This window comes from Actinokineospora fastidiosa, from assembly GCF_014648415.1.
Lineage (GTDB): Bacteria > Actinomycetota > Actinomycetes > Mycobacteriales > Pseudonocardiaceae > Actinokineospora > Actinokineospora fastidiosa.
The window spans coordinates 113,113-228,041 of record NZ_BMRB01000001.1; the positions used below are offsets into that span (position 1 = coordinate 113,113).

97 protein-coding genes and 1 pseudogene (1 of these 98 running past the window's edge) are annotated in these 114,929 nt (G+C 73.1%); 33 read left to right on the forward strand and 65 right to left on the reverse strand.

What is annotated here, in order from left to right; translation table 11 throughout:
- Positions 1-234: 234 nt before the first annotated feature.
- Both IEY98_RS00505 and IEY98_RS00510 read right to left on the reverse strand, forming a co-directional pair.
- Positions 235-612, reverse strand: a complete 378-nt coding sequence (locus IEY98_RS00505) for a hypothetical protein (RefSeq protein WP_189208295.1) — start codon at positions 610-612, stop codon at positions 235-237.
- A gap of 1,554 nt (positions 613-2,166) precedes the next feature.
- The gene (locus tag IEY98_RS00510; protein ID WP_189208296.1) at positions 2,167-3,252 is read right to left on the reverse strand and encodes a PPE domain-containing protein; all 1,086 of its coding nucleotides are present in this window, start codon (positions 3,250-3,252) and stop codon (positions 2,167-2,169) included.
- 149 nt (positions 3,253-3,401) lie between these two features.
- Between IEY98_RS00510 and IEY98_RS00515 the strand changes: the two genes are divergently transcribed.
- Positions 3,402-4,073, forward strand: a complete 672-nt coding sequence (locus tag IEY98_RS00515; RefSeq protein ID WP_189208297.1) for a metallophosphoesterase family protein — start codon at positions 3,402-3,404, stop codon at positions 4,071-4,073.
- A gap of 48 nt (positions 4,074-4,121) precedes the next feature.
- Positions 4,122-4,985, forward strand: a complete 864-nt coding sequence (locus IEY98_RS00520; RefSeq protein WP_189209949.1) for a ParB N-terminal domain-containing protein — start codon at positions 4,122-4,124, stop codon at positions 4,983-4,985.
- On the opposite strand, the gene IEY98_RS00525 is transcribed toward IEY98_RS00520, so the two are convergent.
- On the reverse strand, positions 4,982-5,380 hold the full coding sequence (locus tag IEY98_RS00525) for a MarR family winged helix-turn-helix transcriptional regulator (protein ID WP_189208298.1): 399 nt from the start codon (positions 5,378-5,380) through the stop codon (positions 4,982-4,984). The two genes, IEY98_RS00520 and IEY98_RS00525, sit on opposite strands and share 4 nt — an antisense overlap.
- Positions 5,381-5,429: 49 nt before the next feature.
- Here IEY98_RS00525 and IEY98_RS00530 point away from each other — a divergent pair, with 49 nt between their 5' ends.
- On the forward strand, positions 5,430-5,882 hold the full coding sequence (locus tag IEY98_RS00530; protein WP_189208299.1) for a MarR family winged helix-turn-helix transcriptional regulator: 453 nt from the start codon (positions 5,430-5,432) through the stop codon (positions 5,880-5,882).
- Positions 5,883-6,714: 832 nt separating this feature from the next.
- On the opposite strand, the gene IEY98_RS00535 is transcribed toward IEY98_RS00530, so the two are convergent.
- The 9 genes from IEY98_RS00535 to IEY98_RS00575 form a co-directional block, all read right to left on the reverse strand.
- Entirely contained in the window at positions 6,715-7,059 is a 345-nt protein-coding gene (locus tag IEY98_RS00535) for a peptidase inhibitor family I36 protein (RefSeq protein ID WP_189208300.1), read from the reverse strand.
- Between the two features lie 417 nt (positions 7,060-7,476).
- Positions 7,477-8,658: an ABC transporter ATP-binding protein gene (locus tag IEY98_RS00540; protein ID WP_189208301.1), complete on the reverse strand. Its 1,182-nt coding sequence runs from the start codon at positions 8,656-8,658 to the stop codon at positions 7,477-7,479.
- 4 nt (positions 8,659-8,662) lie between these two features.
- A complete protein-coding gene (locus IEY98_RS00545) occupies positions 8,663-9,496 on the reverse strand; it encodes a carbohydrate ABC transporter permease (RefSeq protein WP_189208302.1) in 834 nt (277 codons plus the stop codon).
- The gene (locus tag IEY98_RS00550; RefSeq protein WP_229786722.1) at positions 9,496-10,380 is read right to left on the reverse strand and encodes a carbohydrate ABC transporter permease; all 885 of its coding nucleotides are present in this window, start codon (positions 10,378-10,380) and stop codon (positions 9,496-9,498) included. Before IEY98_RS00550 ends, IEY98_RS00545 begins: the two co-directional genes overlap by 1 nt.
- Before the next feature lie 62 nt (positions 10,381-10,442).
- Positions 10,443-11,699: an ABC transporter substrate-binding protein gene (locus tag IEY98_RS00555; protein WP_189208303.1), complete on the reverse strand. Its 1,257-nt coding sequence runs from the start codon at positions 11,697-11,699 to the stop codon at positions 10,443-10,445.
- A 148-nt stretch (positions 11,700-11,847) separates the two neighbouring features.
- On the reverse strand, positions 11,848-12,354 hold the full coding sequence (locus tag IEY98_RS00560; protein WP_189208304.1) for a YflT domain-containing protein: 507 nt from the start codon (positions 12,352-12,354) through the stop codon (positions 11,848-11,850).
- Between the two features lie 47 nt (positions 12,355-12,401).
- Positions 12,402-13,190 (reverse strand): hypothetical protein, encoded by a 789-nt coding sequence (locus tag IEY98_RS00565; protein ID WP_189208305.1) that lies wholly within the window; start codon positions 13,188-13,190, stop codon positions 12,402-12,404.
- Positions 13,187-13,756, reverse strand: coding sequence for an RNA polymerase sigma factor (locus tag IEY98_RS00570; protein ID WP_189208306.1), 570 nt, complete (start codon positions 13,754-13,756; stop codon positions 13,187-13,189). The genes IEY98_RS00565 and IEY98_RS00570 overlap by 4 nt, the downstream gene beginning before the upstream one ends.
- A gap of 34 nt (positions 13,757-13,790) precedes the next feature.
- The gene (locus IEY98_RS00575; RefSeq protein WP_189208307.1) at positions 13,791-14,987 is read right to left on the reverse strand and encodes an acyl-CoA dehydrogenase family protein; all 1,197 of its coding nucleotides are present in this window, start codon (positions 14,985-14,987) and stop codon (positions 13,791-13,793) included.
- A 180-nt stretch (positions 14,988-15,167) separates the two neighbouring features.
- On the opposite strand from IEY98_RS00575, the gene IEY98_RS00580 reads away from it, so the two are divergent.
- Positions 15,168-16,229 carry a carboxypeptidase-like regulatory domain-containing protein gene (locus IEY98_RS00580; protein ID WP_189208308.1) on the forward strand — a complete coding sequence of 354 codons (1,062 nt, stop codon included), beginning with the start codon at positions 15,168-15,170 and terminating at the stop codon, positions 16,227-16,229.
- A gap of 8 nt (positions 16,230-16,237) precedes the next feature.
- Here the strand turns inward: IEY98_RS00580 and IEY98_RS00585 are convergent, their stop codons facing one another.
- The 12 genes from IEY98_RS00585 to IEY98_RS00640 all read right to left on the reverse strand — a co-directional run bounded on the left by IEY98_RS00585 (position 16,238) and on the right by IEY98_RS00640 (position 45,960).
- The gene (locus IEY98_RS00585; protein ID WP_189208309.1) at positions 16,238-21,685 is read right to left on the reverse strand and encodes a non-ribosomal peptide synthetase/MFS transporter; all 5,448 of its coding nucleotides are present in this window, start codon (positions 21,683-21,685) and stop codon (positions 16,238-16,240) included.
- Positions 21,682-22,317 carry a TrbL/VirB6 family protein gene (locus IEY98_RS00590; protein ID WP_189208310.1) on the reverse strand — a complete coding sequence of 212 codons (636 nt, stop codon included), beginning with the start codon at positions 22,315-22,317 and terminating at the stop codon, positions 21,682-21,684. The genes IEY98_RS00585 and IEY98_RS00590 overlap by 4 nt, the downstream gene beginning before the upstream one ends.
- On the reverse strand, positions 22,314-25,400 hold the full coding sequence (locus tag IEY98_RS00595) for a non-ribosomal peptide synthetase (RefSeq protein ID WP_189208311.1): 3,087 nt from the start codon (positions 25,398-25,400) through the stop codon (positions 22,314-22,316). The genes IEY98_RS00590 and IEY98_RS00595 overlap by 4 nt, the downstream gene beginning before the upstream one ends.
- A complete protein-coding gene (locus IEY98_RS00600) occupies positions 25,397-25,585 on the reverse strand; it encodes an MbtH family protein (protein ID WP_189208312.1) in 189 nt (62 codons plus the stop codon). The genes IEY98_RS00595 and IEY98_RS00600 overlap by 4 nt, the downstream gene beginning before the upstream one ends.
- Positions 25,585-26,544, reverse strand: coding sequence for a TauD/TfdA family dioxygenase (locus tag IEY98_RS00605; protein WP_189208313.1), 960 nt, complete (start codon positions 26,542-26,544; stop codon positions 25,585-25,587). The genes IEY98_RS00600 and IEY98_RS00605 overlap by 1 nt, the downstream gene beginning before the upstream one ends.
- 13 nt (positions 26,545-26,557) lie before the next feature.
- Entirely contained in the window at positions 26,558-31,849 is a 5,292-nt protein-coding gene (locus IEY98_RS00610) for a type I polyketide synthase (protein ID WP_189208314.1), read from the reverse strand.
- Position 31,850: 1 nt separating this feature from the next.
- The gene (locus tag IEY98_RS00615) at positions 31,851-35,141 is read right to left on the reverse strand and encodes a non-ribosomal peptide synthetase (protein WP_189208315.1); all 3,291 of its coding nucleotides are present in this window, start codon (positions 35,139-35,141) and stop codon (positions 31,851-31,853) included.
- A complete protein-coding gene (locus tag IEY98_RS00620; protein WP_189208316.1) occupies positions 35,138-37,429 on the reverse strand; it encodes a lantibiotic dehydratase in 2,292 nt (763 codons plus the stop codon). The genes IEY98_RS00615 and IEY98_RS00620 overlap by 4 nt, the downstream gene beginning before the upstream one ends.
- Positions 37,426-40,392: a thioesterase domain-containing protein gene (locus IEY98_RS00625; protein WP_189208317.1), complete on the reverse strand. Its 2,967-nt coding sequence runs from the start codon at positions 40,390-40,392 to the stop codon at positions 37,426-37,428. Before IEY98_RS00625 ends, IEY98_RS00620 begins: the two co-directional genes overlap by 4 nt.
- Positions 40,392-43,709: a beta-ketoacyl synthase N-terminal-like domain-containing protein gene (locus tag IEY98_RS00630; RefSeq protein ID WP_189208318.1), complete on the reverse strand. Its 3,318-nt coding sequence runs from the start codon at positions 43,707-43,709 to the stop codon at positions 40,392-40,394. The genes IEY98_RS00625 and IEY98_RS00630 overlap by 1 nt, the downstream gene beginning before the upstream one ends.
- Positions 43,710-44,002: 293 nt before the next feature.
- Positions 44,003-44,878 (reverse strand): HpcH/HpaI aldolase/citrate lyase family protein, encoded by an 876-nt coding sequence (locus tag IEY98_RS00635; protein ID WP_189208319.1) that lies wholly within the window; start codon positions 44,876-44,878, stop codon positions 44,003-44,005.
- Positions 44,875-45,960: an HpcH/HpaI aldolase/citrate lyase family protein gene (locus IEY98_RS00640; protein ID WP_189208320.1), complete on the reverse strand. Its 1,086-nt coding sequence runs from the start codon at positions 45,958-45,960 to the stop codon at positions 44,875-44,877. The genes IEY98_RS00635 and IEY98_RS00640 overlap by 4 nt, the downstream gene beginning before the upstream one ends.
- Before the next feature lie 101 nt (positions 45,961-46,061).
- Here IEY98_RS00640 and IEY98_RS00645 point away from each other — a divergent pair, with 101 nt between their 5' ends.
- The 4 genes from IEY98_RS00645 (at position 46,062) to IEY98_RS00660 (ending at position 49,829) form a co-directional block, all read left to right on the forward strand.
- Entirely contained in the window at positions 46,062-46,931 is an 870-nt protein-coding gene (locus tag IEY98_RS00645) for an aminoglycoside phosphotransferase family protein (RefSeq protein ID WP_229786394.1), read from the forward strand.
- A 171-nt stretch (positions 46,932-47,102) separates the two neighbouring features.
- Complete coding sequence (locus IEY98_RS00650; protein WP_229786723.1) at positions 47,103-48,071, forward strand: helix-turn-helix domain-containing protein; 969 nt, start codon at positions 47,103-47,105, stop codon at positions 48,069-48,071.
- Positions 48,068-49,333, forward strand: coding sequence for a magnesium transporter MgtE N-terminal domain-containing protein (locus IEY98_RS00655; protein ID WP_189209952.1), 1,266 nt, complete (start codon positions 48,068-48,070; stop codon positions 49,331-49,333). The genes IEY98_RS00650 and IEY98_RS00655 overlap by 4 nt, the downstream gene beginning before the upstream one ends.
- Positions 49,326-49,829, forward strand: coding sequence for a DUF1003 domain-containing protein (locus tag IEY98_RS00660; protein WP_189208322.1), 504 nt, complete (start codon positions 49,326-49,328; stop codon positions 49,827-49,829). Before IEY98_RS00655 ends, IEY98_RS00660 begins: the two co-directional genes overlap by 8 nt.
- A gap of 3 nt (positions 49,830-49,832) precedes the next feature.
- Here the strand turns inward: IEY98_RS00660 and IEY98_RS00665 are convergent, their stop codons facing one another.
- Positions 49,833-50,294, reverse strand: coding sequence for a MarR family winged helix-turn-helix transcriptional regulator (locus IEY98_RS00665; RefSeq protein ID WP_189208323.1), 462 nt, complete (start codon positions 50,292-50,294; stop codon positions 49,833-49,835).
- A gap of 120 nt (positions 50,295-50,414) precedes the next feature.
- Here IEY98_RS00665 and IEY98_RS00670 point away from each other — a divergent pair, with 120 nt between their 5' ends.
- Positions 50,415-51,560 (forward strand): Mrp/NBP35 family ATP-binding protein, encoded by a 1,146-nt coding sequence (locus IEY98_RS00670; RefSeq protein WP_189208324.1) that lies wholly within the window; start codon positions 50,415-50,417, stop codon positions 51,558-51,560.
- 161 nt (positions 51,561-51,721) lie between these two features.
- Here IEY98_RS00670 and tatB read toward each other — a convergent pair whose 3' ends face one another.
- From tatB to sigE, 4 genes are all read right to left on the reverse strand, one after another.
- Positions 51,722-52,102, reverse strand: coding sequence for a Sec-independent protein translocase protein TatB (gene tatB / locus IEY98_RS00675; protein WP_189208325.1), 381 nt, complete (start codon positions 52,100-52,102; stop codon positions 51,722-51,724).
- A gap of 41 nt (positions 52,103-52,143) precedes the next feature.
- Entirely contained in the window at positions 52,144-53,646 is a 1,503-nt protein-coding gene (locus IEY98_RS00680) for a S1C family serine protease (protein WP_189208326.1), read from the reverse strand.
- A 640-nt stretch (positions 53,647-54,286) separates the two neighbouring features.
- Positions 54,287-54,838: a zf-HC2 domain-containing protein gene (locus IEY98_RS00685; protein ID WP_189208327.1), complete on the reverse strand. Its 552-nt coding sequence runs from the start codon at positions 54,836-54,838 to the stop codon at positions 54,287-54,289.
- Entirely contained in the window at positions 54,835-55,467 is a 633-nt protein-coding gene (gene sigE, locus IEY98_RS00690; protein WP_189208328.1) for an RNA polymerase sigma factor SigE, read from the reverse strand. Before sigE ends, IEY98_RS00685 begins: the two co-directional genes overlap by 4 nt.
- Positions 55,468-55,636: 169 nt before the next feature.
- Between sigE and IEY98_RS00695 the strand changes: the two genes are divergently transcribed.
- The gene (locus IEY98_RS00695; RefSeq protein WP_229786399.1) at positions 55,637-56,206 is read left to right on the forward strand and encodes an O-methyltransferase; all 570 of its coding nucleotides are present in this window, start codon (positions 55,637-55,639) and stop codon (positions 56,204-56,206) included.
- On the opposite strand, the gene glgC is transcribed toward IEY98_RS00695, so the two are convergent.
- Positions 56,193-57,410 carry a glucose-1-phosphate adenylyltransferase gene (gene glgC / locus IEY98_RS00700; RefSeq protein ID WP_189208329.1) on the reverse strand — a complete coding sequence of 406 codons (1,218 nt, stop codon included), beginning with the start codon at positions 57,408-57,410 and terminating at the stop codon, positions 56,193-56,195. The two genes, IEY98_RS00695 and glgC, sit on opposite strands and share 14 nt — an antisense overlap.
- Before the next feature lie 129 nt (positions 57,411-57,539).
- Here glgC and glgA point away from each other — a divergent pair, with 129 nt between their 5' ends.
- Together glgA and IEY98_RS00710 are read left to right on the forward strand one after the other, a co-directional pair.
- Positions 57,540-58,700 (forward strand): glycogen synthase, encoded by a 1,161-nt coding sequence (glgA, locus tag IEY98_RS00705; RefSeq protein WP_189208330.1) that lies wholly within the window; start codon positions 57,540-57,542, stop codon positions 58,698-58,700.
- 17 nt (positions 58,701-58,717) lie between these two features.
- Entirely contained in the window at positions 58,718-59,194 is a 477-nt protein-coding gene (locus IEY98_RS00710) for a GtrA family protein (protein WP_189208331.1), read from the forward strand.
- Here the strand turns inward: IEY98_RS00710 and IEY98_RS00715 are convergent.
- Together IEY98_RS00715 and IEY98_RS00720 are read right to left on the reverse strand one after the other, a co-directional pair.
- Positions 59,116-60,597, reverse strand: a complete 1,482-nt coding sequence (locus tag IEY98_RS00715; protein ID WP_373292296.1) for a leucyl aminopeptidase family protein — start codon at positions 60,595-60,597, stop codon at positions 59,116-59,118. The genes IEY98_RS00710 and IEY98_RS00715 overlap by 79 nt on opposite strands.
- Positions 60,598-60,650: 53 nt before the next feature.
- A complete protein-coding gene (locus IEY98_RS00720) occupies positions 60,651-60,818 on the reverse strand; it encodes a DUF3117 domain-containing protein (RefSeq protein WP_189208333.1) in 168 nt (55 codons plus the stop codon).
- A gap of 169 nt (positions 60,819-60,987) precedes the next feature.
- On the opposite strand from IEY98_RS00720, the gene IEY98_RS00725 reads away from it, so the two are divergent.
- Complete coding sequence (locus IEY98_RS00725) at positions 60,988-61,779, forward strand: PaaX family transcriptional regulator (RefSeq protein ID WP_189208334.1); 792 nt, start codon at positions 60,988-60,990, stop codon at positions 61,777-61,779.
- Between the two features lie 14 nt (positions 61,780-61,793).
- Positions 61,794-62,579 carry an enoyl-CoA hydratase-related protein gene (locus IEY98_RS00730; RefSeq protein WP_189208335.1) on the forward strand — a complete coding sequence of 262 codons (786 nt, stop codon included), beginning with the start codon at positions 61,794-61,796 and terminating at the stop codon, positions 62,577-62,579.
- Here the strand turns inward: IEY98_RS00730 and IEY98_RS00735 are convergent.
- From IEY98_RS00735 to IEY98_RS00755, 5 genes are read right to left on the reverse strand one after another with little or no spacing between them, the layout of a single operon-like run.
- Positions 62,566-63,105: a DNA-3-methyladenine glycosylase I gene (locus IEY98_RS00735; protein ID WP_189208336.1), complete on the reverse strand. Its 540-nt coding sequence runs from the start codon at positions 63,103-63,105 to the stop codon at positions 62,566-62,568. The two genes, IEY98_RS00730 and IEY98_RS00735, sit on opposite strands and share 14 nt — an antisense overlap.
- A complete protein-coding gene (locus IEY98_RS00740; RefSeq protein WP_189208337.1) occupies positions 63,102-63,542 on the reverse strand; it encodes an SRPBCC family protein in 441 nt (146 codons plus the stop codon). Before IEY98_RS00740 ends, IEY98_RS00735 begins: the two co-directional genes overlap by 4 nt.
- Complete coding sequence (locus IEY98_RS00745; RefSeq protein ID WP_189208338.1) at positions 63,539-63,850, reverse strand: DivIVA domain-containing protein; 312 nt, start codon at positions 63,848-63,850, stop codon at positions 63,539-63,541. Before IEY98_RS00745 ends, IEY98_RS00740 begins: the two co-directional genes overlap by 4 nt.
- 39 nt (positions 63,851-63,889) lie before the next feature.
- Complete coding sequence (locus IEY98_RS00750; protein WP_189208339.1) at positions 63,890-64,555, reverse strand: hypothetical protein; 666 nt, start codon at positions 64,553-64,555, stop codon at positions 63,890-63,892.
- Positions 64,552-64,890 (reverse strand): PadR family transcriptional regulator, encoded by a 339-nt coding sequence (locus IEY98_RS00755; protein WP_189208340.1) that lies wholly within the window; start codon positions 64,888-64,890, stop codon positions 64,552-64,554. The genes IEY98_RS00750 and IEY98_RS00755 overlap by 4 nt, the downstream gene beginning before the upstream one ends.
- 106 nt (positions 64,891-64,996) lie before the next feature.
- On the opposite strand from IEY98_RS00755, the gene IEY98_RS00760 reads away from it, so the two are divergent.
- From IEY98_RS00760 to IEY98_RS33005, 4 genes are read left to right on the forward strand one after another with little or no spacing between them, the layout of a single operon-like run.
- A complete protein-coding gene (locus IEY98_RS00760) occupies positions 64,997-66,148 on the forward strand; it encodes a cytochrome ubiquinol oxidase subunit I (RefSeq protein ID WP_189208341.1) in 1,152 nt (383 codons plus the stop codon).
- Entirely contained in the window at positions 66,142-67,092 is a 951-nt protein-coding gene (locus IEY98_RS00765; protein WP_189208342.1) for a cytochrome d ubiquinol oxidase subunit II, read from the forward strand. The genes IEY98_RS00760 and IEY98_RS00765 overlap by 7 nt, the downstream gene beginning before the upstream one ends.
- The gene (cydD, locus tag IEY98_RS00770) at positions 67,089-68,588 is read left to right on the forward strand and encodes a thiol reductant ABC exporter subunit CydD (RefSeq protein WP_189208343.1); all 1,500 of its coding nucleotides are present in this window, start codon (positions 67,089-67,091) and stop codon (positions 68,586-68,588) included. Before IEY98_RS00765 ends, cydD begins: the two co-directional genes overlap by 4 nt.
- On the forward strand, positions 68,585-70,147 hold the full coding sequence (locus IEY98_RS33005; protein ID WP_189208344.1) for an amino acid ABC transporter ATP-binding/permease protein: 1,563 nt from the start codon (positions 68,585-68,587) through the stop codon (positions 70,145-70,147). The genes cydD and IEY98_RS33005 overlap by 4 nt, the downstream gene beginning before the upstream one ends.
- Here IEY98_RS33005 and IEY98_RS00780 read toward each other — a convergent pair.
- A complete protein-coding gene (locus tag IEY98_RS00780; protein WP_229786404.1) occupies positions 70,080-71,009 on the reverse strand; it encodes a glucosyl-3-phosphoglycerate synthase in 930 nt (309 codons plus the stop codon). The genes IEY98_RS33005 and IEY98_RS00780 overlap by 68 nt on opposite strands.
- Positions 71,006-71,821, reverse strand: coding sequence for a dihydropteroate synthase (gene folP, locus IEY98_RS00785; protein WP_189209955.1), 816 nt, complete (start codon positions 71,819-71,821; stop codon positions 71,006-71,008). Before folP ends, IEY98_RS00780 begins: the two co-directional genes overlap by 4 nt.
- A gap of 194 nt (positions 71,822-72,015) precedes the next feature.
- On the opposite strand from folP, the gene IEY98_RS00790 reads away from it, so the two are divergent.
- Positions 72,016-72,645 (forward strand): lysophospholipid acyltransferase family protein, encoded by a 630-nt coding sequence (locus tag IEY98_RS00790; RefSeq protein WP_229786408.1) that lies wholly within the window; start codon positions 72,016-72,018, stop codon positions 72,643-72,645.
- Positions 72,646-73,065: 420 nt separating this feature from the next.
- Here the strand turns inward: IEY98_RS00790 and IEY98_RS00795 are convergent, their stop codons facing one another.
- Genes IEY98_RS00795 through IEY98_RS00805 form a run of 3 tightly spaced genes read right to left on the reverse strand, consistent with a single transcriptional unit; the run spans position 73,066 to position 74,743 of the window.
- Positions 73,066-73,455: a DUF6896 domain-containing protein gene (locus IEY98_RS00795; protein ID WP_189208346.1), complete on the reverse strand. Its 390-nt coding sequence runs from the start codon at positions 73,453-73,455 to the stop codon at positions 73,066-73,068.
- The gene (locus tag IEY98_RS00800) at positions 73,452-74,000 is read right to left on the reverse strand and encodes an LOG family protein (protein WP_189208347.1); all 549 of its coding nucleotides are present in this window, start codon (positions 73,998-74,000) and stop codon (positions 73,452-73,454) included. The genes IEY98_RS00795 and IEY98_RS00800 overlap by 4 nt, the downstream gene beginning before the upstream one ends.
- On the reverse strand, positions 73,982-74,743 hold the full coding sequence (locus IEY98_RS00805) for an LOG family protein (protein ID WP_189208348.1): 762 nt from the start codon (positions 74,741-74,743) through the stop codon (positions 73,982-73,984). The genes IEY98_RS00800 and IEY98_RS00805 overlap by 19 nt, the downstream gene beginning before the upstream one ends.
- A gap of 50 nt (positions 74,744-74,793) precedes the next feature.
- Between IEY98_RS00805 and IEY98_RS00810 the strand changes: the two genes are divergently transcribed.
- The gene (locus IEY98_RS00810; protein WP_189208349.1) at positions 74,794-75,234 is read left to right on the forward strand and encodes a hypothetical protein; all 441 of its coding nucleotides are present in this window, start codon (positions 74,794-74,796) and stop codon (positions 75,232-75,234) included.
- Here the strand turns inward: IEY98_RS00810 and dapE are convergent.
- The gene (gene dapE / locus IEY98_RS00815) at positions 75,224-76,285 is read right to left on the reverse strand and encodes a succinyl-diaminopimelate desuccinylase (protein WP_189208350.1); all 1,062 of its coding nucleotides are present in this window, start codon (positions 76,283-76,285) and stop codon (positions 75,224-75,226) included. The two genes, IEY98_RS00810 and dapE, sit on opposite strands and share 11 nt — an antisense overlap.
- A gap of 27 nt (positions 76,286-76,312) precedes the next feature.
- On the opposite strand from dapE, the gene dapD reads away from it, so the two are divergent.
- From dapD to IEY98_RS00840, 5 genes are all read left to right on the forward strand, one after another.
- Positions 76,313-77,254, forward strand: a complete 942-nt coding sequence (dapD, locus tag IEY98_RS00820; protein WP_189208351.1) for a 2,3,4,5-tetrahydropyridine-2,6-dicarboxylate N-succinyltransferase — start codon at positions 76,313-76,315, stop codon at positions 77,252-77,254.
- A gap of 14 nt (positions 77,255-77,268) precedes the next feature.
- A complete protein-coding gene (locus tag IEY98_RS00825) occupies positions 77,269-78,072 on the forward strand; it encodes a CHAD domain-containing protein (protein ID WP_189208352.1) in 804 nt (267 codons plus the stop codon).
- Positions 78,073-78,162: 90 nt separating this feature from the next.
- Positions 78,163-78,993: a HalD/BesD family halogenase gene (locus tag IEY98_RS00830; RefSeq protein WP_189208353.1), complete on the forward strand. Its 831-nt coding sequence runs from the start codon at positions 78,163-78,165 to the stop codon at positions 78,991-78,993.
- A 4-nt stretch (positions 78,994-78,997) separates the two neighbouring features.
- Positions 78,998-79,777: a class I SAM-dependent methyltransferase gene (locus IEY98_RS00835; protein WP_189208354.1), complete on the forward strand. Its 780-nt coding sequence runs from the start codon at positions 78,998-79,000 to the stop codon at positions 79,775-79,777.
- Positions 79,778-79,803: 26 nt separating this feature from the next.
- Positions 79,804-81,561 (forward strand): choline/carnitine O-acyltransferase, encoded by a 1,758-nt coding sequence (locus IEY98_RS00840; RefSeq protein ID WP_189208355.1) that lies wholly within the window; start codon positions 79,804-79,806, stop codon positions 81,559-81,561.
- Between the two features lie 125 nt (positions 81,562-81,686).
- Here IEY98_RS00840 and dapC read toward each other — a convergent pair whose 3' ends face one another.
- Both dapC and fdxA read right to left on the reverse strand, forming a co-directional pair.
- Complete coding sequence (dapC, locus tag IEY98_RS00845) at positions 81,687-82,766, reverse strand: succinyldiaminopimelate transaminase (RefSeq protein ID WP_189208356.1); 1,080 nt, start codon at positions 82,764-82,766, stop codon at positions 81,687-81,689.
- Positions 82,763-83,089: a ferredoxin gene (gene fdxA / locus IEY98_RS00850; protein ID WP_189208357.1), complete on the reverse strand. Its 327-nt coding sequence runs from the start codon at positions 83,087-83,089 to the stop codon at positions 82,763-82,765. The genes dapC and fdxA overlap by 4 nt, the downstream gene beginning before the upstream one ends.
- Before the next feature lie 161 nt (positions 83,090-83,250).
- Between fdxA and IEY98_RS00855 the strand changes: the two genes are divergently transcribed.
- Positions 83,251-83,946 carry a GNAT family N-acetyltransferase gene (locus tag IEY98_RS00855; RefSeq protein ID WP_229786409.1) on the forward strand — a complete coding sequence of 232 codons (696 nt, stop codon included), beginning with the start codon at positions 83,251-83,253 and terminating at the stop codon, positions 83,944-83,946.
- Here IEY98_RS00855 and IEY98_RS00860 read toward each other — a convergent pair.
- From IEY98_RS00860 to typA, 10 genes are all read right to left on the reverse strand, one after another.
- Positions 83,906-84,742: a hypothetical protein gene (locus IEY98_RS00860; protein ID WP_189208358.1), complete on the reverse strand. Its 837-nt coding sequence runs from the start codon at positions 84,740-84,742 to the stop codon at positions 83,906-83,908. The genes IEY98_RS00855 and IEY98_RS00860 overlap by 41 nt on opposite strands.
- Before the next feature lie 36 nt (positions 84,743-84,778).
- Positions 84,779-85,192, reverse strand: coding sequence for a hypothetical protein (locus tag IEY98_RS00865; RefSeq protein ID WP_189208359.1), 414 nt, complete (start codon positions 85,190-85,192; stop codon positions 84,779-84,781).
- Positions 85,193-85,199: 7 nt separating this feature from the next.
- On the reverse strand, positions 85,200-86,075 hold the full coding sequence (mshB, locus tag IEY98_RS00870; RefSeq protein ID WP_189208360.1) for an N-acetyl-1-D-myo-inositol-2-amino-2-deoxy-alpha-D-glucopyranoside deacetylase: 876 nt from the start codon (positions 86,073-86,075) through the stop codon (positions 85,200-85,202).
- 110 nt (positions 86,076-86,185) lie between these two features.
- Positions 86,186-87,226 (reverse strand): ABC transporter ATP-binding protein, encoded by a 1,041-nt coding sequence (locus IEY98_RS00875; RefSeq protein WP_189208361.1) that lies wholly within the window; start codon positions 87,224-87,226, stop codon positions 86,186-86,188.
- Positions 87,223-88,365 carry an ABC transporter ATP-binding protein gene (locus tag IEY98_RS00880; protein ID WP_189208362.1) on the reverse strand — a complete coding sequence of 381 codons (1,143 nt, stop codon included), beginning with the start codon at positions 88,363-88,365 and terminating at the stop codon, positions 87,223-87,225. Before IEY98_RS00880 ends, IEY98_RS00875 begins: the two co-directional genes overlap by 4 nt.
- Positions 88,365-89,279, reverse strand: a complete 915-nt coding sequence (locus IEY98_RS00885; RefSeq protein ID WP_189209957.1) for an ABC transporter permease — start codon at positions 89,277-89,279, stop codon at positions 88,365-88,367. Before IEY98_RS00885 ends, IEY98_RS00880 begins: the two co-directional genes overlap by 1 nt.
- A gap of 7 nt (positions 89,280-89,286) precedes the next feature.
- Entirely contained in the window at positions 89,287-90,285 is a 999-nt protein-coding gene (locus tag IEY98_RS00890) for an ABC transporter permease (RefSeq protein WP_229786417.1), read from the reverse strand.
- 163 nt (positions 90,286-90,448) lie between these two features.
- Entirely contained in the window at positions 90,449-92,242 is a 1,794-nt protein-coding gene (locus IEY98_RS00895; protein ID WP_229786419.1) for an ABC transporter family substrate-binding protein, read from the reverse strand.
- Positions 92,243-92,871: 629 nt separating this feature from the next.
- The gene (locus IEY98_RS00900) at positions 92,872-94,542 is read right to left on the reverse strand and encodes an ABC transporter family substrate-binding protein (RefSeq protein ID WP_229786420.1); all 1,671 of its coding nucleotides are present in this window, start codon (positions 94,540-94,542) and stop codon (positions 92,872-92,874) included.
- Between the two features lie 84 nt (positions 94,543-94,626).
- Positions 94,627-96,534, reverse strand: coding sequence for a translational GTPase TypA (gene typA / locus IEY98_RS00905; protein WP_189208364.1), 1,908 nt, complete (start codon positions 96,532-96,534; stop codon positions 94,627-94,629).
- A gap of 175 nt (positions 96,535-96,709) precedes the next feature.
- Between typA and IEY98_RS00910 the strand changes: the two genes are divergently transcribed.
- Together IEY98_RS00910 and trpS are read left to right on the forward strand one after the other, a co-directional pair.
- Positions 96,710-96,865, forward strand: coding sequence for a hypothetical protein (locus IEY98_RS00910; protein WP_189208365.1), 156 nt, complete (start codon positions 96,710-96,712; stop codon positions 96,863-96,865).
- Positions 96,866-97,012: 147 nt separating this feature from the next.
- On the forward strand, positions 97,013-97,969 hold the full coding sequence (gene trpS / locus IEY98_RS00915; protein WP_189208366.1) for a tryptophan--tRNA ligase: 957 nt from the start codon (positions 97,013-97,015) through the stop codon (positions 97,967-97,969).
- Positions 97,970-98,262: 293 nt separating this feature from the next.
- On the opposite strand, the gene IEY98_RS33230 is transcribed toward trpS, so the two are convergent.
- The 3 genes from IEY98_RS33230 to IEY98_RS00930 form a co-directional block, all read right to left on the reverse strand.
- Positions 98,263-98,964, reverse strand: coding sequence for a (deoxy)nucleoside triphosphate pyrophosphohydrolase (locus IEY98_RS33230; protein WP_308425809.1), 702 nt, complete (start codon positions 98,962-98,964; stop codon positions 98,263-98,265).
- 147 nt (positions 98,965-99,111) lie between these two features.
- Positions 99,112-100,446, reverse strand: a complete 1,335-nt coding sequence (locus IEY98_RS00925; RefSeq protein ID WP_189208367.1) for a sensor histidine kinase — start codon at positions 100,444-100,446, stop codon at positions 99,112-99,114.
- Positions 100,443-101,171 carry a response regulator transcription factor gene (locus tag IEY98_RS00930; protein ID WP_189208368.1) on the reverse strand — a complete coding sequence of 243 codons (729 nt, stop codon included), beginning with the start codon at positions 101,169-101,171 and terminating at the stop codon, positions 100,443-100,445. The genes IEY98_RS00925 and IEY98_RS00930 overlap by 4 nt, the downstream gene beginning before the upstream one ends.
- 136 nt (positions 101,172-101,307) lie before the next feature.
- Here IEY98_RS00930 and IEY98_RS00935 point away from each other — a divergent pair, with 136 nt between their 5' ends.
- The 3 genes from IEY98_RS00935 (at position 101,308) to IEY98_RS00945 (ending at position 104,815) form a co-directional block, all read left to right on the forward strand.
- Positions 101,308-102,366: a LolA family protein gene (locus tag IEY98_RS00935; RefSeq protein ID WP_189208369.1), complete on the forward strand. Its 1,059-nt coding sequence runs from the start codon at positions 101,308-101,310 to the stop codon at positions 102,364-102,366.
- A 14-nt stretch (positions 102,367-102,380) separates the two neighbouring features.
- Positions 102,381-103,340 (forward strand): ABC transporter ATP-binding protein, encoded by a 960-nt coding sequence (locus IEY98_RS00940; protein ID WP_189208370.1) that lies wholly within the window; start codon positions 102,381-102,383, stop codon positions 103,338-103,340.
- Between the two features lie 629 nt (positions 103,341-103,969).
- The gene (locus IEY98_RS00945) at positions 103,970-104,815 is read left to right on the forward strand and encodes an ABC transporter permease (RefSeq protein WP_189208371.1); all 846 of its coding nucleotides are present in this window, start codon (positions 103,970-103,972) and stop codon (positions 104,813-104,815) included.
- Positions 104,816-104,952: 137 nt separating this feature from the next.
- Here IEY98_RS00945 and IEY98_RS00950 read toward each other — a convergent pair whose 3' ends face one another.
- The 3 genes from IEY98_RS00950 to IEY98_RS00960 are packed head-to-tail and all read right to left on the reverse strand — an operon-like array spanning position 104,953 to position 108,514.
- Positions 104,953-105,942, reverse strand: a complete 990-nt coding sequence (locus IEY98_RS00950) for an ABC transporter ATP-binding protein (protein WP_189208372.1) — start codon at positions 105,940-105,942, stop codon at positions 104,953-104,955.
- On the reverse strand, positions 105,942-107,525 hold the full coding sequence (locus IEY98_RS00955; protein ID WP_229786423.1) for an ABC transporter permease: 1,584 nt from the start codon (positions 107,523-107,525) through the stop codon (positions 105,942-105,944). Before IEY98_RS00955 ends, IEY98_RS00950 begins: the two co-directional genes overlap by 1 nt.
- On the reverse strand, positions 107,489-108,514 hold the full coding sequence (locus IEY98_RS00960; protein ID WP_189208373.1) for a thiamine ABC transporter substrate-binding protein: 1,026 nt from the start codon (positions 108,512-108,514) through the stop codon (positions 107,489-107,491). The genes IEY98_RS00955 and IEY98_RS00960 overlap by 37 nt, the downstream gene beginning before the upstream one ends.
- A 166-nt stretch (positions 108,515-108,680) precedes the next feature.
- Between IEY98_RS00960 and IEY98_RS00965 the strand changes: the two genes are divergently transcribed.
- Positions 108,681-108,983 (forward strand): 4a-hydroxytetrahydrobiopterin dehydratase, encoded by a 303-nt coding sequence (locus IEY98_RS00965; RefSeq protein ID WP_189208374.1) that lies wholly within the window; start codon positions 108,681-108,683, stop codon positions 108,981-108,983.
- Positions 108,984-109,001: 18 nt separating this feature from the next.
- Here the strand turns inward: IEY98_RS00965 and IEY98_RS00970 are convergent, their stop codons facing one another.
- From IEY98_RS00970 to ychF, 4 genes and pseudogenes are all read right to left on the reverse strand, one after another.
- Positions 109,002-110,156 (reverse strand): alkaline phosphatase PhoX, encoded by a 1,155-nt coding sequence (locus tag IEY98_RS00970; protein WP_189208375.1) that lies wholly within the window; start codon positions 110,154-110,156, stop codon positions 109,002-109,004.
- A gap of 97 nt (positions 110,157-110,253) precedes the next feature.
- The gene (locus tag IEY98_RS00975; protein WP_189208376.1) at positions 110,254-110,835 is read right to left on the reverse strand and encodes a Clp protease N-terminal domain-containing protein; all 582 of its coding nucleotides are present in this window, start codon (positions 110,833-110,835) and stop codon (positions 110,254-110,256) included.
- A gap of 39 nt (positions 110,836-110,874) precedes the next feature.
- A pseudogene (locus tag IEY98_RS00980) lies at positions 110,875-111,099 on the reverse strand (type II toxin-antitoxin system death-on-curing family toxin); the annotation flags it as partial.
- 114 nt (positions 111,100-111,213) lie between these two features.
- Positions 111,214-112,293 carry a redox-regulated ATPase YchF gene (ychF, locus tag IEY98_RS00985; RefSeq protein ID WP_189208378.1) on the reverse strand — a complete coding sequence of 360 codons (1,080 nt, stop codon included), beginning with the start codon at positions 112,291-112,293 and terminating at the stop codon, positions 111,214-111,216.
- Between the two features lie 433 nt (positions 112,294-112,726).
- On the opposite strand from ychF, the gene IEY98_RS00990 reads away from it, so the two are divergent.
- Positions 112,727-114,929: the 5' portion of a S8 family serine peptidase gene (locus tag IEY98_RS00990; RefSeq protein ID WP_229786424.1), read on the forward strand. The gene runs 929 nt beyond the window's last position; 2,203 of the gene's 3,132 nt are visible here — the first part of the coding sequence; it begins with the start codon at positions 112,727-112,729; its stop codon lies beyond the right edge, outside the window.

Sequence of the window (114,929 nt, forward strand, 5' to 3'; positions counted from 1 at the left end):
CGTTCCCTTGCCCGCCGCCACTCTGCCCGCCCTCGTTCTGTCCGGGCTTGTTCTGACCGGGCTCAGGCTTGTTCTGGCCGGGCTCGGCCGTGCCTTGGCCCGGCTCCGGCTTCTCTTGCCCAGGCTCGGTCTTGCCGTGCCCAGGCTCAGGCTTGCCCTGACCCGCGTCGGCACCGGTTCCCGGGTACGCCCCCTGCCCACCACCCGGCTGCCCCGGCGGCACAACGGGCTGGGTTATGTCATCCCCAGGCCCAGCCGCCCCACCAGGCCCCGCCGACCCTGGCGGCTTGGGCCCACCCGCCACCGGTTCACCGGAGCCACCGTGCCCGGGCGCGCCGGACCCGGGAACACCCGGCGCACCGGCCCCCGGACCGCCGGGACCAGACCCACCGACACCCGGACCACCGGCACCCGGACCACCCGGGCCGGGCTCACCAGCACCCGGACCACCAGCACTGGGGCCACCGGGACCAGCCCCGCCTGCATCGGGACCACCACCGCCCGGCGCACCAGCACCAGGCCCACCGGAACCAGGCTCGCCCGCACTGGGCCCGCCCGGCCCTGGATCACCGCCGCCAGGCTGGCCCACACCCGGACTACCGACGCCGCCACCCGGTCCACCCACCCCGGGCGCAGGAGCACTCGAGTCGCCCCCCGGATTCAACGTCTCCCCAATACCCGACGACGGCGGGGTCGCATCCCCGGGAGAGGTCCCAGAACTCCCGCCCGACGATGGCAGCTCACCGGGCTCCCCAGCAGAACCCCCACCCTCCGACGGCGGAGTACCACCCGACTGCTCTCCGCCCACCGAACCACCAGGCTGCCCCGAACCGCCGGACTGGTCGCCACCGCCGGACCCAGCCGAACCACCAGACTGCCCCGGAACGCCCGGCTGCTCACCACCGCCAGTCCCAGCCGAACCACCAGACTGCCCCGGAACGCCGGACTGGTCGCCGACGCCGGATCCAGCCGAACCGCCAGCCCCCGAGCCACCGGGCGACGGCTGTCCACCAGGCTGGCCAACCCCTGCCGGAACGTGCCCGGGCAGCTGTCCACCTGCCCCGTCCGTCGGCCCGCCAGGCTGCGCGGACACACCCGGTTGCTGCCCACCGCCAACACCCGGCTCCCCCGCCGAGTGCTGCCCGCCGCTGGCATGGGGCGCGCCCGATTCGCGTGTCGTCGGTTGGGGGCCACCGAAGCCAGTAGGAGCCGCCGGAGCGCCGGTCGGCTGGCCTGTGCCGAGGGGCCCACCCGGACCCGGCATGGGCGTGAAGGGGTCGACTGTCGGCTGAATGGGCGTCCCACCCATCGGGCCAGGAGCGCTCGGGGTCATCGCGGAGGACGCGTGCGTCCCCATCGGCGCGCCGCCGAACGGGCCAGGAGCGCCCGGGGTGTGGTGGACACCCGGCTGACCGTGGCCCGCCTGCCACGGCGGCACCGGGCCCCCGACCCCAGCGGGCCCGACCGGAGGCGACCCGATCACCCCCGGCTGGCCCGCGTTCGCCATCCACGGCGCAGCAGGCGTCCCACTCCCCGATCCGCTCGGCGCGCCCTCGGTTTCCGACCTGTCCGCGTTGGTCGACCACGGGGCGCCAGGAACGCCACCGGCCGCTGCGTCCGTCTCCGCCGCCCACGGGGGAAGCGGTGCGCCGCCGCCCAACGTCGCTGGCTGAACGTCTGCCGCCCAAGGTGGAACCGTGGCCCCGCCATCCGCTCGGACGCCTGCGTCCATCCCCCATGGAGGGGCCGGGGGCCCGCTATCCGCAGGCCCTGAGGTAGCTGGCCGGAAGCCTGCGTCCGCCGCCCACGAGGCATCGCTGCCTATCGCTCCCGGAGCCACTGGTTGGCCGCCTGTGTTCGGCATCCACGGGGCTCCGGCGTCCATCGCGCCCGGCACGGGCTGGCTGGTGGGAGTCGGTGCCCACGGGGGAACCGGAGAGCCATCCCCTAGCGAGCCGGGTGTCGCCTGCCAGGTGGGGGCGGTGCCGGATGCGGTCGCGGCCGCAGCGGCTCCTGGTTCCGTTGTGGAGGTCCACGGCGGGTTGGTCGTGTTGGGGAGGGGAAAGGCGTGGGTGCTGAACGGCGCGGCCTGTTCGGGGGTGGGCCAGGCCGGGTCGTCTTCCCAGGGGTGGTCGGTGCTGGAGTGCTCTCGCATCGGTGTTCCCCCTAGAGCCCGATCACGGGCGGTGACGCCTTCTGGTCGTTCGCGAATGGGTTCTCCGCGTCGTACGGGTACCGCCTGCGGTGTTCGTTGGCGTCGCCGCCTGCGCCCGCGCCCATGCCCGCACCCATGGGCATGCCGCCCATGCCTGCCCCCGCACCGCCCGCGCTCGCGGCGATGGCGCCGCCTGTGGGGGCGGCGGCGGGGCGGTTGCCGGGGTTAAACGTCTCGGTGAGGCCCACGGTGGGGCCCGCGCCCACCGGCTGGCGGGCCGGGCCGCCGTGCGGGCTCTCGTTGAGGCCGGTCGTGCCGCCGCCGAAGGGGGTCGGGGCGCCGCCGCCGGGGGTCGAGCGGACGGGCGGGTCGTCGACGGTGCCCGACGCGGTGGTGCCGCCGCCGGTCAGGTCGTTCCAGCGCTCCTCGTCCGTCGGGCGAGGGGTGTGCGGCGCGGGCTGGGGTGCGGGCACGTGCGGCTCGCGCGGCATCGGCGGGCTGGTGTCCGTGGGCTCGGTGAAGGCCGGGGTGGCCTCGTCGATGCCGATGGCCGCGCCCTCGAAGCGGCGCATGGCCTCGACCGCGACCTCCTTGAGCCGGGCCTGCTCGGCCTCGGCGTTGAACGCGCTCTCCGCGCCCGTCGCCGTGCCGGAGATCGCCGCGCCCAGCGCGCCGCCGTTGTTCAGGCCCGCGTCGGCGCCGTCCGCCGCGCGCGCGGGTGGGACCAGGGCCTCGGGCGGGAGGTCGGGCATGGCGTCCTGGACGGCCTTGAGCGCGCCAGCGGCCTCCTGGATCGGGTCGCCGATCTGGTGGGCGGTCTCGCCGAGGTCGCCGAGCCAGCGCGCGTTGGCGGCGACGTCGGCGCGGGCCTGTTCGGCCGCGTAGCCGGACCAGAAGGTCATCAGCTGCGCCAGCGCGGTCTCCAGCACCGTGGCGGCGTCGCTGACCTCGTTGCCCGCCTGGCGCCAGTCGTCGGCCAGCTGTTCCAGCTGGACCGGGCTGGCGTTGTCGGAGACCATCGCGATCAGCGCCTCCAACGTGTACGACTCCCAGTTCACCCCGCCGACGACATACCTGTCGCCGTTTCCCGCGCCCATCGCCCGATCTCCCCTCGATGGCGGCAGACGATCGCTTTCGACGATCACGCTAGCCGGTCCGACGCGCGGACGGCATCAACCGTTCCCCGCCGAACTACTCCTCGCTTCACAGTTCCGCATCGATACACGACCCGACGTACGCTCGGCTGGTGCCGAAGGTGCTCGCCGTCTCCGACGAGGTGGTGGACCAGCTCTGGACGGACCAGGTGCGCCGCCACCGGGTCGACGTCGTGCTGGCCGCGGGCGACCTGCCGTTCGACTACCTCGAGTTCCTCATCGACGCCCTCGACCGCCCGTGCGTGTTCGTGCCCGGCAACCACGACGCCGACCTCTCCGGCTACGACCGCTCCGGCAGCGGCCTCTGGACCCGCGACGGCCTGCCCGCGGAGTGGCCGGGTCCGGCGGGCGCGGTGAACGCCGACGTCCGCGTGGCCGACGTCGCGGGCCTGCGGATAGCCGGGCTCGGCGGGTCCATCCGCTACAACCGGGGCCCGAACCAGTGGACCGAACGGCAGATGGCCCGTCGCACCCGCGTCCTGCGCCGCCGGGCCGCCCTGCGCCGCCTGCGGGACGGGCGGGGCGTGGACGTGCTGCTCACCCACTCGCCACCGCGCGGCGTCGGCGACCGGGAGGACCCGGCGCACCGGGGCTTCGCCAGCCTGCACACGGCCGTCCGCAAGCTGCGGCCCCGCTTCCTGCTGCACGGCCACATCCACCCGCACGGCGAGCCCGTCCCGGACCGCGTCCTCGACGGCACCCGGGTGATCAACACCGTCGGCTACCGCATCCTGGACATCCCGGAGGCGCGCGATGTCGCGTGAGACGGGACCTCGCGGGCGGACACGTGTCGGACAGGACGGAGGGTGACCATGCCGCGCGACACCGGGTTTCCCCTGGCGGACGCGGAGAACGACTTCCTGCGCATGCGTCGGCGTCAGGTGTTGTCGCGGCTCGGGGCGTGGCTGCGCCGCGAGCCGGACGACGTCAACATCATGCTGCCGTTCGACGAGGTCGTGGCCGCCCTGGGCCGGGTCGGCGAGCGCAGGCTGGGGCTGCGGACGATCGACCTGGACTCGATCGTGGGCAGCGTCGACCGCACGCGGGACTTCGACCGGCGGTTCCGGCCCACGTCCGGACGCGCGCGCACCCGGTGGGAGCGGTTGGCTTTGGCGCAGCGCCGGGGGGAGTCGATCCCGCCGATCGAGGTGTTCCGCGTGGGCGACCTGCACTTCGTCATCGATGGGCACCACCGGGTGTCGGTGGCGCACGCGATGAACCTGCGCACGATCGACGCCTATGTCACCGAGATCATCACCCGCCTTTCCGCGGAGGGGATTCGCCGCAGGGGCGATCTCATCGTCAAGGACTACCGCCGGATCTTCCTGGAGCGGGTCCCGCTGCCCGAGGACGCGCGCGACGCCATCCGGCTGGGCGACGCGTGGGAGTACTCGGAGCTGAGCGAGGCCGTCGAGGCGTGGGGGTTCCGGCTCATGCAGGACGAGCAGACCTTCCTCGACCGCGCCACCGTCGCGCGCCGGTGGTACGAGGAGGAGTTCGTCCCGGTGGTCACCATGGTCCGGCAGGCCGGGCTGATCGACACCCAGACCGAGGCCGAGGCCTACCTCTGGGTCATCGCCGAGCGGTACCGCCTCATCCGCTCCCACCGCTGGGACGACGACGTGATCAGCGCGATCCGGCAGGGCCCTCGGCTGCCCCGCCGCATCGGCCTCTAGGGGTCGATGCGGGCCGCGACCCGCTGGAGTAAGCGGAGCAGCAGGGCGTGCTCCTCGGGCGCCAGGCAGTCGACTACCCGGGAGCGGATGGCCTCCACGTGCTCGGCCAGCCGTTGGTGCGCCTGATGGCCTTCCGGGGTGAGGGTGGCGGTGTCGAGGGTGATCCGCGCCCAGCCGCGGGCGGCCAGGTGGTCGACGTGGGGACGGGTGGTGGGGTCGTCGGCGGTCAGGAACGGGGCCAGCACCCGATCCAGGTCGGCGATGGGGGCCGGGGCGCGGGAGAGGGTGTTGAGCACCTGCCACGCCCGGCGGTCCAGGCCGGCGTCGGTGAAGGCGGAGTCGAGCGCACGGTCGACGCGCTTGATCCAGTAGCCGAGGGGTTGTGCAGTGGTCATCGAGCACTCCAGGTATATGTCTTTTTACAAAGATTGTAATATAACATCTATGTCTGACGAAGCGGTCGCGGCCGTTGAGCGCGCGATGGTCGCGATCCGCCGAAGCCAGAGCCGTCGCGTGCTCAGCCGCATGACCCCGGCCGACGGCATCGACCCCACGCTGTTCGGCGTGCTCGACGTGGTCGAGGAGCGCGCCGAGACGTGCGGCGTCGGGGAGGTGGCGGCGGCGCTCGGGGTGGATCAGCCGCGCGCCAGCAGGCTGGTGGCCCGGGCAGTCGACCAGGGCCTCCTGACCCGCACCACCGACCCCACCGACGCCCGCCGCACCCTCCTCACCCTGACCGACGACGGCCACAACGCCCTAGCCCACGCCCACGAAGCCCGCCGCGCCGTCTTCGATCAGGTCATGGCCGACTGGTCGGCGACGGACCGCCACGACTTCGCCCGCCTCATCACCCGGTTCGTCGCCTCCCTGGGCAGGGTCGTGCCCGGCGGGGACTAGCCCGGGGCGGGGTGATGCGGCTGCAAGGCGACGACGCTGTCGCCAGCGGCCCGCCCGAGGACGAGGAATCGGTGCTAGCAACGGGAAGCCACGCCGGACGCCACCACGACAACCCCGCACGCCATCGGCGACCGCGACAGCCACAGGATGACAGCGGCCGTCGCGGCCCCGACATCCCGCCGAGCGATCGGCAGGCCCAATCGGCGAGGGCGCGGCGATGCAACCGCTCGACCGCGACGGCGCGACCGGGAGCGGCGACGCGGCCCCGGCACCGCCACGACCGCCCGACGACGCGACCGGCCGACGGCGCACCAATGCAACCGGGACGACGGCTCAACCCGGGCAACCCAGGCAGGGCCTAGCCCGACACCCATGCGAGGCGAAACCCGGGCAACCCAGGCGATGGTGCGGCCCGGGCGACGGTGCGACCGGGACGACCGGCCGGACCGGGGCCACGATGTGACCGGCCGATGACGCGCCGACGCAACCAGGGCGACGGCGCAACCGGGGGATGATCGGCGCGACTGACCAACCGGGGTGACCGACGGGACCGAGGTGACCGACGGAACCGACGCGACCGACGGGACCAGGACGCCCGACGGAACCGGGGCCACCGACGGAACCGGGGCCACCGACGGAACCGGAACGACCGGGGCGACGGTGGAGCGGCGGGGACCGGGCGAGGGCGCGGCGGCCGACGGCGCGGCGGGGCCGGTGGCGGGCGGTGCGGGCACCGGTGGCGGGCGGTGCGGGCACCGGTGGCGGGCGGACTTTCCCCGCGACGGCGCGGTGGTACGTCGGGCCTACGGCGGGGCGGTGGCCGGGTGTGTGGCTAGTACGTCCAGATTTGTACTCCTCGGATGATGAAGGGGGCTGAGGGGACGTAGGTGCCGTTGCCGGGGTAGGTGTCGAACTCGCCCTCGGTTGAGCGCTCCGGGCTTTGGTAGACGGTTACCGGCCTGGTGAGGCGGTTGACGAAGGAGCGGGCTTCGAGTCCGATGGGGACGCACTCGTCGGGGTTGGTGTTGGACAGGGTTAGGCGTGCCGGGGTTCCGCGGAAGGCGGAGTCGGGCCATAGGCAGAGTTCGCCGGGTTCGCAGAGGGTGGCTGCGGATGCGGGGGTGGACAAGGTTGCCAGTGCTACCACGGACAGCACGGCGATCATGAATGCACGCATGGGTACCTCCTGGGTCCGGGACGCCCCGGGGGTCGGGGTGTCTCCGGAGTCCAGGTTGCCTGGTTCGCGCCGAGGGGCGCGGAAGTTATCCACAGGCTGACATCGAGGTCGGGTCGGAGAGGCAGTCGGCTAGGTGGTGAGCGCGATTCATGGGTCGGTGGCGTCGCTCAGGTCCCTCCACAGGAGCAGGTGGTGCAGGCAGGCCTAGGGCCCCGGCCAGCGGGAAGCCAGGCCGGGGCCTCGGATCGGCGAGTCCGGGTTGTCAGGGCTCGGGATCAGCGAGTCCAGGCCGCTGGGGTCGCGGGGTCGGCGAGTCCGGGCTGTCAGGGCTCGGGATTGGCGAGGCCGGGTAGGGGGCGGTCGGTTCTTGGCAGTCGGGTCACGGGGCGGGTGGCGTCTCGGGGAATAGGGGCTGGGTCAGTCGGCGTAGGTGAAGTTGCGGCCGTTGTGGGGGTCGAAGAGGTGGATCTTGTCTGTGTCGAACCAGATGCGGGCGGGGTGGCCCTCCTTGGCCTGCGACGACGCTGACAACCGGGTGATGATCTGGGTTCCGTCGGCGCTCAGGTCGGAGGCGCCTGCGTCGGCGGCGAGTTCTTCCAGTTCGGCTGATGTCGCCATCTCGCCCTCCAGGGTGAAGTAGGCGAACTTGTCCGAGCCCATCGACTCCAGCACATCCACGGTGGACTCGAAGGTGGCTCCGCCGGACATCGCCGTGTCGTCCAGGAGGGTGGCGTCCTCGAAGTGTTCTGGGCGCAGTCCCATGATCACCTCGCGGGGGGCGTCGGCGTCTTCCAGCAGGGTTCGGATTCGGTCGGTCAGGGGGAAGTTCCCCAGGGGGCTGGAGACGCTGCTGTTCTCCAGGCGGGCGGGGACGAAGTTCATCGACGGTGAGCCGATGAACCCGGCCACGAACAGGTTCACCGGCTGCTCGTAGAGGAACTGGGGCGAGCCGATCTGCTGGACCAAGCCGCCGCGCATCACCACCACGCGGTCGCCCAGGGTCATGGCCTCGGTCTGGTCGTGGGTGACGTACACCGTGGTGGTGCCCAGTTTCTTCTGGATCTTCGCCACCGACGTGCGCATCTGCACCCGCAGCTTGGCGTCCAGATTGGACAGGGGCTCGTCCATCAGGAACGCCTTCGGGTCGCGCACGATGGCGCGGCCCATCGCCACGCGTTGGCGTTGGCCGCCGGAGAGGTTGGACGGGCGGCGGTCGAGGTGTTGGGTCAGGTCGAGGATGCGCGCGGCCTCGTCGACCTTCGCCCGGACGGTCTTGTCGTCGACCTTGGCCAGACGCAGCGGGAAGGCCATGTTCTCCCGCACCGTCATGTGCGGGTACAGGGCGTAGGACTGGAACACCATCGCGATGTCGCGGTCCTTCGGCGCGCGCTCGTTGACCCGCTCGCCATCGATGCGCAGCTCGCCGGAGGTGATGTCCTCCAGGCCCGCGATCATGTTCAACGTCGTCGACTTCCCGCACCCCGACGGGCCGACGAGGATGATGAACTCCCCGTCGGCGATCGTCAGGTCCACGTCGGACACCGCGAGCGCGCCGTCCGGGTACTGCTTGCTCACCTTGTCCAGAACGATCTCAGCCATGGCTTCAGCCCTTCACGGCGCCGGACGTCAGCCCCGCGACGATGCGGCGCTGGAAGAACAACACGAACACGATGATCGGGATGGTGATCACCACAGCTGCGGCGGAGATCGTCCCGGTCGGGTCCTCGAACTGCGACGACCCGGTGAAGAACGACAGCGCGGCGGGCACGGTCCGCGACGCCTCGGTCGAGGTGAGCGAGATCGCGAACAGGAAGTCGTTCCAGCAGAAGATGAACACCAGGATCGCCGTGGTGAACACCCCGGGCGCGGCCAGCGGCGCGATGACCCGGCGGAACGCCTGCGCGGGCGTCGCGCCGTCCATCTTCGCCGCCTTCTCCAGCTCCCACGGGATCTCCCGGAAGAACGCCGAGAGGGTGTAGATCGCCAGCGGCAGCGCGAAGGTGATGTAGGGCAGGATCAGGCCGGGCCAGGTGTCGAACAGCCCGAGCGAGCGCTCCATCTCGAACAGCGGCGACACCAGCGACACCTGCGGGAACATCGCGATCAGCAGCGACACCCCGACCAGCGCCCGCTTGCCGGGGAACTCCAGCCGGGCGATGGCGTACGCGGCCATCGTGCCCAGCACCACCGCGATCAGCGTGGAGATGAGCGCGATGCCGATCGAGTTGCCCAGCGCGCGCAGGAACGTCGTCGTGCTGAAGATGTCGGCGTAGTTCTGCAGCGTCCACTCGCGCGGGATGAAGTTGCCGTCGGTGAGCGTGGCGGGTGTCTTGAACGACAGCGACACGATCCACAGCACCGGGACCAGCGCGTAGATGACGACGATGATGTCGAGCAGTGTCCACCGGGCCTTGGCCCCGGTCGTCATGGCGGCCATCAGCGTCGCCCCCGATCGTCGCTGCCCGGCGCCGCGGTGCCGAACACCTTGACGAAGATGAACGCGATCAGCGCCACCGCGACGAAGATGAGCACCGACATCGTCGAGCCGATGCCCAGGTTCAGGCCTCTGATCAGGTTGCTGTAGGTGATCATCGAGACCGATGAGGTCTCCTGCGCGCCCGCTGTCAGCACGAAGATGTTGTCGAAGATGCGGAACGCGTCCAGCGTGCGGAACAGCAGCGCGACCAGGATCGCGGGCTTCATCACCGGCAGCATCACCTTGGTGAAGCGCTGCCAGGCCGACGCGCCGTCCATCGACGCCGCCTTGAGCAGGTCCTCCGGCACCAGCGCCAGGCCCGCCATGAGCAGCAGCGCCATGAACGGCACCGTCTTCCACACCTCGGCGAGGATGATGATGGCCAGCGCGGGCGCCCGCTCGGTCAGCAGCGCCGACTCGGGCGCGACGAGTTCGGCGAGGTAGCCGGTGTCCTGGGTCCAGGCGTAGCGCCAGGAGAACGCGGCCACCACCGTCACGATGCCGTACGGGATCAGCGCGACGGTGCGCACCAGCCCGCGGGCCACCAGCGTCCGGTGCATGATCAGCGCGAGCGCCATGCCGAGCACCAGCTCGATGACCACGGAGATGACGGTGATCAGGCTGGTCACCCAGAACGCGTTCCACCAGTACCCGTTGGACAGAACGGTGATGTAGTTGTCGAACCCGATGAACTCGCGCTGGTCCGGGAACCGCAGGTCGTAGCGCTGCAGCGACAGCCAGATCGAGTACGCGATCGGATAGCCGGTGACGGCCACCATCACCAGGGCTGCGGGCGCGCAGAGCAGCCAGGCGAGCTTGCGCTCGGCCCGCTTGCCCTCGCTCACCTTCTGCCTGCGCGGCGGATCGGCCGGTTGGGTCGAACCAGGAGGCGGGACGACCGTCTGGCTCACGGCAGGACCCCCTTCGAGTCGAGGGCGTTCTGCACCTCGCGGCGCAGTCGGTCGGCCGTCTCCGGCGGGTTGATGTCCCTCGGCGGCGACAGGATCGTGGAGATCAGCGTCGAGACGTTCTGGTAGGCCGGGGTGAGCGGCCGGATCGCCGCCTTCTTCAACTCCGCCAGGATGGTCTCGCGCATCGGGTACGCCTCCTCCATCTCCGGCTCGGCGTACACCGACTCGATGGTGGGCGGCACGCCGGAGTTGATCGCGGAGAACTTCTGGCTCTCGGCGCTGCGCAGGCACTTGGCCGCCTCGAACGCCTCCGCCTTGTGCTCGGAGTAGGCGCTGACGGCGAGGTTGAACCCGCCGAGCGTGGCCGTGCCGGTGTTGGCCGGGTCGAGCGCGGGATAGGGCGCCCAGCGCAGGGTCTCGATCAGCTCGGGGTTGGCCTCGGTCATCGCGGCGTACACGTAGGGCCAGTTGATCTGGAAGGCCGCGCCGCCGTCCTGGAACGCCAGGCGGATGTCGTCCTCCTGCGCGTTGGACAGCGACGGGCTCGACACCGGGGACACCGCCAGGTTCCGCAGCGCCTCCAGCGCCTCGACCGCGCCCTCGTCGAACACGGCGCGCGTGCTGTCCTCGGAGAGGATCCGCCCGCCCGCGCCCTCGACGAGGGTGTTGAACTGCACGACCAGGCCCTCGTACTGGGCGCCGGTCATGAGGACGGTGTGCGGCTTGCCCTGGTCGCGCAGCCGCTCGGCCATCTGGAGCATCTCGGACCAGGAGCGGGGCGGCTCGGGGGTCAGGTCGGAGCGGTACCAGAGCAGCTGGACGTTGGTGTTCTTCGGCGCGGAGTAGAGCTTGCCCTCCCACATGGCCGTCTGGAGTGGACCTTCGAGGGTGCCCGCCTCGACGTCGGCGCGGTCCGCGCCCGTCCACTCCTGGATCCACCCGGCCTCGGCGAACTCGGCCACCCAGGTCACGTCCAGGCCGAGGACGTCCATGTCGGTGTCGCCCGCGGCGAGCCTGCGCACCATCTGCTCGCGCTGGGCGTCCGCGGTGCGCGGGAGGGTGTTGAGCGCGATGACGTAGCGGCCGTCCGCCTCGTCGGTGCACCTGGCGACGACCTGGTCGAAGTTCTGCTCGGTGGAGTAGTACACGTTGATCGTCAGCGGGCCGCCGTCCGACCCGCAGGCGGCCGAGGTCGCCAGCACCGCGGCGCACAGCACCGCGGGGAGGCGACGGCGGCCGGGGGGATGCTTCATCGCCCTGCCTCCTTCCGACGGACACGTCGTGGAGGCGTGCACCGCGACGTGCCGCCGGTGCACCCGGGGAGCCGCGCGCACCGGTCACCCGAACCTAGATCCGGTGATCACCAGCCGCAATTCGACCGGTCGCGCTGCCCCGTTCGGCCTAGCTGGGGCGCATGGCGAGCTTGGCCAGCAGGTCCCGGCCGCGCTCGGCGTTGCGCGGCTGCGCGAGCACGTCGTAGCGGCCCGCGACGAGCTGGGTTGCGGAGGCGAAGTCGCGGGTGCGGGTGCTGGCGTAGCCGACGGCGGCGAACACCAGCCCGAACACGACCCCGGCGGCGAGGCCGACCAGGATCGGCGCGAACGAGGCCTGCTGGGTGCTGAACAGGCCGAGCAGCAGGCCCACGAACAGGCCGAACCACGCTCCCGACAGCGCGCCGGTGCCCAGGACCTTCGGCCAGCTCAGGCGCCCGATCACCCGCTCGACCAGCATCACGTCGACACCGACGATGGTGACCTCCTCGACCGGGAACTCGTTGCCCGCCAGGTGCTCCACCGCCCGGTGTGCCTCTTGGTAGGTGGCATAGGACCCGATCGGCCACCCGGTGGGCGGCGTCGGGACCTTGGGCAGGCCCTGGTTGCGGCCAGAGCCGGAGAACGCACCGGTCATACCCCCATAGTGCCAAGTGGCCACGACCGGTGCGAACCCGATACCGACTACGTGATGACGCTGGCCACCACGGCGCCGTCGGCGTCGTAGGCGGTCACCCGGACGTCGGCCAAGCCGGTGGGCGCCCAGTCCACGGGGTAGACGAATCGGACCAGGTAGGTGCCGTTGGCGACGACGGCGTCGGCGCTGCGCCCGTCGGAGGCGACCGTGACGCGCGCGATCCGGTCGTCGAGGACGCGGCCCGCCACGACGCGGGCGCCCCGCCTGCCCAGCGCCCGCTCCCCGGCGCTGGAGGTGGCCAGGTCCAGGGTCACCGCGCCGGGCTCGTCGTCGCGCCCGGACCCGAAGCTGGCGAACCCGCCGTTGTAGTGGCCCCCCGCGTCGACGTCGCAGTGGACCATCAGGCCGTTCCCGACGATCAGGGCCAGGCGGCCCGCGTCGTCGTCGAGCAGGTTGCGCAGCCGGACGGTCTCGGGGGTGTCGCTGATGCCGGGGGTGGACGGGGTGGCGTCCGAGCCGAGCGCGGACAGGGCGCAGCCCCGCTCCATCGCGCGGACCTGCTCGGAGGAGAGCCCGGGGAACCCCGACGACGGCGCGTTCGTGAGCGGGGTCGAGGTCGTGGTGATCCCGGGCTGGGTGGCGGTGCCCACCGGCGCGGCGCGCTCGGTCGGCACGATCCACACCGCCACCGCGACGGCCGCGGTCAGGCCGGTGGCGGTGGCCAGCGGCGCGACCCAGCGCCGTCGCGGCGGCTCGTCGACGGCGGTGACGATCGCCGCGCGCATGCGGCTGTGCCGGTGCGGGGGCAGGTCGCGGGGTGGGGGCAGGTCGATCATGCGGTCTCCTCGGTGGCGAGTACGGAGACGGCCGGCGCCGCGAGCAGGCGCCCCAGGCGGGCGCGGGCCTTGCTCACCCTGGCCCGGACGCTGCCCTCGGCGATGCCCAGCACCGCGGCGGCGTCCGCGTAGGACACCCCCGACCACAGGCACAGCGCCACGGCCTCGCGCTGGGCGCGGGGCAGTTTCGCGACGGCTGTGGCGACCTCGGCCATGCGGCGTTGGTCATCGATGCGCCCCGCGACGTCGTCGGCGTGGTCGGGGACGGGGTCGTCGGCGGGGACGCGGGCGGCCAGGCGCAGCCTGCGGGCGAGCGAGCGGCGGTCGGCGCGGACCACGTTGGTGGCCACGGCCAGCAGCCACGGGAGCACGGAGTCGCGCTGGAGCACCACCTGGTCGCGCTTGCGCCAGGCCAGCAGGAACGTGCTCTGGGTGTGGTCCTCCGCTGCCGCCCACGACGCGGTCAGCCGGAAGCAGTGGTTGTAGACCGCCTTCGCGTGCCGGTCGAACAGCACGGCGAAGGCGGCGCCGCTCCCGGCCGCCCACAGCTCGCTATCGGTCGTCATACCCGGATGTGCCCGCCGGGCGGCCGGGTGTTGCCTACCCGCGCGACTTGTACTCGCGGAGCAGGCCGCGGGAGATGATGGTCTTCTGGATCTCGCTGGTGCCCTCGCCGATGAGCAGGAACGGCGCCTCGCGCATCAGGCGCTCGATCTCGTACTCCTTGGAGTAGCCGTAGCCGCCGTGGATGCGGAAGGACTCCTGGGTGACCTCGGCGCAGTACTCCGACGCGATCAGCTTGGCCATGCCCGCCTCGACGTCGTTGCGCTGGCCGGAGTCCTTCAGCCGGGCGGCGTTGACCATCATCAGGTGCGCGGCCTCGACCTTGGTGGCCATCTCGGCGAGCTTGAACGCCACGGCCTGGTGCTCGGCGATCGGCTTGCCGAAGGTGCGCCGCTGCTGGGCGTACTCGACGGCCAGCTCGAAGGCGCGGATGGCGATGCCGCAGGCGCGGGCGGCGACGTTGACCCGGCCGACCTCGACGCCGTCCATCATGTACGAGAAGCCCTTCCCGGGGGCATCGCCGAGGATCTTGTCCGCGCCGATCCGGAAGCCGTCGAAGACCGCCTCGGTGGTGTCGACGCCCTTGTAGCCCATCTTGTCGATCTTGCCGGGGATGGTCAGGCCGGGCGCGACCTCGCCGAAGCCCTCGGGCTTGTCGACCAGGAAGGTCGTCAGGTTCTGGTGCGCCTTCTCCGCGCCCTCGTCGGTCTTGACCAGCAGGGCGATGAGGTTGGACGAGCCGCCGTTGGTCAGCCACATCTTGGCGCCGTCGATGACGTAGTCGTCGCCGTCGCGGCGGGCCCTGGTCTTGATCGCGGCGACGTCGGAGCCCAGGTCGGGCTCGGACATGGAGAACGAGCCGCGGATCTCGCCGGTGGCCATCTTCGGCAGGTAGTGCGCCTTCTGCGCCTCCGTGCCGTGCTGCTTGAGCATGTGCGCGACGATGAAGTGGGTGTTGATGACCCCGGACACGCTCATCCACCCGCGCGCGATCTGCTCGACGACCAGCGCGTAGGTGAGCAGCGACTCGCCCAGGCCGCCGTACTCCTCCGGGATGGTCAGGCCGAACAGGCCCATCTCCTTCATGCCCGCGACGATGTCGGCCGGGTACTCGTCGGCGTGCTCCAGCGCCTGCGCGTGCGGGATGATCTCCTTGTCCACGAAGTCCTTGACGGTGGACAGGATCTCCTGCTGGACGTCGGTGAGACCGGCGGTCTGGGCGAGGCGGGCCATGCGGGCTCCCTATGAGACGGGCCAGGGTTACCGAGGAGTATCGCGCGGTTAACGCTCGTTCGCGCCCCCGAAGTGGGCGGGGACACTCGTTCTGGATCGGTTCGCCGCTGTGCCAGTATCCGTGGACTTCACCCTGGGGAGACACGGATGCGTATTTCGGCAACAGTCCTGGCTGCCGTTTTGTTAGGTCTTGTCAGCGCGGTCCCGGCCGCGGCGCAGGGCGAGAAGGTCACCATCGCGGTGACGCCGCTCGAACCGGTCGAGGTGACCACCCCGGGACCGGTGGAGTTCACGGTGCACCTGCACCGCCACACGTTCCACCCCGTCGACGTCGCGCTCGTCATCAACAAGGGCGACCTGGACGTCACCGCCGAAGGCTGCGCGGAGGACGAGACCGGACATCTGACCTGCGCGCGCACGCTCGACGGCTCCGACTCGATCACGCTCACCGTCTACCCGCCCGACGAGGAGCCCGAGTACGACACGTACTACTCCCTGTACGCGTGGGCGTTCACGCTGGAGGACGGGTCGCCGGAGGCCACCGGGACCATCGTCGCCGCGACCATCGTGCTGCCCGGCTACAACCCGTTCCCCCGCGAGGTCGAGCCGTCGAGCCGGGAGGGGGCCGTGCCCGTGATCGAGGGCCGGGTCGTCGACTCGGTGACCGGGACGCCGGTGGGCAACGCCACCATCCGGATCAGGAACGACTGGATGGACGCCACCGCCCACAGCGACGGCGAGGGCCGGTACCGGTTCACCCAGACCTCCGACGGGCCGCTGCCCAGCGGCACCTACGCGATGACTGTGGACGCCGTCGGCTATCGGGACTACCGGGCGGAGGTCGAGACGGGGGCTGACCAAGCGGCCGTGCACCGGGTGGTGCTGGTGGCGGACGTCCCGCCACCAGCGCCCGAGAGGCCCGGGACGCCGGTGGCGGTGTGGATCGCTGTCGCCGCGGGGGCGGTCGGGGTCCTGCTGGTGCTCGCGGCGCCCATCGTGGCGCGGCGGTCAGCTCGCGCGCAGTTCCAGGGGCTCGCCGCAGTCCCGGCAGTCCTCGGCCAGGACGTACACGTCGGCGCCGCAGGCGGCGCAGTCGCGGAAGCTGCGGGACATCAGGTCGTCACGACGACGGCGGCCGGAGAACAGGGACCGGAGACTTCGGCCCTCCACGTCGGCGAGGCGGTGTCTACCCATGCGGACATTCACGCCGATGCGGAGGACCAGAGCAAGCCACTGCCGTGATCTGTGCGTTATCTCACGGCAACCTCTGACTCTTCGTCACGTCCCTGACCTGCTGTGTCATCTTCTGGTGACAAATCGGTCATAGTCACGGACCGGTGACGGGCGAGCCGATTGGCCCGTTCCTGCGCGCCGACCAGGTCGTCCGGGAGCGAGTCGGGGACCTCGGTGTCGAAGCGGCGCAGCGTCCGGAGGGCCCAGCCGCCCGCGGTCACCAGGACCAGCAGCACGCCGAAGACGACGTACGCGAAGCCGATGCCCCGGCCCTCCCCGGTGCCGATGACGGCCCCCACGGTGCCCGCCAGCGCGCCGTCGGGGGCCATCAGGGGCTCGAACGCGGCGGTCGCCAGCGGGGCCAGCAGCGCGAACCCGATCGGCAGCGTCGACCAGGACAGCGTCTGGTTGATCGCGAACACCCGCCCGTGGAACCGCTGCGGCACCTTGACCTGCACGATCGTCGCGTAGACGCCCTGGGCGAGCGCCATCGACATCGCCATGAAGAACACCCCGGCCCCGACCGCGACCACGGACGGGTGCACGCCGATGGCCAGGCAGCCCACGGCCGTGCCGAGGTTGAAGCACAGGACCCCGATCATGCGCCGGGCCCTCGGTCCGCCCCACACCGCCATCGCCAGGCCGCCGACCAGCGCGCCCACGGCCTCGGCGAGGGCGATCGCGGCCACGTCGGTGATGTCGCCGAAGGAGAGCACCAGCGGGGTGGTCAGCACGAGCGCGGGGGCGAGGAAGACGTTGCCCAGGGCGAAGTAGCCCAGCATGAGCCGGAAGCCGCGGTGGCGCCACGAGTAGCGCAGCCCGTTGAGGATCGCGGTGGCCAGCGGCTCGCGGGGCCGCCAGCCCAGCAGGTCGGGGAACCGGACGAACAGCACGGTGGTGATCGCCAGGACGTAGCCGCAGACGTCGATGAGCACGATGCCGCGCAGCCCGATCTCGGCCAGCAGGCCTGCCGCCAGGATGGGCATGAGCAGCAGCGCGAACCCGCTGGAGAGCTGGGCGATGCCCATCGCGTGGCCGAGGTAGCGCTTGGGCACCAGCTGCGGCACCGACGACTGGAACGCCAAGCGCTGGAACGATGCCGCGACCTGGCTCAGCGACACGAGCACATAGATGTGCCACAGCTCGATCCGCTCGGACCACAGCAGTCCGGCCAGCACCAACTGGATGGCCCCGGAGGCGCAGCTGGCCACCAGCATCACCCGCCGCCGGTCCACGCGGTCGATGACGCCGCCCGCGATGGGCAGCATGACCACCCCGCACAGCAGCGCCAGCGCCCACAGCAGGCCGAGGTCGGTGACCGAGCCGGTGCGCGTGTAGAGCCAGATCGGGAGGGCGAACGCGGTCAGCGCGGCGCCGGTCGTGGCGACGAGCTGGCCGAGCGCGACGGCGAGGAAGCGCGGCATGCTCGGGGTGATCGACGACGGCGCGCGCGTGCCCACCTTCTGCCAGTCGCGCAGGTCCCACGGCGCGTCGTCACCGCGCTCGGACAGCTCGGCGGTGTCCTCGGCGGCGAGCGCCCGGTGCGTGCGCGAGACGATCTCGGCCAGCTCGTCGGCGCGGTACTTCAGGAAGAAGTGCCCGGCCTCGTCCAGCACGACCAGCGCGAGGGTGTCGCTGAGGAACTGCCACTCGGCGTACCGCTCGGCGTAGTAGTCGGTCACCGGGTCCTGCGACCCGACCACGGAGATGACGGGCGCGCGCAGCTTGTCCGCGCCGCGGTCGAGCAGGTCGGTGAAGTAGTCCTCCGCCGCGCGCGAGTCGGCGCGCATATTGCTGATGATCCGGTCGGCCTGCTCGGGGTCGATCTCGTCGGTGTCCACGCCCATGGACTTCAGCCAGCTCGCGTAGTGCCGGTTGGACCGCAGCTTCTCGATCCGCGTCTTGGCGGCGGCGAACGGGCCCTTGGGGCGGGCGAACGGGAACATCGCGCCGATGTAGACGGCCTCGATGTCGCGGCCGCCGGTCTCCAGCTTGCGGGCGACCTCGGCGGTGATCGCGCTGCCGACGCCGCAGTGCCCGTAGAGCGCGAGCGGGCCGGTGACGCGGTCGCGGATCTCGTCGGCGATGCGGGTGGTCAGCTCGTCGAAGGGCAGCGCGGACTCGTCGAGGCCGACGTCGTGGCCGGGGATGGCCACGCTGTAGAGGGCGTGGTCGTCCGGGAGGGCGTCGGCGAGGGGCTGGTAGACGATCGCGCTGCCGCCGCCGTAGGGGACGCAGACGTAGGTCAGCGCGGGGGCCTTGGTCTTGGTCAGCTCGTAGAGGAGCTTGCGGGGGCCGCTGTCGGTCCCGCCCATGAACTCGGCGAGGTCACGGATGGTGCGGTGGGTGAACAGGTCCATCACACCGACCGGGCGCGCGTCGGGGAGCTTCCTGATCCGCGCCACGACCTGGGTGGCCAGCAGCGAGTGCCCGCCGAGGTCGAAGAAGTCGTCATCGATGCCGACCGCGGGGATGGCGAGCACGTCGGTCCAGATGGCCGCCAGCGCGCGCTCGGTGTCGGTGCGCGGCTCGACCAGCTCGCCGCTGCGGGTGACCTGCGGGGCGGGCAACGCCTTGCGGTCGAGCTTGCCGTTGGGCGTCAGCGGCAGCGCGTCCATGTCCACGATCGCGGTCGGCACCATGTACTCGGGCAGGCGCTTCTTCAGCGCAACCTTGACCTCCGCGTGGTCGGCCCCGCCGACCAGGTACGCGGTGAGGCGCTGGTCGCCGGGCGTGTCCTGGCGGACGATGACCGCGGCGTCGGCGACGCCGGGCAGGTCGCGCAGCGCGGACTCGATCTCGCCCAGCTCGATCCGCAGGCCGCGCAGCTTGACCTGGTGGTCGAGGCGGCCGAGGAACTCCACGGTGCCGTCGCGGCGCCAGCGGGCAAGGTCGCCGGTGGCGTAGCGGCGGGCGCCGGGCTCGTGCGGGTCGGGCACGAACTTCTCGGCGGTCAGCGCGGGCCTGCGGTGGTACCCGCGGGCGACGCCGACGCCGCCGATGTGCAGCTCGCCCGCGACGCCGATCGGGGTCTCCACGCCGTGCCGGTCGAGGATGTGCACCCGCAGGTTGGCGATCGGCGCGCCGATCGGGACGCTGGTGCGGCCGTCGAGGTCGGCGCAGTGCCACGCGGTGACGTCGATCGCGGCCTCGGTGGGGCCGTACAGGTTGTGCAGCTCCGTGCCGGGGAAGCGGGCGGTGAACTCGCGGGCGGTCGCCAGCGGCAGTTCCTCGCCGCTGCAGATGACGCGGCGCAGGCTCGGGCACGCGCTCTGCTCGCCGAGGAAGACGCCGAGCATGGAGGGGACGAAGTGCGCGGTGGTGACCGTCTCGGCGTTGATGAGGTCGCGCAGGTAGCCCGCGTCCTTGTGGCCGCCGGGCTTGGCGATGACGAGCCGGGCGCCGGTCTGCAGCGGCCAGAAGAACTCCCAGACGGAGACGTCGAAGCCGAACGGGGTCTTCTGCAGGACGCTGTCGGTGTCGTCGAGCCGGTAGGCGTTCTGCATCCAATCCAGGCGGTTGACGATGCCGCGGTGGGTGTTGGGCACGCCCTTGGGCCTGCCGGTGGAGCCTGAGGTGTAGATGACGTAGGCGACGTTGTCCGGGGTGGCCCTGGGCGCGGGGTTCTCGGTGGGGCCGTCGGTGAAGTCGTCCTCGATGACGAGGTGGTCCTCGGCGATGTCGGTGAACTCGCGGCTGACCAGCACGGCCTGGGCCTGCGCGTCCTCGATCATGAAGGTGCGGCGCTCGGCGGGGTATTCCGGGTCGATCGGCACGTATGCCGCGCCTGCCTTGAGGACGCCGAGGAGGGCTACCGGCAGGTCCAGGGACCGGTTGGCGCACACGGCGACCAGGGATTCCGGTCCTACGCCTTGCTGGGCGAGCCTGTGCGCGACGCGGTTGGCCTTGGCGTTGAGTTCGGCGTAGGTGAGGGTGCTGCCCTCGAACGCCACTGCGGGGGCGTTCGGGGTGCGTTCTGCCTGGGCCTCGATGAGCGCGTGCAGCGTGGTGTCGGGGAAGGGGGTGGTGGTGGCGTTGGCGGCTGCCGGGAGCGCTTTGTCAGCGTCGGCGCGGATGTCCACCCGGGACACCGGGATGTCGGGGTTCTCGGTGAGCGCGGCGACCAGCGTCCGCCAGCGCTCGGCGATCAGCTCGACGGTGGCGCGGTCGAACAGGTCGGTGTTGTAGACCAGCTTGCCCCAGAGGCCGTCGACGACCTCGACGACGTGCAGCTCGAAGTCGAACCGGGTGGCGCGCAGCTCCATCGGCGTCCACTCGAAGGTGACCTCGCCCGTGGCGGCGTCGTCGGTGAAGCGGCCCATCTCGTAGTTCTGGAGCACGAACATGCTCTGGAACAACGGGGACCGGCTGACGTCGCGGGGGACGCCGAGTTCCTGCACCACGCGGGCGAAGGGGACCTCGGCGTGCTCGAAGGCGTCGAGGACGCTGCGCTTGGTGCGGTCGACGAGCTCGGCGAAAGTGGGGTCGTCGGCGAGGTCGGCGCGCATGGGAAGCATGTTGATGAACATGCCGACGACGTTCTCCAGCTCGGGCGCGGAGCGGCCTGCCGAGGAGACGCCTACCGCGAAGTCGTCCTGTCCACTGTGGCGGGACAGCAGGACTTGGTACGCGGCAAGGAGAATCATGAACAGTGTGCTGTCATGATGGGCTGCTAGCGCGCGTAGGCGGTCGGTGGTGTGTTCGCTGATCGTGAATTCGACGAAATCGCCTTGATAGGTCTGCGTCGCGGGTCGAGCATGGTCGGTGGGGAGGTCGAGCGGCTCGACCCCGGCGAGGCGATCGCGCCAGTAGTCGAGATGCGCCTCTGCGGGCCGGTTCGCCTCCCAGTGCGCGAAGTCCCCGTACTGCACGGGGAGTTCGGGCAGTACGCGGCCGTGGTAGGTGGCGATCAGGTCGCGGAGCAGGACGTCGACGGACCAGCCGTCGCCGACGATGTGGTGTTGGGTGAGCAGGAGGATGTGGTCTTCTTCGGACAGTTGAATGAGCAGCGCGCGCAGCAGCGGTCCCTCGGCGAGGTCGAAGGGCTCCAGCACGGCGCGGTCGACGATCGCCTGGGCGGCGGTCTCGTCGGCGGCCTGCACGTGGCGCAGCGGCACGGCGACATGCTCGGCGACGACGGCGGTAGGCCTGCCGTCGGCGTCGGCGGGGAACCGGGTCCGCAACGCCTCATGCCGCTCGGTGAGCACGGCGAGCGCGGCACGCAGGGCGCCTTCGTCCAGCGGCCCACGCACCCGCAACGGCACGGCGATGTGGTACGCCGCCTCACCGGGAGCGATCTGGTCCATGAACCAGACCCGCTCCTGGGCGAACGACAACGGCGGCGCCACCCCCTCGGGCCGCCGCGCGATCACCGCCCGAGGCGCGACAGACCGCTTACGCAGCCGCTTGGCCAACAGAGCAGCAGCCGCCGCCGAACGGTCGGCAGCCTCCGGGGCTGCGGTCATGGGGCTGACTCCTCGTGGTGGTGCCGGGTACCGGAGACACCGACAGTGGAACGGACGAAGCCGAGGGCACTGTCGGCGACGGCGCTGACGGAACGGGCCGCGCCGGGAACACCGTCGGCGGCGGTGCCGCGGGCGACGGCACCGTAGGCGGGGCCTGCCGTGCCGGGGACACCATCGGCGGCGCTGGCGGGACCGGCCGTACTGGCGGTGCCGCGGGCGACGGTGGTGGCAGTGGAACGGGCGATGCTGGCAGCACCGTTGGCGGCGGTGCCGTGGGCAGGGCGGGCCGCGTCGGGGATACCGGCGGAGGGGGTGCCGTAGCCGGCGCAGGCCGCGCCAGCGACACCGTGGGCGACGGTGCCGTGGGCGACGGTGCCGTGGGCAGCGGTGCCGTGGGCGGGATGGGCCGCGCCGTGGGCGCCGTGGGTGGGGGCGCCCTGGGAGGGACGGGTCCTACCCAGGACACCGCTGGCGGGGGTGCCGCCCGTGCGGCGGGTCATGGTGGAGACGCCCTTGGGTGGGGCTGGTGCCGGGCAGACTCGGGTGAGGGCGCGCTTGGCTCGTCGGCCCTCGGCCGGGTGGGCCGTGCGGGGCATGACCTTGGGGAGTGCGCTGGGGGCCGGCTGGGTCATGGTTGGCCCTCCTGGTCGGCTAGGAGGGCGGCTACCTCGGTGTCGGTGAGGTCGGCTACCTCGGCGGCGATGGCCTTGTCGATCTCGGCGGCGAGGTCGGCGACTACCGGGTGGGCGAAGAGGGCGCGCATGGGGACGTCTACCTCTATCTCCGCGCGGATGCGGGCCATGGCTCGCATGCCGCGGAGGGAGTTGCCGCCCAGGTCGAGGAAGTGGTCGAAGGCGCCTACCTTCGGCACGCCCAGGATGTCGGCGAAGACCTCGGCCACCAGCTCCTCGGCGGGGGTGCGGGGCGCCACATAACCGCGCTCGCGGCGGGTGGGGGTGGGGAGGGCTGCGCGGTCGAGTTTGCCGTTGGGGGTCAGGGGGATGGCGTCGACCGTGATCACGTCGGACGGGACCAGGTGGGTGGGGAGGACCGCGGGCAGGGTGTCCACCGCCCTCCCGGGGTCGCCGACGACGTAGGCGATCAGGCGGGTGTCGTCGGGGGTCTCGTCCTGGTGGGCGATCACCACGGCGGCGCGCACGCCGGGGAGGGCCAGCAGGGCGGCCTCGATCTCGGCTGGCTCGATGCGGATGCCGCGCAGCTTGAGCTGCTGGTCGGCGCGGCCCAGGTACTCCAGGGCGCCGTCGCGGCGGCGGCGGACCAGGTCGCCGGTGCGGTACATGCGGGCGCCGGGCTCGCCGAACGGGCACGGGACGAAGCGGTCCGCGGTCAGGGCGGGGCGGTTGAGGTAGCCGCGGGCCAGTTGCGCGCCCGCCAGGTACAGCTCGCCGACGACGCCGTCCGGCACCGGGGACAGCCCGGCGTCGAGCACGTACGCGTCGGTGTTCCACGTCGGCGTGCCGATCGCGACCGGGCCGGGCGGAAGCTCCTCCCCGGGGACGATCACCGCGGCGACGCTGCCGACGGTCACCTCGGTCGGCCCGTACTCGTTCACCACGGTCGCGTGCGGGTTCGCCGCCCGCCACGGGGCGAGCTGCTCCGCCGTCAGGGCCTCGCCGCCGAGGACGAGGTCGGCGTGCGGGGAGCGGGCGGCGTCCAGCAGCGGGAGCTGGCCGGGCGTGGCCTTGACGAACGCGGGCGCCGCGCCGTCGGCGGGCTCGTCGAGCCCGGCCAGCCGGATGGTGCCGCCCGCCGCCAGCGTGCCCAGCAGACCGGTGACGGTGAAGTCGAACGTCACCGGCGAGTGCAGGAGCACGGTGCCGCTGAGCCCCGGGTAGGTCGCGCGCGCCCACGCCAGGTACGCCGCCAGCGCCCGGTGCTCCACGACGACGCCCTTGGGCTGCCCGGTGGAGCCCGAGGTGTAGAGGACGTACGCGGGATCCGCGGGCAACGCGGCCACCCCCGCCGCGTCCGCCGCGACGGGGACGGCCGCGAGCGAGACCACGTGCGTCGCGGTGCCCTCCGGCAGGAGGGCGGCCGCGTCGGCGGTGGTCAGGGTGAGCCGCGGCCGGGCGTCGGCCAGCAGGGCGGCCAGCCGGGCGGGCGGGTGCTCCACGTCCAGCGGCAGGTACGCCGCCCCCGACTTGAGGACCGCGAGGATGGCGACCACCAGCTCCGGGGAGCGCGGCAGCGCCAGGGCGACGATGTCACCGCGCCCGACCGGCAGGCGCGCCGCCAGCGCGTCGGCGTGGGCGTGCAGCCCGGCGTAGTCGAACGTCCGTCCCTTGGAGACCAGTGCTGGCGCGGACGGGGTGCGGGCCGCCTGCGCGGCGAGCTGGGCGGGGACCAGGTCGGCTGGCGGCTCCCTGCGCTCGCCCCGGCTGGCGGCCAGTACGGCGGCGCGCTCGTCGTCGCCCATCAGCGGCAGGGACGACACCGGGGCGTCCGGGTCGGACACCGCCGCGGCCAGCAGCAGGAGGTAGCGCTCGACGATGGCCTCGGCGGTGCTCCGGTCGAACAGCGCGGTGCGGTAGAGCAGGCGGCTGGTGCCGGTGGTGATGTCGAAGGCCAGGTCGTCCTTGGTCGTGCCCAGCTTCACCTGGTCGAAGCCGGAGTCCGGGACGAAGTTGAACGCCACCTGGAACAGCGGCTGCACCGCGGGGTCGTGCCGGGACACCAGGTCGGCGACGACGGCCTGGAACGGGGTGTCGCCGTGGTCCATGGCGTCGGCCAGCGCCGCGCGGACCCGGGAGACGAGGTCGCCGAAGGCCGGGTCGCCGGAGACGTCGGCGCGCAGGACGACCGGGTTGACGAACATCCCGATCAGGTCCATCAGCTCCGGCCGGTCGCGGCCCGCCGTGGAGACGCCGACGACGATGTCGTCCGCGGCCGACAACCGGGACAGCAGGGCGGCGTACGCGGCCAGCAGCACCATGTACGGGGTCGCCGAGCGCGCCTGGGCCAGTGCGCCGACCCGGTCGAGCAGGCCGGGGGGCAGGTCGAACCAGACCTCGTCGCCGTCGAAGGCCAACCGGTCGGGACGGGGGCGATCGGTGGGCAGGGCGATGACCGGCGGCGCGCCCGCGAGGGTCTTCCGCCAGTGCGCCACGCGGCGCTCCAGTTCGGCGCCCGCGATGTGCTCGCGCTGCCAGACGGCGAAGTCGGCGTACTGGATCTCCGGCTCGGGCAGGTCCACGGTCTCCCCGCGCAGCGCGGCGTCGGCGCGGGTGTGCAGCTCGGTGTCGTAGACGACCTGCGAGCGGCTGTCGAACACCGCGTGGTGCACGACCAGCAGCAGGGTCCACTGGCGCTCGCCCCTGCGCACCAGCTCCGCGCGCCACAGCGGGGGCTGGTCCATGGGGATCGCCGTACGCGCCAGCCGCGAGGCCAGCCCGTCGATGTGCGGCGACTGCTCGTCGTACGGGATGTGCCGCAGGTCGGTGACCGGCGGGTCGACCGGGACGCTCTCGTGCACGACCTGGCGCAGCTCGTCCCCGTCGAGGCGGAAGTGCGTGCGCAGCGACTCGTGCCGGGCCACGACCGCGGCCAGGACCCCGACGACCTGCTCGTGGGTCAGCCCGTCCGGCAGTTCGGTCGGCGCGGAGACGTTGTAGACCGGCGAGGCCGGGTCGAGCTGGTTGGCGAACCAGACCCGCTCCTGGGCGTAGGACGCCGGGAACGCCCACTGCCTGCTCACGACGCCTCCCGCACGGACAGCGGCCGCATGTCCACCCACACCTCATCGATGTGGGCAAGGCACGCGGCGCGGTCGCCGGTGAAGCCCGTGGCGCGCCAGCCCGAGGGCAGCGGCCGGTCGGCGGGCCAGACCGAGTACTGCTCCTCGCCGTTCACGACGACGGACAGGGTCTCCTGCTGGGTCATCACTTGCTCCCGTGCGGCTCGGCCATGGCGACGGCGATCTTGCGGGGGCCGGTGAAGGGCTCCCTGCCGTGCGCGGCGGTCATGTTGTCGACCACGAGGACGTCGTCGCGGTGGTAGTCGAATCGGGTGGTCGCGGCCCGGTAGGCGCCGCGGACGTGGTCGAGGACGTCGGCGGGGATCTCCGCGCCGTCGCCGTAGAAGGTGTTGGTGGGCAGGTCGTCCGGGGCGAACATCGACCGCAGGCCCTCGCTGAGGTCCGCGGGCAGCGTGGTCACGTGGAAGAACGCCATGTGGTTGAACCAGCGCGGCACGTCGGACCCCGGCCGGTAGTGCACAGCCTGCCGGACGGCGCGGGTGCGCAGGCCGTCCTTGCCCTGCCACTGGCACGTGATCCCGCTGCGGGCGCAGTACGCCTCGACCTCGTCGCGCGAGGTCGTGTTGAACGTGTCCTGCCAGGCCGCGCCGAAGTCGGCGTGGAAGTTGCGCACCAGCATCCAGCCGCGCGCCTCGAACTCGGCCCGCACCTGCGGATCGATGAACCGGTACACCTCGCGGACGTCGGCCAGCGGCGTCGCGCCCAGGCTGGTGGGCGGCTCGACGCAGTAGAAGAACAGCGTCAGCGGCCAGGCGGCCTGGTAGGAGTTCTCGTTGTGCAGGAAGATCTCCTCGTCCGGCGGGTAGTCGGTCGAGGTGTAGACGCGGCCCTTGATGGTGCTGCGCGGCGACGAGCGCTCGGTGTAGAGCAGCGGCTCGCCGGACAGCGCGCGCACGACGGCGTCGAAGCCGTCCACGCCGCCGACGTCGAAGCCGCGGAACAGCAGCGCCCCGCGCTCGGCGAGGGACGCGCGCAGCTCCGCGCGCCGGTCGGTGATCAGGTCGGTGATGGCGCGCCCGTCGGGCTCGACGAGCAGCGGCAGCGCCGCGGTGTCCAGGTCGGTCGCGGCGTTCGAGTCAGGCATCGTCGGCGTCCTCTCAGGCGCGGGGGAGACGGCGGATGGTCTGGGTGGGTTCGGGCTCGGGTTCGGCCTCGGCGCGCAGTTCCTCGATCCGCTCGGCCAGCCCGGCGACCGTGGGGACCTCGAACAGGCTGCGCATCGGCAGCCGCACGCCGGTCGCGGAGCGCAGGGCGGCGATGAGCTGCACGGCGACGAGCGAGTTGCCGCCCAGGGCGAAGAAGTCGTCGTGCACGCCGATGGCGCCGACGCCGAGGCTGTCCTGCCAGGCGCGGACGATGACCGCCTCCAGTTCGGTGCGCGGCCCGGCCGACGCGTCGCCCTCGACGACCACGGTCGTCTCGGCGGCGGTGTCGGCCGGGGTGTGCGCGCGGGCGGCGATCTCGGCCACGGACACCGGGGTGATGACGACCTGCGCGCCCAGCCCGGCGGCCAGGCTGCGGCGGAACGCGGCCACGCCGTCGGCGGGCGCGATGTCGCCCGAGGCCGGGTCGCGCCGCCGGGCGGGCGCGGGCGCGGAGCCCAGCCCGCCGGTCACCGCGTCCTGGTCGACGCGGCGCAGCAGGAACTCCGACACCGCGACCAGCTCGCGGCCGTCGTCGTCCACGAGGGACAGGTCGGCGACCACGAGCTCGTCGCCGTCGGAGGGCCGGTAGCGCAGGTGGCTGTGGAAGCGCTCGGGCAGCCGGTCGCGCACGACGACCCGGCCGTAGGACATCGGCAGGTAGGTGCCCGAGCCCCGGCCAGCGCCGAACGCGGTGGCCACGTCGAGCAGCGCCGGGTGCAGCACCCAGTCGTCGCCCTCGGCGGCAGGTGGCGCGACGATCGTCGCCAGTTCCTCGTCGGCGGCGGCGCGGTGCTCGCGCAGCGACGCCCACCGCGGCCCGAAGCTCAGCATGCTCGTGCGGCCGGTGCCGAACCCGGTGGTGGCGTCCAGCGGCTCGGTGCGGGCGGCCACGGCGGAGACGTCCAGCTTCTCCCCCGCCGACTCGCCCCACTCCGCGGCGCCCTGGACGTGCCGGGTGACGACGCCGCCGCGCCTGCCCTGCACGACGAACTCCGCCGTCGTCCCGGACACGGTCAGCACGACCTCGTAGCGCGCCGCGTCGCCGTCCGGCACCGCGAACGGCTCCAGGAAGACGACGTCGCGCAGCTCCACGCTCCCCGCGCCGGGCACGGCCGCGGCGAACGCGGCCCGCGCGCACTCCAGGTGCGCGGTGCCGGGCACGACCGCGGTCCCGCCGATGCGGTGCTCGTCGAGCAGCCAGTGCGTCGCCGGGGTGACGATCCCGTGCGCGACGGCCTGGTCGCCGGTCACCGACAGCGTGGTCAGCACCGGGTGGTCGATGGCGGAGTCGACGGTGACCTGGCCGGACTGGGCGAGCGCCGCGGTCTCCACCGCCATGCCCAGCTCCGCCCAGCCGCCCCAGTTCTGCGACAGCAGCGGGGCGCGCCATCCTCGGCCCGCGCGGGCGTGCGCGTCGAGGAAGGCGTTGGCCGCGCAGTAGTCGACCTGGCCGAACCCGCCGAGGACCGAGGTCACTGACGAGCACAGGACCACGAAGTCCAGCTCGTCGCCGCCGAACACCGAGGCCAGCGCCAGCGTGCCGGTGAGCTTGGGGGCCAGCACCCGCTCGGCCGCCGCCCGCTCCTTGACCTCGGCGACACCGCCGCCCGCGACACCCGCGGCGTGCACGACGCCGTCGAGGCCGCCGAACGCCTCGACCGCGGCCGCGCGCACCCGGCGCAGGCTGTCCACATCGGTCACGTCGGCGGCGAGCACCAGCACCTCGGCGCCCGCGGCCTCCATCCGCCGGATCGCGGCGATGGCCCGCCCGATCCGCGAGGTCGGGCCGTCGCCGTGCACGGCGAGGTGGGTGTCCCACTCCGCGCGCGGCGGCAGACCGGCCCGCGCGGTCAGCACCAGCTTGGCCTTCGCGCGCACGGCGAGGTCCTCGGCCAGGGTGATGCCGATGCCGCCGAGCCCGCCGGTGATCAGGTAGCGGCCGCCGTCGCGGATGCCGTCCTCGGCCTCGGTGAGGCGCACGTCGTCGAACCCGAGCACCCAGCGCCGGTTGCCGCGCAGGGTGACCTCGCGGTCGGTGGCCGGCCTGCGCAGCTCGTCGAGCAGGGCGGCGTCGCCGTCGGCGTCGATGAGCCGCAGCTCCAGGTCGGGCAGCTCGGCGGGCAGCACCCGGGCGATGCCCAGCAGCGTCGCGTGCTCGGGCCGGGTGAGGTCGTCGCCGCGGACGTCGCCGATGCCCGAGCACACGATGTCCAGGCGCGCCGATCGACCGGCGAGCGCCTGCGCCAGGCCCAGCGCGCTGTGGAAGCCGCGCTCCTGCGCCGCCCACACCGCCGCCGGGTCCTCCCCCGCCGGGTCCCCGTCGAGGGCGAAGGCGTGGACGATGTGCTCCGGCAGGTCCGCGCCCAGCGCGGCCACCATGGCCTCGTAGTCGGCGCGCTCGCCGGGCCGCACGGTGAACCCGTCGTCGGTGCGGGCGAAGGCGTCCCCGGCCCGGACCCGCAGGGCGGCCATGCCCTCGGCCAGCGCGTCGGCGCGCGGGCCGTCGCCCAGCAGCAGGACCCGGCCGAGCTGCCCGCGCGGGGCGGTGGCGACGGCCTGGCGCCAGACCGGCACGGCGAACCAGTCGTCGAGCGGGCGGGGGCCGCGCGGCTTGGCGACCGTCTCCTCCGGGTCGGGGTCCACCCAGTAGCGCTTGCGCTCGAACGGGTACACCGGCAGCGGCACCCGGCCAGCGTCGGGCGCCGAGGGCAGCCGCACCGGCAGGCCCAGGGTCCACAGCGTGGCCGCGGCGGTGGCGAAGACCTCCGGCTCGCCCTGGCCCGGCAGGCTGGTCAGCGGGGCGAGGCCGCGCTGGGCCTCGTCGGCCCTGGCCACCTGCATGCGGGCCAGCCCGGCCAGCTGCCTGCCCGGACCGACCTCCAGCAGCTGCCACGGCCCGTCCGCGGCGAGCAGGGTGGCCACGGCCGCGCCGAAGCGCACGGGCTGCCGCAGGTGCGCGGCCCAGTAGGCGGGGTCGGTCGCCTGCTCGTCGGTCAGCCAGTCACCGGTCACATTGGACAGAACCGGGATGGCGGGCGCGGCCAGCGGCACCGACCGCATGAACTCGGTGAACGCGGGCAGGATCGGGTCCATCATCGCCGAGTGGAACGCGTGCGAGGTGCGCAGCGCCTTCGCCTTGACGCCCCGGTCGGCCAGGTCGGCCGCGTACGCCTCGACCGCGGCGGTCTCGCCCGCCACCACGCAGGTGCCCGGGCCGTTCACCGTGGCGACCGAGAGGCCCTCCGGCAGCTCGACGTCGGCCTCGTCCAGCTGGACCGCGAGCATCGCGCCCGGGGGCAGCGACTGCATGAGCCTGCCGCGCTCCGCGACCACGCGCAGCGCGTCCGGCAGGGTGAACACGCCCGCGACGGTGGCCGCGGCGTACTCGCCGATGGAGTGGCCCAGCATCGCCGCGGGCCGCACGCCGACCGACTCCCACAGCCGCGCCAGGGCGTACTCGACGGTGAACAGCGCGGGCTGGGTGTGGCGGGTCTGCCCGATCAGCTCGCCTGTGCCCGGGTCCAGCAGCAGGGCGCGCAGGTCCTCGCCCAGCACGGAAACGCACTCGTCCACGGCGGCGGCGAACACGGGCTCGCGCTCGTACAGCGCCGCGGCCATCCCGGCGTACTGGGAGCCCTGGCCGGAGAACAGGAACGCCACCCTGGGCTCCCCCGCCACCCCGGTGATGCGGCGGCGCTTGGCCTTCAGCGCGGCGACGGCGTCGGCGGTGTCCTCGGCGACCACGGCGGCGCGGTGCGCGTGCGCGGCGCGGCCCTCGCGCAGGGTCATGGCCACGTCCGGCAGCGCGACGTCGGTGTTCGCCAGGTGGTCGGCGAGGTCGGCGACGGCCTTGTCCAGCGCCGCCGCGCTGCGTGCGGACACCTGGATCACCTGCGGGCCCGCCGCGCGCGGCGCGGGCCGGGGCGCGGGCGCCTGCTCCAGCAGCACGTGCGCGTTGGTGCCGCCGATGCCGAAGGAGCTGACCCCCGCGCGGCGCGGCACGCCGTCGGGCTCCCAGCGGGTCAGCGAGTCGGCCACCCAGAACGGGGTCGCGGCGAAGTCGATGGCCGGGTTGGGGCGCTCGTAGTTGATCGTCGGCGGGATCAGCCCGTGCTCCATGGCCAGCACGACCTTGATCAGGCTGATGATGCCCGCCGCCTGCGACAGGTGCCCGATGTTGGACTTCACCGACCCGATGCCGCACCAGCCCCGGTCGGCGGTGTCCTGCCCGTACACCGAGGACAGCGCGGCCACCTCGATCGGGTCGCCGACTGCCGTCCCGGTGCCGTGCGCCTCGATGTAGGTCACGGTGCGCGGGTCGACCCCGGCCATGGCGACGGCCTGGGCGATCGCCTCGGCCTGCCCGTCCTGGCTGGGCGCGGTGAAGCCGACCTTGCCGGCGCCGTCGTTGTTGATCGCGTTGCCGAGCACGACCGCGCGGATGGTGTCGCCGTCGGCGACGGCGTCGGAGAGCCGCTTGATGAGCGCGACGCCGACGCCACTGCCCCACACCGTGCCGTTGGCGCCCGCGTCGAACGGGCGGCAGTGCGCGTCGGGCGAGGTGAAGCCGTCCATGCCGAGGTAGCCGACGCCCTGCGGGAACTCGATGTTGACCCCGCCCGCGAGCGCCATGTCGCACTCGTGGTTGCGCAGCGCCTCGCAGGCCAGGTGGAACGCGACGAGCGATGTGGAGCACGCCGTGTGCACGGTCAGGCTGGGGCCGCGCAGGTCGAGCTTGTACGCCGGGAGGGTCGCCACGTAGTTGGGCGAGTTGCCGGTGGCCAGCGACACCAGGTTGTACGGCGACGCGCCCACCGCGGCGTTGCGCAGCACGTTCTCCCACAGGTAGTCGTTGCCGCCCGTGCCCGCGTAGACGCCGATCGGGCCGTCGTAGCGGGCCGGGTCGTAGCCCGCGTCCTGCAGCGCGGTGAAGCAGGACTCCATGAACAGCCGGTGGTTGGGGCTGGCGACCCGGGCCTCCAGCTCGGACATGCCGAACAGGCCCGCGTCGAACTCGTCGAAGCCGGTGACCATGGGCGCGGCCGACACCCAGCCCGGGTCGTCCACCTCGGCCGGTTTGGCGCCCCTGGCCAGCTGTTCCTCCCGGGTGAATCGGGTGACCGACTCGACGCCGTCGACCAGGTTGCGCCAGAAGGCGGCCGTGTCGGGCGCGCCGGGGACGCGCGCGGCGACGCCGACGATCGCGATGGGCTCCGCGCCGGGAGTGTCTTCTGGGTGGGTCATCTCAGTCTCCTTGGGCGCCGCGGCGCGGAACGGGTCGGGTCGGGCGAGGCCGGGCGCGCCGGGCGGCGGCACGCTGGGCGGCCCTGGCCAGCTCGGGGCGGCCGCCGTCGCCGTCGAGGTAGCGGGCCAGGGCCCGGACGTTGGGGTGGCGGAACAGGTCGAGCAGCGGGACCTGGCGGCCGGTGGCCTTGGTGAGCCGCGCGTGCACCGCGGCCATGGCCATCGAGTCGCCGCCGATGTCGAAGAAGTTGTCCGACGGGCGGACCGGCCTGCCGATGACCGCCTGCCAGATCTCGCCGACCAGCCGCTCGGTGGGCGTCTCCGGGCCGCCCGCGACGGCCCGCTCCGGCGCGGGCGCGACCATGGCGCCGGGCGCGGGCGTGCGCACGGCGGCCCTGGGCAGGTGCGCGGCCACCTCGGCGGCCGGGACGTCCGGGCAAGCCGCGAGCGCGCCCGCCAGCTCGGTCAGGTCCGCGAGCAGGGCGTCGATCCGCTCGGCGTCGAAGAGGTCCGGGTTGTAGACGGTCTCGACGGCGACGTTCCGGGGGTCGAGGTAGAGGGTCAGGTCGAACGGCGACCCGGGCTTGGCGACCCGGACCGGCTCGGCGGCGCAGCCGGGCAGCCGCGCCGCCGGGTCGGCGAAGTCCAGGACGTTCAGCATGACCTGCACCAGCGGCGCGTGCGACGGGTCGCGGCCCGCCCCCAGCGCGGCGACGATCCTGTCCAGCGCCGCGGCCGGGTGCGCGGCCGCCGCCCGCAGCTCGTCGCCGACCCTGGCGACCCGCTCGGCGAAGGTGCCGCCGCCGCGCAGCCGCAGGGGCACGGTGTCGACGAAGAACCCGACGACGTCCTCGAACTCGGCGTGCTCGCGGTCGGCGAGCACCAGGCCCACGACGTGGTCGGGACCGCCGGTGAGCCGGTCGACGAGTTCGCCGAACGCGGCCATCAGCACGGTCGCGGGCGTGGTCGCCATGCGCCGGGCGAGGTCGCGCACGGCGTCGGCCCGCTCGACGGCCGCCGCCGCCTCGGCGCCCCGGTAGGTCGGCGTGGGCGGGCGGGGCCGGTCGCGCGGCAGGTCGAGCACGGTCGGCGCGCCCGCCAGGTGCGCGGTCCACCAGCGCAGGTCGTCCGGGCCCTGCCTGCGGTCGCGCTCGGCGCGCCAGTGGGCGTAGTCGGCGTACCCCGTGCGCAGGGGCGGCAGCTCGCGGCCAGCGTAGGCGTCGGCGAGGTCGCGGTAGAACGCGTCCTGCGACCAGCCGTCGAACACCGCGTGGTGCAGGGTGATCCCGAGGACGTGCTCGTCGGGCGCGGTCCGGTAGAGGCGCGCCCGCCACGCGGGCCCGGCGGCCAGGTCCAGCGGGGTGGCGGCGTCCTCGGCGAGCAGGCCGGGGATGTCGGCGCTGGCCACCTCGCGGATGTCGAGCGGGACGTCGGCGGGCTCGTCGCGGACCGCGTACGGCACGCCCGCGGTCTGCGGGATCCGCCAGCGCAGCACGTCGTGCCGGGCGGCCACGGCCCGCAGCGCGCCGCGCAGCGCGGGCACGTCCAGCTCGCCGCGCAGGCGGGTCGCCAGCGCGATGTTGTAGGGGGCGCTCGCCGGGGCCAGCTGGTCCATGAACCACAGCCGGTGCTGCGGCGGCGACAGCGCGGGGGCGCTGCCGGTCGGCACCGGCGGACCGGTCAGCGGCTCGGCCTTGGCCACCCGCTCGGCGATCCCGGCGACGGTCCGGCCGTCGAACACCGCCTCGACGGCGACGCCCACGCCCAGCGCGGTGCGCAGCGCGGCGACCATCCGCATGGCGGCCAGCGAGTGCCCGCCCTCGGCGAGGAAGTCGGCGTCGCGGGTGGGCGCCCGCCCGATGGCCGCCGTCCACGCGCGCGCCACCTCGGCCTCGACCGGATCGGTGAAGTCCTCAGTGGACCGGCTCAGCAGCACCGAGCGGTCCACCTTGCCGCTGGGGGTGAGCGGGAGCGCGGGCACCCGCACCACGCGGGCGGGCACCAGCGCCGACGGCAGCAGCCGGGCCGCGCGCTCGACCAGGTCGTCCGGCGCGGTCTCGGGCGCGACCACGGCGACGAGCGTGTCGCCGTCCACCAGGACCGCGCACTCGGCGACGCCGTCGATCCCGCTCAGCACGGCCTCGGTCTCGGCGGGCTCGACCCGCTGGCCGCGGATCTTGACCTGCCGGTCCAGCCTGCCCAGGTACGCCAACCGGCCGTCGGGCAGCACCCGGACCCGGTCGCCGGTGCGGTAGAGCCGCGCGCCGGGCTCGCCGGAGAACGGGTCGGGGATGAAGCGGTCGGCGGTCAGGCCCGGCTTGCCGAGGTACCCCCTGGCCACGCCGGGACCGCCGACGAGCAGCTCGCCCTCATCCACCAGACGCAGCTGAGCGTCCACGACATAGAGCCGGTGACCGCCGGTGGCCGCGCCGATCGGCAGCACGGCCTCCCCGCCGGTCGCCTCGGCGGTGGTCACCGAGACCGTGGTCTCGGTGGGGCCGTACATGTTGAAGAACCGCCGCGGGCCCGCCCGCAGCCAGCGCCGGGCCAGGGCGGCCGGGACGACGTCGCCGCCGCTGAGCACGGTCGTCCACTGGGGAACCGCGCGCGGGTCGACCAGGGCGAGCACTGCCGGGGTGAGGAACCCCCAGTCCACGCCGTGCGCGACGACGAACTCCGCCAGCCGCCGGGGATCGGCGCGGTCGGCCTCCGTGGTGAGCATGACGCAGCCGCCGACCGCGAGCGGGACGAGCAGGTCGATGAGGCTGGCGTCGAAGCCGACCGAGCAGGCGGCCAGCGCGCGCGTGTCCGGCCCGGCGGCCAGCAGCCGCGCGGTCTCGACGATGTAGTTGTGGAGGTTCGCGTGGGTGACGAGCACGCCCTTGGGGACGCCGGTCGAGCCGGACGTGTAGAGCACGTAGGCCAGCGATCCCGCGTCGACGGCCGGGACCAGGTCGGCGGCGGACGCGCGCACCTCGGAGACGACCGCGACCGCGCCGGAGTCCGCGAGCACCGCCGCGACGCGCCCCTCGGGCAGCGCCGGGTCGATCGGGACGTACGCCCCGCCGCTGAGCAGCACGCCCAGGACGGCCACGACCAGGTCCGGCGTCCGCGCCACGCGCACGCCCACCCGGTCCTCCGGCCGCACGCCCCGCGCCCGCAGCTCCTCGGCCAGCCCGCAGGCCCGCTCCCACAGCTGGGCGTAGGTGAGCGTGGTGTCCCACTGCCGCACCGCGGGCGCGTCGCCCCGCGTCCGGGCGTGCGCGGCGATCAGGTCGAGCACGGTGGTCATACCGCACCTCCCGGGTAGGGGACAGGATCGGTGATCTGCAGGCGCAGCTCGCTGACGTAGCCGCGCCCCTCGGCGTCGGTCAGCCAGCTCTGCTCCAGGACGGGCAGGAGTTCGGTGAACACGACCGTCACGTCCGGGCCGCCCTCGGCCTGGGCGGTGCGCAGCATCGAGGCGAACACCTGGGCGTGCAGGGGCCCGGTGAGGTCGAGGTAGCACGGCTTGGTCTCGGTGCCGATCTTGACGAACACCCGCTCCGGCAGCCCGAGCCGCGCCTTCAGCCGCCGCAGCGCCAGGTACCGCTCGGGCTCGCCGGTCACCGAGGTCAGCCCGGTCTCGGCGACCGTGGTGCGCCAGGTCTCGCGGGCCACCACCAGCTCGCCGATGCTGATGCGCGGGGTGTGCGCGGCGGGGGCGAGCAGCTTGAAGCTGTCCATGAGCTTGGCGCTGAGCAGGTCGTGGAACGCCTCCAGCAGCGGCCACGCCGACCCGTCCGGCAGCCGGACGACCAGCTCGCCCGCCACGTCCTCGACCAGGCACGCGGTCGCGGGCACCGTCCGCGCCAGGTCGGCGCCCTCGGTGTCGCCGATGCCGAGCTCGCGGTCGAGCGGGCCGTCGAGGCCGTGCCGGGTGCGGCCGGTCTGCCGGGGGAAGTCGGCCGGGTAGAGCACGCGCAGCCGGGCCGGGCCGAGGTCGGCGTCGAGCCCGGCGCGCAGCGCCGCCGGGTCGGGGTGCCACACCGAGAACAGCGCGCTGTCGACCGGCGTGCTGGCCGGGTGCAGCTCGCCGAGCACGAACTGGCACTCGCCCCGGTTGACCGCGTCGACATCGACCGCGCCGACCTGGATATCGGGGCTGTGCACGCGCGCCGACGGCCAGCCGGGCGCCGTGGCCGGGAACAGCTCGGCCGCCCTGGCGAGCGCGTCGGCGGTGTCCACCGCGACGGGCCCCTCCGCGCCGAGTCCGAAGAGGACGGCCCAGCGGCGGGTGAACTCGGCGGCGACGCGGTCGGCGGGCTGGTCGTCGCCGGTGAACAGCAGGCCCTGGCTCATCGTCCACAGGTCCGACAGCCGCACCGGACGCGGCTGCTCGGCGTACAGCTCGCGCACCGCGGCGCCGATGGCCGCGCCCAGTTCGGCGGTGAGCCACCGGGCGGCGCGCAGCACCACGTCCAGCGGCCCGGCGACGCGGTCGAGCAGCGCGGCGCCGACGACGACATCGACGTCGCGCAGGGTGTCCTCGTAGACCAGGGTGCGCCCGGCGTAGGCCATGCCGCTGCGCCTGCGCGGCTCGACGCCGGTCACGGCGACGAACTCCGCGTCGAGCAGCCGCAGCGCCTCGGCGAGCCCGTCGGCGTCCGCGTCGGCCACGCGGTCGCGGGCGGCGCGCAGCCGGGCGAACGGCTCCGCCGCCCGCGCCCTGGCCTCGGCGTCGCCGATGGCGGCGATCCGCTCGGCCAGGACGTCCTCGGCGCGCGGGCTGAGCGGCAGGCCCGCGTCCCAGTGCAGCACGCCCTTCTCGACGAAGCGCTCCAGGAGCAGGTACGTGTCCTCGGGTGTGCGCAGCAGTCCGGCATCGGCGACCTCCCTGGCAGGCCTGCCGTCGCACAGCGCCAGGACGGCCGCCTCCACAGTGGACAAGGTGGTCGCGGGCATCAGCGGGACCACGACCCGCTGGCCCTCGACGCTCACGTGCGGGCGCGGCCGGACCGGCCACCAGCGCCGGACCCCGGCGTCCCCGGCCAGCCGCTCGGCGAGCGCGGCCATCGCCCACGCCTCGAAGAACACCCGCCTGCCGCGCAGCGCCCGCTCGCCCGGCTCGGCGCGCAGCGCGGGCGCGTCGTCCTCGACGCGCAGCCAGGAGACCGGGCCGAAGAAGCCGATGGTCTCGCTCTTGCCGCAGTACCGCTGCCAGTAGCGCAGCAGCGCCTTCTCCCGGTCGCGCCGCCGCACGTTGCGGCGCGCCCCACCGGCGGCCAGCCCGTCCAGCGAGACGAGCACCGACGGGTTCTGCCAGGTCACCGCCTCGCGCAGCAGCGGATCGGCGGCCGTCTCGGTCGCGGCGGCCGCCGCGCGCTCGACGGCGTCGGCGAACGCCTTGGCGAAGACGTCGTCGGCGACGGTCCCGGCGATGGCCGCGTCGGCGACGGGTGCCAGGTCGGGGTCGGCGAAGCGGTCGAGGCCCGCGGCCGGGAAGCCCGCCGAGCGCAGCAGCCCGTCGCGCCACACCAGCCAGCCGGTGTCCCCCAGTCCGACCAGGTGTCTCGGAACCTCGCCGTCGCGCGCGGTCATGACCCGTCCACCATGTGCAGCCGCAGTTCGGAGGTGTAGCGCCTGCCCTGGGCGTCGGGCACCCAGGAGCGCTCGGGGGCGGGCAACGCCTCGCTGACGGTCACCGACACGTCCGCGCCCCCGTGGGCCGCCGCGGCGCGGACCATGGCGCACAGCGACAGGGCGAAGACCGGGGCGGTGAAGTCGACATAGCAGGGCTTGGTCTCGGTGCCGATCTTGACGTACACCCGCTCCGGGAGCCCGAGCCGCGCGCGGAACCGCCGCACGGCCAGGTACCGCTCCGCGTCGCCCTGCGCCGCGGTGAGGCCGGTCTCGCCGACGGTGGTGCGCCAGGTCTCGCGCGCGACGACCAACCGGTCCACGGTGATGCGCGGGGTGTGCGGGGCGGCGGCCACCAGCTTGAACGCGTCCACCGCGTGGGTCGACAGCAGCGCGGAGAACACCTCGATCAGCCGCAGCCGCCGACCGTCGGCCAGCACCGCGACGAGCTCGCCGCCGTCGCGCTCGACGCGGACGGAGGTCGCGGCGACCAGCCGGGACCGGTCGGCCCCGGGCGCGGCGGCGAAGGCCAGCTGCGGGTCGGCGCGCCCGACGAGCCCGTCGCCGAGGCGGCCGGTGCGGCGGGGCCAGTCGGCCGGGAACAGCGGCCGGACGCACCCGCCGCCGAGGTCCTCGGCCAGCCGCGCGCGCAGCCGCTCGGGGTCGGGGTGCCACGACGCGTACACCGGGCAGTCCAGGCTCGCCCACGCGGTGTGCAGCTCGCCGAGCACGACGGTGTGCTCGCCCCGGTTGATCTCGTCCACCGACGACGCGCAGATCTGCAGGTCCGGGCTGTGGATGACGCCCGCGGACCAGCCCGGCCGGTCGGCGGGGAAGGCCAGCGCGGCGCCCTCGGCGAGGTCGGCGGTGGTGAAGTGGGCGCGGTCGGTGTCGGGGAGGTCGAACAGCCGCGCCCAGCGGGCGGCGAACTCGGCCGAGACCGCGTCGACCGGGCGCGGGCCGTCGCCGAAGAACAGGCCCTGGGCGAGGAACCACAGGTCGGCCAGCGACACCGGGCCGCCGCCTGCGAGGTCGTCGTACAGCTCGGCGAGGGCGGCGGTGTAGGCGTCGGCGAGCGCGCCGGTCAGCCAGCGGGCCGCGCGCAGCAGCAGGGCCAGCGGCTCGGCGACGGCGTCGAGCAGGCCCGCGCCGACGACCACGTCGAGGTCGCGGGCGGTGTCGGTGTAGACGAGCGTGCGGGCGGCATAGGTCTGCCCGCCGTCGCGGGTGGCCGCGCGGCCGGTGATCTCGGTGAACACCGCGTCCAGCGCGGTCATCGCCGCGGCGAGGGCGTTCGGGTCGCCCGCGGCGGCGGCCACCGCGTCCCGGGCGGCGAACAGCCGGTCCAGAGTGGACTGCGCTGGGCCGCGCACGGTCTCGTCGCCGATGGCGGCGACGCGCTCGCGCAGCACGTCCTCGGCGTGCGGGGCGATCGGCAGGTCGGCGTCCCAGGTCAGCACCTCGCGCTCGACCAGCCGGGTCAGCAGCGTCTCGGCGTCGCGCACGTGGTGGGCGAGGTCGGCGATGACCGCGCACGCGGGCCGCCCGTCGCACAGCTCGACCGCGATCGCCTCGGCCGGGCTCAGCGGCAGCGGCGGGCGGGCCGGGCGCAGGACCGCGCGGTCGCGCACGGTCAGGTGCGGCGCGAGCCGCGGCGGCATCCACGCCCGCACGGCCGGGTCGGCGCACAGCGCCGCGCCGACGGCGGCCAGCGCCCACGCCTCGAACCGCACGACCCGTCCGCGCACGAGCGCCGGTCCGGGCGTCGCGGTCATGGCCGGGGCGTCCGGGGCGACCCGCGCCACGAGCTCGGGGCCGAAGAAGCCGATGGTCTCGTTCTTCGCGCAGTACCGCTGCCAGTAGCGGCCCACGACCAGCCGCTGCCTGCGCCGCGTGCTGGCCCGCTCGGACAGCCCGCCGGTGAACCGCGCGGCCAACTCGGCGTTCTGCCACAGCAGCGCCTCGGTGAACAACGGGTCGGCGAGGACCTTCCCGATCCGCTCGTCGGTGCGGGCGAGCGCGTCGGCGAGCCTGCGGGCGAAGTCCTCGTCGGCGCCCGCGAGCGCGGCGTCGGCAGCCTCGGCGACGTCGGGGTCGGCGAACCAGTGCAGGCCCTCGACCGGGAAGCCCGCGGTGCGCAGCTCGGCGTCCGGCCAGACCGACCACTCGGTGTCGCCGAGCCGGACGCGGTCGTCCGGCCGGGCCGGGAGGATCTCCTCGGCGATCACGGCCAGCAGCTCCGCCTCGTTCTCGTGCAGGAAGAAATGGCCGCCGTCGAACTCGCGCAGCGTGAAGCGGTCGGTGTGGCGGGCCCACGCGGCGGCGTGCTCGGCGCTGACGGCGCGGTCGCCCGTGCCGTGGCAGACGACGATCGGCACCGGGAGCGGCGGCTCGGCGGTGTGGGTGTAGTCGTCGATCCAGGCGAAGTCGGCGCGCAGCGCGGGCAGCAGCAGCTCGACCAGCTCGGCCGACCCGGCCACCTCGGCGGGCAGCCCGCCGCCGTCGGTGAGCCTGCGCACCAGCTCCGCGTCGTCCACCCGGGACAGGCCGTCGAACACCGTCGCGGCCGTCTCGTGCGGGGCGCGGCACCCGCCGACGATGAGCTTCTCCGGCAGCGCCGCGCCCGTCCGGCGCAGCTCGCGGACGACCTCGAAGGCCAGCCGCGCGCCCATGGAGTGCCCGTAGAGCGCGAACGGCCGGTCGGCGCGCTCGGCGAGGGCGGCGGCGATCTCGGCGACGTCGAACCTCGGGTCGTCCTCGATGCGCCGCTCCCGGCCGGGCAGCGCGAGCGCGTGCACGTCGATCCGCGGACCGGCGGCGGCGGGCCACGCGGCGAACACCGACGCCCCCGCCCCGGCGTAGGGCAGGCAGAACAGCCGGACGTCCGCGCCGGGGCGCGGGACGCGGTTGACGAACCACTCCACTAGAGCACTTCCTTGCGTGGCGGGTCGATCCAGTGGCGCGATCGCCGGAACGGGTAAGTGGGCAGCGGGACGCGGCGCGCCGGGACGCCGTCGAAGTCCTCGGCCCACGCGACGGACTCGCCCGCGACCCACCGGCGCGCCCGCTCGGAGCGCGCGGTCGTGCGGCCGTCGATGGCCTCGGTCAGCGCGGCCAGCACGGTCGCGTCGGTGCACTCGACCGCGGCGCGGCAGTCGAACGCCCGCCTGCCGACCGACAGCGTGTACGCGACGTCGGCGACGCGCGGGGCGTGCTCGGCGATGTGGTCCCGCAGCCGCGACAGCACCGCGCGCAGGGCGATCGGGTCGCGCGCGGAGACCGGGAGGGTCCAGGTCCGCTCCGGGCACGGCGACGGGATGTCCTCTTCGGACTGCCGGACCAGGACGTGCGCGTTGGTGCCGCCCACGCCGAAGGAGTTCACGCCCGCCACCCGCGGACCGGCTGGCCACGCGGTCAGCTTCGTCGGCACGGTGAACGGGCCGAGGTCGACGTCCGGGTGCGCGGCGGTGAAGTGCAGGCTCGGCGGGATCTGCCCGTGCCGCACGGCCAACACGGCCTTGATCAGGCTCGCGATGCCCGCAGCGGCGTCCAGGTGCCCGATGTTGGTCTTCACCGAGCCCAGCGCGCAGTGCTCGACGTCGCCGAAGACGTCGGTGAGCGCGGCGGCCTCGATCGCGTCGCCCAGCGGCGTCCCGCTGCCGTGCGCCTCGACGAAGCCGACGTCGGCCGGGTCGAGCTGGGCGGCCGCCAGCGCGTCGGCGATCGCCTCGGCCTGCCCGACCGGGCTGGGCACGGCGTACCCGGCGCGCTCGGCGCCGTCGTTGCTCACACCCCAGCCGGGCAGCACGGCGTACACGTGGTCGCCGTCGGCGCGGGCGTCGGCCAGCCTCCGCAGGACCACGACGCCGACGCCGGAGCCGAACCCGGTGCCCGCCGCCGCCTCGTCGAAGGCCCGGCAGCGCCCGTCCGGGGAGGCCATCCCGCCCGCGCGGTGCCGGGGCCAGGTCACCGCGACCCCGCCCGCGAGCGCGATGTCGCAGCGGTAGTCCGCCAGGTTCTGCGCCGCCTCGCACACCGCGACCAGCGCGCTGGAGCACGCGCTCTGCACGGCCATCGCCGGGCCGGTCAGGCCGAGCCGGTAGGCGACCTGGCCGGGCAGGTGGTCGGCCTGCTGGCGGCCGAGCAGCCTGCCCTCCCAGTCGTCGGGGTCGAGGTCGGCCACCGCCGGGTTGTCGAACAGGTGGTAGAGGAAGTACCGGTTGACCGACGCCGAGGCGAAGACGCCGACGCGCCCCGGCTCGGTCGCCGGGTCGTGGCCCGCGTCCTCCAGCGCCGCCCACGTCGTCTCCAGGAACAGCCGGTGCTGCGGGTCGGTGGTCTCGGCCTCGGCCGGGGTGAACCCGAAGAACTCCGCGTCGAACTCCTCGACCCCGGTCAGCACGCCGTGCCCGCGGACGTGGGCCGGGTCGGCGCGCAGACCCGGGCCGATGCCGAGCGCGGCCAGTTCGGCGTCGGTGTGGTCGTGGATGGAGTCGACGCCTGCGCACAGGTTCCACCAGAACGCGCCAGCGTCGGCCGCGCCGGGGAACCGGCAGGCCAGGCCGACGACGGCGATCTCGTCCCCGGTCTCGGCCCGCTCGACGGCGCCGCGCTCCCGCTCCCGGGGATCGGCGTCGAGGAACCGGGCCTGCGCGGCGACGGTCGGGTGGCGCAGCAGCGCGGCGACGCCGATGTCGGCTCCGGTGGCCTCGGCCAGGCGCGCGCGCAGGACGCCGAGGCTCAGCGAGTGCCCGCCCGCGTCGAAGAACGCGACGTCCAGCCCCACCGAGCGCACGGTGAGCACCGCGCACCAGGCGTCGTGAACCAAGCGCTCGGTGTCGGTCATGGCCCGCGCCGGTCGCTCGGCGGGAGGGTCGGGCAGCGCGCGTTCGTCGACCTTGCCGGTCACGGTCAGCGGGAACGCGGCGACGGCGACCACGGCCTGCGGCACGCAGTACCCGGGGAGCGCGTCGGCCACCGCGGCGCGCAGCGCGACCGGGTCGGCGTCGGCGGACTCGACGTAGCCCAGCAGCCGACCGTCGCGGACGATCACCCGGGCGCGGGCCCCGGACGCCGCGGTCAGCGCGGCCTCGACCTCGGCGGGCTCGACGCGGTGCCCGCGGACCTTGACCTGCCGGTCCAGCCTGCCCAGGCACACCAGCGCGCCGTCGGGGTCGCGCCTGCCGAGGTCGCCCGTGCGGTAGGTGGGCGTGCCGTCGGGGTCGACGCCGAAGCGGTCGCCCGGCCCGCTCAGGTACCGGCCGACGAGGTGCTTCCCGGCGACGACGATCTCGCCGTCGTCGGCGATGCGGAGCGTGTAGCCGGGCAGCGCCGAGCCGATCGGCACCGGACCGTCGGCGTCCGGCAGGTCGGCGGCGGCGACGCGGAACTGCGCGGCGAAGGTGACCTCGGTGGCCCCGTAGCCGTTGACGAACACGCAGTCCGGCGCGAACCGGTCCCGTCCGCGCCGCAGGTCGGCCCAGGTGGCCTGCTCGCCGCCCAGCAGCACGACCCGCACGGACGGCAGGAGCGCCCCCGTGTCGACGAGGTAGCGGTACAGGGTGGGCGTGGAGTGGTAGACGGTCACGCCGTGCTCGGCGAGCAGCCGCGCGGTCTCGGCGACGCCCTCGGCGCGCACGTCGACCGGGACCACCGCCGCGCCCGCGAGCAGGGCCGGGAACAGGTCCGGGATGGCGGCGTCGAAGGACAGCGAGGCCAGCAGGGCCACCCGGTCGGCGGGGCCGATGCCGAGCGTGGCGAGCTGGTTGTCCACCACGTGGCGCAGGTTCGCGTGCGTCTGCGCGACGGCCTTGGGCTCGCCGGTCGAGCCGGAGGTGAACAGCACGTACGCGGTCTCGCCCGGTTCGGCGACGGTCAGCGGCGCGTCAGCGACGTGCTCGATCATGATGCCGGGCAGCCCGCTGGCGGCCTCGGTGACGACCGTGGCGACGCCCGCGGTCTCGGCCATCACGGCGCGCCGCGCCGCCGGGAACGCCGGGTCGATCGGGACGTAGGCGCCGCCCGCGGCGAGGACGCCGAGCACGGCGGCGATCGCGCGCGGCCCGTGCGGCAGCGCGACGCCGACCCGCTCGCCCGGGGCGATCCCGGCCAGGGCGCGCGCGACACCGCCCGCGCGGACGGCCAGCTCCGCGTAGGTCAGCGGATGCTCGCCGCCGACCGCGAGCGCGTCCGGCCAGCGCCGGGCGGCGTCGGCGAAACCCTGCGCGACCGTCGGTCTCATCCGCGTACCGGAGCGGGCCGGGCCGGACGTCGTCGTCCCCTGCCGGTCACCGGTCTCCCCTTCCCCCCACTGCCCCTTCGGACAGCTGCCCATCAGATGGCGGGAAGGCTAAGCACGTCCTCCGCCATCCGAGCAGCCATTTCGGAAAGTTGCGGAGGACGCATCAGCGCGCGTGGACCAAACAGCCGCAATTTTTCACGGTTGGTTACCAGTTAGCGGGAAGACCTAGGCCATGAGTGGGTGACCGTGATCACATGCGCTCGATCTTGTGACTGGCCGTGACTAAACGGTGATCACTCCCCGTTGTCGAACGCGCCGATGGCCGCCGCGACGTCCAGGACGCGACGGGCGTTGTCGACGTGCAGGTTCTCGATCATCCGGCCGTCGACGGTGACCACGCCGCGCCCCTCGGCGGCCGCGGCCTCGAAGGCGGCGATCACCCGGCGGGCGTGCTCCACCTCGGTATCGGACGGGGCGAAGACTTCGTTGCACGGTCCGATCTGGCCGGGGTGGATCAGCGTCTTGCCGTCGAAGCCGAACTCGCGGCCCTGGCGGCACTCCGCGGCGAAGCCGTCGAGGTCCTTCACGTCGTTGTAGACGCCGTCGAGGATGACCTTGCCCGCCGCGCGGGCGCCGAGCAGGGCCAGCGACAGGCCGGTCAGCAGCGGCGCGCGGCCGGGCACGTGCTCGGCGTGCAGTTCCTTGGCCAGGTCGTTGGTGCCCATGACGAGCACGGTCAGCCGCTCGCTGGCCGCGGCGATCTCGTGGGCGCGCAGCATGGCGATCGGCGTCTCCACCATCGCCCAGATCGCGGTGTGGTCGGGCGCGCCCGCGGCCTCCAACGCGCGCTCGATGGCGTGCACATCGGCAGCGGAGTTCACCTTGGGCACCACCACCCCGGCCGGACCGGCCTCGGCGGCGGCGCGCAGGTCGTCGGCGTGCCACTGGGTGTCGAGGCCGTTGACGCGGATCGTCAGCTCGCGGCGGCCGTAGCCGCCAGCGCCGACGGCCTCGCACACCCGCTTGCGGCCGTCGGCCTTCGCGTCGGGGGCGACGGAGTCCTCCAGGTCGAGGATCAGCGCGTCGGCGGGCAGGGTCTTGGCCTTCTCCAGCGCGCGCTCGTTCGCGCCGGGCATGTAGAGGACCGAGCGGCGGGGCACGTACGTCATGCGGACACACCTTCCTCGACGGCCGACTTGGTCGCGGCCTCGTACGCGGCGGCCAGCTCGGGGTCGCGCGCGGCGAGCGCGTCGGCCAGGTCGGCGACGACCCGGCACTGCTTGACCGTGGCGTCGTCCTGCATCTTCCCGTCGATCATGACCGCGCCCGTGCCGTCGCCCATGGCGGCGATGACCCGCCGGGCCCACGCGACGTCCTCCGGCGCTGGCGAGAACACCTTCTTGGCGATCGCGATCTGCTTGGGGTGCAGGCTCCACGCGCCGACGCAGCCGAGCAGGAACGCGTTGCGGAACTGGTCCTCGCAGGCCACGACGTCGGCGATGTCGCCGAAGGGCCCGTAGTAGGGCAGGATCCCGGCGGCCGCGCAGGCGTCGACCATGCGCGCGACGGTGTAGTGCCAGAGGTCCTGCTGGAAGGTGGTCCGGCCCGCGGTGAGGTCGTCCCCGGTCGGGTCGGTGCGGACGAGGTAGCCGGGGTGGCCGCCGCCGACCCGGGTCGTCTTCATCCGGCGGCTGGCGGCGAGGTCGGCCGGGCCGAGGGAGATGCCCTGCATGCGCGGGCTCGCGGTGGCGATCTCCTCGACGTTGGCCACGCCGCTGGCGGTCTCCAGGATCGCGTGCACCAGCAGCGGCCTGGTCAGGCCCGCGCGGGCCTCCAGCTGGGCGAGCAGCCGGTCGACGTAGTGGATGTCCGCGGCGCCCTCGACCTTGGGGATCATGATCACGTCGAGCTTGTCGCCGATCTCGGTCACCAGCGTGATCAGGTCGTCGAGCACCCACGGCGAGTCCAGGCTGTTGACCCGGGTCCACAGCTGCGTGTCGCCGAAGTCGGTGGTCTTGGCCACCGCGACCAGCCCGGCCCGCGCCGCCTCCTTGCGGTCGGCGCGGACGGCGTCCTCCAGGTTGCCCAGCAGCACATCGGTCTGCGCCGCCATGGCGGGAACCTTGGCGGCCATCTTCTCGTTGCTCGGGTCGAAGAAGTGAATCATCCGGGAGGGCCGGAACGGGACCTCCCGCAGCGGTTCCGGCGCGCCGACGGCGAGTGGGCGGAAGAAGTCCTTGGGGGAACGCATCGGGCCTCCGAGCTGTCTACCGGCCGGTAACTGACTAGATGTTCTAGTCGACCACGGGCCCTGCCGGACCGCCATCGTGACCAACGACATGAGGGAGCAGGGTGTTCGACATCCCACCGGCCTTCGCCGAGGGCTTCGCCGACCGGGAGGGCGAGGCGGGCCGGGCCTGGCTGGCCAGCCTGCCCGCGCAGGGCGCGGCGATGCTGGACCGCTGGTCCCTGCGCCCGGACGGCCCGTCGTGGCATGGCTTCTGCTCGGTGGTGCAGCCGGTCCGCCGCGCCGACGGCGCGCCCGCGGTGCTCAAGATCGGCTGGCCGCACCCGGAGGCCGAGCACGAGGCGCTGGCCCTGCGCCTGTGGGACGGCGACGGCGCGGTCCGGCTGCTGACCGCCGACGGCTGGAGCCTGCTGCTCGAACGCCTCGACGCCGACCGCACCCTGATGGACGTCCCGCTGGACAAGGCCCTGGAGATCACCGCCGAGCTGATCCGCCGCCTCGACCGGCCCGCGCCCGCGCCGGTGCGCCACCTGCGCGCGGTCGCCGAGCGGCTGGCCGTCGACCTGCCCGCCGACAACGCCGCGCTCAAGGCGACCGGCGAGGCCGTCGACGACGAGCTGATCGACCGCGCCGTGGCCTACTGCCGCGAACTCGGCCCGGTGTCGGCCTCGCGGCTGGTCAACGAGGACCTGCACTACGAGAACGTGCTCGGCGGCGCGCGGGAGCCCTGGCTGGTCATCGACCCCAAGCCGATCGCGGGCGACCCGGAGTTCGGCCTGATCCCGATGCTGTGGAACCGCCACACCGACGGCGACCTCGCCGACCGGCTGGACGCGCTGGTCGAGGCCACCGGCATGGACCGGGCCAAGGCCCGCAAGTGGACCTTGGTGCGCGCTGTCGAGTCCTGGCTCTGGTCCGACGATGACGATCCGGCAGGCCAGAGCGCCGAGGCGATCATCGACGCCCTGAGCTGAACGGCCCGCCGGGGACACCGGGGGCGGCCGGGGCGAACCCCGGCCGCACCCCCAGTCCCCGGCGTCCACAGCGCCTTCCCCCCACGCCGTGGCGGGACCAGCACACCGCGTCCGATGCCGCCACCGCCAGCTATTCGATCGTGCTCGAATGGTCACTAGGCTGGGCGCGTGATGGTTGTGCGCCTGGACGCGGCCGCGCTCGCCCGGGTCCGGCTGGCCCCATCGCCCGCCACCGAGGCCATGGAGTGGCTCGCCTACACCGCGGGCGGCCTCCCGCACCCGCTCTACGGCGATCCCGGCCCCACGGCCCGGTTCGCCCTGCGCGACCCGGACGTGCGGCTGGTGGCGGTGCTGTTCGCCGCGTCGCCGCCCAAGTCGATCCCCGACCTGCTGACCCCCAAGCCCGCCGCCGTGCCCGCCGACCGCGTGTTCGCCCAGCAGCTGGAGCGGATGGCCGCCACGTCGGCCGAGGCGGTCATGGCCCAGCTCGCCGCGGCCACCCACGGCGCCGATCCCCGGCTGCGCGCGGCCGCCGAGTCCGGCACGTTCGCCAGGCGCGCCGCGAACGGGATGGCGCGGTTCTGGGCCGCGGCGATGGCCGACGACTGGCCGGGGCTGCGCGCCCGCATCGACGCCGACCTCGCGCGGCGGGCCCGCACGATGGCCGCCGGGGGCATCGGCGCGCTCATCGACTCCCTGCACGCCAAGACCCGCTGGGCCAACGGCCGCATCGAGATCGACAAGCCGTACACCGAGACCTACGAGCTCAACGGGGACGAGCTGGTGCTCTCGCCGTCGGTGCTGGCCTGGCCGAACCTGTTCAGCCAGTTGGGCAACCCCGACGACAGCGTGCTGATGTACCCGGCGGTCGGCGGTCCCGACGCGGCGGGACCGTCGTCGCTGGACCGGCTGGTCGGCGCCACCCGCGCCCGCCTGCTGATCAGCCTCGACCGCCCGAGCACCACCACGGAGCTGAGCAGGCGGCACGGGCTCGCCGCCGCCACCGTCTCCCACCACCTCGCCGTGCTGCGCGACGCGGGCCTGGTCGCCAAGTACCGCGACGGTCGCTCGGTGCGCTACCAGCGCACGGACACGGGGGACGCGTTGACCGGTGAGCACGTCGACAGGCGGCTAGCCTGACCGGCGTGGCTACCACCAGGGTGTTCGCGGCGCAGCTGGTCGGGCTGCCGGTGTTCGGCCCGGACGGCGAGTCGATCGGCAAGATCGGCGACCTGGTGGCCGGGCTGCGCGCCGACGGCGCCCCGCCCCGGGTGCTCGGCCTCGTCGTCGAGCTGGCGACCCGGCGGCGGATCTTCGTGCCGATGCTGCGGGTCGCCGCGATCGAGCCGCAGGCGGTCACGCTGGCCACGGGCCTGGTCAACATGCGGCACTTCACCAAACGCCCGCACGAGGTGCTGGTGATCGGTCAGCTGCTGGACGCGCGCGTCACGGTCATCGAGTCCGGGCGCAGCGCGGTCGTGGTGGACACCGCGATGGAGCCGACCCGGACCCGCGACTGGGTGCTGGGGCGCATCGCCGTGCGCGAGCGCACCGGGCGGCTCGGCAGGCGCGGGCCGGTCGAGGTGCTGGACTGGTCGGAGGTGCGCGCGCCGGGCATCACCGAGCTGGTGGGGCAGCCGCAGGACGCGCACCGGCTGCTGGCCGTCTTCGAGTCCATGCGGGCGGCCGACGTGGCCAAGGCCATGCAGGAGCTGCCAGCCAAGCGCCGCTACGAGGTCGCCGACGCCCTCGACGACGAGCGGCTGGCCGACGTCATCGAGGAGCTGTCCGAGACCGCCCAGACCGACCTGCTGCGCCACCTCGACGAGGAGCGCGCCGCCGACGTGCTGGAGGCGATGGACCCCGACGACGCCGCGGACCTGCTCGCCGAGCTGTCCGAGCCGGACAAGAACCGGTTCCTCGAACTCATGGCGCCGGAGGAGTCGGCACCGGTCAAGCGGCTGCTGGAGTACAGCCACGACAGCGCGGGCGGGCTCATGACGCCCGAGCCGATCGTGGTGGCCCCCGACTCCCCCGTCGCCGAGGCGCTGGCCAGGGTGCGCAACCCCGACATCACCCCGGCGCTGGCCAGCATGGTGTTCGTGTGCAGGGCGCCGAGCGCCACCCCGACCGGGCGCTACCTCGGCCTGGTGCACACGCAGCGGCTGCTGCGCGAGCCGCCGTCGGACCTGGTGGCCGGGCTGGTCGACCGCGACCTGACCGCCCTGCGGCCCGCCGACACGCTGCTGGAGGTCACCCGCTTCTTCGCCACCTACAACCTGGTGTGCGCGCCGGTCGTCGACGACGGCGAGCACCTGGTCGGGGCGATCACGGTCGACGACGTGCTGGACCACCTGCTCCCCGAGGGCTGGCGGCATTCCGAAGGGGTCATCGGTGCCTGAGCCGACATTCCGCCGCAGGCTCGACCAGCCGAGGGCGCCGCGCAGCCTCCGGGTCCGGTTCGACCCGGAGGCCTTCGGCCGGTTCTCCGAGCGGCTGGCCCGGTTCCTCGGCACCGGCAAGTTCCTGTTCTGGCAGACGCTGATCGTCGTCGTCTGGATCACGCTGAACCTGGTGGCGGTGTCGCTGCGCTGGGACCCCTACCCGTTCATCCTGCTGAACCTGGCGTTCTCCACCCAGGCCGCCTACGCCGCCCCGCTGATCCTGCTGGCCCAGAACCGCCAGGACGACCGGGACCGGGTGTCGCTGGAGGAGGACCGGGCGCGCGCCGCGCAGACCAAGGCCGACACCGAGTTCCTGGCCCGCGAGCTGGCCGCGCTGCGGCTGGCGATCGGCGAGGTCGCCACCCGCGACTACCTGCGCGGCGAGCTGGAGAAGCTCAGGACCGGGCTGTCCGGGGAGCCCCGGCGCAAGTCCCGCGACGAACTGCCGTTCTGACCCTCACTCCGGCTGGTCGGCGAGGTCCCCGCAGATCCGGCCGATCTCGGCCAGCTCGGCGGCGTCGAGGTGGGCGACGAAGTGGCGCACGATGCCCGCCAGGTGCGTGTGCGACGCCGTCCTGAGGGTGTCGAGACCACGCTCGGTGAGCGCGGCGACCACGCCGCGCCCGTCGCCCGCGACCCGCTCGCGGGCCACCAGGCCCGCGCGCTCCAGCCGGTCGACCAGGCGGGTCACGCCGGAGCGCGACAGCAGGACGGCGTCGGCCAGCTCGGCCATCCGCAGCCGCCGCCTCGGCGCCTCGGCGAGCTGGAGCAGCACGTCGTATGACCCGAGGGAGAGGCGCTGCTCGGCCACCAGCTCGGCCTCCAGGCTGCGCGTGATGCGGGCGTGCGCGCGCAGGAAGTTCCGCCAGGCGGCGAGCTGTTCTCGGGTCGGCCGGGCGGCCTGCTGCGGCACCGTCAACGGCGTCCTCCTTCACGGGGAGAGACTGCCGATCGTACGGAGCGTGGTTGGCCGCCTCGCCACCAGCCCGTGTGGCGCGGGCCATGCGGACAGCGGCCTACCACTCCGTAACATGGATAGGTGACTTCCACGCAGCAGGTCCCCAGCACCGAGGCCGTGCGCGCCGCGCTCGCGGGGGTGCAGGACCCCGAGATCCACCGGCCGATCACCGAGCTGGGCATGGTCAAGGACGTGACCGTGCACCCGGACGGCCGGGTGGACGTGGGCGTGTACCTGACGGTGGCGGGCTGTCCGCTGCGCGACAAGATCACCCGCGATGTCACCGCCGCGGTGTCGGCTCTGCCCGGCGTGGTCTCGGTCGCCGTCGAACTCGACGTCATGTCCGACGAGCAGCGCACCGCCCTGCGCAAGTCGCTGCGCGGGGACGCCGAGGAGCCGCGCATCCCGTTCGCCGAGCCCGGCTCGCTGACCAGGGTGTACTGCGTGGCCTCCGGCAAGGGCGGCGTCGGCAAGTCCAGCGTGACGGTCAACCTCGCGGTCGCCATGGCCGCGCGCGGCCTCAAGGTCGGCATCGTCGACGCCGACATCTACGGCCACTCGATCCCGCGCATGGTCGGCGCGACCGACAAGCCGACCAAGGTCGAGAAGATGATCCTCCCGCCGCAGGCCAACGGCGTGAAGGTGATCTCCATCGGCATGTTCACCCCCGGCAACACCCCGGTCGTCTGGCGCGGCCCGATGCTGCACCGCGCCCTCCAGCAGTTCCTCGCCGACGTCTTCTGGGGCGACCTGGACGTGCTGCTGCTCGACCTGCCGCCGGGCACCGGCGACATCGCCATCTCCGTCGCCCAGCTGATCCCCAACGCGGAGATCCTGGTCGTCACCACCCCCCAGCAGGCAGCGGCCGAGGTCGCCGAGCGCGCGGGCGCCATCGCCCTGCAGACCCGGCAGCGGGTGGCGGGCGTGATCGAGAACATGTCCTGGCTGGAGATGCCCGACGGCACCCGCATGGACGTCTTCGGCACCGGCGGCGGCCAGGCCGTCGCGGACTCGCTGACCCAGGCCGTCGGCTCGGACGTCCCCCTGCTCGGCCAGGTCCCCCTCGACCCCCGCCTCCGCGAGGGCGGCGACGCGGGCGAGCCGCTGGTCACGTCCCAGCCCGACGCCCCGGCGGCGAAGGTGCTGCACGAGATCGCGGGCAAGCTCACCGTCCGCGCCCGCGGCCTGGCGGGCCGCATGCTCTCCGTCAGCCCCGCGGGCCGCTAGCCCTGTCCCCCTGCGAGCGGGCTTTCACCGCTCGCGGGGGTCGTGGGCGCCTGTTCAGCCGGTAGCCGGCCTGGACGACGTGAGCGGTCGCGCCGAGGTGCTCGACCACCAGCCTGCGCGACTCGGCGTCGCTTCTCCCTGCACCCCCAATGGGGCCGGGATCAGGTCGCGTCGGGGTCGAAGTCCGGCTTCTTCTCCGGGGCGGGCGGGGCGGCGGGCTTGATCTGCGGGATCGGGGGCTGCGGGGCGTAGCCGTTGGGCTTGGTGCCGTCGTGGTCGTCGCCGAAGAGGTGGTTGGCCATCATCTGCTTCGGGTCGAAGTTGCGCAGCCTGCGCAGGTCCTCAAGGGGCTTGCGGATGTCGTCGTACTCCGGGCCCAGTTCGTTCTTCAGCTGGTCGCGGGCTCCGGTGGCGAAGTCGCGGACCTTGCGGATGCTGCGCCCGAGCCAGGCGGCCGCGTCGGGCAGCCGCTCCGGGCCCAGGATGAACAGCCCGGCGATGCCGAGAACCAGGATCTCGGCCCAGCCGATGCTCTCGAACACCCTGACACCTCCGCGCTCGCTCCTGGCCCCAGACTAGCCAATCAGTCCGAGCCCAGGGTTACCTGAATCGTGAGCTCCTGCCCCTGCCGGGCCAACACGACGGGAACAGTGTCCCCCGGGCGGTTCGCGCGCACGGCCACGGTGAGCTCCGCGGCGGTGCGGACCTGGCGGTCGCCGACCTTGCGGATGACGTCGCCCTCGACGATGCCCGCGCTGTGCGCGGCGCCACCCTCGGTGACGTTGACGACCTGCGCGCCCTCGGCGGTGTCTGCCGAGACCGACCGCACGTTGGCGCCGAGGTCGGCGTGCGCGACCCGGCCGTCGCGGATCAGCGCCTCGGTGATGCGGCGGGCGTCGTTCGACGGGATGGCGAAGCCGAGGCCGACGCTGCCCGTGTTGCCCGCGCTGCTGCGGATCGCCGAGTTGATGCCGACCAGCGCGCCGGTCGAGTCCACCAGCGGACCGCCGGAGTTGCCCTGGTTGACGGCCGCGTCGGTCTGGATCGCGTCGTAGGTGATGGGCGCGGTCCCGTTGTCGCCGCCTGCGACCACCGGGCGGTGCAGGGCGCTGACGATGCCCTCGGTGACGGTGTCGGTCAGCCCCAGTGGCGACCCGATCGCGATGACGGCGTCCCCGACCTGCAGTTCGTCGGAGTTCCCGAACTGGAGCACGGTGGGGTTGTCCACGTCGACCTTGATCACGGCCAGGTCGGTCTTGGGGTCGGTGCCGACGATGGTCGCCTCGGCGCGCGTGCCGTCGGTGAACAGCGCGGTGATCCGCGCGGTCTCGTCGGCGCGGCCCTCCAGGGTGACGACGTGCCAGTTGGTGGCGATGTACCCGGCGCCGTCGATGACGACGCCCGACCCGAACCCGCCGCCCCCGCGTTCCAGCTTCACCTCGATGGAGACGACCGCGGGCCGCACGCGGGCGGCGATGTCGGCCACCGAACCGGGCGGGCGCTCCTTGCCCGGCTGCGCCTCGGCGAGGGTGACGTCCCTGGTCAGGCTGTCGCCGCCGCGGGCGAGCAGCCAGCCCCCGATTCCGCCCGCCGCCCCGATCAGCAACGCGACGACCCCGAGCACGACCAGCGCGGACGGCTTGACCCGCCTGCCGAAGAGCACCTCGGGCAGGCTCAGCTGCCGTCCCCGGTCCCCGGGCGCCGCCTTCGCCGCGGCGTCGTCGTCGCGGTCCAGGGCGGGAGGACCGATGACGGCGCCCGCGCCCGGATCGCGCCACGGGTTCTGGTCGCCGGACCACATCGGGTCCTCGTCGTCGGGGGCGTTCGAGCCGTGGCCCGGGGGGCGCTGGAGGGTGTCCCGCTGGCCCTCGGGCCTGCCGAACGCGGAGGCGAGCGCCTCGGTGGTGGGCGGGGCCTGGCGGAGGGTGTTGAGGGTGGGACCGGTGGCGGCGAACGCGCCTTCCACGCCGGAGGGACGCCCGAAGACGGCGGATTCCGCCGGATCGACGGCGGGCCGCTGGAGGGGGCGAGGGCCCACCCGCTGGTCGGGTGGGATCTCGGGCGTGGCAGGTGGCTGGTCGTTCATCGTGGTACAGCATGCATGGGGGGCGGTGAAGACCCTGTTCGTCGGGGTCTCGCTCTCCCCTTGCCTTTCGCGCGCAGGGGTTTTGACGCGAGTTGCTTCTTGGTGTCCGATGGGGCGAACTCGCATTCGCGGGGCCCCTAAGCGAGACGGCGCGGCGCGGAAAGAAGGGCGGAGCGGCGAAGCCGTTCCGCGCCGAGCTAGGGTAGCACCGTCTCGCTCCCCACGAATGCGAGTCCGCCCCATCGGACAGTTGTCCGGGGCGTGTTGCGTTTAGTGGGTGCTTGCGATGGCCCTGCCACACTTGGCCCGTGGCTGCTGGTCCTGGGCTCCTGGCCGCTGGTCCTGGGCTCTGGCCCTTGGCGCTCGGCCCCTGCCCTCGACTCCCGGCCGCTGGCCCTGGGCTCCTGGCCGCTGGCCATGGGCTCTGGCCCCTGGTGCCTGGCCCTGGCCGCTGGCTCTTGACCCCTGGCCCCTGGCTCCCAGCCCCCGGCCCTCGACCTCTGGCGTTGGCCGCTGCCCCCGAACCGCCTGCCCTTGTCCGTTTGCCGTGTGCCTGGGGCTGTCGGCCGGCCGGGCCTACTTCCCCTGCCGCCCACGGGCTCTACCCGGGCAGTGGCTTGCTTGGCCCTCTGGCGGGTGCTCAGCGGGCGGAGAAGAGGCCGAAGCCTACCGAGGTGGTGGCGGGTTCGGCGTCCGCTGGGTCGGGGGGCGACTGCATCCAGGCCGCGGGGGACTGGATGGGGGGTTGGTCGCCGGAGTTGACCAGGGCCAAGGCGCCCAGCATGAGGCCGGAGACGACTACGCCCGCGCCTGCGCGGCGGCCGAGGACGGCTCGGCCCTCGCCTAGGCGGGGGGAGGAGCCGAGGGGTTCGCCGCCGGGGAAGGCCTCGGGGCGTTGGACGGTGACGAACTGGCCGTCGGGGGTCATGGCGAGGTTGTCGGGGGCCGAGGGGAGGTCCACCTCGTGCGGGATGGCGCGCAGCGCGGCCAGCAGGCCCGCTGGGGCGCCGGGGGCGTCTGCCCCACGGACAGCGGCCCTGGCCTGGCGCTGGGCGGCTATCTCGGCCGAGCAGCAGGAGCAGCGGGCGGCGTGCTGGGCCGCGCGCTGGTGGGCGCCTGCCGACAGCTCGCCGTCGACGAACGCGACGACGGCGTCCGGCAGCAGGTGCTGTTCGGACAGGCCCCAACTCATGAGGTGGCCTCCGCGGCGGCGGCGAGGTCTCGGCGGCGTTCCAGCGAGGCCTTCAGGGCCTGGCGTCCCCGGTGGATTCGGCTGCGCACGGTTCCGAGCTTAACCCCAAGCGTGGCGCCGATCTCCTCGTACGAGAGGCCTTCCACATCACAGAGGACGACCGCGGCGCGGAAGTCGGGGGGCAGCTCGTCGAGGCTGGCCTGCAGGTCGGGGTCGAGGTGGGTGTCGGCGTAGATGTCCTCGGGGCTGGGCTCCTCGCCCTTGATGCGCTCGCTGTTCTCCGGCAGCGCGTGCATCTTGACCCGGCCCTTGCGGCGGACCATGTCGAGGAAGATGTTGACCGTGATGCGGTGCAGCCAGCCCTCGAACGTCTGGGGCTTGTAGCTGTTCAGCGAGCGGAACACCTTGATGAAGACATCCTGGGTGATGTCGTCGGCGTCGTACTTGTTCCCGGAAAGCCGGTAGGCGAGTCGGTACACGCGGTCGGCGTGCTCGCGCACGACCTCGTCCCAGGACGGGGTGACCCACTCCACGTCCTCGACCGGCACCGTCTGCGTCATCGCGGGGATGTGCACCTCCTGGAGGCTGTTGCCCTGGTCAACGTTCGTCGCTCGCCCTGTGTTCCCCATGTGCCGAAGTTCCCCCGCTCGGACCCGCCGTTGGTGACAAGTCTGGCGCGCGACGATGAGCCCACCGTGAGAGTGACCTGAGACGTCCCTGAGAAACCGTGATCCCGGAGCGTGACCTTCCGGGCAGGTTCACCCGATTTCGGGACAACCGGCGCTAACCTGCCTCCCTGTGGCACCGGATACGCCCGTCGTCGAGGACGACTCGCTGAGCGCCGCGCGGGCCCGCGCGGCGGCGCTGGGCTGCCCGGCCATCGCCCCGGGCGTCGGGGCGGCGCTGCGGTTCCTGGCCACCGTACTGCGGGCGAAGGCCGTCGTCGAGATCGGCACGGGCACCGGCGTCAGCGCCCTCTACCTGCTGCGCGGCATGGTCTCCGACGGCGTGCTGACCTCGATCGACGTCGAGCCGGAGCACCAGGCCGAGGCCAAGCGGGCGCTGCGCGCGGCGGGCATCGCCCCCGGCCGCACCCGGCTCATCATGGGCCGCGCGCTCGACGTGCTGCCCCGGCTCACCGACGGCGGCTACGACCTGCTGTTCGTCGACGCCGCCAAGGGCGACTACGCCGCCTACCACGACGAGGCCGTCCGCCTGCTGCGCCCGGGCGGCGTGCTGGCCTTCGCCGACGGCGCGAACTTACGCGACCTCGTCCGGGCCGTGCGCGCCGACGACCGCCTGGTCCCCCTCACGCTGGCCGACGGCCTGCTCGTGGCCGCCAAGAGCGGCGAGCTCACCCGGCTCTGAAGCCCTTCCCCAGGACCACGACCTCGCCCGCGCTGACGGTGTACTGCGCCCGGTCCAGCTCGGGGTCGACGCCGATGCGCACGCCGTCGGAGACCACCACGTTCTTGTCCAGGATCGCCCGCCGGACGGTCGCGCCCTTGCCGATGCGGGTGCCCGGCAGCAGCACGCTGCCCTCCACGACCGCGCCGTCCTCGATGACGACGTCGGAGAACACGACCGACCGCAGCACCGAGGCGCCGGAGATGATCGACCCGGGGCCGACGATGGAGTCGCGCGCGGTGCCCTCGTGCACGAACTTCGCGGGCGGCAGCGGCGGCGTGGCGGTGCGGATGGGCCACTCGCGGTTGTAGAGGTTGAACACCGGGTGCGCGGAGACGAGGTCCATGTGCGCCTCGTAGTAGGCGTCGATGGTCCCCACGTCGCGCCAGTAGCCGCGGTCGCGCTCGGTGGCGCCGGGCACGTCGTTGTCGTCGAAGTCGTAGACGTGCGCCACCCCGGCGTCGACCAGCATGGGGATGATGTCGCCGCCCATGTCGTGGACGGAGTCGGGGTCGGCAGCGTCGGCGCGCAGGGCCTCCAGCAGCGTGCGGCAGGAGAAGATGTAGTTGCCCATCGACGCGAAGGTGACGTCCGGGTCGTCGGGCACCGACGGCGGGTCGGCGGGCTTCTCCAGGAACCGGGTGATGCGGCCGTCTGCGGCGGAGTCGATGCAGCCGAACGCGCGCGCCTCGGCCCTCGGCACCCGGATGCCCGCGACCGTGACGCCCGCGCCGGACTCGATGTGCCGGGCGAGCATCTGCGCGGGGTCCATCCGGTACACGTGGTCGGCGCCGAAGACCGCGATGTAGTCGGGCTCCTCGTCGTAGACGAGGTTCAGCGACTGGTAGATGGCGTCCGCGCTGCCGGTGTACCAGCGCTTGCCCAGGCGCTGCTGCGCGGGCACGGGCGTGACGTACTGGCCGAGCACGTTCGACAGCCGCCAGGTCGTGGAGATGTGCCGGTCCAGCGAGTGCGACTTGTACTGGGTCAGCACGCACAGCTGGTGGAAGCCCGCGTTGACCAGGTTGGACAGCACGAAGTCGACCAGCCGGTAGTTGCCGCCGAAGGGCACGGCAGGCTTGGCCCGGTCGGCGGTCAGCGGCCAGAGCCGCTTGCCCTCGCCGCCCGCGAGCACGATCCCGAGTACGCGCGGCTGCCCTTTCACGAGATGGACACTATTCGCCCCGGGCGATCACGGCCAGATGCGACACGGCGGGCCGCGCGTCGTTGACACCGCGTTCACCCGGCCGCCGCACCGCGTTCGCGCACCTGGTCGACGGCTACCGTTCGACCTGTGCGGATCGGATTGCTGACGAGGGAGTACCCGCCGGAGGTCTACGGCGGGGCGGGCGTGCACGTGGGCTTCCTGGTGCCCCGGCTACGCGAGCTGGTCGAGGTGGACGTGCACTGCTTCGGCGCGCCCCGGGAGGGCGCCGTCGCGCACAACCCGCTCGGCCTCGAGGACGCCAACGCCGCGCTGCGGACGCTGTCGGCGGACCTGTCGATGGCGGCCGCGACGGCGGGCGTGGACCTGGTCCACTCGCACACCTGGTACGCCAACATGGCCGGTCACCTGGCCGCCCTGCTGCACGGCGTCCCGCACGTGGTCACCGCGCACTCGCTGGAGCCGCGCAGGCCGTGGAAGGCCGAGCAGCTCGGCGGCGGCTACCGCGTGTCGTCCTGGGTCGAGCGGACCGCGTACGAGGCCGCGGCCGCCGTCATCGCCGTCAGCGAGGGCATGCGCGCCGACGTGCTGGACTGCTACCCCTCGCTCGACCCCGACCGCGTCCACGTCGTGCGCAACGGCATCGACACCGTCGAGTACCGGCCGGTGCCCGAGACCGACGCGCTGCGCCGGTTCGGGGTGGACCCGGACCGGCCGATCGTGCTGTTCGTCGGGCGGATAACGCGCCAGAAGGGCCTCGCCCACCTCGTCGCCGCCGCCCACGCCATCGCGCCGGACGCGCAGGTCGTGCTGTGCGCGGGCGCCCCGGACACCCCGGAGATCGCCGAGGAGACCAGGGCGGCGGTGGCCCGGCTGGCCGCCGCGCGCGAGGGCGTCCACTGGATCCAGGAGATGCTGCCCGCCGCCGAGCTGCGGCAGTTCCTCACGGCGGCGACAGTGTTCGTGTGCCCCTCGGTGTACGAGCCGCTGGGCATCGTGAACCTGGAGGCGATGGCGTGCGCGACCGCGGTGGTGGCATCCGACGTGGGCGGCATCCCGGAGGTCGTGGCGCACGGCGAGACGGGCCTGCTGGTGCGCTACTCCGCGGACGCCGACGCCTACGAGGCGGGCCTGGCCGACGCGGTGAACGCGCTGCTCGCCGACCCGGCCAGGGCGGCGGCGATGGGCGCGGCCGGGCGGGCGCGCGCCGAGCGGGAGTTCTCCTGGGAGTCGGTGGCGGCGCGGACCGTCGAGGTCTACCGGGCGGCTGAGAGCTCGATCAGGAGGTGAGACATACGGTGGTCCGTGTGGGACCTCGGTTCACCCGGTACACGGTCGCCTCGCTGACCGCGACGGGCATCACGCAGCTGGTCCTGTGGGTGCTGTACTCGCAGGCCAGCGTGGGCGCGCTGACGGCGAGCACGATCGGGTTCGCCGCGGGCGCGCTCCCGCACTTCGTGATGATCCGCTGGTGGGCGTGGGGCCAGCGGGGCAGGCCGAGGCTGACCCGCCAGGTGGTGGGCTACCTGGTGGTGACGGCCCTGGGCGGGCTGGTGTCGGTCGGCCTGACCACGCTGGCCGACGCCCTGGTCGGTCCGATGATCGACGACCGGGGCTCCCGCACGCTGGTGTTGAACCTGGCCTACGTCCTCGGCGGGCTGCCGGTGTTCGTGGCCAAGTTCGCCCTGCTCGACCGCCTCTTCGGTCAGCCGGAGAGCGACTCGGCCAGGCCCACCAGCGTCCGCGCCGCGAAGCCGGTCGCGCCGGGCACGACGTCGCCGTAGGACTTCTCCGCGCGCGCCGGGCCCGCGATGTCCAGGTGCGCCCACGGCAGGCCGCCGGTGAACTCCCGCAGGAACAGCGCCGCGGTGATGCCGCCCGGGCCGGGCGGGCACTGCCGCAGGTCGGCGATGGTGGAGACGACGTCGTCGGCGTGGTCGTCCAGCAGCGGCATCCGCCACCACGCCTCGCCCGCGGCCGCGCCTGCGGCGTCGATGCGCGCGGCGAGGTCGTCGTCGGTGGCGAAGAGGCCGCCGGTGCGCAGGCCGAGGCTGACCTTCATGGCCCCGGTCAGGGTGGCCACGTCGACCAGCAGGTCGGCGCCGAGGTCGCGGTGGCCGTAGACGAGGGCGTCGGCCATGACCATCCGGCCCTCGGCGTCGGTGTTGACGATCTCGGTCGTCTGCCCGCCGTAGTGGGTGACGACGTCGCCGGGGCGGTAGGCGGAGCCGGAGATGTGGTTTTCGGCACACGCCACCAGCGCGGTGATCCGCACCGGGAGGCCGAGCCGGGCGATGGCGATGGTGGCCGCGGCGACCGCGCCGCCGCCCGCCATGTCCGTGCGCATGAGGTGCATGCCGTCGGCTGGCTTGACCGAGATGCCGCCGGTGTCGAACGTGATGCCCTTGCCGACGAGGACCAGGTGCGGCCCCTTCGCGCCCGAGGGGGCGTAGGTCAGCTCCAGCAGCCGGGGCGGGCGCGCCGAGCCGCCGCCGACGGCCAGCAGGCCGCCGAAGCCGCGCTCGGCCAGCCACCGCTCGTCGCGCACCACGACGTCCACACCGGACACCTTGACCGCGGCCCTGCCGATGGTCTTGACCAGCCAGGCCGGGTCCTTGACGTTGGACGGGGTGTTGGCGAGGTCACGGGCGAACGCCGTGGCCCCGGCCAGCACCTCGGCCCGCCGGGCCAGCGCGCCGATCCGCTCGCGACGGTCCGGATCGGACACGACCAGCCGCAGCCCGCGCAGCCGGGGCGCCTGCTCGGCCCCGCAGACGGTGAAGCGGTAGCCGCCGAGCAGCACGCCGCGCACGAACGCGGCGATGGCGTCGTCCGGGAGGTCGGCGGGCGGTTCGAGTTGGAGGGAGCGCTCGGCCTGCGGGGTCTCCGCGGTGAGCCGGTCCTGGGCGGTCCTGGCCAGCGCGGCCCCGGCCGCGCCCCAGTCCGCCGCCGCGCCCGCGCCGACGCCGACCACCCAGCGGGCGGCGCCGCCGGGGGGCGCGGGCTGGACCTCACCGGCCTTGCCGGTCAGGCCCAGCGCGGTCGCCCAGTCCGGGGTGAGCCCGGGGTCGCCGAAGGTCGGCTGGCCGCCCTCGTCGGCGGGACGAGCGATGACGACGGTCGGCACGCCCGCGCGCGGCGCGGCGGCGACCTCGACGGCGGGCAGCGGCGAAGGCACCGTGGGCACCGGCGTGGGCAAGCGTTCCTCCGGGTTGACGGGTGGGGAAGGGAGGGGTCGGGTCAGCCGACGGCGTTCTTGAGAGCCTCGCCGAGGTTGGCCGCCTCGTCCGGAGTCATCTCCACGACGAGCCGCCCGCCGCCCTCCAGCGGGACGCGCATCACGATGCCCCGGCCCTCCTTCGTCACCTCGAGGGGACCGTCACCGGTCCGGGGCTTCATGGCCGCCATAGCGTGCTCCCTCCGTCATAGCCTGCCTACCAGGCCGGGAGGAACCGGCCGGGCTGTCGCTATTCTCCCCTATCCGGTCGCGGCGGTGAAATCGGAACCGATCATCGCGTGTCGGTGACCGGCCACGATGGTGGCGCGGGGCCGGTTCGGACTGACAGACTCACTCCACGTGCGTGCCCGTTCGGCCCTGTTCGACGTCTACGGCGCCTACCTGCGCGGGCGGGGCGGCGCGGCCACCATCGCCGCCCTGGTCCGGCTGCTGGCCCCGCTCGACTTCGGCGCGCCCGCGATCCGGACCGCGGTGTCCAGAATGGTGCGCCAGGGCTGGCTGACCCCGCGCCGCCTGCCCGACGGCCCCGGCTACGCGCTGACCGAGCGGGCCGAGCGGCGGCTGGCGGAGGCCGGGTCGCGGATCTACCGGCTGGGCGCTTCCACTTGGGACGGCCGCTGGCACGTGGTCGCGCTGTCCGAGCTGCCCGCCCGCACCGCCCGCGACCGGCTGACCTCGTCGCTGCGCCTGCTCGGCTACGGCCCGCTCGGCCCGGCGACCTGGGTGGCCCCGCGCCCGTCGGCCGGGCTGGACGAGGTGCTGGCCGCCGAGGGCGTGCGCGCCCGCGTCTTCCACGGCGCCCTGGACGGCGACGACGCCGACCTGGCCGCCAGCGCGTGGGACCTCACCGAGCTGGGCGCGGAGTACGCGGGGTTCGTGGCCGAGTGGTCGGCCCGGTTGTCCGGTGTGGACGCGGCGGACCCGGCTGCGGCGTTCGCGGCCTGCCAGCGCCTGCTGCACGCCTGGCGCAAGTTCCTGTTCCGCGACCCGGGCCTGCCCGAGGACCTGCTGCCCACGCCGTGGCCGGGGACGGCCGCCGCGGCGTTCTTCGACACCAGGACCGCGTTGTTCGCCCCGGCCGCGGCGGAGTTCGTCGACGGCTGTTTGACCACCGGCCGCAAAACGGCCTGACATCGGAGGTTGGCTTGACCGCGCTGCTCACCGAGGACCGCGACGGCGTCCGGACGCTGACGTTGAACCGACCGGACGCGTTCAACTCGTTGACGGTGGAGCTCAAGGAGGCCCTGCTCGCCGCCCTGGTCGCCGCCGCGGCGGACGACGCGGTCCGCGCGGTGGTCCTGACGGGCGCTGGCAAGGCGTTCTGCGCGGGCCAGGACCTCAAGGAGCACATGGCCCTGCTGGCCGCGAACGACCCGGCCCCGCTGTCGACCGTCGAGGCGCACTACAACCCGATTGTGACGGCGATCACGGCACTGCCTAAGCCGATCATCGCCGCGGTCAACGGGATGGCAGCGGGTGCGGGCGCGTCCTTCGCCTACGCGTGCGACCTGCGGATCGCCGCGGACTCGGCGAAGTTCCTGATGGCCTTCGCCAACGTGGGCCTGACCGCCGACTCGGGCGCGTCGTGGACCCTGCCCAGGCTGATCGGCTACGGCCGCGCCATGGAGATGATGCTGCTCGCCAAGCCCGTGTCCGCCGAGGAGGCGCTGCGGGTCGGCATGGTCACCCAGGTGGTCCCGGCCGCCGAGGTCCTGCCGGTGGCCCACGCGCTGGCCGCGCGGATGGCGGCGGGCCCGACCACGGCGTACGCCAAGATCAAGGAGGCCATGCTGGCCTCGGCGGGCGGCTCGCTCGCCGACGGCCTCGCGGTCGAGGGGCGCACGCAGGCGGAGGCCGGTCGCACCGCCGACCACCGCGAGGCGGTCGACGCGTTCGTGGCCAAGCGCGAGCCGGGGTTCACCGGGCGCTAGCCCGCCAGCAGGTGGCGACGTGGTCGTCGACGATGCCCGTGGCCTGCATGAGCGCGTAGCACGTCGTCGGCCCGACGAAGGCGAACCCGCGCCGCTTGAGCTCCTTGGCCATCGCCTTGGACTCCGGGGTGACGGCGGGGACGTCGGCCAGCGTCGCGGGGCGCGCGCCGGGCCGGTCGGGGGCGAAGGACCACAGCAGGTCGTCGAGCGGGACGTCGAGGTCGAGCACCGCGCGCGCGTTGCGGATGGTCGCGTCGATCTTCGCCCGGTTTCGGACGATGCCCGCGTCGGCCATCAGCCTGGCCACGTCCCCGTCGCCGAAGGCCGCCACGGCGGCGGGGTCGAAGGCCGCGAACGCCGCCCGGAACGCCTCGCGCTTGCGCAGGATCGTGATCCACGACAGGCCCGACTGGAACGCCTCCAGCGAGATCCGCTCGAACATCTCCCGGACCCCGCGCAGCGGCGTGCCCCACTCGGCGTCGTGGTACTCGACGTACTCGGGCGTGTTCGCCCACCCGCACCTCATACCCGGGACTCCGCGAAGTCGGCGAACCGGCGCAGCGAGTGGCGCACGCCCAGCCGGAACGCCGGGCCCGTCAGCCGCCAGGCGACCGCGCCCAGCGGCCCCAGCGGCGGGACCAGCCGCTCCCACCACACCAGCGTGCTGCGCGAGACGCCCCGGGGCTCGACGCGGAAGCCGCCCGTGCCGCGGACCAGCCTGCCCACGTGCGCGACCTCGCAGGCCACCGGCGGCTCCCAGCGGGTGATCTCCATGCGGTCAGTGAACCGCAGGGGTCCGACAGCCGTGCGCGCCGCCAGCCGCGAGCCGAGCCTGCCGTCGCCGGAGATGACCCGGACGCGGGTGCCCAGCATCCACGCGCCCTGGTTGTGCCAGTCGGTGACGGCGGCCCAGACGACCGCGGCGGGCGCGACCACGTCGACCCGCTCCACGACGTCGATCACCGGTCGGCGGGCTCCGGCGCGCGGGCGGCCTCCAGCTCGGCGACCCGGGCGCGCAGGGCGTCCAGCTCCTCGCCGGTGCGCCGCAGCACCCAGTCGACCTCGGCCATCTTGTAGCCGCGCAGCACCAGCTGGAAGCGGACGGCGCGCAGGTCGTCGCCGGTCAGCCCGTCGGCGGGCAGGCGGGTGGGCGACGCGCCGGGCGGCAGCGCGGGCAGCTCCTCGCCCCGGCCGAACACCACCGAGGCGAGCAGGAACACCACGGCCGCCACCAGGACCATGACGACGAGGTACACAAGCGCGGAGGTCACGGGGCCGATGGTGGCACGTCCGGCCCCGCCCGCGCACGGTTAACCCGCCGTGAACTTCAATGAACGGTGCGCGAGCACGAGTATCCGCCCGTGCACGATGAACATCCCGGCGCCCACCGCCAGGCACGGCAGGGGCATCAGCAGCCGGGACATGTCCAGGCTCGCGGTCGCGGTGAGCAGCACGACCAGGTTCAGCAGCAGCACGAACGACCCGGCCGCGCCGAGGAACCCGGCAGCGCGGCCCAGCCTGCGGGTCTCGACCCCGCGCCGGGACAGCAGCCGCCCGGCGAGCAGCGCCAGCCCGGCAAGGCCCATCACGACCCAGCCGATCCAGTCGTTGACGTCGGCCACCGCGCGGTACCACTCGGGCACCGGCCCGCCGTACTCCGACCACGAGCCGATCCACACCAGCTGGTTGGTCTGCCACAGCGCGTGCATGACCGGGACGGCGACGAGCACCGACTTCAGCGCCCGCGCGCCCTCGGCGACGCCCAGCTCGGCCTGGTAGGCCCTGGCCAGGCAGGTCAGGTCGCCGAACTCGGCCACGGCGCGCCCGCGCGGGTCGGGGTGGCCCGCCGCGGCGTAGGCCTCGGCGGCGTCGTCGAGGCCGTCGCGGGCCTCGGCGAGCAGGTCGGCCTTGGCCGACGACGGCCCGCGCAGCCGCGCGGACAGCGCCGCGATGTAGTCGGCGATCGGATCGCTCACGCCTGTGTGGGCCACGGTCCGCCTCCCAGGATCCCGTCGATGGCCGCCGTGAACTCCCGCCAGGCGGACCGCTCCGTGGCCAGCGCCCGCGTGCCCGCCGGGGTCAGCCGGTAGGTGCGGCGTTTGCGCCCGCCCACGGTGCTCCACTCGCTGACCAGCAGCCCGCCGCGCTCCAGCCTGCGCAGCGCCGGGTACACCGTCCCGGTCGGCAGGTCCAGCGCGCCGCCGCTGCGGGCCTGCAGGGCCTCGATGATCGCGTAGCCGTGCAGCTGGCGGCCGTCGAGCACGGCCAGCAGCAGGGCGTCGAGGTGGCCGCGGAGGGCGTCGGCCTTCATGCAGCAGACCTTACGGACCCCGGCGCCGCCCTCGGACCCTGGTTCGACCCTGATGTCTCCCGGATCACCGCCATAGGTAGACACGCTACATGTAGCCTCCAAACCTATGGATGCGCTCGTGCTCGCCCGGCTGCAGTTCGCCGTGACGACCTCGTTCCACTTCTTGTTCGTGCTGCTGACCCTCGGGCTGGTCACCCTGGTCGCGATCACGCAGACCCGCGCCCATCGCCGGGGCGATCCGGTGCTGTGGCGGATGACCCGGTTCTGGGGCCACCTCTACGTGATCAACTACGCGGTCGGCATCGCCACCGGGATCGTCATGGAGTTCCAGTTCGGGTTGAACTGGAGCGGGCTGTCGGCCTTCGCGGGCGATGTGTTCGGCGCGCCGCTGGCGGTGGAGACGCTGGTCGCGTTCTTCCTGGAGTCGACGTTCCTCGGCCTGTGGATCTTCGGCTGGGACCGGCTGTCCCCGCGCCTGCACCTGGCGCTGATCTGGCTGGTCGCGCTGACCGCCTACGCGTCCGCGCTGTGGATCATGAGCGCGAACGCGTTCCTGCAGCACCCGGTCGGCTACGAGCTGAGCGACGGTGTGCTGCGGCTGACCGACTTCGGCGCGCTGCTGTCCAACCCCACCTTCGGGTCGGCGCTCCTGCACGTGCTGACCGCCGCGCTGCTGACCGGTGGCGTGGTGATGGCGGGCATCAGCGCGTGGCACCTGCTGCGCGGCACCGCCGAGACGGAGTTCTTCCGGCGCTCGATGCGCCAGGGCGTCATCGCGGCAGCGGTGAGCGCGCCGTTCGTCGTCGGCGCGGGCATCGCCCAGTTCCCCATCATCAACGAGCTCCAGCCGGACAAGCTCGGCGAGGACACCGGCGCGCTGGGCATCCCGCTGGCCCTGATGATGAACATCGGCGTCGTCCTGCTGATCACGAACCTGGTGCTGGCGCACATGCGGAGACGCCAGCCGAGGTGGGCGCTGTGGCTGGCGGTGCTGGCGATCCCGTGGCCGTTCGTGGCCGCCATCAGCGGGTGGGTCTTCCGCGAGGTGGGCAGGCAGCCGTGGCTGGTCTACGGCCTGCTGCGCACCGAGGACGCGGCCAGCCAGACCGATCCGACGATGATGCTGCTCTCGTTCGTCGCCTTCACCGCCATGTTCGCCGCGCTGGCGTTCCTCGACTGGCGGCTGCTCGCCAAGGTCGCCCGGCGCGGCCCGGTCTCGACCCCGGAGTTCGTCCCCCAGGAGGTGCGGGCGTGGTGACGCTGTGGTTCGTCCTGCTCGGCGTGCTGTTCGCCGGATACTTCGCGCTCGCGGGCGCCGACTACGGAACCGCGCTGCTGATGCGCGCCGCCCCGCCGGAGCGCCGCCGCGAGGTGCTCGCGGCGACGGGCCCGTTCTTCCTGGGCAACGAGGTGTGGCTGGTGGCGGCGGTCGGCGTCCTGTTCGGCGCGTTCCCCCGGCTGGAGGGCGAGCTGCTGTCGGCGCTGTACCCGGTGCTGGTGGCGCTGCTGGTCGCGCTCATCGGCTACACGGCCGCCGTGCAGCTGCGGGGCCGGTGGCACGCGGGCGCCAAAGCGGGCTGGGACGCGCTGATCGTCGGCGGGGCCGGGATCGTGGCCGTCGGCTGGGGCGTGTTCCTGGGCGCGCTGCTCAACGGGCTGCCGCTGGACGCGGACGGCCACCGCTCGGGGAGCCTGTTCTCCCCCGTCGCGGTCGTGTCCGGGCTGGCCTTCGCCGCGCTGGTCGCCGTGCACGGCGCGGTGTTCCTGACCTGGCGCTCCACTGTGGACGTCCGGCGGCTCGTGCCGGTGCTGTCCCGGGCCGCCGCGGTCCTGGTCGGCGCGGTCGTGGCGCTGGCGGCGGTGGGGGTGACCGGCGTCGAGCCGCTGATCGCGGTGCCCGGCGCGGTCGCGGTGATCGCGCTCGTGCTGGTGGCGCCCAGGCTGAGCCCGGCGCGCGCGACGCTGTGCACAGGCCTGGCGTGCGGGTTGCCGGTGCTGGTGATCGGCGCCGCCCGCTGGCCGGTCGCGCTGGCCTCGACCGCCGACCCGGCGGGCACGCTCACGGTCGCGGAGGCCGCCGCCGGTCCGGCGACGCTCGGGGTGCTGGTGTGGTTCGCCGCGCTCGTGCTGCCGCTGGTGGCGGCGTTCCAGGGCATGTGCTGGTGGGCCTTCCGGGGCGACCGTCGCCCGGTGTTCTGGTGAGGACCCTTCCGGGCGGCCGCGGCTACCTGGCGGTCCTCGGCGCGTTCGGGGCCGCCACCGCGGTCGCGGTGCTGGTCCAGGCGGAGCTGCTGGCGTCGTTCCTGGTGGAGCCGACCGTCTCGGCCGCCGTGGTCGCCGGTCTGGCGATCGCGGCGCGGGCCGGGATCGGCTGGGCCCGCGAGGTCGTCGCGGCCCGCACCGCGGCCCGGGTGACGCACTCGCTGCGCACCCGGGTCCTCGACGGCGTGCCCGGGGACGCCGGGTCGACGGTCACGCTGCTCACCCGGGGTCTGGACGCGCTGCGCCCCTACCTCACCGGGTACCTGCCCGCGGTGGCGGTCGCGGCGGTCGTGCCGCTGGCGGTCCTGGTGCGGCTGGCGTTCGTCGACCTGACCTCGGCGCTGGTGGTCGCGCTGACGCTGCCGCTGGTGCCGGTGTTCGCCGCGCTGGTCGGCAGGCACACGGCAGCGCGCACCCAGTGGGCGGCGCTGGCCCGGCTCGGCGGCCACTTCCTCGACGTCCTGCGCGGCCTGCCGACGCTGCGGCTGTTCCAGCGGGTGCGGGCGCAGTCGGAGACCGTGCGCGCCATGGCCCGCGCCCACACCGACCTGACCATGCGCACGCTGCGGGTGGCGTTCCTGTCGGCGCTCGTGCTGGAGCTGGTGGCGACGCTGTCGGTGGCGCTGGTGGCCGTGCCGGTCGGCCTGCGGCTGCTCTCCGGCGGGGTGGCGGCGCACACCGCCGTGCTGATCCTGGTGCTGACCCCGGAGGCGTACCTGCCGCTGCGCGCGGCGGGGGCGCGCTTCCACGCCAGCACGGACGGGCTGGCCGCGCTGAACGCGGCGCTGGCCGTGCCGCGCCCGCCCACGCGCGGCACGGCCCGCCCGCCGGACCCGCGCGTCGCCGACATCGCCTTCGAGGGCGTCACGGTGTCCTATCCGGACCGGGGCGCGGTGCTGCGGTCGGTCGACCTGCGGATCGAGCCGGGCGAGCGCATCGCGGTGGCGGGGCCGAGCGGCGCGGGCAAGAGCACGCTGCTGGCGGTGCTGCTCGGCCTGGTCACGCCCTCGGCGGGGCGGGTGGCCGTCGGCGGGGTCGACCTGCGCGAGCTGGACCCGGCGGCCTGGCGCGCGCACCTGGCCTGGGTGCCGCAGCGGCCCTGGCTGTTCGCCGGGAGCGTGCGCGCCAACGTCGCGCTCGGCGGCCCGGACGTCGACACCGCGCTGGCCGCCGCGGACCTGGCCGGACTGGACGGCCCGGTCGGCGAGCTGTCCACCGGCCAGGCCCAGCGCGTCGCCCTGGCCAGGGCGCTGGCGAGGCCCGCCGGGCTGGTCCTGCTGGACGAGCCGACCGCGCACCTCGACGGAACCGGTGAACGCGTCCTCCTGACCGCCTGGCGGGCACTCGACCAGACCTCGCTGGTGGTCGCGCACCGTCCGGTGTTCCTACGGGAAGCCTCCCGCGTGCTGATCGTGCGGGACGGGGTGGTGGTGTGAGGATCGTCGGGGCGGCGGCGGCGTCCGTGGGGGCGGAGCTGGCCGGAGTCGGGCTGATGGCCACGGCGGGGTGGTTGCTGCTGCGGGCGGCCGAGCGTCCGCAGCTGGGGGCGTTGGCCATCGCGATCGTGCTGGTGCGCACGCTGGCGCTGGGGCGGGGCGGGCTGCGCTACGGCGAGCGGTTGGCCGGGCATCGCGCGGTGTTGGAGTACGTGACCGAGCTGCGCGGGCGCATCTACGACGCCGTCGCCCGGCGGCGGGACGCCCTGTCGCACGGCGACGCGCTGAGCCGCCTGGTGTCCGATGTGGACGCCGTGCAGGACGCGGTCCTGCGGTGCCTGCTGCCGTGGATCACCGCGGCCGTCGTCGGCCTCACCGCGGCGGGGGCGGCGTTCCTGGTCGATCCGAGAGCGGGCGCGGTCGTGCTGGCCGGGCTCGTCGCGGTGGCCCTCGCCGGGGTCGTGCGCTCCCCCGACACCACCGGTCCCGCATTGCGCGCGCGGCTCGCGGAGGAGGCCGACGAGCTGATCGGCGGCGCTCCCGAGCTGGCCGTCTTCGGCGCGACCGGCCGCTTCCGGGACCGCGCCGTCGCGACCTCCGCGCGCATCGCCGCGCTGGACCGCGCCGCGCCGGACGGGGTCGCCTCGGCGTTCGTCGCGGTCGTGGGCGGGGCGACGGCGCTGGCGGCGGGCGTGCTGACCGCGCACCGCGGGCTGCCGGTGGCGGCCGCCGTCGTGCTGGGCCTGCTCGGCGTCTTCGAGACGGCCATGCCCGCCGTGGTCGCCGCCCGCCGCTGGCCCGCCGCCCGCGCCGCGCTCGCCCGCATCCGCGACCTGCTCGCCAACACCCCCGACGAGCCCGCGCCCACGGGCGAGGTCCGGCTCGTCCGCGCCACCGTCGCGGGCCGGGTGTCCGAGGTCGACCTGGAGGTGCCTGCGGGCCGCAAGATCGCCCTGGTGGGACCCAGCGGCTCCGGCAAGACGACCCTGTTGCGCCTGATCGAGGGCAGTGTCCGCCCCACAGGGGGCGCCGCGGTGGCCGCCGACCCGAACGTCGTGCGCGGCGCGTTCGCCGACGACCACGTCTTCACCGCGACCCTGCGCGACAACGTCCTCCTGGGCGCCGACGCCGAACCGGACGACACCGCGCTGGCCCCCTGGCTGTCCACCCTCCCGGACGGCTGGGCCACCGAGCTGAGCGCGACCACCCTGTCCGGCGGCCAGCGCGCCCGCCTGCTCCTGGCCCGCGCCCGCACCGCGCGACCGGACGTCCTCCTGCTGGACGAGCCCGTCGAGGGCCTGGACCCGGCGACGGCGGACGCGCTGCTCGCCGACGTCCTCACCCGCCCGGGCGCGGTGGTCGTCGCCACCCACCGCCTGGGCGCGCTACCGCACGCGGACGAGATCCTCGTCCTCGACAACGGCCGTGTCGTGCAGCGCGGACACCATGACGTGCTCGTCGAGCAGGCGGGCTACTACCGCGACCACTGGCTCAGCGAACGGGCCCTGGACGAGTTCGCACGTCCCGCATCGGCGGGCGGTCGGCGACCGGGACCGTGAGGGTGTCCGGCAGCCATTCGCCGCCGACCTGCACGAACTGGGTGAGCCGATCGGAGGCGACCGGCACGCCGCAGCGGGCGAAGACCGTGCCGAGGATCTGCCTGGCCATCACGCCCAACTGCTGCAGCGAGCGGTTGCGGTGCTTGCGGACACCGAGGTTGACCTGCGCGATCCCGTCGAGGCCGTAGGCGGTGTGGGCGTCGAGCAGCAGGCCGATCTCCACGCCGTAGCCGCCTGCGAAGGGCACCGACTCCAGGAACGCCCGGGTGCCCGCGTACTCGCCGCCGAGGGGCTGGATGACCTCGGACAGCTCGGGGCGCAGCGCGGCCAGGACCGGGCGGGCCAGCAGCTCGGTGACCCGGCCGCCGCCGGTGCCGTGCTCGGCGGACTCCACGCGCAGCGGGCGGCGGTAGAAGCCCTTGACCAGGTGCACGCCCGAGGCGGTCAGCAGCGGGCCGAGCAGGGCGGGGACGAACGCCGGGTCGGGGTCGACCAGGTCGGAGTCGAGGAAGACGAGCAGGTCGCCGGTGGTGGCGGCCAGCGACCGCCACAGGACCTCGCCCTTGCCGGGCAGCGGCGGCAGGTCGGGCAGGACGTCGGCGCGGCGCACGACCCGCGCGCCCGCCTCGGCGGCCACCCGCGCGGTGCTGTCGGTCGAGCCCGAGTCGAGCACCACCAGCTCGTCCACCAGGGTGCCCAGCAGCGGCCGGACCGAGGCCACGACCGCGCCGACGGTGGCCTCCTCGTCCAGCGCGGGCAGCACGACGCTGACCGTGCGCGCGCCCTTGGCCAGCACGAGCTGCGACACCGTCCACTCCGGACTCTGCCAGGTCCGGTCGGCGAGCAGGCGCTGGTCGTTCACGCCAGCGCCCGCACGGCCCGGGCGGGCGGCCGTGTCCCGGCGATGCCCGCCACCATGTCCACCACGTGCCGGGTGCGGCGGACCTCGTGGGCGCGGAAGACCCGCGCGCCCGTCCACGCGGCGACCGCAGTGGCCGCCAGCGTCCCGTCCACCCGCTCGCCCAGCTCCACGCCCAGGGTCTCGCCGACGAAGTCCTTGTTGGACAGCGCCATCAGCACCGGCCATCCGGTCGCCACCAGCCGGTCGAGGTGGCGCAGCAGGGCGAGGCCGTGCCAGGTGTTCTTGCCGAAGTCGTGCGTCGGGTCGATCAGCACACCCTCCCTGGGCACGCCGATGGCCACCATCCGCTCGGCCCGCGCGACCAGTTCGTCGACCACCTCGGCGACGACGTCGTCGTAGCGGACGCGGTGCGGGTCGGTGCGGGGGGCGGCGCCGCCGGTGTGCGAGCAGACGATGCCCACGCCGTGCTCGGCGGCGACCTCGGCCAGCCGGGGGTCGGCGCCCGCCCAGGTGTCGTTGATCAGGTCCGCGCCCGCGGCGCACACCGCGGCGCCGACCTCGTGGCGCCAGGTGTCGACGCTGATGACGACATCCGGGTGCCGGTCGCGGACCGCCTCGACCATCGGCACGACCCGGCGGGCCTCCTCGGCGGCGTCCACCGGCTCCCCGTGCGAGCCCGCCCGCACCCCGCCGATGTCGACGATGTCCGCGCCGTCGGCGACGGCCTGGTCGACGGCGGCCAGCGCGGCCTCGGCGGCGAAGGTGGCGCCGCGGTCGTAGAAGGAGTCGCGGGTGCGGTTGACGATCGCCATGACGAGCGCGCGATCCTGGGGGACGGTGCGGGCGCCAAAGCGAAGGACAGTCACGACTCCCCACTTTACCGACGTGAGGCAGGTCTCCTCGGGCTCGGTGGGGTCGGGTGCGGGGAACTACAGTTGAACCCGACTGAGGAGGACCAGCCGTGTTCTACCGCGCCCTGCGTTTCTTGCTCTCGTCCCTCACGAGGGTGTTCCTCCGTCCGGTGGTCACCGGCGCGGAGCTGGTGCCCGCGAAAGGACCGGTCATCCTGGCGGTGAACCACCTGTCGGTGATCGACAGCTTCCTGGTCCCGATGATGCTCCGCAGGCCGGTCAGCTTCCTGGCCAAGGCCGAGTACTTCCAGGGCGGCTCCCCCCGCAAGCGCCTCGTCGGCACCCTGTTCCGGGCACTCGGCGCGATCCCCGTCGACCGCGACAACAGCCGCGCGGCCCTGGCGTCGCTGGACGTGGCGGGCGAGGTCCTGGACCGGGGCGCGGCCTTCGCCATCCACCCCGAGGGCACCCGCTCCCTGGACGGCAAGCTGCACCGCGGCCGCACCGGCGTCGCCCAGCTGGCACTGGAGCACAAGGCCTGCGTGGTCCCCGTCGGCGTGATCGGCACCGACCGCGTCCTCCCGGCGGGCGCCCGGTTCCCCCGCCGCCACCGCATCGAGATCCGCTTCGGCGAACCCCTGTACTTCGACCGCTACGACGGCCTCACCAACTCCCTCCCCATCCGCAGGGCGGTAACGGACGAGGTCATGTACGCCATCATGGAGCTGTCCGGCCAGGAGTACGTCGACTCCTACCACAAGCGCTCCAACGACCCAGCGGCCTGATCACCCACTCATCGCACGCCGGCCAGGTCAGCAAGGCTCGCCGCAGGTATCCCCTTCGGCGCTGACGTGTAGTTCTGATCAGCCAGGGGAGGCGAACCAGCCCTCCCACGGCGATCAGCAGACCCGTCGCAGCCGACTTGGCGCGCACGCCGAGGACGGGCCAGCGAGAGTTGCCGCAGGTGAACCGGACCTCTGCCCTACGACCAGCAGACCTGCCGCAGCGACTCCCGGGCGCCGAGGCCGAATTAACAAGGGGTCGCCACGGGCGTCGCCCGGATGCTGATGGTGCGACCGCTGATCAGCCGGGGGTAGGCGAACCAGCCCTCCCGCGCGACGGCCAGCGCGTCCGTGGCCGCGCGCGACGAGGCCAGGTCAGCGAGACTGCCGCAGGTGGCACCGGTGCTGACGTGCAGCCCCTGATCAGCCAGGGGAGGCGAACCAGCCCTCTCGAACAGAGACCAGCAGACCCGCCGCAGCCGACTCCGCGCACGCCGACGACAGGTCGGCGAGGGTCGACGCGGGTGTCGTCCCGGTGCTGGCCGTGCGGCTTCTGATTCGCCACGGGTCGAACGTCGCTCGGTCGTCCACCAGGTCGATGTCGACCTCGCCGCCGTTCGGCTCGATGAATCGGCAGCCTGCGCCGTGCATTTGGTACGTCAGGTCGCCGACCTGCCCGGACCTTGGGATCTCCCGCGTCCGGTGGAGTCCTACGAACGCGGCCAGGGAGTCGTGTTCGCGGCTGACGCGCTCGTCCACCCGCCGTAAAGCTGCCAGGTAGTCGGCTATCTCCTCGGCGGGCTGCACCGTCATCCTGCGCAGGCGTCCAGGGCCTCGTCCACCGACCGGGTGACGATCAGGGCGTCCAGGGCTGCCTGGCCGACGAAGCCGCGGCCGGACAGTTCGCGGGTCCACTCCAGCAGGCCTGCCCAGTGGTCGTCGGGATCGAGGAGGACCACGGGCTTCTGGTGCATGCCCAGGTAGCGGGAGGTCCACACCTCGAACAGCTCCTCGCAGGTGCCGAGGCCGCCGGGGAGGGCGAGGAAGGCGTCGGCGCGGTCGTCCATCTCGCGTTTCCGCTCGCGCATGGTGTCGACGACGATGAGCTCGTCGGCCTCCGGGTCGGCCTTCTCCAGGGCGACGAGGCCCTGGGGGATCACGCCGACGGTCTTGGCCCCGCCCCGGCGGGCCGCGCGGGCCAGGACGCCCATCATCGCCGCGGACGAGCCGCCCCAGACCAGGGACCAGTCGCGGGCGGCGAGGCCAGCGCCCACGGCGTCGGCGAGGTCGAGGTACGCGCGCGGGACGTTGTCGTTGGAGCCGCAGTAGACGCAGAGGCTCAGTGCGTGTCGATCCATGCCTGGTAGGCCTCCTCGACCACGCGCACGGCGTCGTCGACATCGTCGGTCAGGTGGAGCAGGGCCAGGTCCTTCTCGCCGATCTTGCCCGCGGCGTGGACGGAGTCGCACAGCCAGTCGTAGAGGCCGGACCAGTAGTCGCGGCCGAAGAGGACGACCGGGAACTTGGTCACCTTCTTGGTCTGGACCAGCGTCAGCGCCTCGAACAGCTCGTCGAGGGTGCCGAAGCCGCCCGGCAGGCAGATGAACGCCTGCGAGTACTTGATGAACATCGTCTTGCGCGCGAAGAAGTACCGGAAGTTCACCCCGAGGTCGACCCACGGGTTGAGCCCCTGCTCGAACGGCAGCTCGATGCCCAGCCCGACGGACAGCCCGCCCGCCTCGGACGCGCCGCGGTTGACCGCCTCCATGGTCCCGGGACCGCCGCCGGTAATGGTGGCGAAGCCCGCCGCCGCCAGCGCCGCGCCGATCTTGCGCCCGGTGCCGTACTCGGGGTCCTCCCGCTTGGTGCGGGCCGACCCGAAGACGGTGACCGCGCGCGGGACCTCGGCCAGCGCCCCGAAGCCCTCGACGAACTCGGCCTGGATGCGCAGCACCCGCCACGGGTCGGTGTGCACCCAGTCGCTGGGCCCGCGGGAGTCGAGCAGGCGCTGGTCGGTGGTGGTCTCCTCGTCGCTGCGCCCCCGGCGCAGGGTGACGGGGCCGCGCTGCTTCTCGCGCGGATGCGGGTCCTCGGTGGTCACCCCGGCGAGTCTAGGGAACGCCCGGCGGGCGCGGCGGCGTCGGAGCGGGCATGACGACCGACATCGACAAGACCCTGCGGGCCTTCCGGACCAGGATCAGCGCCCTGGAGGAGCGGCGCGCCGTCGAGCGCGCCGCGCTGCCCGCCCGGCTGATCGCGCCCGCCGTCGCGGCGGCGGCCGTCGTGCTCACCGCCCTCCCCTGGGTCACCGACCGCCGGGAGACGTCCACCCTGTGGGGCCTGGTCGACCAGCACGGCGGGCAGCCGTTCGCCCTGCTGGCGGCCGTGCTCGCGCTGGCCGCGACGGCGACGGCGGCCGCCTGCGCCGAGGAGGTGGCCGCCGGGGCGAAGGCAGCCGCGGTCGTCCTGGGCGCGACCGTGCTCGGCCTGCTGGTCTGGCTGGGACAGGTCGTCGACGGCGACTGGTGGCCCGCCCCGTGGCTGGTCGCGGCCAGCGCGCCGGGCCTGGTCGTGACCGTCTTCAGGCGCTGACGAACCGGGTCAGCACCTGGGCGCAGCGGCGGATCTCCGACTCGCGCACGTTCTCCTGCTGGGTGTGGGCCAGGGTCGGGTCGCCGGGGCCGAAGTTGATGGCCGGGATGCCCAGCGCGGCGAAGCGCGAGACGTCGGTCCAGCCGAGCTTGGCCACCGGGGTGCCACCCGCGGCCTCGACCATCCGCTGGGCGGCGGGCGTCGCCAGGCCGGGCAGGGCGCCCGCGGCGTAGTCGAGGACGGTCAGGTCGCCGAAGACCTCGCGCAGGTGGGCCTCGGCCTCGGCGGGCGAGCGGTCCGGCGCGAAGCGGTGGTTGACCACCAGCACGGCCTCGTCGGGCACGACGTTGCCCGCCACGCCGCCGGAGACCGAGACGGCCTGCAGGCCCTCGCGGTAGAGGCAGCCGTCGATCTCGACCGTCCTGGGGTGGTACTCCGCCAACGCGCGCAGCGGGCGCTCCAGGGCGTGGATGGCGTTCTCGCCCATCCAGCCCCGGGCTGTGTGCGCGCGCACGCCCTTGGCGCGGATCTCGACGCGCATCGTGCCCTGGCAGCCCGCCTCCACGACCGCGTTCGACGGCTCGCAGACGATGGCCAGGTCGCCGGTCATCCAGTCGCGCAGCTCGCGCTCGATGCGGGTCAGGCCGTTGCTCGCGAAGTCGATCTCCTCGCAGTCGTAGAAGACGAACGTCAGGTCGTGGCTCGGGTCGGTGACGGTGGCGGCCAGGTGCAGCATGACCGCGACGCCGCCCTTCATGTCGACCGTGCCCAGCCCGTGCAGCACGCCGTCGGTGCGGTGCAGGGGCAGGTTCTGGTTGACCGGCACGGTGTCCAGGTGCCCGGCGAACACCACGCGGGACGGCCTGCCCAGGGACGTGCGGGCCAGCACGGCGTTGCCGGAGCGGATGGTCTCCAGGTGCGGGGCCTGGCGCCGCAGCGCCGATTCGACGGCGTCGGCCAGCTCCGCCTCCTCCCGGGACACGCTCGGCACGTCCACCAGGGCGGCGGTCAGCTCGACAGGGTCAGCGGTGATATCCAGGGCGACGGTCACGTCCGGCCACGCTATACGGTGGGGCCCGTGAGCAGTGCAGACACCACCGGCGCGAGCGGCGTCGGACTGGCGACCATCACCGCAGACGGCACCGTGCTTGACGTCTGGTTCCCCAACCCCGCACTCGGCGAGCACGACGCCTCGGGCACCACGCGGACCAGCGACTTCGCCGATCAGGTCGGGCCGGACAAGGACCGCGACGTCGAGGTCGTCGCGGTGCGGACGACCATCGCGGACCTGGCCGAGGCCCCGGTCGACGCCTACGACGTCTACCTGCGCCTGCACCTGCTCTCCGCGCGCCTGGTCAAGCCGCACGGCGCGAACCTCGACGGCGTGTTCGGCCTGCTCAGCAACGTCGTGTGGACCAACCACGGGCCGTGCGCCGTGGCGGGCTTCGAGGCCGTCCGGCTGCGCCTGCGCGCCCGCGGCCCGGTCACCGTGTACGGCGTGGACAAGTTCCCCCGGATGGTCGACTACGTCCTGCCCACCGGCGTGCGCGTCGCCGACGCCGACCGGGTCCGCCTCGGCGCGCACCTGGCCGAGGGCACGACGGTCATGCACGAGGGCTTCGTGAACTTCAACGCGGGCACGCTGGGCGCGTCGATGGTCGAGGGCCGCATCTCCGCGGGCGTGGTGGTCGGCGACGGCTCCGACGTCGGCGGCGGCGCGTCGATCATGGGCACGCTCTCCGGCGGCGGCAAGGAGACCATCCGGGTCGGCGAGCGCTGCCTGATCGGCGCGAACGCGGGCGTGGGCATCTCGCTGGGCGACGACTGCGTGGTGGAGGCCGGGCTCTACGTCACGGCGGGCACCAAGGTGACCCTGCCCGACGGCACGGCGACCAAGGCGCGCGAGCTGTCCGGGCAGAACGGCCTGCTGTTCATCCGCAACTCCACCACCGGGGCCGTCGAGGTCCGTCCGAGGACGGGGCAGGGCATCGCGCTCAACGCCGCTTTGCACGCGAACTGACTAACCTTGGCTGGATGAGCGCTCTCACCGAGCACGTCCGGGCCCGGCTCGACGACCAGGTCCGGGCGCTCACCCGGCATGCCGCGGGCATCCAGGCCGACAACGACCCCGAGCACGTGCACCGGCTGCGGGTGGCCGTGCGGCGGGCGCGTGCCGTCCTCAGGGCGGTGCGCTCCCACAAGCACCTGCGGGCCGAGCTGAAGTGGCTCGGCGGGGTGTGCGGCGACGTCCGCGACGACGACGTGCTGCTCGCCCGCCTGCGCGCGTCCGCGGCGGGGTTCACCGACGACGAGCGCGCGGCCGTCGAACGCCTGCTGTCCGGGATGGAGAAGCAGCGGCGCGGCGCGCGCAGGCACATGCTCGCCGCGCTGCGCAGCGCCCGCTTCCGGAGTCTGCTCGCCTCCCTCGAGGAGGCCGCGCGGGAGGCCGAGCCCGACGCGGGACCGGTGCTGAAGCGGCCGCGCCGCAGGTTCGCCAAGGCCGTGGCGGGGCTCGGCGATGACCCCGCCGACGAGGAGCTGCACCGGCTGCGCATCCGGGGCAAGCGTTTGCGATACGCCGCCGAGCTGCACGGCAAGAAGGCGAAACCGGTGGTCAAGGCCGCGAAGCGGCTGCAGGACATCCTCGGCGACCACCAGGACGCCGTGGTCGCCGAGGAGCGCGTCCGCGCCCTGCTCGACACGATGGACGACGTGCCCCTCGACGTCGCGCTCGTCGCCGGGCGGCTGATCGAGCGCGAGCACGCGCGCAAGTCCGCCTGCCGGGCGCGCTGGCGCGCGGCGGCGGCGAAGGTCGGGGCGAAGGCAAGCGCGCTGTAGAAACGATCACATATTACCAGCGGGTAATGTCGCGGACACCCTCGGTGTGCTAACCCTTCTGGGGGACACAGCATCCGATCGGAGGACGCGATGACCGCACCGGTGGTCGAGCAGGTTGTCGATACGGACCGGTATCCGCTGGACGATCCGGGCGTGGTGGCCGGGGCGCGGGCCGAGCTGGCCGAGTCCGGCTGCTGCGTGCTCGCCGACTTCATCCGCCCGGAACTGCGCGAGACGCTGCGTCGCGAGGGCGCGGACATCGCCCCGATGGCGCACTACGACACCGAGACCGTCAACGCGTACAACATCCCCGTCGACAGCGACCTCCCCGACGACCACCCCGGCCGCCGGACCATGGTGCGCGGCAACGCTTTTGTGCCATGGGATCGCATTCCGGCCACCGCGGTTATCAACAAGCTCTACAGAAGCCCGGTTTTCCAGCGATTCGTCGCTGACTGCTTCGGACTGTCCGAAGTGCACGAACTGGCCGACCCGCTCGCCGGGCTGTGCCTGAACGTCGTGCGCCCCGGCATGGCGCACCCGTGGCACTTCGACACCAACGAGTTCACCGTCAGCATGCTGACGCAGGAGGCCGACGACGGCGGCGTCTTCGAGTACTGCCCCAACATCCGCTCGGCCGACGCGGAGAACCTGGCCGATGTCCGCGCCGTCCTCGACGGGGACACCCGGCCGGTGCGGCGGCTCGCCCTGCGGCCCGGTGACCTGCAGCTGTTCAAGGGCCGGTATTCCCTGCACCGGGTGACCGAGGTCGGCGGCGAGACCCAGCGCCACTCGGCGATTTTCGCCTACAGCGAGCGGCCCGGTGTCGTCGGCAGCCCCGCGCGGACCCGGCAGCTGTTCGGCCGCGTGCTGCCCGTCCACGAGCGGCGCCCGGTGCGCGGCGACGACCTTCTGGACTGACGCGATGAAACTGGACGCCACCGGGAAGGTCTCGCTCGACCACATCTACACCGCCCCCGACCCCCGCCCGTTCTTCAGCACCCTGCGCGGCCTGGACTACCGGGTGCCGCAGCTGGCCAAGCCGCACTTCGCCGAGCTGATCGCCCGCTCCGGCGCGGCCAGGGTGCTCGACATCGGCTGCTCGTACGGCGTCAACGCCGCCCTGCTGCGCTGCGACCTGACGATGGACGACCTGTACGCGCGCTACCCCGCCGACGACCGCCCGCGCGCCGAACTGCTCCTCGCCGACCGCGAACTGGTGCGCGCCCGCGGCGACCGGTCCTGGTTCGCGGGCCTGGACGCCTCCCGCCCCGCGCTGGACTACGCCCTGGCCGCGGGCTTCCTCGACGACGCCGTCCACGCCGACCTGGAGTCCAACGAGCCCACTGCCGCGCAGCGGGCCCTGTTCGACAGCGTCGACCTGGTGATCTCCACCGGCTGCATCGGCTACGTCACCGAGGCGACGCTGGCGCGCGTCGCGGGCGAGCGGACCCCGTGGATGGCGCACTTCGTGCTGCGCATGTTCCCGTTCACGCCCATCGCCGACCGCCTCGACGCGCTGGGCTACGAGACGGAGGTGGTGGACCGGATGTTCCCGCAGCGCCGGTTCGCCTCCGACGACGAGCAGGAACAGGTGCTCGACACCCTCGCCCAGGTCGGCGTCGACCCGTCCGGGTGGGAGACCGAGGGCTGGCTGTACGCCCGATTGCACATCTCCCGGCCCCGCGCCAGAGTTCTCCCCTGATCACTCCCCGCAGAGAAGGTTGACCCGTGAATAGTGCAGAGCTGTCGACGCGGACCTTCGGCAACGACGACCGGCTCCCCCGGGTGCCGCTGCCGACGCTGGAGGAGTCCTGCGACCGCTTCCTGCGGTGGTGCGCGCCGCTGCTGACGCCCGCCGAGCTGGCCGAGACCGAGGCGGCGGTGGCCGAGTTCCTCGCCCCGGACAGCCCTGCCCGCACGCTGCACGCCGAGTTGGAGAAGTACGACGCGACCGAGGGCGTGCGCAGCTGGCTCGACCTGTTCTGGCCGTCGCGGTACCTGGGCAGGCGGGACCGGATCGCGCTCAACGCCAACTTTTTCTTCCTGTTCGAGGACGTCCCGCTCGGGCAGGTCGAGCGGGCGGTGTCGCTGGTGTCCGCCGCGGTGGACTACAAGCTGGCGCTGGACGTCGAGGCCGTGCCGCCGGTGGTGCTGCGGGGTCAGCCGCAGTCGATGGAGCAGCAGAAGTTCCTGTTCTCCACGACCCGGATCCCCGGGGTGCGGCAGGACACCGTGCGCGCGCCCTACGGGCACGGGTGGGACGGTCCGTCGCCCGCGCGGCACATCGCCGTCTTCCACCGGGGCGCGGTGTACTCGCTGGACGTGCTCTCCGACGGGCGGCCGTACCCGGCGGAGGCGCTGGCCGAGGGGCTGCGGTCGATCATGGCCGAGGCGGTGCGCCCCGCGTCGCCCGTCGGCCACCTGACGACGAAGGCCCGCGCCGAGTGGGCGGCCTCCCGGGAGGCGCTGCTGCGCGAGAACGCGGAGGCGGTGGAGGTCATCGAGTCCGCGCTGTTCTGCCTGTGCCTTGAGGACTTCGCCCCGGCGGACACGCAGGCCGCGTGCGACCAGCTCCTGCACGGCGACAGCGGCAACCGCTGGTTCGACAAGGCCGTCTCGCTGATCGTCTTCGCCGACGGCAGGGCGGGCATCAACGTCGAGCACTGCGGCCTGGACGGCACCACGATCCTGGCCTTCACCGACGCCCTGCTGCGCCCGATCATCCCCCGGTCGACGGAGTTCGCCGCCGGATCGCCCGCCGTCACGCCCGTCGAGTTCACTGTGGACGACGCGCTGCGCGCGGACATCGCCGAGGCGGCGTCGTCGTTCGCCGCGTACGCCGCCGACACGGCGACCTCGATCGTCTCCTTCCCCGACTTCGGCGCGGACGCGATCAAGGCGCTCGGCATGTCGCCGGACGCGTTCGTGCAGATGGCGTACCAACTGGCGCACAAGCGGTCCAAGGGCCTGACGGGCGCGACGTACGAGTCGATCGCCACCCGCCAGTTCCAGAACGGCCGCACCGAGGCGATGCGCGTGGTGACGCCGGAGGTCCTGGCCTTCGTCGAGGCGATGGACGACCCGTCGCCGGAGGTCCGCCGCGCTGCCTTCCGCGCCGCGGCGGCAGCGCACGTCGCCAGGGCCAAGGAGTGCCAGGCGGGCCAGGCGCCGGAACAGCACCTGTGGGAACTGCAGTGGATCCAGCGCCGCCAGGGCGGCACCGCCCCCCTGCCCCTGTACGACTCCCCCGGCTGGCTGATCATGCGCGACGACTACCTGAGCACGTCGTCGGCCCCGTCGACCACCATCCAGTACTTCGGCTTCGGCTCGACGAGCAAGCAGTGCATCGGCGTCGCCTACGTCCTGCTCCCCGACCGCTTCAACGTCTACCTCAGCACCCCGCGCGCGGTCTCCCACGAGATGATGAAGTTCGCCGACCACCTCCGCGACGCGGTGGCCGAACTGGGCGCCCTACTGGCGGACTGAGGGCCGCTCCCCGGGCAGCGCGTCGAGCACGTCGACGTGCTGCCCGGTGACGGCGATGTCGCGGGCGAGGTGAAGGAGCAGCACCGCGATTCCCGCACCATGAGGTCGGCCGCCTCGCGGGGAGATCACGCCATCGTCAGGCGGACGACGGCGGCGGTGACGCGTTCGTCGGAGGCCGTCAGGGCGATGCGGACGTGCTTGCCGCCCGTGGGGCCGTAGAAGGTGCCGGGCGCGGCGAGGATGCCGTGGTCGGCCAGCCAGGAGACGGTGTCCCACGCCGGTTCCCCGCGCGTCGCCCACAGGTACAGGCCCGCCTGGGAGTGGTCGATGGTGAAGCCCGCCTCCGCCAGCGCGGCCCGCAGCGCCTCGCGGCGGCGGCCGAACCGGGCCTTCTGCGCGGCGACGTGGTCGTCGTCGGTCAGGGCGGCGGTCATGGCCGCCTGGACCGGGAACGGGACGATCATGCCCGCGTGCTTGCGCAGTTCCAGCAGGCGCGAGACCAGGGCGGGATCACCGGTGACGAAACCGGCGCGGTAGCCGGCGAGGCTCGACGACTTCGACAGCGAGTGCACCGCCAGCAGACCGGTGAAGTCGCCGTCGCAGACCGAGGGGTGCAGGATCGACACCGGCTCGGCGTCCCAGCCCAGCGACAGGTAGCACTCGTCCGAGGCGACGACGACGCCCCGCGAGCGCGCCCAGTCCACGACCTTGCGCAGGTGCTCGACCGGCAGCACCTTCCCCGTCGGGTTCGCCGGGGAGTTCAGCCACAGCAGCGACGGCGTGGCAGGCCCGATCTGGGTCAGGCTGTCGGCGCGCGTCACCGACGCGCCCGCGAGCAGGGCGCCCACCTCGTAGGTCGGGTAGGCCACCTCGGGGATCACCACCGAGGTGGCGCCCAGCAGCGTCGGCAGCCAGGCCACCAGTTCCTTGGACCCGATGGTCGGCAGCACCGCCAGCGGGTCGAGCCCGACCACGCCGAACCGGCGCGCCATCGCCGCCACCGCGGCCACCCGCAGCGCGGGCGTGCCGTGCGTGGTCGGGTATCCGGGCACGTCCGACACCGACGCCAGCGCGGCGCGGATGACCTCCGGCACCGGGTCGACCGGGGTGCCCACCGACAGGTCGACCACGCCGTCGGGATGCGCTCGCGCGCGGGCGGCGTGGTCGGCCAGGCTGTCCCAGGGAAAGTCCGGAAGCGTGGTCACTCGTCGTGGGAGCGCGGGTCCAGCGCCTTGATCCAGTCCGGGTCGTTGCTGGTCTTGCCGGTCTTGGACGCACCGCCGGGGGAGCCGAGCTCGTCGAAGAAGTCCACGTTCGCCTTGGTGTAGGCGGCCCACTGGTCGGGCACGTCGTCCTCGTAGTAGATGGCCTCGACCGGGCAGACCGGCTCGCAGGCTCCGCAGTCGACGCACTCGTCGGGGTGGATGTAGAGCATCCGGTCCCCTTCGTAGATGCAGTCGACGGGGCACTCCTCGATGCAGGCCTTGTCGAGCAAATCGACGCAGGGCTCGGCGATCACGTACGTCACTGCGGTCTCCTGCTCCTTCTATCTTCGACGGCGCGCAGGCGTCCTTCTGCGCGACACCGGCCAGTATCCCCTGCCCCCCACTGTGACACGCAGCAGGTGCCATGTTGTTCACAATGCAGGAGAAGGTGGCCCCATCCGGCGAGACTGGGGTAGTGCACCCGATGGAGACCCTGGAGGGCGTCTGCGCCGACGCCTGGCCCGCCGTCGTCCGCCGCGACCTCGGCGACTGGCGGATGCGCGCGGCGGGCGGCTACACCGGACGGGCTAACAGCACGCTGGCGATCGGCGACCCCGGGCTGCCGCTGCACCGCGCCCTGGACACCGTCGTCGCCTTCTCCCGCGAGCACGGCATCCGCCCCTACCTGCAGGTCGTCAGCGGTTCACCCGTCGAGGAGGACCTGACCGACCACGGCTGGCGGGCGAACACCGCCCACGCCAAGGGCGCCGAGACGTACGTGCTCGTCGGCCCGACCCGGCCCGCGCCCGGCGATGTCCGCGACACCCCGCCCCCGGGCTGGCTGGAGGTCGCGGTGGGCGGCGTCCCGACACGTGCTCAAGAACACGTCCTCACCACCGGCCCGCGTGTCGGTTTCGCCACGGTGTGGGACGGCGACGCCATCGCCGGCATCGCGCGCGGCTGCGTCGTCGGGGCGTACCTGCACGTCGCGGTCCTGGAGGTGCGCCCTGAGCACCGCCGCAGGGGCCACGGCGCCGCGCTGCTCGCCGCGCTCGACCACTGGGCCGGGACGCCCTACCGGGTCCTCCAGGTCACGACGGCCAACACCGCCGCGGTGGCCCTCTACCGCCGCGAGAACCTCACCGAGTCCCACCGCTACCGATACTGGGTCGGCGACTGAGCCACTTGCGCCCCTTGCGCACCGCCCGCTTCAGGGCGGAGCGCTCGCCGAGGTAGTCGCCGAGGGCGCCGACGATCGGGAGCATGCCGATCAGCTGGTGGTAGAACCGGCCCTGCGGTCGCTTGTCCAGCTCCTCCCCCAGCGCGTAGAGGGTGCGGCCGAAGCGCCAGAGGGTGCGGGCGGCGGCCTTGACCGTCACCCGGCCGTGCTTGGCCGAGCTGGCGTCGAGCTCCTGGGTGAGGTCGGCGGTGGCGGCGTCCTCATCGGCGTCGGCCAGTCCCGCGCCGCGGGCCAGCTCGAGGGGGATGTCGCGGTCGAACAGGACGTGGGCGATCAGCCGGACGCGCTCGGCGGCGTCCAGGCCGTTCTCCATGCCGATCGCCGAGAGGACCAGGCCCTGGCCCGCGCTCGCCAGCGTCGTCTGGATCGGCAGGCGGTCGGCAAGGGCGCCGCCGACCCCGGGGATGGCCGCGATGAGCACCGTGAACCGGCCGACCCGGTTGAGCCACCAGTCCTCCCGCTCGGCGACGGTCATCCCGTCCCACGCCCGCGTCCCGGGCACGCGCACGTGCTCCAGGCCCGAGCGCAGCCGCTCGCGGATCGACTTGTCGACTTTCGCCAGGTGCTCGGTGTCTTCCCTGTCCGCGTCCGACCGGTCGGCCTCCGCGCTCGGCAGGACCTTGCGGACCAGGAAGAACGGGTTGGAGTCGCGCAGCGCGGCGAGCATGGGCGCGGTGGCCCGCACGAACGGCCGCAGGACGGACACCACGTGCTTGTCGGTGATGTACTCGGCCACGGGCCCAGTCTGGGTGATCGGCGCGGCGCCCGCAGGCTAGCCGCGCGTGTCCTGGTTGCGCGCGATGGCCGCCTTGGCCATCACGTCGCCGATCCGGAAGGCCGCCGGGAACGCGCCCGCGCCCAGCAACAGCAGCATCCGCCAGTCCGACAGGACGATCCGGTCGCCGCCGGGGCCGATGAGCACGAACAGCAGCAGCGTGCCCAGCCACACCCACAGCGGCGCGCCCGCGACCGCGGGCCGAGGGGCCACCCGGCCCGCCGCGCCGACCAGCCACCACATGCTGACCGCGGCGACCAGCGCGGAGATCGGGAACGGCGTGGCCCCGATGTCGGGCAGCAGCGTCCCGTCGAAGCGCAGCGGGAGGAAGAACAGCTCGAACACGGCGAGCACGGCGCTGATGGCCAACAACCCGCCCAGCGACCCGCGCTCCGCGCTCACGACGGCCACGCCCGGCTCATCGGTCCGCGCCCGCGTGCTCGACCGGGGCGAGCCCGCCGAACAGGTCGGTCTCCACCGGGCCGGACCCGGACGCCAGCACGTAGCACTCGCTGTCGAGCACCGGCTGGGCGATCCCGTTGGACAGCGCGTAGACGACGGTGTCCGCGGCCTCCCCCGCGCCCTGCCACACGCTGACCTGGGTCGCGTGGGCGCGCAGGGCCCGCAGCTTGGCGGGCAGGTGGTCGCCGATGGCCACCCGCGTGGTGATCTCCCGGTCGGCCACCACCGGCAGCTCGCCCGGCTCGGGCATCCGGTAGGGCAGGTCGACGCCCGCCAGCGCGGCCAGGCCCGCCTCGACGTCCCCCTCGGACACGACCGCGTAGTACAGCCGCTGCACCTCAGGGCAGCTCGCGAGCGCCGCGACGGTCACCTCGTGGGCGCGGATGTGGTCGGGGTGGCCGTATCCGCCGTCGGGCCCGTAGGTCACCACGACCTGGGGCCGCACCTCGGCCAGGATCGCCGCCAGGGCGGCGGCCTGCTCGTCGAGGTCGCCCCCGACGAACGCGCGGGGATGGGCGTTGGCGGGCGTGTCGACCATGCCGGAGTCCCGCCAGCGGCCCATGCCGCCGAGGTAGCGGTGGTCGGAGACGCCGAGCGCGGCGCACGCGGCGCGCAGCTCGGCCACCCGGTAGCCGCCGAGCTGGTCGGCGGCGTGCGCGCCGAGTTGGGCGAGCGAGTCGGGGATGATCTCGCCCTCCTCGCCCAGGGTGCAGGTCACCAGGGTCACCTGCACGCCCGCGGCGGCGTAGCGGGCGATGGTCCCGCCGGTCCACAGGCTCTCGTCGTCCGGGTGCGCGTGGACGAGCAGCAGTCGTGGTGGGGCTGTCAGCATCGGGGTCAGCCTATGCACAGTAAGGCGATGCAGGCGCGGGGACCCCGTGGTCCCCGCGCCTGCATACGGCGTCCAGCGGAGAAGTCGATCTTCCCCGGTCGGTCACCCTACTACGGGAGCACCTGCCGCTCCTCGGCGAAGTGGCACGCCGAGACGGTGGCGCCGTGGGCCACCAGCGGCGGCTCCTCGGTCGCGCAGATGTCCTGCGCCTTCCAGCACCGCGTCCGGAACCGGCACCCCGACGGCGGGTTGGCCGGGCTGGGCACGTCGCCGGTCAGCACGATGCGCTGCCGCTGCCGCTCCTGCTTGGGGTCGGGCACCGGCACCGCGGACAGCAGCGCCTGGGTGTACGGGTGGGTCGGCCGCTCGTAGATGGAGTTGCGGTCGCCGACCTCGACGATCTTGCCCAGGTACATGACCGCGACCCGGTGCGAGATGTGCCGGACCACCGACAGGTCGTGCGCGACGAACAGGTACGCCAGACCCATCCGCTCCTGCAGTTCCTCCAGCAGGTTGACCACACCCGCCTGCACCGACACGTCCAGCGCGGACACCGGCTCGTCCAGCACGATCATCTTCGGGTCCAGGGCCAGCGCGCGGGCGATGCCGATGCGCTGGCGCTGACCGCCGGAGAACTCGTGCGGGTACCGGTTGCGGTGCTCCGGGTTGAGGCCGACCAGCTCGAGCAGCTCGTCGACCCGCCGCTGGATCTTCTCGTCGGAGCCGTACTTGTGGATGCGCAGCGGCTCGGCCACCACGTCGTTGACCTGCCAGCGCGGGTCGAGCGAGGCGTACGGGTCCTGGAAGACGATCTGCATGTCCTTGCGCAGCGGGCGCAGCTGCGCAGGCTTGAGCGTGGTCAGCTCGCGGCCCTCGAACTTGACCGACCCCGACGTCGGCTTGTGCAGCTGCAGGATGGCCCGCCCGGTGGTGGACTTCCCGCAGCCGGACTCGCCGACCAGGCCCAGCGTCTCGCCCTTGTTCAGGGTCATGCTGACCCCGGCCACGGCCTGCACCTCGGCCACGGTGCGCGGGATGATCCCGCCGCCGCGCACCGGGAACGTCTTGACCAGGTCGGTGACCTCCAGCAGCGGCGCGCTGCCGGTCCGGGGGGCGGACTGGGGGTCCGCCTTGGCGTAAGTCTCGGTCATGACGAATGGCCTTCCTGGTGCAGCCGCTGCTCGACCGCTTCCACGTCGTCGCCGACGTGGGTCGCGCCCGTGCCGGGCAGGATCGTGTCGTCGATCGTGCCGATCTCCTCGTGCTCGAACAGCTTCTCCGGGTTCGGCAGCGAGGCCAGGTGCTGCCAGCGGTGGCAGCGGCCGAAGTGGTTGCCCGAGTCGGTCGGCGTCAGCGGGGGCTCGACGCTGCGGCACTCGTCGATGACGAGCGGGCAGCGCGGCGAGAACGAGCAGCCGGTGGGCAGGTTGATCAGCGAGGGCGGGGCGCCCAGGATCGGGGTGAGCCGCTTGCCCAGCATCGTCGGGTCCGGCAGCGAGCCGAGCAGCCCGACGGTGTAGGGCATCCGGGGGCGGTCGAACACCTCGTCGACCGGCCCGGCCTCGACGACCGTGCCCGCGTACATGACCTGCACGCGGTCGACCATGCCCGCGACGACACCCAGGTCGTGGGTGATCATCACGATGGCCGCGTCCGTCTCGTCGCGGATGCGGAGCATGGTCTCCAGGATCTGCGCCTGGACGGTCACGTCGAGGGCCGTGGTCGGCTCGTCGGCGATGATCACGTCCGGGTCGTTGATGATCGCCATGGCGATCACCACGCGCTGGCGCATGCCGCCGGAGAACTCGTGCGGGTACTGGTGCGCCCGCTTCTGCGGCTCCGGGATGCCGACGAGCTCCAGCGCCTCGACGGCCTTGGCCCAGGCGACCTTCTTGGACACGTCGTGGTGGGCCTTGTAGGCCTCCGCGAGCTGCCACCCGATGGTGAAGACCGGGTTCAGCGAGGTCATCGGGTCCTGGAAGATCATGGCGATGCCGTTGTTGCGGATGCCCTGCATCTGCTTGTACGACCGCCCGACCAGCTCCCGGTCGCGGAACTTGATCGAGCCGGTGATCTTCGCGGAGCGGGGCAGCAGGCCCATCACGGCCATGGACGACACCGACTTGCCCGAGCCGGACTCGCCGACGATGCCCAGCACCTCGCGGGGGCGCAGCGTGTAGGACACGTTGCGGACCGCGCGCACGTTGCCGTCGTCGGTCGGGAACGTGACCGAGAGGTCGTCCACGGCGAGCACCGCGTCGGTGGTGACGCGCTCGTTGAGTACGGTCATCAGGCACGCACCTTCGTCTGACGAGGGTCGAACGCGTCGCGCAGGCCGTCGCCGATGAAGTTGACGCACAGCGACAGCGCGACGATGACCACGAACGGGCCCCAGAACAGCCAGGGCCTGGTGGTGATCTGGGCGTAGTTCTCGCTGATGATCAGGCCGAGCGAGGTGTCGGGGATCTGCACGCCCAGTCCGATGAAGGACAGCGCGGCCTCGGACAGCACGGCGAGGGCGATGGCCAGGGTGGCGTTCACCGTGATGCTGCCGACCATGTTGGGCACCAGGTGCCGGAAGATCACCCAGCGGGTGGTCGCGCCGGAGGCGCTGGCCGCCTCGATGAACTCCCGCTGCGACAGCGACAGCGTCTCGCCGCGGGTGATACGGGCGATGGACATCCACCCGAACGACGCCAGCACCAGGGCCACCACGTACCAGCTTCCGCTGAACGCCTTGACCAGGATGCCCGCGACGGCGATGGCCGGGATGATCAGCATCAGGTCGATGACGCGGCTGATCGCGGTGTCGACGAAGCCGCGCAGGTAGCCCGCGAGCGCGCCCAGGGTCACGCCGACCAGCGTGGCCAGGACCGCCACGGTGAGCGCGATCTGCACCGACAGCCGGGTGCCCCGCATGAGCTGGGCCAGCATGTCCTTGCCGATCTGGTTCGTGCCGAGCGGGTGCTCGGCGCTGGGCGGCTCGAACCGCCCGCCGGACGAGTCGTCGACCGAGATCCCCCAGAACAGCGGGCCGATCATGCCGAAGGCCACGATCAGGAGGAACACGATGAGGCTGGTCACGGCCAGCTTGTGCCGGAAGAAGCGCTGCCGGATCAGCGTGCTCTGCTTGCGCGCCTTGGAGGCGTCGAACTCGCTCGCCGTCCCGATCGGGGGGCCGGGCTGGTTCGCGGTGAGCAGCATCGGGTCGCTAGGCAAGACGGATCCTCGGGTCGAGTACGCCGTACATGATGTCGGCGACGAGGTTGAAGATGATGACCATGGTCGCGGTGACCATCAGCCAGCCCATCAGCATGTTCGGGTCGAACTGGCGCACCGAGCTGACCAGCAGGAAGCCCATCCCGCGCCAGCCGAACACGGTCTCGGTCACGATCGCGCCGGTGAAGACGATGGCGAAGTTGATCGAGAACAGCGTGGTCACCGGGATCATCGCGTTGCGGAAGGCGTGCCGCAGGATGACGCGGCGCTGCGAGAGGCCCTTGGCCTTGGCGGTGCGCACGTAGTCCGAGTGCAGCGTCTCCAGCATCGAGGCGCGCTGGAAGCGGCTGTAGGCGGCGAAGCTGATCAGCGCCAGGGTGATCGTCGGCAGCGTGTACTGGCCGGTGTACTGATAAAGGACGTCGATGAACCCGCCCTCGTAGCCGGTCGTCGCAGGCGAGACCGTGCTCAGCCAGCGCTCCATTCCCATGCTGTTGAGGACGTTGTTGAACTCGATGCCGTAGGTCTTGAGGATCACCGCGACACAGAAGACCGGCATGGAGAACATCAGGAAGGCCGCGGACGTGGCGAAGTAGTCGAAGATCGAGTACTGCTTCACGGCCGCGAGCACGCCGACGGACACACCCAGCAGGATCGCCAGCAGCTCCGCGCCGATGACCAGGCGGAACGTGATCCAGAGCGAGCGCATGACGGAGTCGAAGACCTCGACGCTGGCCTGGCCGAGAGCGATGCTCTCACCCCAGTCGCCGGACAGGAAGTCCGTCAGCCAGATCCAGTAGCGCTCGATGACGGGCTTGTCCAGGCCCAGGCTGATCTCGAGGGAGCGGACCATCTCCTCGGTCACGTTGGGTTGGGCCCGGTACTCCGCGAGCGGGTTGCCTGCCGAGGCAACCATCAGGTAGGCGAGAAAGCTGCCGATCAGCAGGATCGGGATTGATATCAGCAGCCTTCGGATGATGTAGCGAATCACGAGAACTCCTCGGTGGGGCCCAGGCGACCGGTAGGTGCGCTCCGGCGTCCTGACCCAGCCAGTGTGCGCCGGCCGCGGTCAGTGCCCAAGCGGAAGGGGCCGGACTGTGTGGCCCGGCCCCTCCGCTCGTCGACCTGTCAACCGCCAGGGGGCGGCGTGGTGACTAGGAGACGACCCACTCGTTGGCGTTCCACAGGGTGCCGTAGTACGACTGGAAGAACACCTTGTCGACGCCCTTGAACGCCCACATGCGCGGCAGCGGGAACAGCGGCAGCGAGTAGTTCTCCTCAGCCAGGATGGCGTCGGCCTTGGCGTAGGCCGCGGTGGCGGCCGCCTCGTCGAGGTTGGTGGTCGCGTCGGCCAGGGCCGCGTCGACCTCCTTGTTCGACCAGTTGGACCAGTTCTGGCCACCGCCGGTGGAGTAGATCGACTTCTGGCCCGACTTGAACGGCGCCGACGACCACGCGAACAGCGCGATGTCGTAGTCGCCCTGGCTCACGCGGGTGTCCAGGAAGTTCGGGTCGGTGTCGTCGATGATCTCGATGCCAGCGGGCTTGCAGTGCGACTGCACGAGCTCGACGGTCTGCTTGCGGCGCGGGATGTCGGTGTGCGCGATCTTCAGCGAGACCTTCTCACCGTTCTTGGTGGCGAAGCCGTCCGGGCCGATGGTGTAGCCGGCGCCCTCGAGGGTGGCCTTGGCGGCGTTGGCGTCACCGGTGTACTGCGCGTAGTTGTCGGTGTAGCCGTCCTCGCCCTGGAAGAAGATCAGGCTGCCCTTGGGCTGGGCGTCCTCGAGCACCGGGCGGACCAGCTTCTCGACCAGCTCGTCGCGGTTCACGCACTGCATGAACGCCTTGCGGACCGCCTGGTCCTTGAGCCACTTGTTCTCGACGTTGAGGTCGAAGTGCTCGAAGGTCAGACCCGCGGTCGCGCCGAAGGTCACGCCCTGGGCGGACAGGTTGCGCAGCCGCTCGGCGGCGTTGGCGTCCGGCTGGGCCATGGAGTTGACGACGAGCTCGCCGTTCTCCAGCGCCTGGGCCTGGGCGACCTGGTCGGCGATGCCGCGCAGGACGATCTTGGCCGGGCCGCCGGGCTTACCGGCGAACTTCTCGTTGCGCTCCAGGGTCACCGAGTTGTTCTGCTCGAACGCGGTGATCTTGTACTGCGCGGAGGACGGCATCAGCTTGGCGTCGAAGCCGTTCCACTTGGTCTTCCAGAAGTCGGCGACCTTCTTCAGCTCGGCGATGTCCGAGGTGGGGGTCAGCTTCGTGATGTCGGCGATGCCGGTTTCCTGCTCCAGGATGTGGGCGGGCAGGATGTCCAGCGAGATGCCGAAGAGGCTCTTGTAGTCCGGGAAGGTCTCGGAGAAGGTGGTCACGACCTGGGTGGGGGTCGGGCACTCCAGCTTCTCGAGGACGTCGTACCCGGTGGTGCCCGCCGCGGTGAAGATGTCGGCGTCACCCTCCTTGACCTTGCCGGTCTGGGAGAGCCAGGCCAGGTGGAAGTCGTCGCAGTCCCAGGCCTCGCCGTCGGACCAGGTCACGCCCGGCTTGATGTTCCAGGTGACGACCTGCGGGTCCTTGTTGGTCAGCTCGACCGACTCCATGACGTCCTTGTTGAGCAGGACGTTGTCGTTGCCGTCGAGCTTGTAGGCGCCGGACAGGACCATGGTCAGCGCGAACGAGTTGTACGAGTTGTTCGCGTCGGCCGCGGCGTTGTTGTAGGCCGTGAACGGGTTGTCGGTGGAGACCTTGATCTCCTGGGTGCCCTGCTCCACGTCCGGAGAGGTGTACTCGTCGCCCGACTGGCCCTTAGCGGTGGCCATCGACTTGATGTCGGTGGTCCCGTCGGTGGATCCGTTGCCGCCGTCACCGTTCGATCCGCCGCACGCGCTCAGGACGAGCGACGTTCCGACGACCGCGGCGAATGCCGACAGTGTGGATTTCTTGATTGACACGTGCCCTCCTAGCACAGGGCCCCGCCCTCGGCCGGTCCGGCCGAACGGTCCCTTACCCATCACGCCCCCAACGACCGTTGGGCGGCGCACTAGCTGCGCACGCTAGGAACGAAGAGGGCTCCCGGTCACCTCTGCCACGGCGATCGTGACCAAAGGGTGACACGCGGGGGCCGGCACGCAACGTGTCCGTTACCACTTGGCACACAGCGCAGGACGACGGTGACAATCCGTGTCCAGATTGCGACTATGTCCCAAGCGCGGCATGTCCACTTCCTGCCAAAACGCCCGTCAGGGCCGATCGGCGACGAGACCCCCTCCGTTCGGCGTCCGTACGGACGGCTGAACGGAAGCAGTACCCCCGAAGCCGGGCGACCACTGTTCGTGACGTCCACCGTGGTGAGACCACTCGGTGCCCCGGCGGGCCGGAGGGCGCTGCGCGCACTCGGCGCGCTGGACGGCCGCTAGGTGTCAATCTGGTTCTTCCCGCTCGACCTGTGAAGGCGGCGCTGACCGCCTAGACCGGGCGCTGACGGCCATGGACCGCCCGGCGACCGCCCTGGTCGAGCAGGCGCGCGTGGCCTCCACGGTCGACGCTGCGGGCCTGCGCGGGCGGCGTGGTCGCCTGAGTCTCAGCCGCGCCGGTGCCACTGGTCGGCGACGGCGAACGGGCCCGCGAGCGGCGGCCCGGCGGCCACGCCCGCCACCGTCCGGTGCGTGACCAGCTGGTCGGTCTCCTGGTAGAGCGGGTAGACCAGCGCCGCCTGCCACAGCCTCGGCTCCACGCTCTCCAGGACCGACGCGACCGGGGCCGATCCGGTCAGCGCGGACTCGATGGCCTCGTCGGTGCTGAGGTCGCAGTAGCCCAGGGGGTTCGCGGTCGGGTCCGGAGCCGTGGGCGGCGGGGTCGGGGTGGTCGACGGGGCCGGGTGCGCGGTGGCGGTGCAGCCGAAGCGGCCCGCGAGCGTGGTGGCGGGGTCGCTGTCCGCCGGAAGCGGGCCGACCAGGAGGTCAACAGGCTCTGGTGACCGGTACGGGTCGGCCGGGGTGGCGATGCTGGACTGGATGCCCGCCTCGGTGAGCTGGCGCTGCAGTTCGGTCGCCAGCTCCGTGTAGTCGGGGCGGCCCGCGGCGATGACCAGCGTGAGCGGACTGCCGCCGCGCGCCCACACGCCCGCGGTGTCCTTGGCGAAGCCCGCGTCGGTGAGCAGTTGCTGGGTCTGCTTCGCGTTCGGCTTGACCGGCACGCCGGAGGGCCGCGTCGCGGCGTAGTCCGGCGCGGACGGCGGGAGGACCAGGGCGTCGGCGGGCAGCGCGGCCGCGGGTCCGCCCCCGGTGCCCGCCGCGATCAGCGCGGCGCGGTCGAGCGCGGCCACCACGGCCCGGCGCACGGCCGACTCGCGCATGGCCTCGCTGACCGGCCGCAGCAGCACCGTCGCCACGGTCGGACGCGGGACCGCCGACGTGGTCACCTCCGCGCCCAGGCCCTCGATCAGCGGTTCGTCGTCGGCGTCGACCGGGGTGAGCCCGACCTGCTGGTGGCCGGTTCGCAGCGCGCCGACCATGCCGGGGACGTCCGTGCGGCGCAGCACGACGCGGTCGAGCTCGACCGGCTCCGCCCAGTAGCGGTCGTTGCGCTCCAGCACGACCTCGCCGCGGTCGCGGTCGAGCAGGCGCAGCGAGTACGGGCCGCCGCTGGCCGGGTAGCCGTCGGCGAGCGCCCCGTCCCAGCCGCCGGGGCTGTCCTTGAGCAGGTGCGCGGGCAGCAGGTCGCCGAACAGCGACCGCCAGCCGGGGTACGGCTTGGCGAAGGTCACCTCGACGACCTTGCCGCCGTCGCTGGCCGAGATGTTCGAGATCAGCTGGTAGCCCGCGGCGTCGATGGCCCCGGGCGCGTCGCGCAGCTGCTCCCACAGGTAGACGAAGTCCTCCGCGGCGATCGGCGCGGAGTCCGACCACGCCGCCTCCGGCCGCACCCGGTAGGTCACGACGTACGGCTCGGCCGAGGTGACCTCGGCCGAGACCATGAGCGTGCGGTCCAGCCGCCGCACGCCGTCCGGGCCGGTGCGGAAGACCGAGGGCAGCATCGTCTGCGCGAGCGCGGTGGTGATCGCGGACTGGTCGGCGAGCTTGTGCGGGTTGTAGCCGCCCGCCACGCTGTCGACCCCGACGACGATCTCGCCGGTGTCCACCGCGCGGCTCGGCTCGGTGCGGGCGACGTCGGTGGTGACCAGCGGCGGCGGGGGCGCGTTCGTGCAGCCCGCCAGCGCCAGAGCGGCCACCACCGCGACTACCCGACGCACGACCGACCTCCCCTGGATTCCCCGGGAGACATGCTGCCAGAAAACCGGGGGCGCCCACGCACCGGTTGGACAACCCCAACCACTCTACTTCTGGTCGCGCGCCTTCTCCCGCGACCGCGTCCGGGCGCGGCTGGTGGCGTCCAGGATGACCTTGCGCACCCGCACGACGTCCGGCGCGACCTCGACGCACTCGTCGGCGGCGCAGAACTCCAGCGCCTCCTCGAGCGAGAGTTTGCGCGGGCGGGCCAGCGTCTCCATCACGTCGGCCGTGGAGGAGCGCATGTTGGTGAGCTTCTTCTCCTTGGTGACGTTCACGTCGAGGTCCTCGGCGCGCGGGTTCTCCCCGACGACCATGCCCTCGTAGACGTCCGCGCCGGGCTCGACGAAGAACGTGCCCCGGTCGGCCAGCTGCAGCATGGCGTAGCCGGTCACCGCGCCCTGGCGGTCGGCCACCAGCGAGCCGCTGTGCCTGCTGCGGATCTCACCGGCCCACGGGAAGTAGCCCTCGAAGATGGCGTTGGCGATGCCGGTGCCGCGGGTCTCGGTGAGGAAGTCCGTGCGGAAGCCGATCAGGCCGCGGGAGGGCACCACGAACTCGATCTTGACCCGGCCGGAGCCGTGCCCGCCCATCTGCTCCATCCGGCCCTTGCGGTTGGCCAGCAGCTGGGTGACCGCGCCGAGGTGCTCCTCGGGGGTGTCGACGGTCAGCCGCTCGAACGGCTCGCACAGCTTGCCGTCGATGGTGCGGGTGACGACGTCGGGCTTGCCGACGGTCAGCTCGAAGCCCTCGCGGCGCATCTGCTCGACCAGGATGGCCAGCGCCAGCTCGCCCCGGCCCTGCACCTCCCAGGCGTCGGGGCGCTCGGTGGGCAGCACGCGCACGCTGACGTTGCCGACGAGTTCGGCGTCGAGGCGGTTCTTCAGCAGCCGCGCGGTGATCTTGGTGCCGCCGTTGCGCCCGGCCAGCGGCGAGGTGTTGACGCCGATGGTCATGGAGATCGCGGGCTCGTCGACGGTGAGCCGGGGCAGCGCCTCGGGGTTCTCGGTGTCGGCGAGGGTGTCGCCGATGGTGATGTCCGGGATGCCCGCGATGGCGACCAGGTCGCCTGCGGCCGCCTCCTCGGCGGGCACGCGCTCCAGCGCCTCGGTGATGAGCAGTTCGGTGATGCGGACGTTGGTGGCGCTGCCGTCGGCGCGCATCCAGGCCACGGTCTGGCCCTTGCGGAGCTTGCCCGCGTGGATGCGGCACAGCGCGATGCGGCCGAGGAACGCCGAGGCGTCGAGGTTGGTCACCAGCGCGCGCAGCGGGGCCTCGGCGTCGCCGACCGGCGGCGGGACGGTGCCCAGCAGCAGGTCGAACAGCGGGTCGAGGTTCTCGCTGTCGGGCAGGCCGCCGTCCTCGGGCTGGTTGAGGCTCGCCCGGCCCGCGCGCGCCGAGGCGTAGACGACGGGCAGGTCGAGGACGGACTCGTCGAGGTCGTCGAACTCCGAGGCCAGGTCGAGCAGCAGGTCGTGGGTCTCCTCCACGACCTCGGCGATGCGCGCGTCGGGGCGGTCGACCTTGTTGACGACCAGCACGACCGGCAGCTTCGACGCCAGTGCCTTGCGGAGCACGAACCGGGTCTGCGGCAGCGGGCCCTCGGAGGCGTCGACGAGCAGCAGGACGCCGTCGACCATCGACAGGCCGCGCTCGACCTCGCCGCCGAAGTCGGCGTGGCCGGGGGTGTCGACGACGTTGATCGTCACCGGGCCGTCAGCGGTCTGTCGGCGCACGGCGGTGTTCTTGGCGAGAATGGTGATGCCCTTCTCGCGCTCGAGTTCACCGGAGTCCATGACGCGGTCGACGAGTTCCGCCCTGGCGGCGAACGCCCCTGACTGGCGCAACATGGCGTCGACCAGGGTGGTCTTGCCGTGGTCGACGTGCGCCACGATCGCGACGTTGCGCAGGTCGAGTCGGCGCAGGCTGACGGGCTCGGCGGTGGCAGTGGGCACGCTCGTGCTCCCGGGTTCTCGCTGGCGGATGGCGGCGGTCGGCGGGCGTGCCCAGGCAGCGGAATCGCTGCTGCCGCATTACCAGGATAGCGGCCGCCCGCCTGTGGCAGGCACCACACGGCGATCAAGAGAGGTACGCCTAACCTAATCCCAGGTTACCGAATGGAGGACGGACGTGGGCAAACACCGTCGCACGCCCGCCGAGACCGTCAAGAAGCTGATGAAGAAGGGCAAGGTCAAGAAGAAGTGCTGCAAGTCGAAGCCGCGGTGCCGGAAGTGCCCCGTGCTGGCGCTGCAGCGGATCAAGGCCGAGGGGAAAAAGGCTGCGTGAGCACCCCCGTCGCTGCTACCTTGACCACCATGAACACGGGACTGTGGTGGGCCGCCTAACGGCGGCTGTGAACCCTGTCCACATTTCCAGGCCGTCCGTCTCGGGCGGCCTTTGGCATGTCCGGGACTCCCGACGTTAGGAGACGTCATGACCCGGCTGTCCGCGATCACCCCGTCCGGCCACGCGCACATCGGCAACCACCTGGGCGCCCTGCGCCGGTGGGCGCGCGACGGCGGCCCCGGCGACCTGTACTTCGTGTCCGACCTGCACGCGATGACGGTGTCGTACAACCCGCCCCGATTGCGCGCGCTGACCCGCGAGCTGCTGGCCGTGCTGGTGGCCGAGGGCATCGACCCGGCCCGGCTGTTCGTGCAGTCCGACCTCGTGCGGGAGCTGGGGGCGCTGAGCTGGGTGCTGGAGTGCACGTGCTCCTACGGCGAGGCCGCCAGGATGACCCAGTTCAAGGCCAAGGGCGGCGGCACGGGCGCGCGGCTCGGGCTGCTCACGTACCCGGTGCTCATGGCCGCCGACATCCTCCTGCAGGGCGCGGACTCGGTGCCGGTCGGCGACGACCAGACCCAGCACGTGGAGCTGGCCCGGGTGTTGGCCCGGCGGTTCAATTCGACGTTCGGGGAGGTGTTCGTCGTGCCGTCGGCGACGACCCCGCCCACCGCGGCGCGGGTGCGGGACCTGGCGGCGCCGGAGCGGAAGATGTCGAAGTCCACGCGGGACGCGGCGGGGGTGGTCTTCGTGCTGGACAACCCTGATCTGATTCGCCGGAAGCTGTCGCGCGCGGTGACGGACTCCTACGACGTGGTGGCGTACCGGCCGGAGAAGCAGCCCGGGGTGGCGAACCTGCTGGAGATCTACGCGGCGTGTGTGGGGGTGTCACCCCGGGAGGTCGAGTTCCGGACGTACGGGGAGCTGAAGACGGCGGTGGCGGACGCGGTGATCGAGGAACTGCGCCCCTTGCGGGAGAAGGTGATCGAGCTGCTCGCCGACCCGGCCGAGCTGGACCGCATCCGCAAGGACGGCGCCGAACGCGCCCGCGACCGCGCCGCCCACCGCCTCGACTCAGCCCTCCGCCTAGCAGGCGTCGCCTGACCCACCCAGATGATGACATCATCCGCAGCCCAGATGATGTCATCATCTGAATTACCAGTCAGATGGCAACATCATCGGGAATCGACATGACGGCACCATCTGAATTGACCGCCAGATGACGCCATCATCCGAGATTCGCGTGACAACACCATCTCGCTGCCGGTCGGATGCCGTCACCATCTGACGACCCGGATGATGTCGTCATCTCAACACCATTCGAGATGATGTGACCATCCGAGTTCCAGATGATGACGCCATCCGGATTTGGGATGGCGTCATCAGTGGGGCGTCGGCTAGCGGGTTTGGGTCAGGCGGGTGCAGAGGGCGGGGATGAGGACGCGGTCGGCGGGGAGCCAGGGAACGGAGTCCAGGGTGTGCTCGGTCAGCCAGGCGAGGGCCTGGTGGTCGTGCGGGCGCGGGGTGCCGTGCGGGGCGTGGGCGGTGTAGAGGCGCAGGACGAGGTCGTCGGCCAGCACGACGTCCGGGCCGACCGTCCCGTTGGGGAGGACGTCGATCCCCAGCTCCTCCCGGCACTCCCGGCGCACAGCGTCGGCATCGGACTCGCCCGGTTCGACGCGGCCGCCGGGGAACTCCCACAGCCCCGCCGTCTCCGGCGGGTACGCGCGCTGCTGGGCGAGCACCTGGCGGTCGCGCAGGACGGCCGTGCCCACCACGACCCTGGCCTCGGCGAGCACCGCCGCGCGCTGGGTGATCCGGTCGACCAGCTCCGCGGCCCACGCCTTGGGGCCGCGCACGGCCACGGTCAGCTCGGTGCCGCCGTCGACGGCCTCGACGCCGACGTCGATCGCCACCACCTGCCTGCCGACCGGCACGGCGCGCAGGCCGTCGGCGTCGAGGTGGGCGATCCGCAGGCGGTGCTCGCCCAGCCGGACGTCCTCCCCGGGCACGAGCAGGTGGCGGGGTCCGGGCGCGCCGAGGACACCCGACTCCGTCAGGGCGGCGGCGACGGCCCGCGGCGGCAGCGGTATCCGCATGGGGGGCATGATGCCCTTCACCGTCCACCCCATACACATCCGCCACGCTGCACTGCGCCACACGGCCTAGCGTTGGCCCGGACAGCCCCGGCCCGCCTGCCGCCGAGCAGAGCAGGCCAGCCAGGTCGAGCACACCGCCAGCCCGCCTCAGCCATCGGCGGCCGCCCGCCAGGCGACCTGGAACCGGGCCCCGCCCTCGGGCGACTCCGTGACGCCGACGGCGCCCCCGCGCCTGCGCACCACCTCGGCCACCAGCGCCAGCCCGAGCCCGGTGCCGCCGCTGCTGCGCGCGCGATCGTCCTGCACGCGGTAGAACCGGTCGAACACCCGCTGCCGGTGCTCCGCGGCGATGCCGTGCCCGTCGTCGTCGACCACGAGCCGACCGGTGCGGTTGCCGGGCAGGACGGTCACCGTCACGTGGGCGCGGGCGTGGCGGAAGGCGTTGCGCAGCAGGTTGTCCAGCACGAGCTCCACTTCGGACGGCGCGGCCGACACCCAGCACGCCGTGGGCGGCAGGTGCAGTTGGACGGTCGGCCCGTCCTCGGGGCATCGGCGCACCGCCGCGGCGGCTGCCGCCGCGAGGTCGACCGGCTCGGCGGGCGGCAGCTCCCCCGCGTCCGAGCGGGCCAGCGTCAACAGGCCGTCGACCAGGACCGACAGGCGCTGGGACTCGTGCACGACCTCGGCCAGCACCTCCTGCGACAGCTCCGGGTCCGGGTGCGCGACGGCGACCTCGGCCTGCACGCGGATCGACGCGACCGGGGAGCGCAGCTCGTGGGCGGCGTCGCCGGTGAAGCGGCGCAGCCGGTCGGTGGCCTCGTCGCGCCGGGCCAGCAGGGCGTTCAGCGCGCTGGCCAGCGCGCGGATCTCGTCGTCGGCGTCCGGCAGGGGCAGTCTGCGGCCGGGGCCGAGCCGCCCCGCCGCCCTGCGCATCCGCTCCACGGGCCGCATGGCCGAGCGGACGGTGAGCCCGGTGGCGAGTGCCACGGCCGCGGACACCAGGCCAGCGGCGATCAGCAGCCAGCGCAGCGCCTCGTCGTCAGCGCTGTGGTAGCCGACCAGGCCGGTGCCGACGACGACGAGCCGCTGGCTGCCGTCCGGGGCCGTGGCCACGGTGCCGAGCCAACGGGTGGGTGGCCGGTCGCCGCGGCGCAGGACGGGCGTGGCCGCCTTGAGGACGCGGATGTCGGCGGGGTCCAGCCGGGGCGGCGGGCCGCCGTCGACCGGGGTGCCCGCGGTGTCGAGCACCCGGACCTGGGTGTTCGGGGCCGTCTCGGCCGGGGCGCCCGCGCTGACCGCGCCCACCGCGGCGGACAGCACCGAGGACAGCTCCTTGTCGGCGGCGCGGACCAGCACCGAGCCCGCCAGCTTGCTGGTCAGCACGGCCACCCCGACCAGCACGACCAGCGTCGCCACCGTGGCGACCGCGGTGATGCGGGAGCGGATCGTGCGCCGCAGCCACAGCCCGCGCAGCCGGGTCACCGGGGCCGGGCGGGATCGAGCGCGGCGTCGATCTCGCCGGTCGAGGCCAGGTAGCCGTGTCCGCGGACGGTGCGCACGATGCCGCCCGCGCCCACGGCCTCCAGCTTGCGGCGCAGGTAGCCGACGTAGACCTCGACGGCGTTGCGCGTGGCGGCCTGCTCGTCGCCCCAGACCGCGCGGAGCAGGTCATCTTTGGTGACGACGGAGCCCGCGCGCCCGGCCAGGGCGTCGAGCACGGCGAACTCGCGCGGGCTCAGCGCGACCGGCTCGCCTGCGAAGCGCACCACCCGGGCGCCGCGGTCGACCTCCAGCTCGCCCAGCCGCAGCACGCGGGCGCCGACCTCGTCGGCGCCGCGGCGCAGCATGGCCCGCACCTGGGCGACCAGCACGACGAAGGAGAACGGCTTGACCAGGTAGCCGTCGGCGCCGAGGTCGAGGCCGTCGGCCTGGTCGATCTCGCCGTCCTTGGCCGAGACCAGCAGCACCGGGCTGCGCACGCCCTCGGCGCGCAGCCGCTCCAGCACCCGGTAGCCGGACAGGCCCGGCAGCATGATGTCGAGCAGGATCACGTCGAAGGCGCCGGTGAGCGCGGCGCGCAGCGCGCTGGGCCCGTCCGCGGCGACGGCGACGTCCATGCCCTCCGCGGACAGCCCGCGCTGCAGCGCCCGGCGCACGCCAGGCTCGTCGTCGACCACCAGCACCCGAGGCTTCACGCCTGCCATCATGGCGGGTGGCCGCCGGTTCCCGCCGCCGCTCTCAGCGGGTTCTCAGCGTGGCGGCAGCTCTCAGCGCGATCTCAGCAGCCGGGGTGCACTCTCGGAATCGCGGGAAACGAAACCCGAATCAGGGGAGAGACAAACCATGGACAGGAAACGGACCGCGCTGGGGATCGCCGCGGCAGGGACCGCGACGGGGGTCGTCGGCCTCGTCCTGCTGGCGACGCCCGCCGGTGCGGGCGAGACGCCGCCCGCGCTGCCGGAGACCACGCCGGAGGCGCTGGTGCAGTCGGTGCTCGACGCGGACGTGCCCGCGCTGGCAGGCACCGTCGAGCTGACCAACGACCTCGGCCTGCCGATCCCGGGCGTGCCGTCGTCGGACGGCCACATGGCCCGGGTGTTCACCGACGGCGAGGGCCGCTTCCGGCTGGCGCTGGAGGGCGAGCGCTCCGGTGAGCGCACGATCGTCGGCGACGGCGCCACCACGTGGGTGTGGGACAGCAAGGACCGCAGCGTGCTGCGGTTCGAGGGCATGGAGCACGGGGTCACCCCGCAGGACGGGTTGGCCGACCCGGCCACCGCGTCCCGCGAGCTCGTCGAGCTGATGCGCAAGGACAGCACCATCACCATCGACGGCACCGCGCGCGTCGCGGACCGGCCGGTGTACCAGCTGGTGCTGACGCCCAAGCCCACCGAGCGCACGCTGCTGCGCGAGGTCAGGGTCTCCGTCGATGAGGCCACCCGGCTGCCGCTGAGGCTGGAGGTGCTGGCCAACGGCCAGGCCGAGCCCGCGCTCAGCGTCGGGTTCTCCGACTTCGACACGGGCGCGCAGGACCCGGCCCTGTTCCGCTTCACCCCGCCCGCCGGGGCGACGGTGACCGACGGCGCGCAGGGGTCCAAGCACGTCGAGGGCAACGCGCTGCTGGAGGACCTCGACCTCGAGGTCGTCGGCGAGGGCTGGGACACGGTCCTGGTGGGCAAGGTGCCCACCCAGATCATGTCCACGCCGGTCCCGTCGGAGAACGGCGATGAGACCGACCCGATGGCCCTGCTGAGCCAGTTCGGCAGCGAGGTGACCGGGGAGTTCGGCACCGGGTACGCGATCACGACCAAGGTCGGCACCGCCCTGGTGACCACCGACGGCCGGGTCGCCCTGGGCGCCGTGCCGCAGCAGGTCCTGGCCGAAGCGCTGGCGACGAAGTGACCGGGGGGTCGACGATGGTCGCGGCCGCGCGCACACGGGGGTTGCGCAAGGTGTACCGGGGGACAGTGGCTGTCGACCACGTCGACCTCGAGGTCCCCACCGGGTCCGTGATGGGGATGCTGGGGCCGAACGGCTCGGGCAAGACCACCACGATCCGCATGCTGCTCGGCCTCGTCGAGCCCACGGCGGGCGAGGTCGAGCTGCTGGGGCACCGGCTGCCGGACGGCCTGCCCCGGGCGCTGCCCGAGGTGGGGGCGCTGGTGGAGGGGCCGGGGTTCCACCCGTTCCTGTCGGGGCGGGAGAACCTGCTGCGGATGGGCGCGGCCGAGCCCGCGCTGGCCACCCAGGCGATCCCGGCGGCGGTGTCCGAGGCATTGGAGCGGGTCGGCCTCGCGGGGGCGGCCGACCGCCGGTTCAAGGCCTACTCGCTGGGCATGAAGCAGCGCCTCGGCCTGGCCGCTGCCCTGCTGGCCCCACGCCGGTTCGTCATCCTCGACGAGCCGACCAACGGCCTCGACCCGGCGGGCACCCGCGACGTCCGCGCCGTCATCGCCGACCTCCACGCGGCGGGCACGACGGTGCTGGTGTCCTCGCACCTGCTCGCCGAGGTGGAGGCCACCTGCACCCACGTGGCCGTCCTGCACCAGGGCACGGTCGTGGCCCAGGGCGACCTGACCACCCTGCTGGACGCCGACAGCGCGGGCCTGCTGGTGTCCACTCCAGACGTCACCCGCGCCGTGGACGCGCTGCGCGACAACCGCATCCCGGCCCGCGCCGTGCCGAACGGCATCCTCGCCGACCTCACCACCACAACCGCCCCGGCAGTGGTGGAGACCCTGGTGCGCGCAGGCGTCCCGGTCCACGAGGTCCGCAGGCAGCGCACCGGCCTGGAGGACCTCTTCGCCCGCCTGACCGAACCCAGCCCCACCGACTCCCTGGACGCCGAACTGGCCATGATCGGAGACGCACGATGACCGCCATGGCCAAGCCGCCACCACGCACCCAGGCCCCCACCCCCCAACCCCTGCGCCCCGAACCGCCCACCACACCGCACAGGCCCCACACCCCGGCCCACCTCGACCGACCACCATCCGAACCGATGTCCCCCGGATTCGCCAAGACCCCGATCAACCAGCCGCCGCGCTCCGAACCGCGCCGGATGCCCCGCACCCCGGTCGACCCCGGTCTAACCGCAGCCGTGCCGGGAACCGCGAGCACCGCCACCGAACCGGCCACGACCGGAGGCATGCGATGACCACCATGGCCATACCACTGCCACGCACCAAAGCCCCCATCGCACGCCTACGCCACTCCGAACCACGCCGGACGCTCGGCAGGCCCCGCACCCCGGCCGGCCTCGGACTGCCGGCGGCCATGCCGGGGACCGCAGGCACCGCCACCGAACCGGCCACGACCGGAGGCCCGCGATGACCACCACGGCCACACCACTGCCACGCACCAAAGCCCCCATCGCACGCCTACACCACTCCGAACCGCGCCGGACGCTGCGCACACCACGCAACCTGGTCAGCCTCGGTCTACCGGCGGCCGTACCGGGGACTGCGAGCACCGCCACCGAACCGGCCACGACCGGAGGCCCGCGATGACCACCATGGCCATACCACTGCCACGCACCAAAGCCCCCATCGCGCGGCTGCTCCGCTCCGAGCTGCGGATGATGCTGCGCAGGCCGCGCACGCTGGTCGGTCTCGGTTTGCTGGCGGCTGTGCCGGTGATCGCGGGCATCGCCATCCGCATCGCCGCGGATGGGGACGGGCCGGTCGGGGAGGGGCTGTCGACGCTGGTGGCGGGGAACGGGCTGATGCTGCCGATCTTCTCCCTGCTCGCGGCGCTGACCATGCTGCTGCCGTTGGTGGGCGCCACCCTCGCCGCCGACGCGCTGGCGGGGGAGTCGACCAACGGGACGTTGCGCTCGTTGCTGGTGGCCCCGGTGAGCAGGCCCCGCCTGCTGGCGATCAAGGCGTTCGGGATCGCCACGGTGACCCTGCTGGCGTGCCTCCTGATGGCCGCCACCGGCACGATCACCGGGATCATCCTGCTCGGCGGCGACGGCATGCTGACCGTCTCCGCCACCCGCCTCCCCTTCGCCGACGGCCTGGGGCGCGTCCTGCTGACCGCGCTCCTGGTCGCCGTCCAGATCTGGGGCGTCGCCGCGGTCGGCCTGGCCGTCTCGGCCTGGACGGACCACCCGCTGATCGTCCTCTCGGTGGCCCTCGGCCTCCTGATCGTCTCCGGCGTCCTCAGCGCCATCCCCGCCCTCGACTGGCTGGACCCGGTCCTGATCACCTCCGGCTGGGAATCCATCGGCGAGGTCGCCCGCGACCCCCTCCCCTGGCCCACCCTCACCGAAGGCGTCCTCAGAGCAGGCTGCTACATCCTCATCGGCTACTCCGTGGCCCTCTCCCGCATGCTCACCCGGGACGGCTGAGCGGACTTCGGGCCGCCGTCCGCCTCGGGCGGGCGGCGGCTCGGGGCGAGGCTGGAGATCGTGAGGCTCGTCGGTCGCGGCGCTCCGATCGCGGCAGATCGGTGTCGGGAGAGCGGGGGCGTCGGGTGTTCGGGCGGTCAGGGGCCGATGATCGCCACTCCCGTCTCGTCCAACGTCAGAGTCACCTCGTCGCCCACGGAAGGGGCGTTGGTCACCTCGGCCACGGCGTCCACCGCCCGGCCCGCGTCCACGACCAGACGGACGTGGTCGTGGCGGTGGACGCGGCCGGTCACCTTGCCTGCGACACCGGCGGGGGCCGGGCGCAGGGCGGTGGGGCGGAGGCCCACGTGGACGGCACCATCCGGGGCGGCCAAGGGAATGGCGCCGAACTCGCACGTCAGCACGCCGTTCGCCACCCTTCCCGGGAGGAAGGTCGTGCAGCCCAGGAAGCGGGCGGTCTCCTCGTCCACCGGGCGCCGCCAGACCTCCGCGGGGTCGCCGGTCTGGTTGACGCGGCCCGCGTTCATCACCGCTACCCGGTCGGCGAGGGTAAAGGCCTCGTCGTGGTCGTGGGTGACGACCATGGCGGTGGTCCCGGCGGCGCGCAGGAGGGTGGCGAGGTCCATGGCCAGTTGCTCGCGCATGGACCTGTCCAAAGCGGACAGCGGCTCGTCCAGCAGCAGCAGGCGGGGACGCGGGGCCAGCGCACGGGCCAGGGCGACGCGCTGCTGTTCACCCCCGGACAGTGACGTCACGCGCCGGGACTCATAACCGGCCAACCCGACCAACGTCAACAGCTCGGCCACGCGCTCGGGCGACTTGCGCCCCTGCATCCGCAGGCCAAAGGCCACGTTGCCCGCCACGTCCCGGTGCGGGAACAGCTGGCCGTCCTGGAAGACCAGGCCGAAGCCGCGGCGGTGCACCGGCACGTCCGCCAGGTCCGCGCCATCCCAGCAGACGGTCCCCTCGGCGGGCTCCAGACCCGCGACCGCGCGCAGCAACGTCGACTTGCCGCAGCCGGACGGCCCCAGCAGCGCCAACACCTCGCCGTCGCCGATCGACAAGTCCACATCGGACACCGCGGTGACCGACCCGTACCGCACGGTGAGCCCGGAGACGGACAGCATCAGAACTCCCCCAACTCGCCCGCGCGCAGGCGTTCCACGACCAGGGCCACCGCGACGGTCACCACCATGAGCAGCGTGCACGCGGCGTACGCCATCTGCGAGTTCAGCTCCCCCGGCCGCGACACCAGCCGCCCGATGACGACCGGGAGGGTCGCGGTGTCGGGACGGGCCAGGAAGCTGGTCGCGCCGAACTCGCCCAGCGCGACGACGTACCCGAACCCTGCGGCGGCCAGCAGGGAGCGGCCCGCCAGCGGCAGGTCGACCTCCCGCCACACCCGCCACGGGCCCGCGCCCAGCGTCGCCGCCGCCTGGCGCAGCCGCTCGTCGATCGACCTCAGCACCGGCAGGACGAGCCGGATGACCAACGGTGTCACGACAAGCGCCTGCGCCAGCGGCACGAGCGCCGCCGAGGTGCGCAGGTCGCCGGGCAGCGCGTCCAGCGTGATCAGGTACCCGAACCCGACCGTCACCGCCGACACCCCCAGCGGGAGCATCAGCGCGGTGTCCAGCGCGTCGATGAACCGCGCCCGGCGAAGCGACACCAGCGCCACCGCCGCGCTCACCCCGAGGATCAGGGCCAACACGGTCGCGTCCGTCGCCGTGCGCAGCGAGTTGGCCGCGGCCTCCCACCCGGTGACCGACAACGACCCCGCGTGCCCGGTGCCCGAGAGCGCCCTGTACCCGGCGAAACCACCGTCGACGGACCGCGCCACCAGGGACGCGATCGGCACGACCAACAGCGCGACCACCGCGTACGCGGCCCCGACGACCCACCACTCACCGCCGACCGGACGCCGCGCGCTCTCCACCCGCGCGCGCAGCTTCAGCGCGGCCTCGCGCCTGCGCCGTGCCCGCGCGCCCAGGACCAGCACCGCGACCACCGCGGTGACCTGCACCAACGACAGCGCGCTCGCGCCCGAGAGGTCCAGCAGCTCGACCGTGCGCAGGTAGATCTCGGTCTCCAGCGTCCGGAACCGCGCCCCGCCCAGCAGCAGGACCACGCCGAAGCTGGTCGCGCAGAACAGGAACACGACCGCGGCCGCCGACCCCAGGGCGGGCGTGAGCGCGGGCAGGGTCACCGCGGTGAACGTCCGCCACCGCGACGCCCCCAGCGAGCGCGCGGCGTCCTCGGCCCGCCGGTCGAGGTGCGCCCACAGCCCGCCGACCGTGCGGGCGACGACGGCGACGTTGAAGAACGCGTTGGCCAGCACGATCGGCAGCACCCCGCCGCCGAGCAGGCCGCGGAAGGCCAGCCCGACCACGACCGTGGGCAGCACGAACGGCACCAGCACCAGCGCGCGGACCACCGCCATGCCCGGCAGGGCGACCCTGGCCAGCAGGAACGCGACCGGCAGGCCGGCGACCACCGCGACCAGCGTCGCCGCGGCCGCCTGCCCGAGGGTGAACGCCACGATCCGCCAGGTGCCGGGATCGGCGAGCACGTCGAGCGCGGCGGCGTCCATGCCGAGCCGGACGATCGCGCCCACCGGCCAGGCGAAGAACACCGCCAGGAACGCCAGCGGCAGCAGGCCCAGCAGGGCCGGGCTCAGCCCTGGACGGCCGCGCGCCACTGCTCGATCCACCGCTCCCGGTTCGCCTGGATCTCGGCCGCGGGCAGCGTTGCCGGGTTCTCCGGCAGCGGCGCGGCCTTCGCCCACGCCTCGGGCAGTTCGACGCCCTCGCGCGCCGGGTAGACGTACATCATCTCCGGGACGGTCCGCTGGAACTCCGGGGACAGCAGCAGGTCTACCACCTTGCCCGCGTCCTCGGGGTTCTTGGCGTTGGCGAGCACGCCCGCGTACTCGACCTGGCGGAAGCAGGTGTCCAGCAAGGCCCGCGTGCGCGGCTCGCCGTCCTCGCCGATCTCGGCCGACGGCGAGGACGCGTAGGACACCACGATCGGGCGCGGCCCCTGGCCCGACGAGCCGGAGAACTCCTGCGTGTAGGCCTCTTCCCAGCCGCTGACGACGAGCACGCCGTTCGCGCGCAGCTTCTCCCAGTACCCGACCCAGCCGTCGCGGAAGCTCGCCACGGTGCCGAGCAGGAACGCCAGGCCGGGCGACGACGTGGCCGGGTCCTCGACGACGAGCAGGTCCTTGTACTTCGGGTCGGCCAGGTCGGCGTAGCCGGTGGGCACGGGGAGGCCGCGGGACTCCAGCGCGGCGACGTCCACGTTGACGCACACGTCGCCCACGTCGACCGCGGTCAGCCTGCCGCTGTCGTCGACGACGTAGCGCTGCGGCCCCTCGGCCGCCGCGGGCGAGCGGTACTCGGCGAAGACGCCCTCGTCCAGCGCGCGGGAGGCGAAGGTGGTGTCGACGCCGAAGGCGACGTCGCCCAGCGGGCTGGCCTTGGTGAGCACCAGCTGGTTGGTCAGCGCGCCCGCGTCGCCGCTCTTGCGCACCTCCACGCGGATGCCGGTCTCGGCGGTGAACCTGTCGAACACCGCCGGGTCGTGGGCGAACGAGTCGTGGGTGACCAGCACGACTGTGCGGTCACCCGGCTTGTCGTCTCCGCTGAGCGAGCAACCCGCCAGCAGCAGGGCGAACAGGGCGATCGCCATTCGACGCATGGGACATCCTCCTCGGGGCGTGCGCGCCACGAGGCCCTTCCTGCGCAGGCATGACCCTGATCAGGTGTGACGGTCGAGGGCTCCACGCCCTCCTCTCAGCCCGGCGCTACCGGACTCCCGTGGCAGCGTCGAGCGTACGCCCCGCGATCGGGCCAGGATGGGTGCCATGGCTGAACTGCTGAACGAGACCGAGGTGGGCAAGGCGCTCGGCGTGCTCACCGCGTGGCGCCTCGACGACGGCGCCCTGGTGCGCGAGGTCGAGCTGGAGTCGTTCTCCCAGGCGATCCAGGTGGTCAACCGGGTCGCCGAGATCGCCGAGAACGACAACCACCACCCCGACATCGACATCCGGTGGCGGACGCTGACCTTCCGCTGCACCACGCACTCGGCGAACGGGCTCACCCAGTGCGACGTGAGCCTCGCCCAGGAGATCGACGGGGTGATCGAGGCGATGGGCGGCGCGGGCTGAGCCGCGCCGCCCTGCCGGTCAGCTCCGGAACGGGCCGGTGACCTCGTAGGTGATGCCGCCGCTGCTGCTGCCGGTCGTGCCGCGCTGTGAGGAGAAGTACAGCCGGTTGCCAGCGGGGGTGAACGCCGGGCCGGTGATCTCCGAGCTGGACTGCCCGGTGACCTGCAGGAACGGCGCCACGATGCCGTCCGGGGTGATGATGCAGATCTCCATGTTGCCGCCGTCCTCGGCGACGAACAGGTCGCCGTTGGACGCGCCGGTGACGTTGTCGACGCCGGTGAGCGGGGCCGTCCCACTGACGAGCGAGTCGTCGTAGGTCAGCGAGATGGTCGAGTTCGTGGCGTTGTACGCCCACACCCGGCCGTCGCCCTTCGTGGTGAACCAGCACGTGCCGTCCGCGTAGTAGCAGCCCTCGCCGCCGTTGAACTTCTTCGCGCCGGAGACCTGGTAGCGGGTCGCGGTCGGGCTGCCGTCGGGATCGGGGACGTTTGCCCAGGTCACCGAGCCGCTGGTGGCGGTGGAGCCCTTCATGACCTGCAGCGTGCCGCTGGAGAGGTCGCCCCAGGTGTTCGGGCGGAAGCGGTAGAAGCAGCCGTCGCTGACGTCCTCGGTCATGTAGACGTAGCGGTGGTCGGCGTCGACGGCGCACGCCTCGTGCTTGAACCGGCCCATCGCCGGTCGGACGACCGCGGCGTTCACGCCCCACGGGTCGGTCTCGTAGACCCGGCCGGTGGAGACCTCCTCGCAGGACAGCCACGTGTTCCACGGCGTGGCGCCGCCCGCGCAGTTGACGTTGGTGTTGGACAGCGTGCGGTAGGCCCCGGTGATCTGGCCGGAGGAGTTGAACTTGATCGCGCCGACGCCGCCGGTGCTGGAGACCTCGCTGTTGGACACGTAGATCCACCCGCTGCCGTCGGCGAACACCGCGCCGCCGTCCGGGGCGGGGTGCCAGGTGTAGCTGGTGCCCGCCACCCGCTGCCCGGACCGCGCGACGACCCGGCTGGTGAACCCGGCGGGCAGCCGGATGCCGTTGGCGTCCGCGGCCTGCAGCGGGCCGTAGGGGCTCGGCCCCGGCTGGGCGGTCGCCGCGAACGCCTGGCTCCACGACGCCCCGCCGAACGCCGCCGCCGCGCCGCCGACCACCGCGACCCGCAAGAAGTTACGCCGTTCCATGACACTCCGATCACGTCACTGTGCGTGGGAATTGCGTGGCGAACAGTAGCCGGGACGCGTGTCGTCGGGATGATCCTTTTCGGACCGGCCGGTGAAGTCAGGCCGTCGCGCCGACGAGCAGGTGCTCGACGGTGACGTCGCGGTCCTGCCTGCGCAGCGCCTCCCGGTGGGCCAGTTCCAGCGCCTTCTTCGCCGACGGCGCGAACGGGATGTGCGTGCGCCGCTCGGTCCCCGGCTCGGGCAACGCGCGTTCGGCCTCCGCCCGCAGCTCGTCCACGTCGTCGCGTCCGGCCAGCTCGGGGTCGGCGAGCAGCGCGAGGACGATGTGCGCAGGCTCGATCGTCTCGTGCCCCCGCTCGCGCGCGGCGTCCTGCGCCCCGACCAGGGCGGCCCGCGCCCCGTCGGTGTAGCGCTCGAAGATCCGCAGGTCCGTCTCCGGCGATTCCGGCTGCTGCGGCACGAACCGCTTCTGCGCGGCCTGCTTGGTCACGCCCATGCTGGTCCCGATGTCCGACCAGGACGCCCCGGACCGCCGGGCCCGGTCCACGAAGTGGCCGATCAGGTGGTCGGCCACCTCCTCGAGGTGCTGGCCGAGCAACACGGCCTCGGACAGCCGGGAGAGATCGTCACTGTGCTTGCTCTCGACCTGCGCGATGAGGTCGTCGAGTCGTGGGGTCATGCCGTCAACCTTAGGTTGACGACTCTAGGCGCGTCAACCTCAAGTTGACGAACGGCACCAGCTGCCGAGCCGGTCCGCAGCCTCGGCGTGCCCGACCGCGCTGGTCGCCAACGCGATCACCAGGTCGTACGCGACATCCTCGGGCGCGTCGAGGTCCAGGCCGTTGAGGCCGTAGAAGGTGAAGGCGGACATCCAGCTGAGCCGCTTGTTGCCGTCGACGAGCGGGTGGTTGCGCAGGACAGACTGCACGAGCACGGCCGCCCGCCTCGGCGAGCAGCGCGAGCGCGCGCTCCTCTAACGAGGCTGTCGTGGACGGTGAACCGGATTGTTCCCGTCGTATGCCGAGGCGATCGGGGCCCGGAGGCTTCGGGTTGTGGCCTACACGTTGAAGCGGAACTCCACGACGTCGCCGTCCGCCATGACGTAGTCCTTGCCCTCCATGCGGACCTTGCCCGCGGAGCGGGCGGCGGGCATGGAGCCTGCTTCGATCAGGTCCTCGTACGAGACGATCTCGGCCTTGATGAAGCCGCGTTCGAAGTCGGTGTGGATGACGCCCGCGGCCTGGGGGGCGGTGGCGCCGCGCGGGATGGTCCAGGCGCGGGCCTCCTTCGGGCCCGCCGTCAGGTAGGTCTGCAGGCCGAGGGTGTGGAAGCCCGCCCTGGCCAGGGCGTGCAGGCCGGGCTCGTCCTGGCCGACGGACTCCAGCAGCTCGCGGCGGGACTCCTCGTCCAGCTCCAGCAGCTCGGCCTCGACCTTGGCGTCGAGGAAGACAGCGTCGGCGGGGGCGACCAGCTTGGTCAGCTCGGCGCGGCGTTCCGGGGAGGTCAGCACGGCCTCGTCGGCGTTGAACACGTACAGGAACGGCTTGGCCGTCAGCAGGTGCAGCTCGCGCAGCAGCGCCAGGTCCACCTCGGCCTGGGCGGCGAAGAGGGTGCGGCCGCCGTCGAGGATTTCCTTGGCCTTCGACGCCGCGTCGAGGGCCGGGCGCGCGTCCTTGCGGGTGCGCGCCTCCTTCTCCAGCCGCGTGATCGCGCGGTCGAGGGTCTGCAGGTCGGCCAGGATCAGCTCGGTGTTGATCGTCTCGATGTCGGCCAGCGGGTCGACCGTGCCGTCGACGTGGATCACGTCCGGGTCGTCGAAGACGCGGATGACCTGGCAGATCGCGTTGGCCTCGCGGATGTTGGCCAGGAACTGGTTGCCCAGGCCCGCGCCCTCCGACGCCCCGCGCACGATGCCCGCGATGTCGACGAAGGACACCGTGGCCGGGACGGTCCTGGCGCTGCCGAACACCTCCGCCAGCCGGTCCAGCCTCGGGTCGGGCAGCGGGACGACGCCGACATTGGGCTCGATCGTGGCGAACGGGTAGTTCGCGGCGAGCACGTCGTTGTTCGTCAGGGCGTTGAAGAGGGTGGACTTGCCCACGTTGGGCAGGCCGACGATCCCAAGGGTCAAACTCACGCCCCGGAGTCTACGGAGGCAGTGCTGAGGCACGAACCGGCACTGTCAAGGTGTCGGGTGTCCGAATAGTTACCAACACTTTTGCCAGTTTTAGTCACTCTGCGCCACGTGTCGTAGGGCGTAGGCACGCATAAGAGCGACCGTCTGCTAGGTAACGCGAGCCACATCACGGGCGATGCGTGCACCCTCTGTGCTGATCAGCCCAGATTCACTGGACAGGATTAGCCCAAATGGACGCTAGTCACCAGGTCACCCGCAAACAACACTCCGTGAGCGCCCTGCTGTCATCCGCCCTACCGGACCGACCAGGCATGCATTCAGCTCACCCGCTGAGGAAGAAGGACGTGGGATGACTCAACCCGAACGGCGACGGCGTGGCCGTCTCGCCATCGGCTTGGCGTTCACCACGGCTATCGCCAGTGCCATGCTGTCGATGCCGAACGCCACCGCCGCCGCGCCCGCCCAGGGCGCCGCGGATGAAGGCCCTGGACTCGGTAAGCACGACCAGGAACTGCTCGCCAAGGCCGAGCAGGCAGGCGAGAAGACCGTCAAGGTCCTGATCGCGACGGACAAGGGCGCGGGGGCCGCCGCCGTCGAGGAGCTGGTTCGCAACGGCGCCGAGATCGAGTACCGCGCCGACGAGATCGGCTACGTGCGCGCCGAGGTGCCCGTCGGCAAGGTGAAGAAGATCGCCAGCCTGCCCGGGGTCGACGCCCTGGACATCAGCGAGACGATCGCCCTGCCCGACCCGCGCCCGGAGGGCGTGCAGAACCCGACGCCGCAGCCCGCCCCCGGGCCGTCGACGCCGAGGGTCAACCCGTACATGCCGACCGGCGACATCGGCGCGGCGCAGTTCGTCAACGACCACCCCACCTGGGACGGCCGCGGCACGACGATCGCGATCGTGGACTCCGGCGTCGACCTGGACCACCCGGCCCTGAAGACGACGACCACCGGCGAGCGGAAGATCACCGACTGGGTGACCTACACCGACCCGGGCTTCACCAACGGCGTCAACAACGACGACGACCCGACCTGGCTGCTGATGGACAAGACCGTCCCCGGCGCCTCGCTCGGGCTCCCCGCCGAGGGTGAGCTGGCCTTCGCCGAGTTCGACGAGCGCGACCCCCGCCTGGGCGGCGAGCTGGGCAACGACCTCAACCGCGACGGCAACCCGGCGGGCAGCAGCGGCCGCTTCGGCGTGGCGTGGAACAAGGCCACCGACACGATGTGGCTGGACACCGACCAGGACGGGAGCATGGCCGACGAGAAGGCCATGCAGAACTACAAGGTGCGCTACGACATCGGCACCGTGGGCACCGACAACCCGGCCACCGACGTCCGCGAGTCCATGACCTTCGTCATGCAGAGCTCGCCGTCGACCAACTCGGTCAACGTCGGCATCGTCTCCGGCGCGCACGGCAGCCACGTCGCGGGCATCACCGCGGCCAACCGCATGTTCGGCGGCACCATGACCGGCGCGGCGCCCGGCGCCAAGCTGGTCTCGATCCGCGTCTGCCTGTTCGTCACCGGCTGCACCTCCCACGCCCTGCTCGAGGGCATGGTCTACGCGGCGCAGAACTCCGACGTGATCAACATGTCGATCGGCGGCCTCCCGGCGCTGAACGACGCCAACAACGCGCGCGCCGAGCTGTACGACCGGCTCATCGACGAGTACGGCGTCCAGATGTTCATCTCCGCGGGCAACTCCGGCGCGGGCATGAACACCGTGGGCGACCCGTCGGTGGCCACCAAGGTGCTGTCCGTCGGCTCCTACATCACCAAGGAGACCTGGCAGCGCAACTACGGCTCCGACATGGCCGTGAGCGAGTCGCTGCACGGCTTCTCCTCGCGCGGCCCGCGTGAGGACGGCGGCTTCAAGCCGCAGATCATCGCCCCCGGCTCGGCCATCTCCACGGTCCCCACCTGGCAGCTGGGCGGCCCCGTCGGCGGCACCTACGCGCTGCCCCCGGGCTACGCGATGTTCAACGGCACCTCGATGGCCTCCCCGCAGGCCGCAGGCGCGGCCGCGCTGCTGCTGAGCGCCGCCAAGGCCAAGGGCATCTCCGCCGAGCCGCACCAGCTGCGCAAGGCGTTCATGTCCTCCGCCCGGTTCGTCAAGGGCCTGCAGGCCTACGAGCAGGGCACGGGCCTGGTCGACACCAAGAAGGCGTGGAACCTGCTCAAGGCCAACCCGAGCGAGACCGTGATCACCGCGTCGGTGCCGGTGAACACCGTGCTGTCGGAGTTCCTCGCCACCCCGGGCGTCGGCACCGGCATCCACGACCGCGAGGGTGTCAAGGCCGGCGACCGCTACACCCGCCAGTACACCTTCACCCGCACCACCGGCCCCGCCCACCCGGTCACCTACCGGGTGCGCTGGATCGGCAACGACGGCACGTTCAGCTCGCCGAGCACCGTCCTGCTGCGGAAGAACTCGCCCACCAAGTTCACGGTGACGATCAACCCGCGCTCGGCCGGCGCGCACTCCGCGGTGCTGGCGCTGGACACCCCGATGACCGCGGGCGTCGAGCTGCACACGATGAACACCGTCGTGGCGGCCGAGGACTTCACCTCGGCCAACGGCTTCACCGTCCGCAAGGGCGGGCAGATCGGCCGCAACGAGGTCGCGCAGC

Excerpts from the sequence above, each read along its gene's own strand:
- IEY98_RS00510 (WP_189208296.1), bottom strand. The coding sequence starts at position 3,252 with ATGGGCGCGGGAAACGGCGACAGGTATGTCGTCGGCGGGGTGAACTGG.
- IEY98_RS00520 (WP_189209949.1), top strand. The coding sequence starts at position 4,122 with ATGCCGCGCGACACCGGGTTTCCCCTGGCGGACGCGGAGAACGACTTC.
- IEY98_RS00525 (WP_189208298.1), bottom strand. The coding sequence starts at position 5,380 with ATGACCACTGCACAACCCCTCGGCTACTGGATCAAGCGCGTCGACCGT.
- IEY98_RS00530 (WP_189208299.1), top strand. The coding sequence starts at position 5,430 with ATGTCTGACGAAGCGGTCGCGGCCGTTGAGCGCGCGATGGTCGCGATC.
- IEY98_RS00535 (WP_189208300.1), bottom strand. The coding sequence starts at position 7,059 with ATGCGTGCATTCATGATCGCCGTGCTGTCCGTGGTAGCACTGGCAACC.
- IEY98_RS00540 (WP_189208301.1), bottom strand. The coding sequence starts at position 8,658 with ATGGCTGAGATCGTTCTGGACAAGGTGAGCAAGCAGTACCCGGACGGC.
- IEY98_RS00545 (WP_189208302.1), bottom strand. The coding sequence starts at position 9,496 with ATGGCCGCCATGACGACCGGGGCCAAGGCCCGGTGGACACTGCTCGAC.
- IEY98_RS00555 (WP_189208303.1), bottom strand. The coding sequence starts at position 11,699 with ATGAAGCATCCCCCCGGCCGCCGTCGCCTCCCCGCGGTGCTGTGCGCC.
- IEY98_RS00560 (WP_189208304.1), bottom strand. The coding sequence starts at position 12,354 with ATGACCGGTGCGTTCTCCGGCTCTGGCCGCAACCAGGGCCTGCCCAAG.
- IEY98_RS00565 (WP_189208305.1), bottom strand. The coding sequence starts at position 13,190 with ATGATCGACCTGCCCCCACCCCGCGACCTGCCCCCGCACCGGCACAGC.
- IEY98_RS00570 (WP_189208306.1), bottom strand. The coding sequence starts at position 13,756 with ATGACGACCGATAGCGAGCTGTGGGCGGCCGGGAGCGGCGCCGCCTTC.
- IEY98_RS00575 (WP_189208307.1), bottom strand. The coding sequence starts at position 14,987 with ATGGCCCGCCTCGCCCAGACCGCCGGTCTCACCGACGTCCAGCAGGAG.
- IEY98_RS00585 (WP_189208309.1), bottom strand. The coding sequence starts at position 21,685 with ATGACCGCAGCCCCGGAGGCTGCCGACCGTTCGGCGGCGGCTGCTGCT.
- IEY98_RS00590 (WP_189208310.1), bottom strand. The coding sequence starts at position 22,317 with ATGACCCAGCCGGCCCCCAGCGCACTCCCCAAGGTCATGCCCCGCACG.
- IEY98_RS00600 (WP_189208312.1), bottom strand. The coding sequence starts at position 25,585 with ATGACCCAGCAGGAGACCCTGTCCGTCGTCGTGAACGGCGAGGAGCAG.
- IEY98_RS00605 (WP_189208313.1), bottom strand. The coding sequence starts at position 26,544 with ATGCCTGACTCGAACGCCGCGACCGACCTGGACACCGCGGCGCTGCCG.
- IEY98_RS00610 (WP_189208314.1), bottom strand. The coding sequence starts at position 31,849 with ATGACCCACCCAGAAGACACTCCCGGCGCGGAGCCCATCGCGATCGTC.
- IEY98_RS00615 (WP_189208315.1), bottom strand. The coding sequence starts at position 35,141 with ATGACCACCGTGCTCGACCTGATCGCCGCGCACGCCCGGACGCGGGGC.
- IEY98_RS00620 (WP_189208316.1), bottom strand. The coding sequence starts at position 37,429 with ATGACCGCGCGCGACGGCGAGGTTCCGAGACACCTGGTCGGACTGGGG.
- IEY98_RS00630 (WP_189208318.1), bottom strand. The coding sequence starts at position 43,709 with ATGAGACCGACGGTCGCGCAGGGTTTCGCCGACGCCGCCCGGCGCTGG.
- IEY98_RS00635 (WP_189208319.1), bottom strand. The coding sequence starts at position 44,878 with ATGACGTACGTGCCCCGCCGCTCGGTCCTCTACATGCCCGGCGCGAAC.
- IEY98_RS00640 (WP_189208320.1), bottom strand. The coding sequence starts at position 45,960 with ATGCGTTCCCCCAAGGACTTCTTCCGCCCACTCGCCGTCGGCGCGCCG.
- IEY98_RS00650 (WP_229786723.1), top strand. The coding sequence starts at position 47,103 with ATGGTTGTGCGCCTGGACGCGGCCGCGCTCGCCCGGGTCCGGCTGGCC.
- IEY98_RS00680 (WP_189208326.1), bottom strand. The coding sequence starts at position 53,646 with ATGAACGACCAGCCACCTGCCACGCCCGAGATCCCACCCGACCAGCGG.
- IEY98_RS00685 (WP_189208327.1), bottom strand. The coding sequence starts at position 54,838 with ATGAGTTGGGGCCTGTCCGAACAGCACCTGCTGCCGGACGCCGTCGTC.
- sigE (WP_189208328.1), bottom strand. The coding sequence starts at position 55,467 with ATGGGGAACACAGGGCGAGCGACGAACGTTGACCAGGGCAACAGCCTC.
- IEY98_RS00720 (WP_189208333.1), bottom strand. The coding sequence starts at position 60,818 with ATGGCGGCCATGAAGCCCCGGACCGGTGACGGTCCCCTCGAGGTGACG.
- IEY98_RS00735 (WP_189208336.1), bottom strand. The coding sequence starts at position 63,105 with ATGAGGTGCGGGTGGGCGAACACGCCCGAGTACGTCGAGTACCACGAC.
- IEY98_RS00755 (WP_189208340.1), bottom strand. The coding sequence starts at position 64,890 with ATGAAGGCCGACGCCCTCCGCGGCCACCTCGACGCCCTGCTGCTGGCC.
- IEY98_RS00760 (WP_189208341.1), top strand. The coding sequence starts at position 64,997 with ATGGATGCGCTCGTGCTCGCCCGGCTGCAGTTCGCCGTGACGACCTCG.
- folP (WP_189209955.1), bottom strand. The coding sequence starts at position 71,821 with ATGGCGATCGTCAACCGCACCCGCGACTCCTTCTACGACCGCGGCGCC.
- IEY98_RS00795 (WP_189208346.1), bottom strand. The coding sequence starts at position 73,455 with ATGACGGTGCAGCCCGCCGAGGAGATAGCCGACTACCTGGCAGCTTTA.
- IEY98_RS00800 (WP_189208347.1), bottom strand. The coding sequence starts at position 74,000 with ATGGATCGACACGCACTGAGCCTCTGCGTCTACTGCGGCTCCAACGAC.
- IEY98_RS00810 (WP_189208349.1), top strand. The coding sequence starts at position 74,794 with ATGACGACCGACATCGACAAGACCCTGCGGGCCTTCCGGACCAGGATC.
- IEY98_RS00825 (WP_189208352.1), top strand. The coding sequence starts at position 77,269 with ATGAGCGCTCTCACCGAGCACGTCCGGGCCCGGCTCGACGACCAGGTC.
- IEY98_RS00830 (WP_189208353.1), top strand. The coding sequence starts at position 78,163 with ATGACCGCACCGGTGGTCGAGCAGGTTGTCGATACGGACCGGTATCCG.
- IEY98_RS00835 (WP_189208354.1), top strand. The coding sequence starts at position 78,998 with ATGAAACTGGACGCCACCGGGAAGGTCTCGCTCGACCACATCTACACC.
- IEY98_RS00855 (WP_229786409.1), top strand. The coding sequence starts at position 83,251 with ATGGAGACCCTGGAGGGCGTCTGCGCCGACGCCTGGCCCGCCGTCGTC.
- mshB (WP_189208360.1), bottom strand. The coding sequence starts at position 86,075 with ATGCTGACAGCCCCACCACGACTGCTGCTCGTCCACGCGCACCCGGAC.
- IEY98_RS00875 (WP_189208361.1), bottom strand. The coding sequence starts at position 87,226 with ATGACCGAGACTTACGCCAAGGCGGACCCCCAGTCCGCCCCCCGGACC.
- IEY98_RS00880 (WP_189208362.1), bottom strand. The coding sequence starts at position 88,365 with ATGACCGTACTCAACGAGCGCGTCACCACCGACGCGGTGCTCGCCGTG.
- IEY98_RS00885 (WP_189209957.1), bottom strand. The coding sequence starts at position 89,279 with ATGCTGCTCACCGCGAACCAGCCCGGCCCCCCGATCGGGACGGCGAGC.
- trpS (WP_189208366.1), top strand. The coding sequence starts at position 97,013 with ATGACCCGGCTGTCCGCGATCACCCCGTCCGGCCACGCGCACATCGGC.
- IEY98_RS33230 (WP_308425809.1), bottom strand. The coding sequence starts at position 98,964 with ATGCGGATACCGCTGCCGCCGCGGGCCGTCGCCGCCGCCCTGACGGAG.
- IEY98_RS00930 (WP_189208368.1), bottom strand. The coding sequence starts at position 101,171 with ATGATGGCAGGCGTGAAGCCTCGGGTGCTGGTGGTCGACGACGAGCCT.
- IEY98_RS00935 (WP_189208369.1), top strand. The coding sequence starts at position 101,308 with ATGGACAGGAAACGGACCGCGCTGGGGATCGCCGCGGCAGGGACCGCG.
- IEY98_RS00940 (WP_189208370.1), top strand. The coding sequence starts at position 102,381 with ATGGTCGCGGCCGCGCGCACACGGGGGTTGCGCAAGGTGTACCGGGGG.
- IEY98_RS00945 (WP_189208371.1), top strand. The coding sequence starts at position 103,970 with ATGACCACCATGGCCATACCACTGCCACGCACCAAAGCCCCCATCGCG.
- IEY98_RS00950 (WP_189208372.1), bottom strand. The coding sequence starts at position 105,942 with ATGCTGTCCGTCTCCGGGCTCACCGTGCGGTACGGGTCGGTCACCGCG.
- IEY98_RS00960 (WP_189208373.1), bottom strand. The coding sequence starts at position 108,514 with ATGCGTCGAATGGCGATCGCCCTGTTCGCCCTGCTGCTGGCGGGTTGC.
- IEY98_RS00965 (WP_189208374.1), top strand. The coding sequence starts at position 108,681 with ATGGCTGAACTGCTGAACGAGACCGAGGTGGGCAAGGCGCTCGGCGTG.
- IEY98_RS00970 (WP_189208375.1), bottom strand. The coding sequence starts at position 110,156 with ATGGAACGGCGTAACTTCTTGCGGGTCGCGGTGGTCGGCGGCGCGGCG.
- IEY98_RS00975 (WP_189208376.1), bottom strand. The coding sequence starts at position 110,835 with ATGACCCCACGACTCGACGACCTCATCGCGCAGGTCGAGAGCAAGCAC.